Annotated in this window: 88 protein-coding genes and 1 riboswitch; of the genes, 40 read left to right on the top strand and 48 right to left on the bottom strand. The window is 66.3% G+C overall.

What is annotated here, in order from left to right; all coding sequences use genetic code 11:
* The first annotated feature begins 216 nt into the window (after window positions 1-216).
* Window positions 217-311, top strand: a riboswitch (glycine riboswitch).
* A gap of 169 nt (window positions 312-480) precedes the next feature.
* On the top strand, window positions 481-3315 hold the full coding sequence (gene gcvP, locus AB0N05_RS27140) for an aminomethyl-transferring glycine dehydrogenase (RefSeq protein WP_364698771.1): 2835 nt from the start codon (window positions 481-483) through the stop codon (window positions 3313-3315).
* Between the two features lie 165 nt (window positions 3316-3480).
* Here gcvP and AB0N05_RS27135 read toward each other — a convergent pair whose 3' ends face one another.
* From AB0N05_RS27135 to AB0N05_RS27125, 3 genes are all read right to left on the bottom strand, one after another.
* Window positions 3481-5088 carry a substrate-binding domain-containing protein gene (locus AB0N05_RS27135; protein ID WP_364698769.1) on the bottom strand — a complete coding sequence of 536 codons (1608 nt, stop codon included), beginning with the start codon at window positions 5086-5088 and terminating at the stop codon, window positions 3481-3483.
* Window positions 5089-5270: 182 nt separating this feature from the next.
* A complete protein-coding gene (locus tag AB0N05_RS27130) occupies window positions 5271-5537 on the bottom strand; it encodes a WhiB family transcriptional regulator (protein WP_364698767.1) in 267 nt (88 codons plus the stop codon).
* Between the two features lie 35 nt (window positions 5538-5572).
* On the bottom strand, window positions 5573-6115 hold the full coding sequence (locus tag AB0N05_RS27125; RefSeq protein WP_364698765.1) for an HNH endonuclease: 543 nt from the start codon (window positions 6113-6115) through the stop codon (window positions 5573-5575).
* 390 nt (window positions 6116-6505) lie between these two features.
* Here AB0N05_RS27125 and AB0N05_RS27120 point away from each other — a divergent pair, with 390 nt between their 5' ends.
* Genes AB0N05_RS27120 through AB0N05_RS27110 form a run of 3 tightly spaced genes read left to right on the top strand, consistent with a single transcriptional unit; the run spans window position 6506 to window position 8117 of the window.
* Window positions 6506-6931: a hypothetical protein gene (locus AB0N05_RS27120; RefSeq protein ID WP_364698763.1), complete on the top strand. Its 426-nt coding sequence runs from the start codon at window positions 6506-6508 to the stop codon at window positions 6929-6931.
* On the top strand, window positions 6928-7158 hold the full coding sequence (locus AB0N05_RS27115) for a helix-turn-helix transcriptional regulator (RefSeq protein WP_364699119.1): 231 nt from the start codon (window positions 6928-6930) through the stop codon (window positions 7156-7158). Before AB0N05_RS27120 ends, AB0N05_RS27115 begins: the two co-directional genes overlap by 4 nt.
* Complete coding sequence (locus tag AB0N05_RS27110; protein ID WP_364698761.1) at window positions 7155-8117, top strand: NAD(P)-dependent alcohol dehydrogenase; 963 nt, start codon at window positions 7155-7157, stop codon at window positions 8115-8117. Before AB0N05_RS27115 ends, AB0N05_RS27110 begins: the two co-directional genes overlap by 4 nt.
* 996 nt (window positions 8118-9113) lie before the next feature.
* Here AB0N05_RS27110 and AB0N05_RS27105 read toward each other — a convergent pair.
* From AB0N05_RS27105 to AB0N05_RS27080, 6 genes are read right to left on the bottom strand one after another with little or no spacing between them, the layout of a single operon-like run.
* The gene (locus AB0N05_RS27105; protein WP_364698758.1) at window positions 9114-10214 is read right to left on the bottom strand and encodes a BadF/BadG/BcrA/BcrD ATPase family protein; all 1101 of its coding nucleotides are present in this window, start codon (window positions 10212-10214) and stop codon (window positions 9114-9116) included.
* Window positions 10211-11494, bottom strand: a complete 1284-nt coding sequence (locus AB0N05_RS27100; RefSeq protein ID WP_364698756.1) for a 6-phospho-beta-glucosidase — start codon at window positions 11492-11494, stop codon at window positions 10211-10213. The genes AB0N05_RS27105 and AB0N05_RS27100 overlap by 4 nt, the downstream gene beginning before the upstream one ends.
* Before the next feature lie 8 nt (window positions 11495-11502).
* Window positions 11503-12393, bottom strand: coding sequence for a carbohydrate ABC transporter permease (locus AB0N05_RS27095; RefSeq protein ID WP_364698754.1), 891 nt, complete (start codon window positions 12391-12393; stop codon window positions 11503-11505).
* 3 nt (window positions 12394-12396) lie between these two features.
* Entirely contained in the window at window positions 12397-13347 is a 951-nt protein-coding gene (locus tag AB0N05_RS27090; RefSeq protein WP_364698752.1) for a sugar ABC transporter permease, read from the bottom strand.
* 4 nt (window positions 13348-13351) lie between these two features.
* Complete coding sequence (locus AB0N05_RS27085) at window positions 13352-14695, bottom strand: extracellular solute-binding protein (protein WP_364698750.1); 1344 nt, start codon at window positions 14693-14695, stop codon at window positions 13352-13354.
* Between the two features lie 35 nt (window positions 14696-14730).
* Window positions 14731-15915, bottom strand: coding sequence for an ROK family transcriptional regulator (locus AB0N05_RS27080; protein WP_364698748.1), 1185 nt, complete (start codon window positions 15913-15915; stop codon window positions 14731-14733).
* A 210-nt stretch (window positions 15916-16125) separates the two neighbouring features.
* Here AB0N05_RS27080 and AB0N05_RS27075 point away from each other — a divergent pair, with 210 nt between their 5' ends.
* Window positions 16126-16725, top strand: coding sequence for a hypothetical protein (locus AB0N05_RS27075; RefSeq protein ID WP_364698746.1), 600 nt, complete (start codon window positions 16126-16128; stop codon window positions 16723-16725).
* A 58-nt stretch (window positions 16726-16783) separates the two neighbouring features.
* Window positions 16784-17887, top strand: coding sequence for a calcium/proton exchanger (gene cax, locus AB0N05_RS27070; RefSeq protein WP_364698744.1), 1104 nt, complete (start codon window positions 16784-16786; stop codon window positions 17885-17887).
* Here the strand turns inward: cax and AB0N05_RS27065 are convergent.
* Complete coding sequence (locus AB0N05_RS27065) at window positions 17851-18711, bottom strand: alpha/beta hydrolase (RefSeq protein ID WP_364698742.1); 861 nt, start codon at window positions 18709-18711, stop codon at window positions 17851-17853. The genes cax and AB0N05_RS27065 overlap by 37 nt on opposite strands.
* Before the next feature lie 111 nt (window positions 18712-18822).
* Here AB0N05_RS27065 and AB0N05_RS27060 point away from each other — a divergent pair, with 111 nt between their 5' ends.
* Window positions 18823-19797: a YafY family protein gene (locus AB0N05_RS27060; RefSeq protein ID WP_364698740.1), complete on the top strand. Its 975-nt coding sequence runs from the start codon at window positions 18823-18825 to the stop codon at window positions 19795-19797.
* A 188-nt stretch (window positions 19798-19985) separates the two neighbouring features.
* On the opposite strand, the gene AB0N05_RS27055 is transcribed toward AB0N05_RS27060, so the two are convergent.
* Window positions 19986-20411 carry a hypothetical protein gene (locus AB0N05_RS27055; protein ID WP_364698738.1) on the bottom strand — a complete coding sequence of 142 codons (426 nt, stop codon included), beginning with the start codon at window positions 20409-20411 and terminating at the stop codon, window positions 19986-19988.
* Between the two features lie 468 nt (window positions 20412-20879).
* On the opposite strand from AB0N05_RS27055, the gene AB0N05_RS27050 reads away from it, so the two are divergent.
* The 4 genes from AB0N05_RS27050 (at window position 20880) to AB0N05_RS27035 (ending at window position 24790) form a co-directional block, all read left to right on the top strand.
* A complete protein-coding gene (locus AB0N05_RS27050; protein WP_364698736.1) occupies window positions 20880-21530 on the top strand; it encodes an MspA family porin in 651 nt (216 codons plus the stop codon).
* Window positions 21531-21603: 73 nt separating this feature from the next.
* On the top strand, window positions 21604-21885 hold the full coding sequence (locus tag AB0N05_RS27045) for a hypothetical protein (RefSeq protein ID WP_364698734.1): 282 nt from the start codon (window positions 21604-21606) through the stop codon (window positions 21883-21885).
* Between the two features lie 563 nt (window positions 21886-22448).
* Window positions 22449-24548 carry a hypothetical protein gene (locus AB0N05_RS27040; RefSeq protein ID WP_364698732.1) on the top strand — a complete coding sequence of 700 codons (2100 nt, stop codon included), beginning with the start codon at window positions 22449-22451 and terminating at the stop codon, window positions 24546-24548.
* Window positions 24545-24790, top strand: a complete 246-nt coding sequence (locus AB0N05_RS27035) for a hypothetical protein (RefSeq protein WP_364698730.1) — start codon at window positions 24545-24547, stop codon at window positions 24788-24790. The genes AB0N05_RS27040 and AB0N05_RS27035 overlap by 4 nt, the downstream gene beginning before the upstream one ends.
* 389 nt (window positions 24791-25179) lie before the next feature.
* Here AB0N05_RS27035 and AB0N05_RS27030 read toward each other — a convergent pair whose 3' ends face one another.
* A complete protein-coding gene (locus AB0N05_RS27030) occupies window positions 25180-27357 on the bottom strand; it encodes a malate synthase G (RefSeq protein ID WP_364698728.1) in 2178 nt (725 codons plus the stop codon).
* 198 nt (window positions 27358-27555) lie between these two features.
* On the opposite strand from AB0N05_RS27030, the gene AB0N05_RS27025 reads away from it, so the two are divergent.
* Genes AB0N05_RS27025 through AB0N05_RS27015 form a run of 3 tightly spaced genes read left to right on the top strand, consistent with a single transcriptional unit; the run spans window position 27556 to window position 30235 of the window.
* Window positions 27556-28302 carry a glucose 1-dehydrogenase gene (locus tag AB0N05_RS27025; RefSeq protein ID WP_364698726.1) on the top strand — a complete coding sequence of 249 codons (747 nt, stop codon included), beginning with the start codon at window positions 27556-27558 and terminating at the stop codon, window positions 28300-28302.
* Window positions 28299-28943: a TetR/AcrR family transcriptional regulator gene (locus AB0N05_RS27020; RefSeq protein ID WP_364698724.1), complete on the top strand. Its 645-nt coding sequence runs from the start codon at window positions 28299-28301 to the stop codon at window positions 28941-28943. Before AB0N05_RS27025 ends, AB0N05_RS27020 begins: the two co-directional genes overlap by 4 nt.
* A gap of 2 nt (window positions 28944-28945) precedes the next feature.
* Window positions 28946-30235, top strand: coding sequence for an acyl-CoA dehydrogenase family protein (locus tag AB0N05_RS27015; RefSeq protein WP_364698722.1), 1290 nt, complete (start codon window positions 28946-28948; stop codon window positions 30233-30235).
* Window positions 30236-30305: 70 nt separating this feature from the next.
* Here the strand turns inward: AB0N05_RS27015 and AB0N05_RS27010 are convergent, their stop codons facing one another.
* The 18 genes from AB0N05_RS27010 to AB0N05_RS26925 all read right to left on the bottom strand — a co-directional run bounded on the left by AB0N05_RS27010 (window position 30306) and on the right by AB0N05_RS26925 (window position 49762).
* Window positions 30306-31160 (bottom strand): hypothetical protein, encoded by an 855-nt coding sequence (locus AB0N05_RS27010; protein ID WP_364698720.1) that lies wholly within the window; start codon window positions 31158-31160, stop codon window positions 30306-30308.
* A 150-nt stretch (window positions 31161-31310) separates the two neighbouring features.
* A complete protein-coding gene (locus tag AB0N05_RS27005) occupies window positions 31311-32774 on the bottom strand; it encodes a PTS transporter subunit EIIC (RefSeq protein WP_364698718.1) in 1464 nt (487 codons plus the stop codon).
* Between the two features lie 13 nt (window positions 32775-32787).
* Window positions 32788-33729: an N-acetylmuramic acid 6-phosphate etherase gene (gene murQ / locus AB0N05_RS27000; RefSeq protein ID WP_364698716.1), complete on the bottom strand. Its 942-nt coding sequence runs from the start codon at window positions 33727-33729 to the stop codon at window positions 32788-32790.
* A complete protein-coding gene (locus AB0N05_RS26995; RefSeq protein ID WP_364698714.1) occupies window positions 33726-34643 on the bottom strand; it encodes a MurR/RpiR family transcriptional regulator in 918 nt (305 codons plus the stop codon). The genes murQ and AB0N05_RS26995 overlap by 4 nt, the downstream gene beginning before the upstream one ends.
* 62 nt (window positions 34644-34705) lie before the next feature.
* Complete coding sequence (locus AB0N05_RS26990; protein WP_364698712.1) at window positions 34706-35425, bottom strand: PaaI family thioesterase; 720 nt, start codon at window positions 35423-35425, stop codon at window positions 34706-34708.
* 89 nt (window positions 35426-35514) lie between these two features.
* Window positions 35515-36174, bottom strand: a complete 660-nt coding sequence (locus AB0N05_RS26985; protein WP_364698710.1) for a DUF305 domain-containing protein — start codon at window positions 36172-36174, stop codon at window positions 35515-35517.
* Complete coding sequence (locus tag AB0N05_RS26980; protein WP_364698708.1) at window positions 36171-37748, bottom strand: hypothetical protein; 1578 nt, start codon at window positions 37746-37748, stop codon at window positions 36171-36173. Before AB0N05_RS26980 ends, AB0N05_RS26985 begins: the two co-directional genes overlap by 4 nt.
* Before the next feature lie 321 nt (window positions 37749-38069).
* Window positions 38070-38957, bottom strand: coding sequence for a 3-methyladenine DNA glycosylase (locus tag AB0N05_RS26975; protein ID WP_364698706.1), 888 nt, complete (start codon window positions 38955-38957; stop codon window positions 38070-38072).
* A 2-nt stretch (window positions 38958-38959) separates the two neighbouring features.
* Complete coding sequence (locus tag AB0N05_RS26970) at window positions 38960-40024, bottom strand: hemolysin family protein (protein ID WP_364698704.1); 1065 nt, start codon at window positions 40022-40024, stop codon at window positions 38960-38962.
* Window positions 40017-41396, bottom strand: coding sequence for a hemolysin family protein (locus tag AB0N05_RS26965; protein WP_364699117.1), 1380 nt, complete (start codon window positions 41394-41396; stop codon window positions 40017-40019). Before AB0N05_RS26965 ends, AB0N05_RS26970 begins: the two co-directional genes overlap by 8 nt.
* A gap of 263 nt (window positions 41397-41659) precedes the next feature.
* Entirely contained in the window at window positions 41660-43096 is a 1437-nt protein-coding gene (locus tag AB0N05_RS26960; protein ID WP_364698702.1) for a GuaB1 family IMP dehydrogenase-related protein, read from the bottom strand.
* A 175-nt stretch (window positions 43097-43271) separates the two neighbouring features.
* Window positions 43272-43673, bottom strand: a complete 402-nt coding sequence (locus AB0N05_RS26955; protein WP_364698700.1) for a cupin domain-containing protein — start codon at window positions 43671-43673, stop codon at window positions 43272-43274.
* 163 nt (window positions 43674-43836) lie between these two features.
* Window positions 43837-45345, bottom strand: coding sequence for a DEAD/DEAH box helicase (locus AB0N05_RS26950; protein ID WP_364698698.1), 1509 nt, complete (start codon window positions 45343-45345; stop codon window positions 43837-43839).
* Entirely contained in the window at window positions 45338-46279 is a 942-nt protein-coding gene (locus tag AB0N05_RS26945; protein WP_364698696.1) for a M48 family metalloprotease, read from the bottom strand. The genes AB0N05_RS26950 and AB0N05_RS26945 overlap by 8 nt, the downstream gene beginning before the upstream one ends.
* Window positions 46280-46339: 60 nt before the next feature.
* Window positions 46340-46735, bottom strand: coding sequence for a BlaI/MecI/CopY family transcriptional regulator (locus tag AB0N05_RS26940; RefSeq protein ID WP_364698694.1), 396 nt, complete (start codon window positions 46733-46735; stop codon window positions 46340-46342).
* A gap of 77 nt (window positions 46736-46812) precedes the next feature.
* A complete protein-coding gene (locus AB0N05_RS26935; RefSeq protein ID WP_364699115.1) occupies window positions 46813-47649 on the bottom strand; it encodes an ABC transporter ATP-binding protein in 837 nt (278 codons plus the stop codon).
* A 2-nt stretch (window positions 47650-47651) separates the two neighbouring features.
* A complete protein-coding gene (locus AB0N05_RS26930) occupies window positions 47652-48728 on the bottom strand; it encodes an iron chelate uptake ABC transporter family permease subunit (RefSeq protein ID WP_364698692.1) in 1077 nt (358 codons plus the stop codon).
* A complete protein-coding gene (locus tag AB0N05_RS26925) occupies window positions 48725-49762 on the bottom strand; it encodes an iron ABC transporter permease (protein ID WP_364698690.1) in 1038 nt (345 codons plus the stop codon). Before AB0N05_RS26925 ends, AB0N05_RS26930 begins: the two co-directional genes overlap by 4 nt.
* Window positions 49763-49995: 233 nt before the next feature.
* Here AB0N05_RS26925 and AB0N05_RS26920 point away from each other — a divergent pair, with 233 nt between their 5' ends.
* The 6 genes from AB0N05_RS26920 (at window position 49996) to AB0N05_RS26895 (ending at window position 54401) form a co-directional block, all read left to right on the top strand.
* Window positions 49996-50583: a hypothetical protein gene (locus AB0N05_RS26920; protein WP_364698688.1), complete on the top strand. Its 588-nt coding sequence runs from the start codon at window positions 49996-49998 to the stop codon at window positions 50581-50583.
* 180 nt (window positions 50584-50763) lie between these two features.
* Window positions 50764-51207 carry a PaaI family thioesterase gene (locus AB0N05_RS26915; RefSeq protein ID WP_364698686.1) on the top strand — a complete coding sequence of 148 codons (444 nt, stop codon included), beginning with the start codon at window positions 50764-50766 and terminating at the stop codon, window positions 51205-51207.
* A gap of 97 nt (window positions 51208-51304) precedes the next feature.
* Complete coding sequence (locus AB0N05_RS26910) at window positions 51305-51607, top strand: urease subunit gamma (protein WP_364698684.1); 303 nt, start codon at window positions 51305-51307, stop codon at window positions 51605-51607.
* Window positions 51608-51612: 5 nt separating this feature from the next.
* On the top strand, window positions 51613-51924 hold the full coding sequence (locus AB0N05_RS26905; protein ID WP_364698682.1) for an urease subunit beta: 312 nt from the start codon (window positions 51613-51615) through the stop codon (window positions 51922-51924).
* Window positions 51924-53645: an urease subunit alpha gene (locus tag AB0N05_RS26900; RefSeq protein WP_364698680.1), complete on the top strand. Its 1722-nt coding sequence runs from the start codon at window positions 51924-51926 to the stop codon at window positions 53643-53645. Before AB0N05_RS26905 ends, AB0N05_RS26900 begins: the two co-directional genes overlap by 1 nt.
* An 84-nt stretch (window positions 53646-53729) precedes the next feature.
* Entirely contained in the window at window positions 53730-54401 is a 672-nt protein-coding gene (locus AB0N05_RS26895; RefSeq protein WP_364698678.1) for an O-methyltransferase, read from the top strand.
* Between the two features lie 103 nt (window positions 54402-54504).
* Here AB0N05_RS26895 and AB0N05_RS26890 read toward each other — a convergent pair whose 3' ends face one another.
* Window positions 54505-56199, bottom strand: a complete 1695-nt coding sequence (locus AB0N05_RS26890) for an ankyrin repeat domain-containing protein (protein ID WP_364698676.1) — start codon at window positions 56197-56199, stop codon at window positions 54505-54507.
* A 32-nt stretch (window positions 56200-56231) separates the two neighbouring features.
* Window positions 56232-56840 (bottom strand): PadR family transcriptional regulator, encoded by a 609-nt coding sequence (locus AB0N05_RS26885; RefSeq protein WP_364698674.1) that lies wholly within the window; start codon window positions 56838-56840, stop codon window positions 56232-56234.
* A 65-nt stretch (window positions 56841-56905) separates the two neighbouring features.
* Here AB0N05_RS26885 and AB0N05_RS26880 point away from each other — a divergent pair, with 65 nt between their 5' ends.
* Window positions 56906-57316 (top strand): nuclear transport factor 2 family protein, encoded by a 411-nt coding sequence (locus AB0N05_RS26880; protein ID WP_364698672.1) that lies wholly within the window; start codon window positions 56906-56908, stop codon window positions 57314-57316.
* 30 nt (window positions 57317-57346) lie between these two features.
* Window positions 57347-57757, top strand: coding sequence for a YchJ family metal-binding protein (locus AB0N05_RS26875; RefSeq protein WP_364698670.1), 411 nt, complete (start codon window positions 57347-57349; stop codon window positions 57755-57757).
* A 7-nt stretch (window positions 57758-57764) separates the two neighbouring features.
* Here AB0N05_RS26875 and AB0N05_RS26870 read toward each other — a convergent pair whose 3' ends face one another.
* Together AB0N05_RS26870 and AB0N05_RS26865 are read right to left on the bottom strand one after the other, a co-directional pair.
* Window positions 57765-58541 (bottom strand): VOC family protein, encoded by a 777-nt coding sequence (locus tag AB0N05_RS26870; protein ID WP_364698668.1) that lies wholly within the window; start codon window positions 58539-58541, stop codon window positions 57765-57767.
* 121 nt (window positions 58542-58662) lie between these two features.
* Entirely contained in the window at window positions 58663-59334 is a 672-nt protein-coding gene (locus AB0N05_RS26865) for a TetR family transcriptional regulator (protein WP_364698666.1), read from the bottom strand.
* A gap of 128 nt (window positions 59335-59462) precedes the next feature.
* On the opposite strand from AB0N05_RS26865, the gene AB0N05_RS26860 reads away from it, so the two are divergent.
* Window positions 59463-60962 carry an MFS transporter gene (locus tag AB0N05_RS26860; protein ID WP_364698664.1) on the top strand — a complete coding sequence of 500 codons (1500 nt, stop codon included), beginning with the start codon at window positions 59463-59465 and terminating at the stop codon, window positions 60960-60962.
* 4 nt (window positions 60963-60966) lie between these two features.
* Here AB0N05_RS26860 and AB0N05_RS26855 read toward each other — a convergent pair whose 3' ends face one another.
* Complete coding sequence (locus tag AB0N05_RS26855) at window positions 60967-61770, bottom strand: hypothetical protein (protein ID WP_364698662.1); 804 nt, start codon at window positions 61768-61770, stop codon at window positions 60967-60969.
* 117 nt (window positions 61771-61887) lie between these two features.
* Between AB0N05_RS26855 and AB0N05_RS26850 the strand changes: the two genes are divergently transcribed.
* The gene (locus AB0N05_RS26850) at window positions 61888-62778 is read left to right on the top strand and encodes an SDR family NAD(P)-dependent oxidoreductase (protein WP_364698660.1); all 891 of its coding nucleotides are present in this window, start codon (window positions 61888-61890) and stop codon (window positions 62776-62778) included.
* 3 nt (window positions 62779-62781) lie between these two features.
* On the opposite strand, the gene AB0N05_RS26845 is transcribed toward AB0N05_RS26850, so the two are convergent.
* Window positions 62782-63768: a zinc-binding dehydrogenase gene (locus AB0N05_RS26845; protein ID WP_364698658.1), complete on the bottom strand. Its 987-nt coding sequence runs from the start codon at window positions 63766-63768 to the stop codon at window positions 62782-62784.
* Between the two features lie 96 nt (window positions 63769-63864).
* Here AB0N05_RS26845 and AB0N05_RS26840 point away from each other — a divergent pair, with 96 nt between their 5' ends.
* Window positions 63865-64494, top strand: a complete 630-nt coding sequence (locus AB0N05_RS26840; RefSeq protein ID WP_364698656.1) for an urease accessory UreF family protein — start codon at window positions 63865-63867, stop codon at window positions 64492-64494.
* Window positions 64495-64510: 16 nt separating this feature from the next.
* Here AB0N05_RS26840 and AB0N05_RS26835 read toward each other — a convergent pair whose 3' ends face one another.
* The gene (locus AB0N05_RS26835) at window positions 64511-64984 is read right to left on the bottom strand and encodes a hypothetical protein (RefSeq protein ID WP_364698654.1); all 474 of its coding nucleotides are present in this window, start codon (window positions 64982-64984) and stop codon (window positions 64511-64513) included.
* Between the two features lie 103 nt (window positions 64985-65087).
* Here AB0N05_RS26835 and AB0N05_RS26830 point away from each other — a divergent pair, with 103 nt between their 5' ends.
* Entirely contained in the window at window positions 65088-65597 is a 510-nt protein-coding gene (locus AB0N05_RS26830; protein WP_364698652.1) for a helix-turn-helix domain-containing protein, read from the top strand.
* Here the strand turns inward: AB0N05_RS26830 and AB0N05_RS26825 are convergent.
* Entirely contained in the window at window positions 65512-66699 is a 1188-nt protein-coding gene (locus tag AB0N05_RS26825; protein ID WP_364698650.1) for a glycosyltransferase 87 family protein, read from the bottom strand. The two genes, AB0N05_RS26830 and AB0N05_RS26825, sit on opposite strands and share 86 nt — an antisense overlap.
* A 198-nt stretch (window positions 66700-66897) precedes the next feature.
* On the opposite strand from AB0N05_RS26825, the gene ureG reads away from it, so the two are divergent.
* Window positions 66898-67611: an urease accessory protein UreG gene (gene ureG, locus AB0N05_RS26820; RefSeq protein ID WP_364698648.1), complete on the top strand. Its 714-nt coding sequence runs from the start codon at window positions 66898-66900 to the stop codon at window positions 67609-67611.
* An 8-nt stretch (window positions 67612-67619) separates the two neighbouring features.
* On the top strand, window positions 67620-68270 hold the full coding sequence (locus AB0N05_RS26815) for an urease accessory protein UreD (RefSeq protein ID WP_364698646.1): 651 nt from the start codon (window positions 67620-67622) through the stop codon (window positions 68268-68270).
* A gap of 219 nt (window positions 68271-68489) precedes the next feature.
* On the opposite strand, the gene AB0N05_RS26810 is transcribed toward AB0N05_RS26815, so the two are convergent.
* The 5 genes from AB0N05_RS26810 to AB0N05_RS26790 form a co-directional block, all read right to left on the bottom strand.
* Window positions 68490-69269, bottom strand: a complete 780-nt coding sequence (locus tag AB0N05_RS26810; RefSeq protein WP_364698644.1) for a hypothetical protein — start codon at window positions 69267-69269, stop codon at window positions 68490-68492.
* A 182-nt stretch (window positions 69270-69451) separates the two neighbouring features.
* On the bottom strand, window positions 69452-70432 hold the full coding sequence (locus AB0N05_RS26805) for a hypothetical protein (protein ID WP_364698642.1): 981 nt from the start codon (window positions 70430-70432) through the stop codon (window positions 69452-69454).
* A gap of 111 nt (window positions 70433-70543) precedes the next feature.
* The gene (locus tag AB0N05_RS26800; RefSeq protein ID WP_364698640.1) at window positions 70544-71977 is read right to left on the bottom strand and encodes an NAD(P)/FAD-dependent oxidoreductase; all 1434 of its coding nucleotides are present in this window, start codon (window positions 71975-71977) and stop codon (window positions 70544-70546) included.
* 217 nt (window positions 71978-72194) lie between these two features.
* A complete protein-coding gene (locus AB0N05_RS26795; protein WP_364699113.1) occupies window positions 72195-73067 on the bottom strand; it encodes a tat pathway signal sequence in 873 nt (290 codons plus the stop codon).
* 120 nt (window positions 73068-73187) lie between these two features.
* Window positions 73188-73394 carry a hypothetical protein gene (locus AB0N05_RS26790; protein WP_364698638.1) on the bottom strand — a complete coding sequence of 69 codons (207 nt, stop codon included), beginning with the start codon at window positions 73392-73394 and terminating at the stop codon, window positions 73188-73190.
* Between the two features lie 178 nt (window positions 73395-73572).
* Here AB0N05_RS26790 and recC point away from each other — a divergent pair, with 178 nt between their 5' ends.
* The 6 genes from recC (at window position 73573) to AB0N05_RS26760 (ending at window position 87341) form a co-directional block, all read left to right on the top strand.
* Window positions 73573-76911, top strand: coding sequence for an exodeoxyribonuclease V subunit gamma (gene recC / locus AB0N05_RS26785; protein WP_364698636.1), 3339 nt, complete (start codon window positions 73573-73575; stop codon window positions 76909-76911).
* Window positions 76912-77521: 610 nt separating this feature from the next.
* Window positions 77522-80857, top strand: coding sequence for a UvrD-helicase domain-containing protein (locus AB0N05_RS26780; protein ID WP_364699111.1), 3336 nt, complete (start codon window positions 77522-77524; stop codon window positions 80855-80857).
* 238 nt (window positions 80858-81095) lie between these two features.
* The gene (gene recD / locus AB0N05_RS26775) at window positions 81096-82979 is read left to right on the top strand and encodes an exodeoxyribonuclease V subunit alpha (RefSeq protein ID WP_364698634.1); all 1884 of its coding nucleotides are present in this window, start codon (window positions 81096-81098) and stop codon (window positions 82977-82979) included.
* Between the two features lie 582 nt (window positions 82980-83561).
* A complete protein-coding gene (locus AB0N05_RS26770) occupies window positions 83562-84368 on the top strand; it encodes an alpha/beta hydrolase (RefSeq protein ID WP_364698632.1) in 807 nt (268 codons plus the stop codon).
* Window positions 84369-84414: 46 nt separating this feature from the next.
* On the top strand, window positions 84415-85899 hold the full coding sequence (locus AB0N05_RS26765) for an NAD(P)/FAD-dependent oxidoreductase (protein WP_364698630.1): 1485 nt from the start codon (window positions 84415-84417) through the stop codon (window positions 85897-85899).
* 74 nt (window positions 85900-85973) lie between these two features.
* Complete coding sequence (locus AB0N05_RS26760; protein ID WP_364698627.1) at window positions 85974-87341, top strand: hypothetical protein; 1368 nt, start codon at window positions 85974-85976, stop codon at window positions 87339-87341.
* 6 nt (window positions 87342-87347) lie between these two features.
* On the opposite strand, the gene hutC is transcribed toward AB0N05_RS26760, so the two are convergent.
* Complete coding sequence (gene hutC, locus AB0N05_RS26755; protein WP_364699109.1) at window positions 87348-88103, bottom strand: histidine utilization repressor; 756 nt, start codon at window positions 88101-88103, stop codon at window positions 87348-87350.
* A gap of 191 nt (window positions 88104-88294) precedes the next feature.
* On the opposite strand from hutC, the gene hutU reads away from it, so the two are divergent.
* The 3 genes from hutU (at window position 88295) to hutG (ending at window position 92544) form a co-directional block, all read left to right on the top strand.
* Window positions 88295-89971, top strand: coding sequence for a urocanate hydratase (gene hutU / locus AB0N05_RS26750; protein WP_364698625.1), 1677 nt, complete (start codon window positions 88295-88297; stop codon window positions 89969-89971).
* 97 nt (window positions 89972-90068) lie between these two features.
* Complete coding sequence (locus tag AB0N05_RS26745) at window positions 90069-91499, top strand: cytosine permease (RefSeq protein WP_364698623.1); 1431 nt, start codon at window positions 90069-90071, stop codon at window positions 91497-91499.
* Window positions 91500-91569: 70 nt separating this feature from the next.
* Window positions 91570-92544: a formimidoylglutamase gene (gene hutG, locus AB0N05_RS26740; RefSeq protein WP_364698621.1), complete on the top strand. Its 975-nt coding sequence runs from the start codon at window positions 91570-91572 to the stop codon at window positions 92542-92544.
* Between the two features lies 1 nt (window position 92545).
* On the opposite strand, the gene AB0N05_RS26735 is transcribed toward hutG, so the two are convergent.
* Window positions 92546-93226, bottom strand: coding sequence for a TetR/AcrR family transcriptional regulator (locus AB0N05_RS26735; protein ID WP_364698619.1), 681 nt, complete (start codon window positions 93224-93226; stop codon window positions 92546-92548).
* 131 nt (window positions 93227-93357) lie between these two features.
* Between AB0N05_RS26735 and AB0N05_RS26730 the strand changes: the two genes are divergently transcribed.
* Both AB0N05_RS26730 and AB0N05_RS26725 read left to right on the top strand, forming a co-directional pair.
* Complete coding sequence (locus tag AB0N05_RS26730) at window positions 93358-94929, top strand: succinic semialdehyde dehydrogenase (RefSeq protein WP_364698617.1); 1572 nt, start codon at window positions 93358-93360, stop codon at window positions 94927-94929.
* A gap of 33 nt (window positions 94930-94962) precedes the next feature.
* The gene (locus tag AB0N05_RS26725) at window positions 94963-95787 is read left to right on the top strand and encodes an SDR family oxidoreductase (protein WP_364698615.1); all 825 of its coding nucleotides are present in this window, start codon (window positions 94963-94965) and stop codon (window positions 95785-95787) included.
* A 4-nt stretch (window positions 95788-95791) separates the two neighbouring features.
* Here the strand turns inward: AB0N05_RS26725 and AB0N05_RS26720 are convergent, their stop codons facing one another.
* The 3 genes from AB0N05_RS26720 to AB0N05_RS26710 all read right to left on the bottom strand — a co-directional run bounded on the left by AB0N05_RS26720 (window position 95792) and on the right by AB0N05_RS26710 (window position 98421).
* Window positions 95792-96544 (bottom strand): HAD family hydrolase, encoded by a 753-nt coding sequence (locus AB0N05_RS26720; RefSeq protein ID WP_364698613.1) that lies wholly within the window; start codon window positions 96542-96544, stop codon window positions 95792-95794.
* Entirely contained in the window at window positions 96541-97497 is a 957-nt protein-coding gene (locus AB0N05_RS26715) for a methyltransferase (RefSeq protein WP_364698611.1), read from the bottom strand. The genes AB0N05_RS26720 and AB0N05_RS26715 overlap by 4 nt, the downstream gene beginning before the upstream one ends.
* 63 nt (window positions 97498-97560) lie before the next feature.
* Window positions 97561-98421: a YdcF family protein gene (locus AB0N05_RS26710; protein WP_364698608.1), complete on the bottom strand. Its 861-nt coding sequence runs from the start codon at window positions 98419-98421 to the stop codon at window positions 97561-97563.
* Between the two features lie 250 nt (window positions 98422-98671).
* Between AB0N05_RS26710 and AB0N05_RS26705 the strand changes: the two genes are divergently transcribed.
* Window positions 98672-99520: a bifunctional 5,10-methylenetetrahydrofolate dehydrogenase/5,10-methenyltetrahydrofolate cyclohydrolase gene (locus tag AB0N05_RS26705; RefSeq protein WP_364698606.1), complete on the top strand. Its 849-nt coding sequence runs from the start codon at window positions 98672-98674 to the stop codon at window positions 99518-99520.
* The last annotated feature ends 45 nt before the right edge of the window (window positions 99521-99565 follow it).

The raw sequence follows: 99565 nt of genomic DNA, 5'->3' as shown, positions 1-99565 counted from the left end.
GGTTGCGGGCCATTGGTTCTATTTACAAACCCGGGTTTGCGGTTTCGGGGTTCTGCTTTTGGGGGTTTTGGCTTTGGGGGGCTTTTTGATTGGGGCCCGGCGGCCCCCCACCCGCCCCCCCGCGTTTCTTTTTGCCTGGCGGGGTGTACTGCATCTCTGAAAAACCGGCCCAGGCAACATGCTCGTAACTTGTGGCCGCTTAGACTTGGGTTGCGTCGCAGCCGTGCGGGAGAGCTCTGGGTCCAACCCAGACGCCGAAGGAGCAGCACCTCCCCGTCAATCTCTCAGGCACAAAGGACCGTGCGGAGTTTCGGCGCCTCTGGAAAGTGGTGGTCGCGAGCCACCCGCCCATGGTGAAAGGACCATGGCCGCATGCGGCACAACCGCGTGGGCCGGGCTCCGAATCTCTCAGGCGCCAAGGACAGAGGGGGAGGGCAGACGTCGCGTCGACCCCCGCCCGAACCCTTTGGAGCTGCTGCCGTGAATCGTTCCTTCGCCGACCGCCACATCGGACCCGATTCGGGTGAACTCGACCGCATCCTGGCCGTCGTCGGTACCGAATCGCTCGATGAACTCGCCACCCGCGCGGTGCCCGCCAGCATTCTCGATGCCGCCGAGGGCAATGGCCTCGACGCGCTGCCGCCCGCCGCGAGTGAACATGAGGTGCTGGCCGAGCTCGCCGCTCTGGCCGCGTCGAACACGGTGGCCACCACCATGATCGGGCTCGGCTACTACGCCACCCTCACGCCGCCGGTGCTGGTGCGGAACCTGATCGAGAACCCGGCCTGGTACACCGCATACACGCCGTACCAGCCGGAAATCAGCCAAGGGCGGCTGGAAGCGCTGCTCAATTTCCAGACCATGGTGTCGGATCTGACCGGGATGGATGTCGCGAACGCGTCCATGCTGGATGAGGCCACCGCCGCGGCCGAGGCCATGACGCTGTTGCAGCGGGCGAACCGGGCCAGCAAGTCGAACCGGCTGCTCATCGACTCGGATCTCTTCCCGCAGACGCGGACGGTGCTGTTCACGCGCGCCGAGCCGCTGGGGATCGAGATCGTCGAGGCTGATCTGGCAGACGGGGAGCTGCCCGAGGGCGAGTTCTTCGGTGTGATCGTGCAGCAGCCGGGTGCGTCGGGGCGGATCGTGGATTGGGCTCCGGTCATCGAGGCGGCGCATGCGCGCAAGGCTTTGGTCGCCGTGGGCGCGGATCTGCTTGCGATGACGCTGATTACGCCTCCCGGTGAGCAGGGGGCCGATGTTTGCTTCGGCACCACCCAGCGCTTCGGTGTGCCGCTCGGGTTCGGTGGGCCGCATGCGGGATACCTCGCGGTGCATACCGCGCATGCTCGGCAGCTGCCCGGGCGTCTGGTCGGTGTGTCGGTGGATGCCGATGGGAACACTGCCTACCGGCTCGCACTGCAGACCCGTGAGCAGCACATTCGCCGTGAGAAGGCGACCTCGAACATTTGTACCGCGCAGGTGCTGCTGGCCATTGTGGCCGCCATGTACGCGTCGTATCACGGGGCCGAGGGGCTCAAGCAGATCGCGCGGCGGGTGCACGGGCATGCGCAGTGGCTGGCGGCCGGGCTCGGCGATGCCGTCGTGCATCAGACCTACTTCGACACCGTGTTGGTGAATGTGCCCGGCGGCGCGGAAGGCATTGTGGCCAAGGCGAAGGGGCAGGGCATCAACCTGCACCTGGTCGATGCCGATCATGTCAGCATCGCCTGCGATGAGGCGACCACCGATACGCATGTTGTGGCAGTGCTCGACTGCTTCGGCGCGGAGATCCCGGTCGGGCCCGAGGGCGCGCTCTTCCACGGCAAGCTGCGCCCGCACGTGGAGAACCGCACCTCCGAGTTCCTGACCGCGCCCGCCTTCACTCGCTACCAGACCGAGACCGCCATGATGCGCTACCTGCGCGCCCTGTCGGACAAGGATATTGCGCTGGACCGCAGCATGATTCCGCTCGGCTCCTGCACCATGAAGCTGAATGCGGCCGCGGAGATGGAGTCCATCACCTGGCCGGGGTTCAATAGCATTCACCCGTACGCGCCCGTCGAGGACGCCCCCGGCCTGATCCGGCTGATCGAGGACCTCGAAGGCTGGCTGTGCGACGTCACCGGCTATGACCGGGTTTCCTTGCAGCCCAATGCCGGTAGCCAGGGTGAGTACGCGGGCCTGCTCGCGATTCGCCGGTACCACCTCGATCGCGGTGACTCGCACCGCGATACCTGTCTGATCCCGTCCAGCGCGCACGGCACCAATGCCGCGTCGGCCGCCATGGTCGGCATGCGGGTGGAGGTCGTGAAGACCCGGCCGAACGGCGATATCGACCTGGACGACCTGCGCGCCAAGATCGCCGACCACGCCGACCGGCTGGCCTGCATCATGATCACCTACCCGTCCACGCATGGCGTGTACGAGCATGAGGTGGCCGAGCTGTGCGGGCTGGTGCACGAGGCAGGGGGCCAGGTGTACGTGGACGGCGCGAACCTGAACGCGCTTGTGGGACTGGCTCGCCCGGGCAAGTTCGGCGGCGACGTCAGCCACCTGAACCTGCACAAGACCTTCTGCATTCCGCACGGCGGCGGCGGCCCGGGCGTGGGTCCGGTGGCGGTGCGCGAGCACCTCGCCAAGTACCTGCCGGGCGATCCGTTGGAGCAGGGCTCGCACGCGGTATCGGCGGCCAAGTACGGCTCGGCGTCGATTCTGCCGATCACCTGGTCCTACATTCGCATGATGGGCGCGGACGGTCTGCGGCGGGCGACGCTCACCGCGATCGCCTCGGCCAATTACATTGCGCGACGGCTGGATCCGCACTTCCCAGTGCTCTACACCGGCGATAACGGCATGGTCGCGCACGAGTGCATCCTGGATCTGCGCGAGATCACCAAGCGCACCGGTGTGACCGTGGACGATGTGGCAAAGCGCCTGGCCGACTACGGCTTCCACGCGCCGACCATGAGCTTCCCGGTGGCGGGCACGCTCATGGTGGAGCCGACCGAGAGTGAAAACCTGGAAGAGGTGGACGCTTTCATCGACGCCATGATCGCCATCAAGGGTGAGATCGATCAGGTCGAGGCGGGCGTGTGGCCGGTGGAGGACAACCCGCTGCGTGGTGCGCCGCATACGGCGCAGTGCCTGGTGGGGGAGTGGGATCACCCGTACAGCCGGGAAACTGCGGTGTATCCGCAGGGGTTGGGGAGCGCGCGGGCTAAGGTGTGGCCTTCTGTGCGTCGGATTGATGGTGCGTTTGGTGACCGGAATCTGGTGTGCAGCTGCCCGCCGATGGATTCGTACACCGACTGATATTCGGTGAAAACGGCGCGCCCCCTGCGAAAAACCGCAGGGGGCGCGACGTTTTCGGTAGGGCTGGGCTCTAGGCGGCTTTCTCAGGCCGCCAGGCTGCGATGGCCCAGATGACCACCACGTCCAGGGCGATGATCAGCAGGCTCCACGCCGGGTAGTGCATGGTCAGGGCGTTGTCAGGGTCTGGGAGACGGCGGTGCCGAAGGCGAGGTTATTGCCCGCGGGGACCTTGGTGTAGCTGCCGCCGGTGCGCTGGGTGAGGGTTTGCAGGGTCTGGGTGCCGGGGCCGCCGCCGAGCACGATGATATCGACGCGGACCGGATGGGCCGGGTCGGTGGCGGCGGCAATGGCATTGAGCAGTTGATCGCCGGTGACCGTGGAGTCGTCCTCGGGGCCGTCGGTGATGAGCAAGATCGAATTGGTGCGGTTCGCGGCGTAGTTGCTCACGGCATTCTTGTAGGCCGCCTCGAGCGTGGGGTAGGTGCGGTCCGGCTTCGAGGTGCTCGCGGTGACGGTGGCCAGGGACTGGGCGATGGCGGTGCGCTGCTCATCGGTCAGCGGGGCGGTGGCGGTGAGGACCTTGCTGGCGTTGTCGCCGTCGAGGTTCTTGGCGTAGGTCCAGACGCCGAGGCCGAAGTCGGGCGGCATGACGGTCATGGTGGATTGCAGTGCCGCGATGGCATTGGCGAGGCGGGTCGTGGTGCCGTCCTGGGTGGCCATGGACGAGGAGACATCCAGGAGCACCGTGGCGGAGACGCCGAGCACGGGGTGGGCCAGTACCTGCTGGACCTGATTCAGTGCGGCCTTGGCCGGGACACGGGCGGTCGCCGGGGGAGCGGCTCCGAAACCGTTGTCGGTGAACAGCTTCGACTGTTCGGGGGCGCGCAGGAAGTCGGCGAACAGGCCCGCCGCGAGGTTTTCGGTCTGGTCGACCCAGGCGCCGGTGAGCTGGGCGGCCGGGTAGTCGGCTACCGGGCCGTCGCCGGTGGGGCGGAAGGCGGTGAGGCCGTTGCGCGCTCGAATTTGCTGTTCAGTAGCGGCGATTGCGTGCAGGGGTGCGTTGGCGGCCGGGGCGGCGGCCAGGTCGGTCAGTGCGGAGACGGTGTCCTTGGCTGGCGGGGCGCCCGCGGCCAGGTTGGAGATGGCCGAGATGACCTGGCCGGACTTGGCGGTGTTCTCGTCGAGGGGGTCGGTGCCCGAGACGCCTGAGCCGACGGCGGCGGCGACAGCCAGGGTGGCGTCGCCGGAGGGGACGGCCAGGCGCAGCTTGCCCCAGGGGGCCAGGCCGATATCGGCCAGCGAACCCTGCTGGAACTTGGCCAGATCGGCCCAGTGCACCTGCGCTGTTTCGAGTGCGCGGCGCAGCTCGTCCGGAACGGCCAGGGAAATCGGGCTGAGCGCGATCGGGGCCGGGGTGCCCGCGATGAGGCCGGGCACGCGCATGAGCTCGACCGATCGGGAGGATTCCGGAATCCAGAGCGCGGGCTGCGGGCCGAGCTTGGGGTCCCATGCGGCATTGGAGGTGAAGGCCGCGATCATGGCGGCGGACGGCTGGGCGTTCACGCTCACCTGCGCGCAGTGATCGCGCACATGCGGTTTGGTGGCATTGAATCGGTCGGCGGCCGCCTTGACCGGGGTCGCGATATCGGGATCGACGGTGACATTCAGTGTGGTGGTGCCCTCGACGCAGGAGGCGGCGGCCGCGTTGTCGCGGTCCTTCGACCGCTGTTGCAGCCAGGCCCAGCCGATGACGGCCAGGGCTAGCACGATCACCGCCACCACTGCAATAACTGGCCCTTTGCTAACACCTCGTGATCGGCCTGCGGCGCGATGAGTACCCACGATCTTCAGTGTATGTTCACGCTGAATTAGCCACCTGTGCCAGGCGGTTACGCGCATCGGCTATCAATAGAATCGGCGGTCGCTCTACCGAGCGACCGCCGATCCACCCCTCGTTATTCGCGGATCATCTTGCCGCGGTCGTACTCGTGCCCGCCCCAGACACCGGACTGACCGGTGCGCGAAGCGAAATCACCGCACTCGCGGCGGATGGGGCAGCCGTCGCAGATGTTTCGCGCGTAGTCGAAGTCCTGTGACGGGTACGGGAACCACGCCTCGTGGTTGGGGTCACCCTTGCACGCGGCATGCTGCCAGTAGTCGGGCGAGTCGGAAATGGGGAGCAGATCCGCAAGGGTCTGCTCCTGAACTGCAGTTTTCGTCATCGGGATCGCTCCTTTCGTATCCGATCACGCTGTTCTCACGATGCGGCGAGGTCCTTCCAGATCTGCCGCTGTCTCTTCTCCATGTCATTGGGCGCCTTCGGCTCCCACAGCAGGGGCATCCCGGCCTCCTCCGGAGTCCGGTCCGCCTTACGGCTATTGCAGGGACCGCACGCGGCGATCAGGTTGGCCCAGGTATTCGGGCCGCCCCTCGACCGCGGGCGAATGTGGTCCACGGTGCGCGCCCAGCCGGAGCAGTAACCGCAGCGGTAGCGGTCCCGTCGCAGCACGGCGGGCAGGGTGGCCCGGCTCTCGTCATGCACGAGGACCCGGTGCTCGAGGTATACGTATCGGTTCAGCCGAATGGTTTCCGGCAGGGCGATCTCGACATGCTTCGAGCGGATCGGGAAGTGCGGCCGCCGATCGGTGATGGTCTCCGCGGCCCCATTGAGCAGCAGCACCACGGCGCGTTCGGCATTGATCTCGGTCAGCGCCTCGTAGGAGGCGTTGAGCACCAGAACACCGGTGTGTATCCAGTTTTCGGTGGTTATGTGAGGGTCGTCGGCATGACGGAAGGCCATGGGTATCACCATGTTTCGTGAGATGAGAGAACAGGAAGGGGGAAGTGGGGACGGCTACGCGTCGGCCTGGAGGCGGTCTGCATACCGATCGCTACCGCGCTTACCACGCATGCGACCGCCCGCCACTAGGGCACGTCGTCCCGACAACGTCGGATGCTGTTCTGGGAAAACCGGATTCACTGCCGCCTCCTCCTTCCTGCTGTTCATCGACCGTTCGGTCGGTTGATCGTCTTCGAAACTCATGGTGGCACAACGGGCATGCCATTGTCGGGTGATTTTCTGCCGGTCCAGGGTCAACGACTCGGATCGCGGATTTGTTCCGGAGCTGCGGAGATCCGGCAGATGTAAAAAATCCTTTACATCATGTCGAGTTTTCTTTACTCTGAGCGCATGCCGTACGAGGAGAAGCGAACGTGGATCATGGCCGTCGCGGCCGTGGTCTCCTATGTGATCTACCTGGTCGTGGTGCTTTTCCGGGTGGGAGATTCGGCGCTGACGGAGGTGTCCTATGTCGCGCCGCTGCTGTGGGCGGTCGGCGGCTCGATCATCGCGTCGATCGTGGCGAGCATCGCGGTATCGATCGGCTCGCGTGACGGTGATCGCAAGGATCAGCGCGATCGCGAGATCGACCGGATGGGGGCGCAGACCGGCAATGCGTTCATCGTGCTGGGCGCGGTGGCCGCGCTGGCGCTGGCGCTCGCAGACCGGCAGTCGTTCTGGATCGCCAATGTCCTTTACCTCGGCTTCACGCTGTCGGCGGTAGTCGGCGCCACCGCCAAGATCATTGCCTACCGGCGGGGGTACTGGCCGTGGTGAAACAACCGACCAAGGTCACCAATAATATTCGTGCCCTGCGCTTTTCCCGCGGCGAAATGACCCAGGCCGAACTCGCCAACCGCATCGGCGTCACCCGCCAGACCGTCATCGCCATCGAACAAGGCAAGTACTCGCCATCACTGGAGATGGCATTCCAAATCGCCAGGGTGTTCCGCGCATCCCTGGACGAAGTCTTCGAATACCCGGAAGAAGAGTCACAGTCATGAAGGCCATAACCCAAGACGCGTACGGAACCACCGAAACCCTCGCCTACACCGATGTCCCCACCCCCGTCGTCGGTGACGACGAGGTCCTCATCCAGGTTCGCGCCGCAGGCATGGACCCGAGCGTCTGGCATCTCATGACGGGACTACCCCTGGTCGGGCGCCTCGCACTGGGCATCCGCAAACCGAAGATCCGCATTCGCGGCTGGGATGCCGCAGGCGTGGTCGAAGCCGTCGGCTCCCGAGTAACCCGATTCCGCCCCGGCGACGAGGTTTTCGGCGCGGTCCCCGGAGCCTTCGCCGAATTCGCCTGCGCCCCCGAGATCAAATTCCAGCACAAGCCGGTGAACCTCAGCTTCGAACAGGCAGCAGCGCTACCGACCTCCGGAATGACCGCCCTGGTCGGACTGCGCGATGTGGGGCACATCCAGCCCGGACAAAACGTACTCATCATCGGAGCGAGCGGCGGCGTAGGGCATCTCGCCGTCCAGCTGGCCAAGCACTTCGGCGCGCAGGTAACCGGAGTATGCAGCGGCCCGAACGCCGAAGCCGTGCTCGCACTCGGTGCAGACACCGTCATCGACTACACCAGCGAGAAGCTCACCGGCACTTACGATCTCATCCTCGATATGGCTGGAAACCGCCCGCTGGCCGAACTGCGCAGCTTGCTGACTCCGACCGGAACCCTGGTCCTGGGCGGCGGCGAGAACGGCGGCCGCTGGATGGCCGGCATAGACCGCTCCCTCCGCGCAGTCCTCCTGTCCCCCTTCGTCCGACACCGCCTGCGCGGCCTACTCGCCCTCCCCGACCCCGAAGTCCTAGGCGTCCTAGCCGAATTGGCAACAGCGGGCGCAGTAACCCCCAAACTGACCCGCACCTTCGCCCTCCCCGAAGTCCCCACCGCAATCGACCACCTCCTCACCGCCCACCCACTCGGCAAGATCGTAATCACGGTCAGCTGACCTCAAGCATCGGGCGATACGAAGCTCGAAAACGTATACCAGGGCCCGCTCCGATGCGAATAGTTGGTCCCGCTGAGCGCTCCGTTCTTCGGTGCGGCGCACAACCGGATACACAGTCACGTGCGCCCATTTTGCCTGAATCCGAGAAGGCCCCGAAACACGAAGACGAAGAACCAAAGACAAGGACAAAAGACAAAGACGCCTGGACAAGAAGAGGAGAAGACAAGAGACACAAGACAAGAACGAAGACCAACGAGCAGCCGTGGAGGCCCCAAACGGCCCCCACCGCTACGCCTCTCGGGGTAGAACACGTTCAGTGGGACATGAGGCTGGTCTAACCGGACAAAACCCCGGCTCATGTCCCTCTCGGCGAAAGGGCCACGCCGACGCGTCGACGCGGGTCGGGGGGCCGCGCGTGTTGCGCCCGGCTTGCCGGAGCTCATTGTTGGGCAAGCATTCTAGGGCCTCACCGCTGGTCGGCTCCGCCCGTCGCCGCTGGCGAGGCCCCGCCGGCTGCGTGCTCCCGGTGGAACACGTTCAGGGGGGACATGAGGCAGGGGTAATCGGGCAAATCCCCGGCTCATGTCCCCTCTCGATGAAAAGGCCACGCCGACACGCCGATACTCGGGCCCGGGGGGCGCGTGTAGCGGCCGGTGGGGTGGATTCCTTTGGTGGGCATGCGGTCAGGGGGCTTCCGTGCTGGCCCGGCCCGGCGTGTCACCCGACATGAAGCCCGGCCCAGGCAGATCGAGGGCGAAGCGTAGCGAGACCTAGTAGGCGGCGCGGTCGAGGTGTCTCGAGTCTTGTTCTCGAGTGTTTTCTTCTTTTCCTGTCCGGGCGCTCTTGTCTTTTGTTCTTTCGTCTCTTGTCTTTTCGTGTTTTGTTCTTGGTTGTTGGTCCCGGAACGGGACCACAGCCTTTCAGCCAGGCTGGAACGAGAGGGGACGGCTCCTGATGGGGGAGCTCAAGCCGGGTACGTCCGGCGACGCAACCACGCTATATCCGTTCTGCCGTGCGCTTAGGACACGAGCTTCCCGAGTCGTGTTTCTGACCGGTGCGGTTAGTGAAAGCGATGGCCGGAGGCCGAGCCGTCGGGTAGGCGGCGCGGAGGCGAAGCTCGGCGGTGGGGTCGGCTGAGAGGTGGTCCAGGCCGAGGAGGGCTGCGCCGAGAACTGGTGGGGCTATGACTATTCGGGGCTCGGCGAGGGGGGCCTGTGCTGCCAGGCGGGCGGTTACGTTGTCGATCAGTAGGGGCTGGTGGGCTGCCAGGACACCGCCGCCGAGGACTACCGGGGTCGGTTCGTGGAGGAGGTCCAGGCGGCGTAGGGCTACGACTGCTAAGCGGGTGATTTCGTCGGCTTGGCGGTCGATGAGGTGGAGGGCTGTGGGGTCGCCTGCTTCGGCGGTGGTGAACAGGACTGCTACCAGTTCGTGGAGGCGGTGTTCGGGGAGCTGGCCGAGGTGGATGGCTTCGGCTACCGCGTTTGCTCCCGGGAGGCCGAAATGGGTTGCGATGGCCGAGGATAGGGCTGTTGGCGCGCCTCGGCCGTCTTCGGCTCGGGCGGCGTGCCACATGGCTTCGGCGGAGAGGGTTCCGCCGCCGCCCCAGTCGCCGGTGAGGCGGCCGAGGGCGGGGAAGCGGGCGGTGCGGCCGTCCGGGAGCAGGCCCGCGCAATTGATTCCGGCTCCGCAGACGACCGCGACTCCGCGGGGGCCGTCCGTGCCCGCGCGGAGCAGGCCGAAGGTGTCGTTGGTGACGGCCACGGTCCCGGCCCAGCCCTGGGCCGCGATGGCGGCTCGGAAGCGGCGCTCCTCCACGGGGAGATCGACATTGGCCATGCAGGCGCTGACCCGGGTGGTGAGGATTCGGTCGGGGGCGAGACCGGCTTCGAGCGCGGCCGCGTGGACGGTGGGGGTGAGGTTCTGGATGGCCTGGTCCGGGCCGTCGCGATAGGGGCGGAAGCCTTCGCCTCGGGCGCTGCCGAGGACCGTGCCATCGAGGGCGACTATTGCCACATCGGTCTTGCTATTGCCCGCGTCGATGGCAAGAACGCCGGGAACCTGTTCGACGGGACTGGCATTCAGGGTCACGCTCACGCCCAGCTCAGGTGGTCGCGATTGTGGGCGATGAGCCGGTCGGTGAGTTGCTCGGCAAGCTCGAGCTGGCCGACCAGGGGGTGCGCCAGCAGCGCGTCGAAGACCCTGCCGCGACCGCCCTTCAACGCAGCGTCCAGCGCCAGATACTCGTAATCGGTGGTGTGCGCGATCAAGCCGCGATACAGATGCTCGACTCGTTGCTGGGGCAGGGGGCAGACTCCTGCGGCATCCACCCAGGCGGGCACCTCGATCACCGCATCATCGGGAAGGAATGGCAGCACACCGTCATTGCGGGTGTTCACCACCTGCACGCTGCCGCCGCCGGTGCCGAGCAGTGCCGCGATCAACTGCACGGCTGCCTCGGAATAGAAAGCACCACCGCGCTTTTCGAGGAGATCAGGCTTGGTGTCGAGGGCCGGGTCGGCGTACAGCGCGAGCAGCTCCTGCTCGATGGCCGCGACTTCCGAGGCCCGGGAGCCCTTGGCTTTCAACTCTTCCACCACCGTGTCGTGCTGGTAGAAGTAGCGCAGATAATAGGACGGAATCACGCCGAGATGGCGGATGAGCGAGACCGGCAGGCCCAGATCGTCGGCGATCTCGTGGCCGAAGCCCGCGAGAAGCTCCGGCAGCACCTCACGCCCGGTATCCGCGCCCGGATGGTCGAGCAGCCGCACCCCGCGCTCCCAGGTGAGGTGGTTGAGGCCGACGTGGTCCAGCCGAATCAGCTCCGGATCCACACCCAGATGGCGGGCAAAATTGCGCTGCAAGTGGATTGCCACATTGCACAGGCCGACCGCCTTGTGCCCGGCCGTTTGCAGGGCGCGGGTGACTATCCCGACGGGATTGGTGAAGTCGACGATCCAGGCATCCGGGCTCACGCGACGGATCTGGTCGGCGATGTCGAGGACCACCGGGACGGTGCGCAGCGCCTTTGCGAGGCCGCCCGCACCGGTGGTTTCCTGTCCGACACAACCACATTCGAGTGGCCAGGACTCATCCTCGGCACGAGCAGCCTGCCCGCCGATGCGCAGCTGGAGCAGCACCGCATGGGCATCGCGGACACCGTCGGCAACCGACGTGGTGGTCGAAATCTTGGCGCTGTGGCCCTGCTTGGCGAAGATCCGCCGTGCGAGCCCTGCGATGAGCTCCAGCCGTTCGGTCGCCGGATCGATCAGGACCAGCTCGCCGATCGGGAGGCTATCGCGCAAGCGGGCGAACCCGTCGATCAACTCGGGCGTATAGGTGGATCCGCCACCGACGATGGCGAGCTTCAAAGTCATTGCGGGCATCAGCCTTTGACCCCTGTCAGTGTCACGCCTTCGACGAAGGCCTTCTGTGCGAAGAAGAAGAGGAGCAGCACCGGGGCGAGCACCAGCACGGTGGCGGCCATGGTGAGATTCCAGTTGGTGTGGTGCGCACCCTTGAAGGACTCCAGGCCGTAGCTCAGCGTCCAGGCGCCGGGGTTCTCGCTGGCATAGATCTGCGGGCCGAAATAGTCGTTCCAGCAGTAGAAGAACTGGAACAGCGCGGCGGCCGCGATGGCAGGGCGAGCCATGGGCAGCACGATGCGCAGCATGGTCCGGAAATGCCCGCAGCCATCGATCCGGGCAGCCTCGAGATAGTCGTCGGGGATGGTCAGCAGGAACTGGCGCAGCAGGAAGATGGTGAACGCGTCACCGAAGGCCATCGGAATGATCAACGGCCACAAGGACCCGGTCAGATGCAGCTGCTTGGCCCAGAACAGGTACATGGGGATGATGACGACCTGCGGCGGCAGCATCATCATCGAAATGACCGCCATGAGAGCGAGATTGCGGCCCCGGAAGCGGAACTTGGCCAGCGCGTAGGCGACCGGGAAGCTGGATACCAGGGCCAGTACGGTGCCCGTGCACGCGTACAGCAGGGTATTGCGCCACCAGGTCAGGAACCCCGGTGTGCGCCACACCTTCGCGTAGTTGCCCCACTGCCAGTGGTCCGGCCACAGGTTCGTGGTGAGGGCCTGCTGGTCGGTCATCACCGAGGTGAGGAAGACGAACACGAACGGCAGCACGAACACCACCGCCGCCGCGATCGCCAGCGAGTGCACGGCCACCCAGTTCAGCATCCCCGTGCGGCGGCTCACCCGAGGCGCGGGCTCCTCGGCCGTAACCCGCACGGGCGGAGTGGAAGTCAATGTCATCGCTCAGTCCTCCCGCACGAAACCGGACTTGCGCCGCAGCAGCAGCGAGGTGAAGGCCATCGAGATGACGAACAGGATGACCGCGACCACGCACGCCGAACCGGTGTCGAAGCGCCGAAACCCGAGGTTGTAGACCACCTGCGGCAGCGTCCACGTGGACCCGTGTGGATAGCCGGGCTCGAATTGCTCACCGGAACTGCCGACCTTGCCGCTGGCGACCTTCCCGGCCACGATGGCTTGCGTGTAGTACTGCATCGTCTGAATCACGCCCGTCACCACCGCGAACAGAATGATCGGCGTGATATTCGGAAATGTGATGTGACGGAACCGATTCCACGCACCCGCCCCATCCAGTTGTGCCGCTTCATACTGCTCCCTCGGCACATCCAGCAGTGCCGCCATGAAAATCACCATCAGATCGCCGATACCCCACAGCCCGAGCATGGTCAGCGCAGGCTTGGACCAGGTCGGGTCGGTGAACCAGCCCGGCTGCGGCAACCCCACCGAGCCCAGCAGATGGTTCACCGGACCGGTCCCCGGGTTGAGCAGGAAGGCGAAGGCCATGGTCGCCGCGACCGGCGGAGCCAGATACGGCAGATAGAACGCCGCACGAAAGAATCCGGCGCCCGCCTTGACCTTGGTCACCAGCATGCCGATACCCAGCCCGAAGATCACCCGCAGCGAGACCATCACCAGGACCAGCCACACCGTGTTCCACAGCCCCTTCCAGAAGGGCGGGTACTCGGTGAGCACGTAGTTCCAGTTCTTGAGCCCGGTGAAGGTCGGGGCGGTGAACCCGTCGTACTTCATGAACGAGAAGTAGACGGTCGAGAACAGTGGGTAGAGGAAGAAGAGGCCGAACCCGATCAGCCACGGCGACAGGAACATCAGATTGCGGGCGGTCGCCCGGCGGTGCTTGCGGCGCAGCGCCGGGCTCACGGTACTCGATGGCATGGCGTCACTTCGCTTGCGCGACAGCGGCGTCGATCTCCTTGGCGGTGGCTTTGAGCGCCGCCTGCAAGTCGGTCTGCCTACCCGATTCGATGTCGTAGCCGAGGTTCTGCAAGGACAGCTGGTACGCGCCGCCATTGATGCTGGACGGCGTGGTCGAGGAGTTCGGGTTCTTGGCGATATCGATGAACGTCTTGAAGTTCGCGTCCGCCACCAGCTTCGGCGAATTCAGCGCCTCATTGGTGCTGGGCACATTGTGGATGGCATTGGCGAAGCCGACCACCGCATCGGTGTCGGTGGTCAGGAACTTCACGAATTCCCAAGCGGCGGTTTGCTTCTTGCTGGAATTGGCGATGCCGATAATAGTGCCGGTCTGGTAGCCGCGGCCGTAGGTGGCGGCCTGGTCGTCGGGGACCGGGAACGGTGCGGTGGCCCACTCCAGGCTCACCCCGTCCTGCGCGATGGACTCGGTTCGCCATTCACCGTCGAACGACATGGCGACCTGACCGGTCTCGAACGGGTTCTTGGCGCTGAACTCGTCGCCGAAGGTGGTCCGGTACTTCTCCAGCTTGTCGTAACCGCCCAGCTTGGCGACCAGATTCTTTTGCCAGGTGTACATGGCCGCGACCTTCGGATCCGACGCGATGGTCGACTTGCCATCGGCGTCGAAGAACGTCGCGCCGTACTGGCCCAGGTAGCGGGCGGGCTGGGTTTCGAATCCGTGGAAGTTCGGCATGAAGCCGAGCTGCTTGTAGCCGTCACCCTCGGCGATGGTCAGTTTGACGGCGTCGGCGTCGAACTCGCTGAAGGTCTTCGGGGGAGCGGTGATTCCCGCGGCGGCGAACGCGGCCTTGTTATAGAACAGGCCATACGCGTCACCCAACAGCGGTAGTGAGCACTGATTGCCTTCGTACTGGCTGTATTTCAGCATGGCGGTGGAAAAGGTCTTGGCCGGATCGATGCCGGACTTCTGAAGGAACGGATTCAGATCGGCCCACACCTTGGCGGAGCAGAACTTGCCCACCTGGTCGGTGGTGAAGGAGGACACCACATCCGGTGCGTCCGACCCGCCCGCCCGCAGCGCCTGCTCGCTCTTGTCGTCGGTGATATTGCCGACCACCTTCACGTGAATATTGGGGTGCGCCTTCTCGAATGCGGCCACATTGGCTTCGATGGCCTTGACCTCATTGTCCTGGGTCCAGCCGTGCCAGAAGGTGATGGTCACGTCCTGGCCGGAGGCGGAGCCGTCCTCGCCACCGGTGCTCTGCCCGGTACACGCGGTGGCGATGAGAGCGATGGCGGCGCTGGCTGTGAGCGCGGTGAGGGTGCGGCGGCGGAACAGTGCGCGCATGGCGGGTCTCCCGTGTAGCTATGGGTTTTCGGATATCAATGGGTCGAAAAGACGTCGTCCCGGACGGCCGCCAGGGCGCGTTCCAGGGCACCGTGCAGGATCGGTGAGCCCGCGATGGCGCTGGACCGGACTGCCGGTCGTTGAAAGGTGAGCTCGGCGAGGGAGGCCTCGACCAGGGCGCGCAATCGCTCGCCACCGGCGCGGGGGACTTCCCCGGCCAGAATGAGCACTTGCGGATCGACGACGGAGACAATGGCGGCGAGCCCGAGCGCGAGCCGGTCCGCGAGCTCGGTCAGGAAGGCGTCACCGGCTCCGGAGGTCTTGCGCGCCTTGGCCACCGCGGCTGCGGCGGACGGCGCGGTCAGCCCGTTCTCGCGGGCCAGCGCACGAACCGCGGGAGCGCCCGCGAGTTCCTGGAAGCCGCCGGAGTTCTTGCGGCGCACATTGTGCACGATCGGCGCGCCGGGTACGGGCATGTAGCCGACTTCGCCCGCGCCGCCGGTGAATCCGCGATGCAGGCGCCCGCCGATGACGATCGCCGCGCCGATGCCCTCACCCACCCAGAGCAGCGCGAAGTCCTCGCAGTCCTGCGCCACGCCGTGGATCTGCTCGGCGACGGCGGCGAGATTGACATCGTTCTCGATCGAAACCGGCACGCCTACAGCGGCTTCCAGATCGCTGACCAGCGTGGGGGAGTGCCAGCCCGGCAGGTGGGTGGCATAGCGCAGACGCCCGGTCGCGGGATCGAGCGCACCGCCTATACCGATCACCGCCCGCCCCAACGCGTTCGGCGTGAGACCGGCGAGGTCGGTCGTGGCGGCAAGGGCTTCGCTCACCTTGTCGATGGTCTGCGCGGCCTGCCAGCCTCGGCTGGACACCTCATGCTCGGCGAGGATGGTGCCGGTGATATCGGCGATGGCGATTCGCACGCCGGTGCCGGTCACATCCAGGCCCGCCGCAGCACCCGCTGCCGGATTCACCTGATACAGCTGTGCATTCGGCCCCGGTCCACCGGCGGAAGTGCCCACCGGGACTACCAGTCCGCCCTCTTCGAGGCGGGCCAGCAGTTGTGAGGCGGTCGGTTTGGAAAGCCCCGTCAGAGCGCCGATCTGGGTGCGGGACAGCGGGCCCTTGCTGAGCAGCAGCTCGAGCGCGGCACGATCGTTCATGGCGCGCAGCAGGCTGGGAGTGCCTGCGATGGGTTGCCGACTGGAGGTCAAATGTCGACTCCCTCTTCGTATTCCGGTCATCCAGATGAACTGTTAGGAAAGCTTCCAGTTCATTGAGAGGGACTGTACGACCGGCTCGAGGGAGGCGTCAATGGCGGTGACCTGGAGTTAACAAATGTTAGGAAACTTTCCTATTCGCTGGGAAACCAGCGCAATTCCGGCATCGGGCGTTTACACTTCCGCGCTGTTACCGTGGCGGCCATGGTGATCGCGGGGGAGTTCGTGGTGGGCGTCGACACGGCCGCGGTGCAGCGTTCGCGCGAGCGTGGACTGTGGTGGAAGGCGTTCTCGGCCAGGTTCCAGCTCGCAACCGCGCTGGGGATGTCCGCGCTGGCCGCGCTCATGGTGTACCTCGCCGGACCGATCGGCCTGATGCAGTTCTTGCCCGCGGCGATATTCGGCTACGTCGGTGTGCGCGACCTGCGCCGGTTACGGCGGCAACGGGAAAGCCTCCGGGCCGCGGCGCTGCCGGAGGTGGCAATGCGATTGTCCGCCAATGGCTTAGCGGTCGGCACCGACGCCGGGCCGGACTCGGTGTTTCTGCCCTGGGATACCGTGCGAGGGCTGCGACTGCACAGCTGGCTGCGACAAGAGTTGCTGGTCATCGACCTCTTCCCGGAAGTCACCGCCGATACCCCGGGTGTGCGCGGACTGGACCGGGAGGACATCCAGGCCATCCTGCGGACCCCGGTGCACGGCACCACCGGACTGCGCACTGCCACAAAGGTTCTCACTCAACCGGTCTCGGCCATCGACGAGGCCGCCGCCCACTTCACCGGGGGCCGAGTCCGCGTGCTCTGACGGCCGAAATTCGCGTCGCTGCTGCGAATCGCGCGGGTGCTGAGGGATGATCCTGCCCATGATCTTTTCGCGGGCGGATCTGGGGTTGATCGGAGCGGCGGTCGCGGTCGCGGCGGCCGCCGGAGTCACCTACTACGGCAAGCTCGGCGGGACCGTGGTTCCGTTCGTCATCTCCGGAATCGCGCTCGCGCTGATGGCGAGCCTGGTCGGGCGCAGCGTGGACGCGCTGGGAGATCGCCTCGGCGCGGGCGCGACGGGAGTACTCCAGAGCGCGCTCGGCAATCTGCCCGAGCTGTTCGTGGTGCTGTTCGCATTGAAGAAGCAGCTCTATGAGGTGGCCACGGCGACGATCGTCGGTTCCATCCTGGCGAATGTGCTGCTGGTCCTGGGGCTCGCGTTCATGGCGGGGGGAATCAAGCACGGGCCACAGCACTTCGGGAAGAGCGCGGCGCGCAATCTCGTCATGCTGCTGGTGCTGTCGGTCGCGGCCCTGATGGTTCCCGCATTGACCGCGGCGCTGCATACGCCCGCGGCCGGGCATGAGCGAACCTTGTCGATCGTGGTGTCGATTCTGCTGCTGGGGCTCTTCGTGGCTTCCTTGCCCGCCGCGCTGAAACGAGCGAATCACGAAGGTGTGAAACCCGAAGGCGCGGAAGGTAAGGAACGCACGGCTGCCGAACCGGAACCCGAGTCCCACGAAAGCTCGTGGCCGCTGCCCGTGGCGATCGGCATGCTGGCGGCCACCGGCGTCGGTGCGGCATTCATTTCGGACTGGTTCGTCGCGGGGCTGGAACCGGCGATGTCGGCGCTGGGCATTTCGCAGGCCTTCGCCGGTCTGGTCATCGTCGCCATCGCGGGTAATGCGGTGGAGAACGTGGTCGGCATTCAGCTCGCCGCCAAGAACCAGCCCGACTACGCGATCTCGGTGATCCTGCAATCGCCGGTGCAGATCGCGCTCGTCGTGGCTCCCGCGCTGGTGCTGTTGTCTCCGCTGGTCGGGGCGTCGTTCACGCTGGTGCTGCCGCCCCTGCTGATCGCCGCATTGATCATGGCCGTCCTCGTCACCGCCATCGTGGTGCTCGACGGTGAATCGAACTGGCTCGAGGGTGCGGCGCTGATCGTGCTCTACGGCATTGTGGCAGCGGCATTCTGGTGGGGCTGACGGGTCTCCGCCGCGAAGGCCAGCAGATCGAGGGTGAGCCGCTCCGGATGCGTGAGGTACAGGCCGTGCGGGGCGTTCTCGTAGACCAGGAGCTTGCTGTCGGGCAGGAGATCGGCCTGCTTGCGGCCGCCCAGTTCGACCGAGATCGACGCGTCGGAGTCGCCGTGGATGAGCAAGGCGGGCACGGTGATCGCGGGTAGTTCGGCGCGGAAATCGGTTTCGACCACCGCGCGATTGCATTCCATGGCCGCCAGCCGCGAGGTGCCGAGAATGGAGTTCAAGACGGCGTCGCGGGCCAGCAGGGACACCGAGCACCCCGGTAGGCCCGCGCCCACATAGGCATCGGCATTCTCGATCAGCCAGTCGTCCATATGATGCCGCCACGAGCTGCGAAGTTCGGCGACGACCTCGCCCGGAAGCCCATCCGGGTTGTCGGGTGTGGCGAGCATGAACGGCAGGGTGGCGGCCAGCAGCACGATCCCGTCGACGCGGTCGTCGCCATTGCGGGTGAGGTAGCGGACCACCTCGCCGCCGCCCATGGAATGACCGACCAGGATGAGTTCGTGCAGGTCCAAATGCTCGATGACATCGGCCAGATCATCGGACAGGGTGTCGTAGTCGTAGCCCCGGCCGGGATCGTCGGAGCGACCGTGACCGCGCCGGTCGAAGGAGATGGCGCGCATGCCGTGCCCGACCAGATCGGCCATGACGCCGCGCGCCTCGACGCTGTCCATGCCCCAGGCCGAGCAGAACAGGACCGGGCGACCGGTGCCCCAATCGCGGTAGAAGAGGGCGGTGCCGTCGCGAGTCTCGATGTAAGGCATTGCGGTGTCTCCTGTTTCGAAGCTGGTGGATCTGTGCCGATCCGAACGAGGAGAAAGATAGAGGCGCTTCACTGACATCTACTGTCAGTGGATTCGGGCAGAATTCGGGACATGCGTGCGAGCCGGTTGATGTCGATCCTCTTGCTGCTGCAAACCCGTGATCGGGTGACGGCGGAGGAGATCGCCGGGCAGCTGGAGGTGTCGGTCCGCACCGTGTACCGGGATATGGAGTCGCTGAGCGCGGCGGGGATTCCGGTGTACGGCGATTCGGGGCATGCCGGTGGCTATCGGCTGCTGGACGGATTTCGGACGAGATTGAATTTGCTCACCACCGATGAGGCCGAATCGCTGCTGTTCACCGGATTGCCTGGCGCGGCAGCGGATCTGGGTCTCGGCGCGTTGGTGACGGCGGCGCGGTTGAAGCTCATGTCGGCGCTGCCCGCGGAACTGGCCGACCGGGCGGGCCGGATCGCCGAACGCTTCCATCTAGACGCGCCCGGCTGGTATGGGGATGAGGAACCGGCACCACATCTGGCCACGATCGCCGACGCGGTATGGAATGAGCGGGCCCTGCGCTTCAACTACATCCGCTGGGCTACACCGCAATTCGTTACTCGCACGGCCGACCCACTCGGACTGGTCCTGAAGTCCGGTAATTGGTATCTGGTGGGTCGGACCGACGAGCAGGTCCGTACCTATCGGATCTCGCGGATCACGGAACTCGAGGTTCTGGACGAGCCGGTCACGCGGCCGTTCGGCTTCGACCTGTCCGCGTATTGGAACGGGTATCTGACATCGTTCGACCAACGGCGGCACTGTGATTCGGTGATTCTGCGGTTGGATGGACCGGCGCTCGACCGGCTCGTCGAACTCATGGAACCGGCCATCGTCAATGCTGCCCGCGCGTCACTGAGTGAACCTGGACCGGACGGGCGGCGCGAGGCCACGATTCCTATTGAGTCGTTCGACCGGGCCGTGCCTGATCTGCTTCGTCTTGGCGCGGGTGCCGAAGTCGTTGCGCCGGAAGCGCTGCGGCATCGCATGGAGGCCGAAATCGCGGCCATGGCGCGCGTCTATTCGAAATAGGGAATCCCCCGGCCGCTTGCGCGACCGGGGGATTCCCTTACTGACTCAGCTGACCGCTACACGCACTTGGCAGCGGCCTTCGCCTCGCGGTGACGACGGTGCAGGATCGGCGCTGACCATTTCCACCCGCTTCTGGAGGAAGGCAGCGTAGTTGTCGGACCAGAAGCCGAACTTCTTGAGCGAGCCGATCAGATGGGACGCCATCGCCCTGTCGATGCGCTTTTGCGGGTGAGCCGGTAGGACATCGAGCGGTCGAGGAGCTCGAAACCGGCTGCGCTTGCCGCATCTCGCAGTACCGGGTCGTTGAACTCCCGGACGATCAACCTGGTGAGTTCGGGATGCTGTTGCTGGAGATGCTCGGCGAGGTCGGCCAACACTGCGGCGAGGGCCGACACGTCCGTCTCGACTCCGCGCTGCGCGCGACCTATGAGGGCCTCGATGTCGGTGACGAATGCCTGTAGTTGGAGTGGGCTGCCCTGCGCGCCCGCGGTGACTCCTGCATCATCGACCTGGATCGGAATATCACTTCGGGGTATTTCATCGGGTCTGCGCCAGGCGTGCAGATCAGCTGTTCCCCAGATCCCGGCCTCGACCTGATACGGCTCGGCACCCAACTGAACCGCGACGCGGAACCGACCAAGCCGGAACCGACCAAGCCAACTCCAACTACGCCAACCGCACATGAGTGATCGCTGCGATCGAGGGCCACGACGGCGGCTTGTCCTGCGTCGAGAACGCACGCGAGCCGGTGGTGTGGCTGACCTGGGCACGGATACCGATCGTCCGCAAACTCAACTCTGGGTATTCGCGATGTGGTTGCCGAAGCGCTGCATCAACGCCTCACGTCCTCTGCTGGCGGTGGCACACCTCGGGGTTACACGCCGCTGTCGTTGTCACAGTGACGCGGTCCACACGGGCGAATCCGCCCGATTCTCATGGTCTTGACCTGTGGCAACCCTGGTGTGACAAGGGTTGCCAATCCGGTGTTCCTGGCACACCGCTTCCGTTGACAGTGGTGTTCCAGCTGAAGTTGCCCCGCCGATGCTGCACACCGGATCAATCCAGGAAGGGCAGGTGGGGAAATGTCTACAACACGACGTACGGGAATCGCCGCCTTGCTCGCTGCGGCGGCCGCGGTGGGACTACTGGCCTGTAATGCGCACACCGCCTCTGCCGACACGGTGCCGGACAAGAACCGGGTCGTGGATACCGATGACGGCTGGCAGCTCTCGATCACCAAAACCGGCGAGAACCTGGACCGGTATCCGAACCTGGCCGCGACCATGTTCACCCGCGAAGGCTTCGTCGCGTTGAAGGCCGTCGCCGAGGTGAGCGGCACCGGTTCGCAGCCCATCTCCGCGGGCACCTTGACCCTGGGCTATCAGATCGGCTGCCAGGTCGACGTCTCCAGCGGGCTGACTCTGGGCTTGGGATTGTCCATCGGTCCCAACGCCTCGGTCACCATCTCCCAATTCCCGGGCGTGACCGTCGGTGGGCAGGCCGCCATCAACCCCAACATCTCCACCACCCTGCGTCCCGGCTCGATCGCCACCATCGACTTCGGCACCAAACCCCTGGCCACCAATCGCGCGTCCATCACCGCCGATCAGGTCGAGGTCAAGATCGATGCCTGCATGGGCCCGGTCACGCTGCGCTCCTACGCGACCGCGCGCATCTCCACCCCGACCGCGGACAACTCGGTCACCGTCTACGGCGACCCCATCTGGCTCTAACCACCACAGCTTCGGTGCTGACCACCAAACCCTTTGGTGCACACAAGCTTTCCCGGAACAAGGAGAACCGACGATGACCCACACCACCCCCGCGCACCGTGTCCAATCACGCTCCGGAACCGCGCCGCAGCCGGTGAACCCCACCATTGTCGCCGTTGGTGGCTTGGCGCTGGGTCTGCTGTTGTTGATCGTGGCGTTCGCGAACCTGAACCGGATGCCCGACTGGGCCGATGACTACGGCGCGGTCGTGGTCTATCTGGCGTTCTTCCTCTACATGTCGATCGCCGGACGACTCACCTGGTGGGGCATCGACGCCCTGCGGGAGCAGGTCAAGACTCGTCGGGAACAGCGATGAGTGCCCGGCTGGCCCGGTACGCCGGATTCGCCTTGGCCGCAACGGTTATCGGCTTCGGTGTCGGCGCAACGGTTATGTCGGAGGCGCCGACAGCGTCTGCGGTGCCGTGTGCGGAGTGGCAGGCCATGCACCCGGGCTGGCCGTGCATCGACACACCCACCGTGCCGCCGGGTGGCCCGCCGACGTTCGCGACTCCACCACCTGTGCCCTCACAAACGCCCTCACAGCCCGGCAGTGGCGGCGGTGTCGGCGCAGGCGCACTGACCCCGCCGCCCATCGCGCCCGGAAACGGCATACCGATCGTGCCGGTCCCCGGTGCCGAAACCCCGGTCCTGCCCGGCAACCAGCCCCCGGCACCCGTAGCACCGCAACCGGTATCAGTGTCCCCGGCACCGGAAACGGTTCCGTTGGCACCGCCCCAGATCAGTGACGCCCCTGCGCCGAGCGTGGCGCTGGAGCCGCCGCGAACCCCGACCCCCGGTCCGGTCGCGCCGCCGACTTCGAGCCCGGCCCATGTCGATACCCCGGCCCCTGCACACGACGGTGGCGATGGACGGATTCCGTTGCTGCTGCTGGCCGGTGTCGCTGCGTTCCTCGCTCCTGCGTTGCGTTTGCGGGGCGGTGGTTCCTCGCAGCAGTATGTGAATGCTGCCGGTGGTCTACAGGGTGAATCGTCGCCGATAGTTTCCGAGTCGAGTACGGATCCGCTCGGGATTCAGCGTGTTCTTCCCGGCGGATATGCACCTTCGCGGTTATCGTCGAAAAACTTCGATGAGAACCCCGGCATGGCCGGCGTTGATCCCCTTGGCAAAGGCCCCTCCAGTGCAAATGGCGGCGATGTGTCTATCGACCCAGACAAGGTGCCGGGTGTGATGGGTGCACGGTCAGGAAACCCGAACTGGACCGCCATTCACCCCTGGACCCAACCCGCCAACCCCTCCGCAACCAGGCTGGACCGCGCCGGAGCCCATTCGCTGACCGACACCGGTTTCGCTGACCGTGACCCAGTCCGCTCGCGGTCCTCGGCTCGGACACCGAGCCTGGTCGAGGCGGCCGGACGCACCCGCGAGCAGACCGGCCGACCGGTGCGGGGCGGCGAGCCCATCGAAAGCAGTGACCACGCCCGGGACCGTAGTGCGGTGCAGCCTGCGTCCCGGTCGGTGCCGTCGGCCACTCACGCACCTTCCCTGCAATCCGTGGATCCGGTCGCAGGATCGGCGGGCCGGTCCGACGTGTCCGGTCAGCTGCGAGGGCTGTTCGGCATCCTCGACCGGAACCGACGACGTGACCGGAAAAAGAGTCGACGCGCCACGAGCGCCGACCACGCCACGACCGCCAACACGGTCGCCCCGGCCACCGACACTCAGCAACCCGCGCCCCGCGTTGTCGCGGAGGTGTCCAACCGGTTCATCGACCAGACCAGCGATGCCACAACCCCGACCTCGGCCGACAACCCGACAGCCGTGGCCGACCGCCCGGTCGAAACCGGTGCGTCGCTGGGCGCGCAGACCGCCACCCGCACCGTACCCGGAGGCGAAACACCCGCCGCCCAACCGGCAACCGAGATCGCTCGTGCTCTCGGTGCGGCAGTCGATCAACAACTCCGCCGTCAAGTACGCCGCGACGCCCCACCCGGAACCGACGGCCCCTCCACGCCCGACGGGCCGACCGCTCCACAGCCACCCGCCACAACTCGCGTCCCGGCATCGCCGACAGCAGCACCGGCGAGTGGCCCCACGGACACCGCGAGTCCCCTGAAAGGCCTTGCCATTCCTGCGGCAGAGCCGATCAGCAATGGCGAAAATACAATCGAATTCAACACCCCGCTGGCAGATCTTGGAGACCATTATATCGTCCACCTCGGCCCAAACGGAAAGCCCGACGCCGCAGCGGTCTTTGAAAACGGAAAAAAGGTTGTCGATATCATCTTCAACTCAGATGGTTCAATGGAGTTATATCTTCCGGACCTCAGTATCTGGCATGTGGATCCCGATGGGACCGTGACTCAAACCGCACCATCCGTAAAGCAGGCAACCGGAGCGGCATTGGATCTCCTGAACAGTCTGTCGGACAAGACGCCTATCCTGGGTAAACGCCTCAAGGCATTTCTAGAGCTCGGTGGCGCGATTTTGCAGGCAATACCTGACCCCTCCGCGCCATCTGCACCGGAGTTACCAGGTGAAACCAACCCGGTAACGCCTAATGTTCCGAAACCATATTTTCCACCTGACGCCCGGTCGGGTCCGTGGGCTAACGGTCAGGACATCCATCCCGGAGGAGCTGTACCTCAAACACGCCCGGGATCGTGCGTCTCGGCATGCGGTGAAATGCTCAGCGATGGTCGTGTAACCCAAGGCGAATTCTTGGCCGTCATGGGAGAATGGTCCAATCCGATTGCACTGGCCAAGGCACTGAACGAGAGGGACAACTCTGGACCCTGGCGTGGTGGGTACTTTCCGGATGGAGATACCGCTTTGGCTGTAGCTCAGAGCGGTATGGTAGCGCTGACTCTGCGCGCACCAGGCGTGAAGGGTGAGCACATGGTGGTGACAGAGCCGCTGCCGAATGGAAATTTTCTCGTCCGAGATCCCCTTCCAGGGGTTACCTACGAAGTTGGGCCGGATTGGATCAAGCAATATGCCACAGGAGGAGTATTTCGGTGAGTACAGCCATTCTCAGGCAAGTAACGCATATTTCGGACGATGAATATCTCCTCGTCTTCGATCAAGACGGGTCCAAATTAGAGGTCGTCTGCAATATCGATATCCGCGGAGGCATACCTTCGGCGGCTTTTGACCCCGCCGATCTGGTGACTTTCGGGCACCTGGGCGACACGCGACCGATTGTAGCCGTAGTTTTGGCTCTGAAGCGTGCGCGCGATGGCTCTGCTGATTCCGATAGGTAACTCGATCAGTAAACATCCGTATATCCGATTACAGGCTTGCTGTACGGGGCTATTCCGGTCAGCGGTAAGTCCGGGTTGTGACCTGTCTGAAGTGCCGGCGTGCGGGGTTGAGCCGGCGGCACACAGGGGTGGAGGGGGGAACGGTGAATCAAGCCCCGATTGTCGTGGCCATAAGCGCGGATCTGGCGCGGATCCGCTGCTAGAGGGCCTTTCTTGGCGACAGTGACACGTCCCGGATGTGACCGCTTTTGTGACCGTTTTCTGGGTGATGGACCAAGATCTGGGCTGATCTCGAGTTATGGATGAGGCCCCGCTCCGGAGTGTCTCCAGGGCGGGGCCTCGGGCAGAAAAGAGCTGCTAGAAGCTACTTTTCAGGGGTTGACGGGCCGCTACTTGCAAGCGGCCTTCGCCTCGCGGCGACGGCGGTGCAGGATCGGCTCGGTGTAGCCATTGGGCTGCTTGGTGCCCTCCAGGACCAGTTCCTTGGCGGCCTGGAATGCGATGGACGCGTTGAAGTCCGGAGCCATGGCGAAGTAGTTCGAGTCGCCGGCGTTCTGGCGATCCACGACCGGGGCCATGCGCTCCAGGGAGGCAATGACATCCGCCTCGGACACGATGCCGTGGCGCAGCCAGTTGGCCACCTGCTGGCTGGAGATGCGCAGGGTGGCGCGGTCCTCCATGAGCCCGATGTCCTTGATATCCGGCACCTTCGAGCAGCCGACGCCCTGATCGATCCAGCGGACCACGTAGCCGAGGATGCCCTGGGAGTTGTTGTCCAGCTCCTGCTGCTTCTCGGCGTCGGACCAGTTGGTGTCCTGGGCCAGCGGGATCTCGAGGATCTCGTCGACGGTGGCGCGCGGGCCGCCCTTGGCGATCTCGGCCTGCCGCTTGAACACGTCCACCAGGTGGTAGTGGGTGGCGTGCAGGGTGGCGGCGGTCGGCGACGGCACCCAGGCGGTGTTCGCGCCCGACTTCGGCTGGGCGATCTTCTGCACCAGCATCTCGGCCATCAGATCGGGCATGGCCCACATGCCCTTACCGATCTGCGCCTTACCGGGCAGGCCGGTGGCGATGCCGGTGTCGACATTCCAGTCCTCGTAGGACTTGATCCACTGCTGGGCCTTCATCTCGGCCTTGCGGACCATCGGCCCGGCCTCCATGGAGGTGTGGATCTCGTCGCCGGTGCGGTCCAGGAATCCCGTGTTGATGAAGACGACGCGGTCCTTGGCGGCGTGGATGGACGCCTTCAGGTTCACCGTGGTGCGGCGCTCCTCGTCCATGATGCCGACCTTGAGGGTGTTCGCGGGCAGGCCCACGACGCCTTCGATGCGGCCGAACAGCTCATTGGTGAAGGCGACCTCGTCGGGACCGTGCATCTTCGGCTTCACGATGTAGACCGAGCCGGTGCGGGTGTTCTTCAGCTTGGTGTCGCCATTGAGGGCGTGCTTGGCGGCCAGGACGGTGATCAGGCCGTCCATGATGCCCTCGGGGACCTCGAAGCCGTCCTTGTCGATGATGGCGTCCGAGGTCATCAGGTGACCCACATTGCGGACGAACAGCAGCGAGCGGCCGTGCAGCACCAGCTCGGAACCGTCGAGCGCGGTGTAGACGCGGTCGGCGTTCATGGTGCGGGTGAAGGTCTTGCCGCCCTTCGACACCGACTCCGCCAGCTCGCCCTTCATCAGGCCCAGCCAGTTGTGGTAGCAGAGGACCTTGTCCTCGGCGTCCACGGCCGCCACCGAATCCTCGAAGTCCATGATCGTGGTGACCGCGGACTCCAGCACCAGATCCTTGACACCCGCGGTGTCGGTGGAACCGACCGGGGAGCTGGGATCGATCTGGATCTCGATGTGCAGGCCGTTGTGCTTGAGCAGGATCGAGGTCGGGTTCGCCGGATCGCCCAGGTATCCGACCAGCGTGTCGTTATCGGCGAGGCCGATGTCGGTGCCATCCTCGAGGCCGACCACGAGCTCGCCGTCCTCGATCGAGTACTTGGTCGAGCCGATATGCGAGCCGGTGATCAGCGGCACGGCGTCATCGAGGAAGTTGCGGGCCCATTCGATGACCTTGTCACCGCGGACCTTGTTGTAGCCGGTGCCCTTCTCGGCGCCGTTCTCCTCGGAGATGGCGTCGGTGCCGTACAGCGCGTCGTACAGCGAGCCCCAGCGCGCGTTCGCCGCATTGATGGCGAAGCGGGCGTTCATCACCGGCACGACCAGCTGCGGTCCGGCCTGGGTGGCGATTTCGGCGTCCACGTTCTCGGTACCGATCTTGAAATCGGCCGGTTCGGGACGCAAGTAGCCGATCTCGGACAGGAACTGCTTGTAGGCAGCCTTGTCGTAGCCGGCGCCGGGGTTGGCGCGGTGCCACTCGTCGATCTTGGCTTGGATGTCGTCGCGTTCTGCGAGCAGAGCCCGGTTACGGGGGGCCAGGTCGTTGATGACGGCCTCGGCACCCGACCAGAACGCGGCGGAGTCTACGCCGGTACCGGGAAGAGCCTCGTTCTCCACGAAATCGTGAAGGACGCGCGCGACCTGGAGACCGCCGACCTGAATCCGCTCTGTCATCTACTGCCTCGTTTCGAGAAAGCCGGGTGGGCTGTGATGTTCGGTAAAAAGTACGCCTGTCATGTTACTCGTGGGTATGAGGCGACCCACTCGGGTCCCGCGGTTCCGGGTCTTGCGGCGAGTCTTGATTGTATCGGCCGGTACATTTAATGTACTGCTTGGAACATTTACCCGGTCCCGAGCGCGAAGGTGCGATTCATGGGAAAGTCCTTGTCAGGCAAGGTCATTGTGGTCACCGGTGGTAGCCGGGGGCTCGGGCGCGAGATGGCGCTGGCCTTCGCGGATGAGGGCGCGGACCTGGTCATCGCCAGCCGCAAGCTGGATTCGTGTGAGGAATTAGCCACTCTCATCCGGGACAAGCACGGGCGACGGGCCCTGGCCGTGGCGTGCAATGTGGGCGACTGGGGGCAGTGCGAGGCGCTCGTGGAGGCCGCCTACGCGGAGTTCGGGCGGGTTGACGTGCTGGTCAACAATGCGGGCATGTCGCTGCTGTACCCGAGCTTGGACCAGGTGTCGGAGAGCATGTTCGACAAGGTCATCGCGACCAATTTGAAGGGGCCGTTCCGGTTGTCGGCATTGATCGCGGCGCGGATGGCTGTCGCCGGTGGTGGGTCGATCATCAATATCTCGTCCATCGAGGCGGTTCGGCCCGAGCCCATGGCGGTGCCTTATGCGGCCGCCAAGGCGGGGCTCGAGAATCTGTCGGCCGGGCTGGCACAGAGCTACGGGCCTGCCGTGCGGGTCAACACCATTCGGCCCGGAGCCTTCGACACCGATATTGCCAAGGCGTGGCCGGAAGAGATGCGTACGGCCCTGTCGCAGGTGAATGCGCTCCGGCGGATCGGTGCGCCCGCCGATATCGTCGGGGCCGCACTGTTCTTCGCCTCCGACGCCTCGGCCTTCTGCTCCGGAGCCACCTTGGCATTGGACGGTGGCTGGCGATGACCGCCGAGGTTCCGGCCCGGCGGCGCGGGCGGCCACCCGCCTCGGAAGCGAGCCCGGGGGAGACTCGGGAACGGATCATGCGGGCGGGCATGGAACTGTTCGCGGAGAAGGGATTTCACGCGACCAGCGTCGGTGAGATCGGCGAGCGGGCCGGGATTCAACGTGGTGCGCTGTACTACCACATCAAATCCAAGGAAGAACTGCTCTTCCAGATCCGGCGCGGGTACACCGCGCACATGCTCGAGGCGGCGGAGCAGATCGCTGGTGCCGATGACGAGCCGATGGCCAAGCTGCGCAACCTGATTCGCAGTCATGTCCGGCTGATCATCGAGCATCGTCATGAGGTCACCATTGCGCTGCGCGATGCCGGAGCGCTGACCGGCGAACGTCAGGCCGACCTGCAAGAACTGCGTGACGGTATTCAACAGTGCTGGCAGCGCGTCGTCGACGAGGCCTACGCGGCAGGCCGCCTGCGCACCAATGATCACGTGGTTACCAACAGCATGGTGGCCATGCTCAATATGGTCAGCGCCTGGTACCGGCCCGACGGCGAACACACCCCCGATCAGATCGCCGACATTCTCACTCTCACCCTCCTTGACGGTGTCTCTACACCGGCATCGAACAAGACGAAAGGCTGACCATGGCTTGGGATTTCGACACCGACCCGGAGTACCAGAAGAAACTGGACTGGGTTGCCGAGTTCGTGAAGAGCGAGGTCGAACCCCTCGACCTGCTCTACCCGGAGCCCTACGACCGCAAGAACCCCGAGATCCGGGCGCTCATGAAACCCTTGCAGGAGAAGGTGAAAGAGCAGGGCCTGTGGGCCTGCCACCTCGGCCCCGAACTCGGCGGCCCCGGCTACGGTCAGGTGAAGCTGGCGCTGCTCAATGAGGTGATCGGCACCTCCAAGTGGGCTCCGCTCGTTTTCGGTTGTCAGGCACCGGATTCCGGTAATGCCGAGATCCTCGCCCACTTCGGCACCCCCGAGCAGAAGGCGAAATACCTACAGCCCCTGCTCGATGGCGAAATCGGCTCCTGCTACGTCATGACCGAACCCACCGGCGGCTCCGACCCGACCGCCTTCCGCACCCGCGCCGTGCGAGACGGCGACTCCTGGGTCATCAATGGCGAGAAGTGGTTCAACTCCGCCGCCGAATTCGCCGCCTTCCACATCGTCATGGTGGTCACCGATCCGGACGCCGAACCCCATAAGCGCCTGTCCATGTTCATCGTCCCCGCCGACACCCCCGGCCTCGAAATCGTCCGCAACTTCACCGTCCCCGGCTTCAGCGAAAACGAGGGCCACCTCCGCTTCACCGACGTCCGCGTCCCCGCCGACGCCCTCCTCGGCGCGGAAGGCCTCGGCTTCATCGTCGCCCAAACCCGCCTCGGCGGCGGCCGCGTCCACCACGCCATGCGCACGGTCGCCATGGTGCGCAAGGCCTTCGACATGATGTGCGAACGAGCAGTTTCCCGCCCCATGCGCAAGGGCGTCCTCGGCGGCCTCCAAATGACCCAGGAAAAAATCGCCGACAGCTGGATAGAAATGGAGCAATTCCGCCTTCTCGTCCTCCGCACCGCCTGGCGCATCGACAAGGAACAGGACTACCGCAAGGTCCGCCACGACATAGCCGCCATCAAGGTGGCCATGCCAAAAGTCATGCACGACATAGCCCAACGCGCCATGCACCTACACGGCGCAATCGGCGTAAGCACCGACCTCCCCTTCGTAGACATGATGAACTACGCCCAAGTAATGGCAATCGCCGACGGCCCCACCGAAGTCCACAAAATCACCCTCGCCAAAGAAGTCCTCAAGACCTACGCCCCCGCCGACCCCGTCTACCCCTCCGGCTACCGCCCCGCCCTCCGAGAATCCGCCCGAGACCTGGTAGCCCGCCGCCTGGAACACACCGTCGGCAACCTCTGACAACCGAACTCCCCTGATCGACCCGAACGCCCGATCAGGGGAGCCGCTCATTACAGCCCGTCCCTCATGATCACGGAAGCTCTCCAGTGAAATCGGGTGCGAGTGCGCAGTCGATCCAGGCCTCGAGTTGCTCTGGATCGGTGCATGTGGTGATCCGATCACGGGTCGCCGAAGAGATGGCGGCACCGCGGAACTCAAGGAATCGGAGCAGATTGCGGGCGGCCTCCTCAGCCCGTCCTTCAGCCACGTAGGTGCGGGCGAAGTTACTTTGATATTCGTACTTGGTCGCCATCAGTGCCTCCAGACGGTGTTGCGCTGCGTCGGACAGCGCCGTGAGCACAAGGTCATAGTACATTTTCGCGTGTTCATCATCGGCGTGGTGCAGCCCTACCAGCAGGGCCGTGAACACCGCATCGGCGTCGCGGCTCTCGCCGTGGGCAATTGCGGACAATACTGCTCGTTCGGGAACAGCAGCCGCGTCCTCGGGATCGGTGACCGGCGGAATCCGCTCCGGGCCGAGGACGAGGGGCCGTAGAACCAGCCCCGGATGGCCGAGCTCGATCGGTTCTCGGCACCACGCTGCCACTCCTGGCTGCGGCGATACGACCAGCAAATATGTTGGACACTGAAGCCGGGCACGCAATGTGCTGATGTATACCGGCCAGCTCCATTGGCGGGTGCTGTCCTTTCCGAGTTGGATCTCCACGACGATGCCGACGAGTGGAGCGCCCGCATCGTCGATGAGAACCAGGGCCGTGTCCTCGCGAAACTCACGCGGCTTGATATCAGTGAAATCGCAGGAATCTGTGCGAGCCCCGCGAAACTCGGGCATCGGAATGCCGAAGACATCTGTCAGGAACCATGCCGCCAGGGTGGGCTGCGTTCGGAAGAGCTCGATCAATCCCTCGTGCATGAATGACGGCATGGGCTTGAAAGGTACACAGGCGAGCGGCGTGGAACATGGAAATCGACTGCGCTTCTGCGTACTCCGCAGATTCTCAAGCGTGTCGCAGTTTTCATGTCGATCTTGAGAATTGGTTATGTCAATTAGTTGAGGGGGCGCGGTGTTGGGGAGCTAGGCGGCGTGTTCGAGTTCCTCCAGCTCCTCGGCGGCGGCCTCGCTGTTCAGGTCTTCGAGCATCTCCTTGCTGAAACCGAAGAAGTAGGTGGCGAGGAAGCCTCCCGCGTAACCGACCAGCAGGCCGCCCGCATAGATGGCGACGGCGGGGCCGATTCCATTGCTGCCGTCCAGAAGTGGGAACAGCGCCAGGCCGGATGGGCCGATCGCCTTGGAGCCGACCGTGGTGCCGATCTGAGAGACCAGGCCGATGAACCCGCCACCGAGCGCGCCACCGATGCAGGCGGTGATGAACGGGCGGCCCAGGGGGAGGGAGACGCCGTAGATGAGCGGCTCGCCGACGCCGAGCAGGCCGGCGGGCAGGGCGGAGCGGATGGTTTTGCGGATTGCCTTGTTGCGCTTCAGACGTAGGGCGATGGCGATGGCCGCGCCGACTTGACCCGCGCCGGCCATGGCCAGGATCGGGAGCAGGACGGTGTAGCTCTGCTGCTCGATGAGCGTGGTGTGAATCGGGATCAACGCCTGGTGCAAGCCGAGCATGACCAAGGGCAGGAACAGGCCGCCGAGGATCAGGCCCGCCACCGCACCCGCATGCGTGAGCAGCCAGGTGGCGCTGTGGCCGATGGCAGTCGAGACCTCACCGGCGATGAACATGAGGACGAACAGCGTCACCAAACCCGAGATCAGCAGGGCCAGCGTAGGGGTGACGAGCACATCGAGAGTTTCGGGAACCCAACGGCGGAACCATTTTTCGAGATAGGCGCACAGGACGGCCGCACCCAGTGCGCCGAGTACACCGCCTTGCCCGGGACTCAGATGCTGACCGAACACGACGATCTTGGCGACGCCCGCGTACACGATGATGCCGCCGACCGCGCCGCCGAGGATCGGTGTGCCACCGAACTCCTTGGCCGCGTTGTATCCGACGAAGACCGAGATCAGGCTCATGAAACCGCCCGAGATGGCAGCCAGCGCGGGCTGAATGCCGTTGAGCCAGTGCAGGTTTATCAGCAGGCCATTGATGCCCGCGATAATGCCTGCGGCAATCAGCGCCGGGATCAGCGGAACAAAGATATTGGCGATCCTGCGCAGAAATAGTTTGAAGGGGGTTTCGTTGCGGGCCTTCTGTTTTGCCTTCAAAGCCGCGCCTTCGGCGGCGAGCCGTTCGGCGTCATTGCCCGCAGGCTTACCGGCAGGAACGGCGACCCGGTGCTCATCCACCAACTTCCCGAATGCCTCGGCGACCTTGGTGACCGCGCCGGGACCCAGCACGATCTGGTAGGTATCGCCATCGACGACGCCCAGCACCCCGTCGTAATCCTTGATCCGCTGGTCCGCGACCTTGCCGGGGTCATTGATCCCCAGCCGCAGCCGGGTCATGCAATTGGCGACCGAATTGACGTTCTCCGCCCCGCCGACGAGGTCGAGCAGATCGGCGGCGAACGTGCCGTATTTATCCATGGTGCAGGCTTTCTCAGTGGCGGGTGCGGGCCAGGGCCTCGCGGAGGTGTCCGTCGGTTTCGGTGAGCAGGCGGGCGGCGGTCGGACCGTCGACCTCGCCGAGCAGGATGAGAATGGCGTTCTTCACCTCGCCATCGGCGGCGGTGAGGGCGGCTTCGACGGCGTCAGCCCCGGCTCCGGTGGCGTGCGCGACCAGGCGGCGCGAACGCGCTTCGAGCTTCCGATTGGAGGATCGAACGTCGACCATGAGATTTCCGTAGGTCTTGCCGAGCCGGATCATGGTGATGGTCGAGATCATATTGAGGACCAGCTTTTGGGCGGTTCCCGCTTTCAATCGGGTTGAGCCGGAAACCAATTCGGGACCGGTGACGACCTCGATGGCGAGATCGGCGGCAGCGCCGAGGGCTGATCCGGAGTTGCCCGACAACCCGACCGTGAATGCGCCCCTGGCCCGTGCGTGTTCGACCGCGCCGACCGCATAGGGGGTGCGGCCGGAGGCCGAGATACCGATAACCGTGTCCTCGGCGGTGAGGCCGAGAGCATCGAGATCCATTGCAGCGGCATCGGAATCGTCCTCCGCACCCTCCACCGCCTGTGTCATGGCGGCCGCCCCGCCCGCGATCAGCCCGGTCACCTGACCCGGCGCGGTATTGAAGGTCGGCGGCGCTTCACTGGCATCCAGCACGCCCAGACGGCCCGCCGTCCCCGCACCCGCATAGATCAGCCGCCCACCGCGCGCCATCCGCTCGGCGATTTCCTCTATGGCACGGGCGATTTCGGGAATATGCTCCCCGATGGCAGCCGGAACGCGAGCATCCTCGGCATTCATGAGCCGGGCGATCTCCGCCGTCGGCAGCGTATCGATATCGGCCAGTTCGGGATTGAACGCCTCGGTGGCGAGACTCGCGAGCTGAACCTGGAGTTCGGCATAGGGGCCGGTCATGGGGCGGCTCATTTCTGCTGAGGATGTCGGGCCGCGAGGGCCTCGTGGGAGGCGATCAGTCCCTGGCGAGCGGTGTCATATGTGCGTTGCACGACACCGATAAACAGGCAGTCGATAACCAGCAACTGGCTGGTGCGGCTACCCATGGCGGCCGGGCGTAACGCACTCTCCTGCCCCGCCGCGGTGGTCAGCACATGGTCGGCGGTGCGGGCGATGGTTCCCGCCGGGCGACTGGTGACGGCAACCGTGGTGGCCCCGTTCTCGCGTGCGCGCCGAAGCGGTTCGAGCACGTCGATAGTGCTGCCGGAGTGCGAGATCGCGATGGCGACATCGCCCGCGCGCAACTGCACCGCGCTGGTGACGGCCAAATGCAATTCGGTGTGTGCATGCGCAATGAGCCCGATACGCAGCAACTTCTGTGCGAGATCAATGGCGACCAGCCCGGACGCGGCAATCCCATAGACGTCGATACGCCGGGCTGCGGCGAGCGCCTCGACCGCACCCCCGAGCTGTGCCACATCCAGCAGTGCGGCGGTATCGGCCAGCACCTGCCGCTCTTCCCTGGCGAGTTTGGCGATCACCGTGGACAGGGGATCGTCCACTTCGACGACGGTCAGCGCCTCCGGTCCCATGTTCTCCTGGCTCGCAGCCAGTGCAGCGAGCGCGCGCCGCAGCTCCGGATATCCGCGGTATCCAAGGGTGCGCGCGGTCCGCGAGACCGTCGCTTCGCTGGTCCCGGTGCGCTCCGCGAGCCGAGTGACGGTGAGCTCAGCGCAACCCGCCGGATCGGCAGCAACGGTCTCGGCGATCCGCTGCATGGCCGGAGTCATGGAGGGAAGGAGGGCGCGGACACTCGCACGCAACGCGCTCGTCGAGCGCGGCGAAGCCAGGGGCCCTCTGGAAGATTCCTTCTCCGCTGAACTCACTTCATGAAGATAATTTTCACGAACCGGCAAGTCAATGCCGCAGCCGCGCTAGAAATTCTGGGTCAGTCCGTCCTCGGTTCGATCCAGAGGGCTTCGGCCAGCGCACACAATTCGCCATCGGAGGTGGAAAGGGCTACTGCGACTGTGTGTTTGCGGCCGTCGCGGTGCAGGGGCCAGGCGTGGGAGATGTAGTCGGCGCCTGCTGGTATCGGGCGGAGTTGGGTGGCTGTGAGGGCGGCGGTCAAGGCGCCTCGGCCCATGCCGGAGTAGATCCAGGCGGCTAGGCCGCCGGGGCAGTCGAGGGCGGACCAGACCAGCTCGGGTGGGAGGTTGCCGTGTTCGTCGCCCAGTGTGGGGTCGGGGGTCCAGGCGGCGACGATCAGTTGCCGTTCCTTTACTGACCACGGGAACAATCGCAAGCCGCGCGGGGAATCGATGCCGCATCCGAAGCAGTCGGTGCGGACGCGGGCGGGGGAGGTCAGGGCGGTTTCGGTGGCTCGCTTCGCATCGGACCAGGAGGGGGCGGGTAGCGGGTCGATGGTGAGTTCCGCCGGGGTGGCCTCGACGAGGAGAGTGTCGTCGGGGGAAGTGAAGGCGGTGCGGCCATCGCTCGAAGCCGTGAGCAGCAGCGGGGTTTCCACGAGGACGGCACGGCGGAAATCGACGCGCACGGTATCGACACTACTGCGACCAGCCAGCAGGCCCGCGACATAACCTCCGAACGCCACGCCGGGATAGCCGTGTGCGTACTCGGGGATGATTCGCGGCTCCGCCTCGGTCATGGTGCAGCCCAACCTCTCCCGGCCGGATGGCCGTCCACTCACTCGACGATACCGAGGCCCGGACTGCGTACTCAGTGAATTTCAGCACGTCAGGACAGGGGTTGCGCGTTCCGCTGTGCCAGTAGCAGGGTCATGAGCCCGGCTTCCTGGCTCTGTGTGGTGATCATGCCACGCGCGGATTCCTTCACCGGTCCGGAGGTGACCAGGCCGTCGGCCGCCTGCGCCATGGCCACGCCGCCGCGATGGTGGCGCAGCATGAGTTGCAGGAAGAGAGTTTCGGCGTCGGAGCCGCGGGCAGCGGCCAGTGCGTCGAGTTCGGCCAGCGTCGCCATGCCGGGCATGCTGTCGGCCGAGGCGGCTGTCGACGTGGTGCTCATGCCCGAATGATTGTGCCCGCCACTGTTTTCGGTCTTCATCCAGGCCATCGGATGCGAGGAGGTAGGCGAGGCATTCGCCAGGCGCAGCCAGCCCATGAGCGTGCCGATCTCCATGCGCTGGGTATCGGCGATCTGCTGGGCCAGCTGACGCACACCGGGATCGACGCCGGAATCCAAGCGCTGCACCATGATCAAGGCCTGCTGATGGTGCGCCGCCATGTCCTGCACGAAGCCGACCTCGACCGGTGTGAGTACCGCGGGTGCCGACTGATTGTCGGTAATCACCAACGGCCGCAACACCATTCCGACAGCCACGAGGGCGAAGGCGAGCGCGGCGAGTCCCGCCGCGCGCAGCCATCGATTGCCGGTCACGACCCGACCACGGACCGCTGATCGGCGGGCGGCGTGTACACCTCATCGGCGAGCTGCAACACCATGAAGCCATTGTCATTGCAGGTGGTCCACAGCTGGCTTCCATGCCACTCCGGCGGCGCGAAGCACCAGTCGGTGGACAGATCACCGAACGCGATCATCCCGGTGCGAGACGAAAGCGCCTGGGACGGATCGAATTTGCCCTCCAGCAAGGCGCGTGCCGCCGACGGGAACTCCATGACCGGCACGCCGATGAGCGAGGCCAGCGCGTGCGGCGAATTCCACAGCTCCAGATTGCGGCCCTTGCGGGCGGGCGGATTGAAATACGCGATCTCGCGGGCATGGAACGGATCCCGCACATCGAACACGCGAATCCCGGATTCCTCCCAGCCGCACGCCAATGCGGTCGGATTTTCCGGCCGGTCGGCCGCGCAGTAGTGCGCGTCATAGGAGAACACCGACCCGCCCATGGCCGAGGCCATCGCCGAATCCTGGTTCTCCGGCAGGTTGATCTCCAGCTTGATCTTCGCGGCGACCGTCGGATTCGTCTCGTCGGAGATATCGATGAGCTTCACCCCGCCCGCCCCGCCCTCGTCCACGGTGAACAGGAACGGCTTGCCGTCATAGGTGACCGGAATGCTGTGCTGCGTGGCCCACCCGTCCGTCCAGAACACCCGGCCGAGGTGGGGGACCTGCGGATTCGGGTCGCGCCGCTGCACCGCGCTGATATCCAGCACGGTGAAACCACCCAGCGCGGACAAATACATGCGATTGCCGTCCGGGCTGATCCCGAACCCGTGCGCCTCGATCCCGGTGAGTCCCTGCCAGATCACATGCGGATTCGCGGGATCGGTGAGATCGACCGCGCTCACGAACCCGGGCGCGATGCCCGAAGCCCAATAGGTGCGGCCATCGGGGGAGAATCCGCCCTCATGCGTCGTAATCGGCAGCGGCATCAGAAGATTCGTGCCCGACCCGGTATTCAGCAGTCGCGGGTGCGCGCAATCGGAGATGTCGTACACCGACAGATATCCCGCACCCTCACCGACGGGAACGCCGGTGCCCACCAACAACTTCCGCTCGGCATTGACCTTCAGCGACTCCCAGGTCCCCGCCAGCATGGCCGGTTCCGCAAGATTCCCCGTAACCACCGGATTGGCCGGATCGGAGACATCCAGCACCTGCACGCCCGAAGCGGGCCCAAGAATGTTTCCCGGGAACATCGACCCGGTATACGAGCAGTTCTCATAGGTAGCCGACGTGATGCCCGCGCCCTTACCGACGTACCCGCCGACAAACGACATATTGCAGCGATACCCCTGAGTGCTGCGCCCGCTATTGCGTTCGTCGGCCGGAACATCCCCCTGCAACCCGGTCTCCGGCAGCGAATCCGCCCCGCAGTCCGCACGCGGCACCGAAGTCCGCCCGACATCGAAGAACTGCTGCACAGCATTCCCGATATCGTCCTGCAAATCGGCCGAAGCTCCACCGATCGGCAGCACAGCCGCACACATAGCAGCCGCAGCCAACATGCCCGCAGGCCTCGACCGCCGCATTCCCGCTAACCGCCTCATCGCGGTCCCCCGTTCCCTCAGAGCTTGACGCCCGTGACCGGCGGCACATGCCCATGCCGACTGTGGTCCCGGTTACGTCTCGGAACGATAACGCACAAACTGACCGATCGGTAGGGTCGACACGAAGCAAGTTCCAGAGATCGAATTCGCCCCGACTGCGGCAGGCATCGTCGACGAACTCTCCGCACTAGCCGAGGGCGGGCTCGAATCCTATTCGCTGTGGTTCCCGGTTCCCGCCGACCAGCTGGCCGATGCCCTGGCGTGGACAGCACAGGAGGTGCTGCCCCAGCTGGTTGGCGAGTAACGGTCAGTAGGAACCCTTTACGGCGTGGCGAGCAGGTCTCGGCAGGCATCCAGGAGGCGGGTGCGCAGGGTCTCGGCGCGGGTGGCTATGTCGGCCTGGCCGCGGACGTATTCGGCTCGGCCCTGAGGGGTTTCGATGCGGATCGGCTCGTAGCCGAACTCGGCTAGGTCGTAGGGGCTGGCCTTCATGTCGAGTTCGCGGGCGGCGCAGGCTAGTTCGAAGCAGGACAGCAGGAGGTCGGAGCCTATTAGTGGGGTGAGCTTGAAACCCCATTTGTAGATATCCATATTCGCGTGAAGGCAGCCGGGCTGTTCGCGGTCGACCTGGTCTTCGCGGGTGAGCGGCTCGATATTGAGGGGGACGGCCTCGGGGGTGAAGAAGCGGAAGGCGTCGAAGTGGGTGCAGCGCAGTTGCATTGATTCGACGACTGCGTCGGTGCCTGCCGAGCCGAGGCGGAGGGGGACTTGTTGGTGGCGGACTTCGTCGGTGCGGTAGACCATCGCCCATTCGTGGAGGCCGAAGCAGGAGAGTTGGGCGGGGCGGGTGGCCGTTGCGGAGAGGAGTTGGGTGACGAATTCGATGGTGCTGCGGCGCTTTTCGAGGAAGGTTGGGTCGGCGGTCCAGCCGGGATTGTCGCCGGGGAGCGAGATCTGGTGGTAGCCGCGGGCTTCGGAGTATTCGGTGGCGTCGAGGAGTGTGATGCCGTGGCCGGGGTGCCAGCGCTTGAGCTGGGCGGGTTTGTGGCCGTAATAGGTGAAGAGGAAGTCGATCACGGGGTGTTTGGAGCCTGCCGCCCGGCGTTCCAGGTACGGGCCGACCAGGGCGTCCACGCGGCCGCGGTGGGCGGCGGCGCGGGCGCGCCAGTCGGGGCCCGCGAGGACCTGGGTGTCGGACAGCAGGCTCATGATCACTCCGCTAGGCGGTGGGTGGCGTCGCGAACAGTGCCGACGAACTCCTCCACCAAGTCTTCCAGGGCGACAATGCCGACCGTATTGCCGCGGCTGTCCACCACGCGTCCCAGATGGGAGTTGGTGCGGCGCAGGCGCGCGAGAGCCTCGAAGAGGGTGGAACCGAGGCTCAGGGTCGGCAGCGGGCGAATATCGGCGCGGGGGATGGGGGTTCCCGGTCCGGCGTCATCATCGGCGACCAGGTCGAGGACGTCCTTGACGTGCAGGTAGCCGACCAGAGAGCCGTCCGCCGCCCGCACCGGGTAGCGGGAGAACCCGGTTTCGGCCACAGCGGATTCGATATCGCCGAGGGTGGTCCCGTCACCACGCAGCGGCACCGAGCGAGCCTTGGCCAGCGGCACCATCACATCGGCGACAATGCGATCGCTCGAGCCCAGCGCCTGGGTGAGGCGGCGATGCTCCTCCTCATCGAGGAGTCCCTCCGAACGGGATTCGCCGAACATCTCCGCCAGTTCATCGGAGGAGACGGTGGAATCCAGTTCATCCTTCGGTTCGATACGCAGCGCCCGCAGCGTCAGATTCGCGGCGAAGTTGTAGACGAAGATCAAAGGCTTCGCCAGTCGCAGCCACATCAGATGCAACGGAACCAGCAGCAGCGCAGAGCGTTCCGGCCCTGCTAGGGCGATGTTCTTCGGAATCATCTCGCCGAGCAGGATGTGCAGGATCACCACGATGGTCAGCGCCAGCGCGAACGAAATCGGGTGCAGCAGTTGTTCGGGCACGCCGATCAGATCGAATGGCCCCGAAATCAGATGCGCCACAGCCGGTTCGCCGACACGACCCAGCAGGATCGAGCAGATGGTGATGCCCAGCTGTGCCGCGGCCAGCATCATGGACAGATTCTGGGCGGCCTCGATCACCGTATTGGCGCTGCGCTTGCCCTGTGCCGCAAGGGCTTCCAGGCGGTCGCGGCGCGCGGAGATGAGCGCGAATTCGGCGGCCACGAAGAACGCGTTGCCCAGCAGCAGCACGAACGTCAGCAGCACCGCGTAGAGGTCACCCATGAGTGTGCTCCCAGATCGCGAGGGCATCGGCGTCGACGGGGCGGATCAGGATCCGGTCGAGGCGCCGGCCGTCCATGCGCTCCACCTTGGCGATCCAGCCGCCGCGGGTATGCGGTTCCAGCGGGTGGGGGCCATTGCCGGGTTGCGGCAGCAGGACCTCGTCACCCGTGACCGGGATCCGGCCGAGACGGGTCAGCACCAGGCCGCCGAGGGTTTCGTATTCGCCCTCGGGAGCGTCGTATCCGGTGGTGCGGGAGACTTCGTCGATGCGCAGCAGGCCGGAGCAGTTCCAGCCCGCGGCGGTGCGGCGCACATCGAGCTCCTCCTCGTCGTGCTCATCGCGGACATCGCCGAGGATCTCCTCGATCAGGTCCTCCATGGTGACAATGCCCGCGGTGCCGCCGTATTCGTCGACCACCAGGGCCACCTGCATGCCGTCGCGGCGCACCCGATCGAGCACCTCATCACCGTCGAGGCTGGCGGGCACGATCGGCACCGGCTGCGCGATGGTCTTGAGCTTGCAGGTGCGGCGCTCGGAAATCGGATGCAGGAACGCCTGTTTGATGTGCACCACGCCGAGCGTGTTGTCGAGATCGCCGTCGATGACCGGGAATCGGGAGAACCCGGTCTCGCGGGCGGCATCGATGAGATCGGAGATGGTGTCGTCCTGATCGAGGGATTCGATCTTCACGCGCGGGGTCATGAGCTCCTCCGCGGTGCGCTCGCCGAATTGCAGCGAGCGATCCACCACCTGCGCCGTGCGCTGATCGAGCGCGCCGTGCAGCGCCGAGGTGCGCACCAGCGAGCCGAGTTCCTGCGGCGAACGCGCCGAACGCAATTCCTCCGCCGGTTCGATGCCCAGTCGGCGCACGGCCCAGTTGGCCGACCCATTCAGGAAATTGATCAACCAGCGGAAGGCGGTGGAGAACCAGATCATCGGCCCCGCGGTCTGCCGCGCGACCGACAGCGGTGACGCGATGGCAATGTTCTTGGGCACCAGCTCGCCGTAGATCATGGACAGCGAGGTCGCGATGATCAGCGCCAGCGCCAGCGAAACACCGTGCACGGCAGGGCCTTCCAGGCCCAGTGCGGAGAACAGCGGTTCGAGTAGTCGCGCCAGTACGGGCTCGGCGATATAACCGGTGATCAGCGTGGTGATGGTGATGCCCAGCTGCGCGCCGGAGAGCTGGAACGACAGCGTGCGATGCGCCTGACGCACCTGCCGGGCGCGGCGGTCGCCCTCGCGGGCGTGCGCCTCCACGGTGGAGCGTTCCAAGGCGGTGAGGGAGAATTCCGCGGCCACGAACAGCGCGGTACCGGCGGTCAGTGCGATGAAGCCGAGAAGACTGAGAACGGTGAGCACGGCCGACAAGGTCAGCACCACCCGGCCGTTTGCAGTGCTGGGAGAACGATGGCGCCGGGTTTGTCACCCGGCTCGGTAGAGGAGCCCTCCTGTGCGGCGCCCTCGGACGCGGGTGACAACTGGTTCCTTTCGGTGGGTGGTGTCGGTGTGGCCCGACAGCGGTCATATTACCGGCTGCCGCGCCGTGTTTCGCGTGACGGGTCCGGACAGCGAGGCCCGGCGAATCTCGCGCGACTCGCCGGGCTTCGATGTGCGGTACTACGTGCGGAGGATCACCAGCCGGACGGCAGCGGGCGACCCTCGGCGAATCCAGCGGCGGACTGCACACCCAGCACGGCCCGCTCGTGGAACTCGGCGATGGTGCGCGCGCCCGCGTAGGTGCAGGAGCTGCGCACACCGGAGGTGATGTGGTCGATCAGGTCCTCGACGCCCGGACGCTCGGGATCCAGGCGCATGCGCGAGGAGGAGATGCCCTCCTCGAACAGCGCCTTGCGGGCCCGGTCGAACGCGGAATCGGTGGCGGTGCGGGCGGCGACGGCGCGCTTGGAGGCCATGCCGAAGCTCTCCTTGTAGCGGTTGCCGTCGCGGTCGACGCGCAGGTCGCCGGGGGACTCGTAGGTGCCCGCGAACCAGGAGCCGATCATGACATTGGCGGCACCGGCGGCCAGGGCCAGCGCCACGTCACGCGGATGCCGGACGCCACCGTCGGCCCACACGTGCTTGCCGAATTCCTTGGCGGCGGCGGCACATTCGGCGACCGCGGAGAACTGCGGGCGACCGACACCGGTCATCATGCGGGTGGTGCACATGGCGCCGGGGCCGACACCGACCTTGATGATGTCCGCACCGGCCTCGATCAGATCGCGAGTGCCATCGGCGGAAACCACATTGCCCGCGGCGAGCGGGACGCCCAGCTCCAGGCTCGCCACCGAGCGCAGCGCTTCCAGCATCTTCTGCTGGTGGCCGTGCGCGGTGTCCATGACCAGCACGTCGGCACCGGCATCGACAAGAGCCTTGGCCTTGGCCGGGACATCACCATTGATGCCGACCGCGGCGGCGATGCGCAGCTGGCCATTGGCGTCGACGGCGGGCTGGTAGATGCCCGCGCGGATCGCGCCGGTGCGGGTCATGACACCGGCCAGGGTGCCATCGGTGTTCACCAGCACGGCGACGCTGGTGTGCGAGGCATCGAGCAGGCCGAAGATGTCACGCGGGGAGGCATCGGCCGGAGCGGTCACGAAATTGGTTTCCGCGACGGTGCTCAACCGGGCGAAGCGGTCCACATCCGAGCAGGACGCCTCGGTGACGACGCCGACCGGCTTGCCGTTCTCGACCACGACGACCGCACCGTGCGCGCGCTTGTGAATCAGCGCCAGCGCATCGGACACCGACTGCTCCGGATCCAGGGTGACCGGGGTGTCGGCGGTGAGCGAGCGGCTCTTCACGAACGAAATGGTGTCCGCCGCAGCCTGCATCGGCAGATCCTGCGGCAGCACCACGATGCCACCGCGGCGCGCGACGGTCTCGGCCATGCGACGGCCCGCGACGGCGGTCATATTCGCGACCACGAGCGGAATGGTGGTGCCGGTGCCGTCAGCCGAAGACAGGTCGACATCGAAGCGCGATGCCACGTCCGTCCGGCGCGGTACCAGGAACACATCGTCGTAGGTCAGGTCGTAGGGCGGAGTCTGCCCGGGGAGAAACTGCACGGTTAAGCCGCCTCATAGGTTTGACGTGGGGTTATGGTGGTGGCCATGCTACGGAGGCAGGTTCAAGGCACTACATAACCGAACAGTGCTTCAACCTGATGTCACACATGCAGCGGTCCAGTGTAGTCGGCAATCCCCGGCATGGTCGCCGCGCAGTCGCTCCGTGTGCCGTCGCTCACGCTCCCTCGGGTATGAACAGCGCCTCGAACGGGCCTTCACCGACCGCGACGGTGGTATGCCCGCGGCCCTCGGTATCGGTGACGAACAGCAGGTCACCGGGGCTGAAGCGCCTGCGATCGCCATCCGAGGCGGTCACTTCGAGCACTCCGCGCAGCAATACCACCCACTGCCGGGCGGGGGCGGGATGCGGTTCGCTGTCGAATCCCCCGCTGCGCAGGAACGACACTCCGGCCGCGGACGACAGGCCGCCGACCGCCATGGCCGGGACACCCGCGGCGAGAACCCTTTCCGCGAGCGGGATTTCGGCCTCGATGAATCGGGAACCACCAGCGGGTGTGCTGTCGATCCGGGTGTAGCGGAGGGGCTGGGCCGCGGTGCGGGTCTGCTCTTCGATCACGCCGCCGACTGTGCCCGGCGCGGCGGGTCGGCGCGATTCCCTCGCGGGAATGACCGGACGCCGAATCGATCCAGCGAAATTGGTTTGCTGGCGGATCGCCGCAGGGCGCGAATCGCCTCGAGCAATCGGTGTGTTGCTGAGGGACCCCGCGCGTGTCGAAAGGTCAGCGGCGGCGGGTGGAGTCCGGTTTGCCGCGTTTCTTGGTGTGCTTGCGGCTTTGGCCGTGGGGGGTGGGACGGTGGGCGGTTTGGGTGGACTTCGGATCCGGTTGTGCCGCAGCGGGTGTGGGGGGTGTAAGGGGGTTCTCCAGGGGGCGACCGGAGGGGCGGCGGGCGCCGGTGATCTCGGCGAGGCGCTGGTCGCCGGAGCGGACTTCGACGTCGGTCATGGTGATCGAGGCGCGGCGGGTGAGTTGCTCGATCTCCTCGCGGTCGTCCGGGGTGACGATGGTGACCACGGTGCCCGCGGCTCCGGCGCGTGCGGTGCGGCCCGCGCGGTGCAGGTAGTCCTTGGGGTCGGCGGGCGGGTCCACGTGGACGACCAGGGAGACGTCGTCGATGTGAATGCCGCGCGCGGCGATATCGGTGGCCACCAGGACCGGGGCGGTGCCGTCCGCGAAGGCCGCGAGGGTGCGGTTGCGCAGGTTCTGCGCCTTGCCGCCGTGTAGGCCGATGGCCGCGATTCCGGCCTCGCGGAGGCGGTTGACCAATTTGTCCGCGCCGTACTGGGTGCGGACGAACAAGAGGGTGCGGCCCTCGCGGGCTGCGATCTCGGCGACCACCATGCGCTTGTCGGAACGGCGGACATGCAGGGCGTAGTGGGTGATCGCGGGGGCGTTCACCGAGCTGCTCGCCGAGCGTGGGCGAGCCGAATCGGCGGACTGTGCCGCCGCCTTTGCGGAGACCGTGCCTCCAGCGGAAGTCTCAGCGCCCGAGGCTGTTTCGCCCGAGGTTGTTCGCTCGGTGCCAGAACCCGGCTGTCCGGTGGCGGCAGCCTCGGCGGCCTTCGCGACCGGTGCGGGTCCCACCGCATGTGACACCGGTGTGCGCATGTAGCGCTGCACCAGCGTGTCGATCATGTCGTCCAGGGTCGCGGAGAAGAGCAACTTCTGCGCCTCGGCGGGCACGCGATTCAGCACGGCCGTCAGCTGCGGCAGGAAGCCGAGTTCGGCCATGTGATCGGCCTCGTCGATGGTGACGACCCGAACCTCGGAGAGATCGGCGGCACGACGCCCGATCAAGTCGGTGAGGCGGCCCGGGGTGGCGATCAGCAGGTCCACGCCGCGCGCGAGGCGTTCCTCCTGCTTCTTGATCTGCAAGCCACCGACGGCGGTCGCCAGGCGCAGGCCCTGCGAGAGCGCGGGTTCATCCAGCGCGGTTTCGATCTGGATCGCCAGCTCACGGGTCGGAGCCAGGATCAGCCCGCGCGGTTTGCCCGGAGCCGCGGGCTTGCCGCGGAGGTTGACCAGCATGGGTAGGCCGAAGGCCAGGGTCTTGCCGGAACCCGTTGCGGCGCGGCCCAGGACGTCATGGCCCGCGAGAATGTCCGGGATCACGGCCGTCTGGATCGGGAACGGTGTTTCGATCCCATTGCGGCGCAGGGATTGCACCAGCACGGGCGGCAGGCCGAGGTCGGCGAAGCGCGGCGCGGCGGCCGCTCGCGACTCAGGCACGAGAGATCAATCGGCTCAGCTCGGTCAGCCAGGGGATGGCCACGGCCAGGGTGGGGATGACCAGAATCGCGGTCGCGGCCAGGTAGGCGGCGCTGGCGATGCGCAGATCGCCGATCGGCCCGGCCAGCCGCTGAATACGAATCAGGGTGGTCGGTCCGCCGACCGCCATCGCACCTTGCGGGGCAGTGGAATTGGAGCAGGCGACCAGCGCGCGCGCCAGCGGAGTCGGCCCGGTGACCTTCACCGCCGAATCATCGGCGAGCAGTTCGATCAGCAGTTTCACCGAATCCAGCGCGGATTTGGAGCGCACCACCCGCGGGAAGGCCTCGTGCGCGGCGGTGAACGCCTCCAGCACGAGATCGTGGCGGGCGCGTAGGTGCGAGCGCTCATGACTGACGATTGCGGTCAGCTCCTCATCCGAGAGATTGGTGACGGTGCCTTGGCTCAAGACGACGCGGCGTCGCAGACCCGGCAGGCAGTAGGCAATGGGTTCGGTGGCGGCCAGCACCCGGATATCGGCCGATTTGCGTTGCACCCCGCTCTGATCCAGCAGGTCGACCAGCATGCGGTGCCGCGCCCGGCGACGACGCGTGTGGATGCCGACCCGGATCGCCGACCAGATCAACCGCGCCCCGATGAGCAGGGTGAGCGCGAAGACGGCGACGAGGGCCAACCATAGCGGAAGCCCGAGCGCGTCGATTTCCTTGCTGGGCGTAGTGGTCGGCCGCCCGTCCGGTCCGGGCACCAGTAGACGACTGGCGATGGCGAGCCCGGAACCGAACGCGGACAACACCGCCGCGAGCGCGATGGCCTGCCACAGCACCAGCGCGGCGCGCGGACTGCGATAGGGCCAGGTGGCTTTGGAGAGCAGCGTCGGGGCCGGTCCCGCCAGAAACAAGGCAAGACCGGCAAAGACCGGCGCTGTCACGTCCATTTCCTCAGCTCACTGCGTTGTGGGGCCTGGGCCGAGGCTACTGCTGTTCGAACCCCCGGATTATTCCCCGGGTTCCTTACGCGACGCCTCGTTGGCTTCGAGCTTAGCGAGTGCATCGCGCAGTGCGGCAGCCTCGTCGGCTCCGACCTGTTCGACGAAGTGCACCAGGGCCGCGCGCCGGCTGCCCACTTCGTCTGCTTGTTGCAGCGCATCCACCATGAGGCTGGCGACGAGTTCGTCGCGAGTGTGCACGGGGGCGTAGCGATGGGCGCGGTCGTCGCGCTGCTGGACGACCAGATTCTTCTTCGCGAGGCGTTGCAGAACGGTCATCACCGTGGTGTACGCGAGTTCGCGACGCTGGGCGAGGGCTTCGTGGACCTGCCTGACCGTCTGGGGTTCATCGGCCGACCACAACTGGTCCATGACCGCTTTCTCGAGTTCACCAAGTCCTGCCATTCCACAAGTTTACGGAGGCAACGACACAAATGCGTACTACAGGTCGTCGTAACCGGCTGGTTGCTGTGTGGTATTGGTCATAGCTCGGCGTGTGCGTCACGAATATGGCGGGTGCCGATGGGCACGATCATGGGCCGACCGGACACCGGATCCTCCAGAACTTCGGCGCGGAGGCCGAAAACTTCCCGCAAAAGATCGGCTGTGACAATGTCGGCGGGCTCGCCCTGCGCGATGATCCGTCCCGCGCACATGACGATGAGCTGATCGCTGTAGCGGATGGCCAGATTCAGATCGTGCAGGACCATGACGACCGTGCGGCCGTAATCGTCGTGCAGGCGATCGACCAGGTCGAGGACCTCGAGGGAGTGGGCCAGATCCAGATAGGTGGTCGGCTCGTCCAGGAGCAGGATGTCGGTGCCCTGGGCGAGGGCCATGGAGATCCAGGCGCGCTGGCGCTGGCCGCCGGAGAGTTCGTCGAGGGTGCGTCCGGCCAGATCGGCGATGCCGGTCTGTTCCAGCGCGGCGGCCACTTCGGTCTCGTCATCGGCGGACCACTGCCGCAGCCAGGACTGATGCGGATGACGTCCGCGCGCAACGAGATCCGCCACGGTGAGACCTTCGGGAGCGACCGGAGTCTGTGGCAGCATGCCGACAATGCGCGCGATGTCCTTGGTCTTCATGGTGGATATGGCCTTGCCGTCCAGCACGACTCGGCCGTTCTTCGGGCGCAGCAGGCGGCCCAGGGACCGCAGCAGCGTCGACTTGCCGCACCCGTTCGGCCCGATGACCGTCGTGATCACGCCGGGCTGGATATCCACCGAGAGACCGTCCACGATCACCCGATCGCCGTAACCCAGCGTGATGTCCTCCGCGCCCAGCCGATGCGCCGCCGAAACCTGATGGTCCGCAGAGATGGTCACAGTGTCGCCTTCCGGTTGGTGCGAACGAGCAGAAAGAGCAGGAACGGTCCACCGACCGCGGCGGTCACCACACCGACCGGCACGGAGAGGGGAAAGACGGTGCGCGCGATCAAGTCCGCGCCCACCACGGCGATGGCGCCGACCAGCGCGGAGGCGATGATCGGCTCACCGGGCGTGCGCAGCAGGCGGCGCGCGATCTGCGGCGCGGCCAGGCCGACGAACCCGAGCGGCCCGACCGCGGCGGTCGCCAGCGCGGCGCAGACCACGGCCGCGCCGATGAGAATCGCCTGCTGCGTTTGGATTCGGACGCCCAGCACGCGGGTGGTATCGGTGCCGAAGCGCAAGGTCGCGAGGGTGCGGGCGGATCCGGCGGTGACCGCCAGGGCGATGACTAGGCCGATGGTGGCCGGAACCAGGGTGGACCAGTCGGCGGTGTTCAGCGAGCCGGTCAGCCACTGCTGCGCATGCGCCGCATCGGTCAGGGTGGCGCGGGTGAGCAGCCAGCTCACCACCGACAGCAGCGCCGCATTCACGCCGATTCCGATGAGTACCAGGCGAAATCCCATGACGCCGCTGTCGCCGGTGGCGGTTCGTCCCCAGGCCAGGACATAGATGAGGACCGCGGTCAACAGCCCGCCCGCCAGCGCGGCGAAGGAAACTCCCAGTGCCGCAGCCACACCGGTGCTCGCGCCGCCGACTCCCACCAGTACGGCGACGGCACCGACACTGGCACCGGAAGTGATTCCGAGAATGTCGGGGCTGGCCAGGGGGTTGTGCAGGATCGATTGGGTCACCGCGCCCGCCAATCCCAGGGCCGCGCCGACCACCACCGCGGTCAGCGCCCGTGGCAGCCGCGAATCCATGATCACGAACCGCTGTGCACGAGTTCCCCCGCCGCCGAGCACATCCAGCACTCGCCCGAGCGGAATCCGGAACTCGCCCATCGCGATATCCAGCGCGAACAATCCGAGCAGGAGGGCGACGAGCCCAATCACCGTGAGCAGCGCGCTGATTCGCAGCACCGCCGAGAAGCCGCCGACGCGTACGGCCGGGCGGACAGTCGTAAGGCTCACAGGCTGACCAGCTTTCGGCGGCGGACCAGGAGGATGAAGAAGGGCGCGCCGAGGGCGGCCAGGGTGAATCCGGCTTGGAGTTCGCCGGGCCGGGCGATGAGCCGTCCCACGGTGTCGGCGATCAAAAGGACCAGGGCTCCGAGCAATCCGGAATAGGGGACCAGCCAGCGATAGTCGGGGCCGGTAATGGATCGGGCCAGGTGGGGGACGATCAAGCCGAGGAAGGCGATGGGTCCGACGGCGGCGGTGGCCGCGCCCGCGAGCAGAACCACGGCGAGCAGCCCGAGGGTGCGGCTGCGGGCCAGGTTCACGCCGAGGCCGCGAGCCACATCATCGCCGAGGCTGAGCAGATTGAGGCCGGGGGTGGCCGCGAGCGCCAGGACCGCGCCGACGATCAGGAAGGGCAGCACCTGGCGAAAGACCGAGGAGTCGTGCCCGGCCACATCGCCGACCACCCAATACCGGTAGGTATTGAGAGCGGTGCCGTCCATCAGCACCACGACATTGGTCATGGCCTGGAGAAATGCGGTGACGGCCGCGCCCGCGAGGACCAGCGATAACGGACTGGCCTTGCCGCCGCCCAGCGAGGACACCCCGAAAACCACCACACCCGCGAGCAGCGCGCCCGCGAAGGCGAACCAGATGTATTGCGTGGGTGAGGTCAGCGCGAGCAGATGAATGCTCAGCGCCGCCAAGAAGGCCGCGCCCGCATTGATGCCGAGCAATCCCGCGTCAGCCAGCGGATTCCGGGTATAGCCCTGAATGAGTGCACCCGCCATGCCGAGCGCGAGTCCAGTGATGAGGGCGAGTCCGGTTCGGGGCAGCCGCAATTCGCGCACGATCTGCGCGGCCGATCCGTCGGCGGGGCAGGTGAGCGGCAATCCGCCCGGACAGGTGAGTGCTTCGTACACCGTCTGCGGGGACAAAGCGCGTGATCCGAGAGCGATGCTGGCGGCCACTGCGACGAGCAGCAGAACGCCCAACAGAAGAAGTCCGGACAGACGTCGCCGTCTGGTGGTGACTACGGCGGGCACGGTGACGAACTACTCCTGACGCATTCATTGCTCAATTTAGTCTGGTAAGCCTAACCTATCTTTCGTTTCGGCCGGAAATGTCGATGATTGAGGAGATTCGAGTGCCCGAACCCGTAACCGTTTGCCTGCCTCGTGGTCTTGAAAAGGGCCCAGTGAGGATCGCCTTCAACCGCGCTTGTGCGCGGCTGCGCAACCTGCAACCCGAGCACCCGCGTGTCTACGCCGTCGCGCCCATGGCTGAACAGGGGAAACGTCGCTGGTGGCGGCTGGCCGACGGGATACGCGAGGGTCGCATCGAGGTCATGTACCGGCGGCACGCCGCCGAGATGAGCAATGCCGATATCGCCGCCGAGGTGGTGGCCACCGCGCTGATCCATGCGGTCGTGGGCCGGGTCATGGCCATGGTGGTGTCGGAGGGGCGGGCCTGGGATCCGGGCCTGGAGAACCTCTGGATCCACACCGACAATGACGGCGGCATCGACTGGGCCGGGCTGGCGGACACCACGATTCGCGTGGTCGATGGCGACCGGTTGGGATCCGAGGCCGGTGTGGTGACGCTGCCGTGCGAGCCCGCCATGTACGTCTGGCTGGCGCATCGCTGCGAACCCGCGCTGACGCTGATCCAGGAGGCCATGCTGCGCTGTGCCGGGTTGGGGGTGCGGCGATTCTGGTCGCTGGTCGCGGAATCCATTGTGGGTGCGGCGACTTACGTTCCGGCGCTGGCCAACACCTCGTCGGTCGAGGGTGCGCGTCGTGGACAGGCCATGCTGGCGGCGCTGGAGGATCGCGGACTGCCGGTCCGTAGGCCGGTTCGATTCTGAGTCGAGTCCTCGAAGGACTTGATTTGTTAGGTAAGCCTGACCTACACTCGGAATCGGCGTTGGGGACCGAGTGAGAGTCACGGAGGGCTGCCGGAGACCCCCGGTCCACTGCCGCGGCGGGTTCCCCTTTCCAGGGGAGCCCGCCGCCTTCGTTTTCCGGGCCTGTGCCAATGTGATCGCATGACCGACGATTTCTCCTCGATCAAGTCCATGGCCGACGTGACGCCCGAGCTCATGACCAAATTCAGCGAGGGCACCTTCTCTGATCTCATCGGCGTGAAGTTCACCGAACTCACCGGTGACCGCGTGTCGGCGGAATGGGTGGTCACGCCGCAGCTGCATCAGCCCGCCGGGATCGTGAACGGCGGCGTGTACTGCACCGTCATCGAGACCCTCGCCAGCGTGGCGGGCAGTGCTTGGCTGGGCGAGAAGGGCACCGTGGTGGGTGTCAACAACAACACCGACTTCCTGCGGGCCGTGCGCGAGGGCGTGCTGCGCGGAGTGGCCGAGCCGGTGCATCGCGGGCGCTCGCAGCAGCTGTGGGTCGTGGTGATCACCGATGAGCAGGATCGGACCGTGGCGCGCGGTCAGGTGCGGTTGCAGAACATGTACGCGCAGGGCTGAGTCACGAACGCGCAGGGCTGATATCGCGAAACATCCAGGTAACAGGGGTCGTGTCAAATAACCGACGACCCTGCCCACCCTCGACGAGGAGCCTGAAATGCGACTGTCGCCGCACGAGCAGGAACGCCTGCTGCTGAGTTACGCGGCCGAATTGGCCCGGCGGCGGCAGGCCCGCGGATTGAAGTTGAATCATCCGGAGTCGATCGCGCTGATCGTGGATCACGTGCTGGAGGGGGCGCGCGACGGGCGGACCGTCGCGGAGCTCATGGCTTCCGGGCGCACGGTGCTCACGCGTGACGACGTCATGGAGGGCGTGCCGGAGATGATTCATGACGTCCAGGTGGAGGCCACCTTCCCGGACGGCACCAAGCTCGTCACCGTCCACCACCCGATCGGTTGAGGTCGATGATTCCTGGCGAATACCTCTGTGCCGAAGGCACTATCGAGCTGAATTCCGGTGCCGACCGCATCGAGGTCGATGTGGTGAACACCGGTGACCGGCCGGTTCAGGTCGGCAGTCATGTGCATTTCCCGCAGGCCAATTCGGCGCTGCGCTTCGATCGCGAGGCCGCGCATGGGCGTCGCCTCGATATCCCCGCGGGCACCGCGGTGCGATTCGAACCCGGTCTGGGGCAGCGGGTTTCGCTGGTACCGCTGGGCGGCACACGTGAAGTGCATGGAATCAGCCTCACTCCTCCCGGAAAGCTGGATGCCTGATGGCCGAACTCTCCCGCGCCCGTTATGCCGAGCTCTTCGGGCCGACGACCGGTGACCGAATTCGGTTGGCGGACACCGATCTGCTGATCGAGATCACCGAAGACCGCAGTGGCGGACCGGGACTCGCCGGTGACGAAGCCGTATTCGGCGGCGGCAAGGTGCTGCGTGAGTCCATGGGCCAGTCGCGTGCGACTCGCGCCGAGGGGACTCCGGATACCGTCATCACCGGTGTGGTGATTGTGGATCACTGGGGAATCATCAAGGCCGACATCGGTATTCGAGACGGCCGGATCTGCGCCATCGGCAAGGCCGGTAATCCCGACACCATGACCGGGGTGCATCCGGATCTGGTGGTCGGGGCCTCGACGGAGATCATCGCCGGTAATGGGCGGATCGTCACCGCCGGTGCCATCGACTGCCATGTGCATTTCATCTGCCCGCAGCTGCTCGACGAGGCCATGGGCGGCGGCATCACCACGCTCGTCGGTGGCGGTACCGGACCGGCCGAGGGTTCCAAGGCGACCACGGTCACGCCGGGCTCGTGGCATCTGGGCCGCATGTTGGAGGCGACCGATTCCTGGCCGGTGAACATCGTGCTGCTCGGTAAGGGCAATACGGTGCGTCCCGAGGCCATGTGGGAGCAATTGCGCGGCGGCGCAGCCGGTTTCAAGCTGCATGAGGACTGGGGTACCACCCCGGCGGCCATCGACGCGTGTCTCACCGTCGCGGATGCGTCGGGCGTGCAGGTGGCATTGCACTCGGACACGTTGAACGAGGCCGGATTCGTCGAGGACACCCTCGCGGCCATTCGCGGGCGGGCCATTCACTCGTATCACACCGAGGGCGCGGGCGGCGGCCACGCGCCTGACATCATCACGGTCGCTTCGCATCTCAATGTGCTGCCGAGCTCCACCAACCCGACCAGGCCGCACACCGTCAACACCCTCGACGAACACCTCGACATGCTCATGGTGTGCCATCACCTGAGCCCGTCCATCCCCGAGGATCTGGCCTTCGCGGAGAGCCGGATTCGCCCCTCGACCATTGCCGCAGAGGATCTCCTGCACGATATGGGCGCGATCTCCATGATCGGCAGCGACTCCCAGGCCATGGGCCGCATCGGCGAGGTCGTCATGCGCACCTGGCAGACCGCGCACGTCATGAAGCGCCGCCGCGGCGCGCTCCCCGGTGACGGTGCCGCCGACAACAATCGGGTCCAGCGCTACGTCGCCAAGTACACGATCTGCCCCGCCGTCGCCCACGGCCTCGACCACGAGATCGGTTCCATCGAGGTCGGCAAGCTCGCCGACCTGGTCCTGTGGGAGCCCGCCTTCTTCGGTGTCCGCCCACACGCGGTCCTCAAGGGCGGCATGATCGCCTGGGCCGCAATGGGTGACGCCAATGCCTCGATCCCCACCCCGCAGCCGGTCCTGCCGCGCCCCATGTTCGGTGCCTCGCCGATCGTGGCGGCGGGTTCATCCCTGCACTTCGTGTCGGAAGCGGCCATCGAGGACGGCCTGGCGAATCGCCTGCGCGTGAACCGGAAGCTGGTCCCGGTCGCCAATGTCCGCAAACGCACCAAGGCCGATATGCCCCGCAATGAGGCCATGCCCCGCATCGAGGTGGACCCGGACACCTTCACCGTCCGCATCGACGGCGAGGTCTGGGCCGAGGAACCCGCCACCGAACTCCCAATGGCACAGCGCTACTTCCTCTTCTGAGGTCCTTACCGGCCACCGTGTGGGAAATCCCTCGTGCCGAGCGCAATGCTGGGCGCGCATTGCACGTGGTGGCAGACTTCGGATATGACGAAATCCGACTGGGCTGAAGTGGATCACTACCTCGTCAATACGCTGGTAGGGGAGGACGATTCGGCAACGTTGCAAGCAAATGCGGCCGCCGGCCTCCCCGCCATCGACGTCTCCCCGCCGCAAGGCAAATTCCTCTACCTCATAGCCAAGTCCACCCGAGCCCGCCGAGCCCTCGAAATCGGCACCCTCGGCGGCTACAGCACCGCCTGGCTGGCCCGCGCCGTCGGCAAATCCGGCCAGGTCGTCACCCTCGAATACGAGCCGAAACACGCCGAAGTGGCCCGCACCAACCTGGACCGAGCCGGAGTGGGCGACCGCGTCGAAATCCGCGTAGGCGCAGCCCTGGACACCCTCCCCGTCCTCGCGGAGGAGAACCCCGAGCCATTCGACCTGGTGTTCATCGACGCTGACAAGGTCAACAACTCGAACTACGTGCAGTGGGCCCTGCGCCTGACCCGCCCCGGTTCGGTCATCATCGTCGACAATGTCGTCCGCAACGGCGCGATCTCCGACGCCGCCACCACCGATCCGGCGGCCCGCGCCAGCCGCGACGTCATCGAATTGATCGCCGCCGAACCCCGCCTGGACGGCACCGTCCTTCAAACGGTCGGCTCCAAAGGCTGGGACGGCCTCGCCTATGCAGTAGTCCTAGGCGACGACGACTGACCAAAAGCAATCTCGAGGGCTGAGGGAGCTCTGATGGTGGGAATCGGAGTGATTTCCCTCCACTAGAGCTCCCTCAGTGGTCTAGGCGCTGCGCCGCACCGGATTAACTGTCGGTGCGGGTTGGCGGTTCGACGTGCCGCAGCCCGGTCGTGGTCGCGGCGAGCATGCCGTGGGTGTGGTGGGCGGCCAGGTCGTTCACCGCACCCACAGTGTTGTCGCGGCCTGCGACTGTGCCGGTTTCGGCATCGAGCCAGAGCACGCCCGAGTCCAGGCCGATCGCCAGCCAGGCTCCGTCCGGTGTGAAACACAGTGACGCCGAGGTGGGTTGGCCGGGGGCGCCTGTGATTTCGTCGTCGACGAGTAGGTGCCAGGCCGGATCGCCGGTGTGTGTCCACGTGGTCGCGACCAGTCCGCGGTATCCATTTGCTCGGCCGCGGCCGTAGTCGGGCCGAACCCAGGTCGCGAATTGGGTTCCGTCCGGTGTGAACGCCAGATCCGAGATGATCTCGCTGGTCCTGGCGGTCGGGAGATCGTCCTCGAGTTCGTAGCGTTCGCTGAGCGTCCCGTCGTCGGCGACGTCCATTACGGTGAGCCACCAGCTGCCCTGCATGGAATTGCCCACGGCGAGCAGCTTTCCGTCCGGGGAGAATCGCGGCTCGACGCTCCAGTCGCCGAATCCGTATGGCTTGCAGACGATCTCGCCACGCTCCAGATCGATCAGATGCACCTGCTCGCACGAGGGGGCCGCCAGAAAGCGGCCGTCGGGTGAGAGCGCCGGATTGGCGTACATGCGATCGGGCAGCAGCGCGGGGGAGACCTCCCGGAATCTCCGTGGAGCCGCCCACCTGCGCAGCTGGACCGAACCACGGTCGGCGAAGGCGATTTCGGACGCGGCGGAAGCACCATACGGCCCGTTCATCGTGGTACGCCTGCTGATTCGGATGACCTCGATCGGCTCGGCCACCGGCTCCAGCCGCCACCGCACTAGCACGGTACCGGCGAACAGGGAGGTCAAGGCCTCCGGTCGCTCCGGATGCGCGGCGACCCGCGTCTGCGAGGCGACGGCGACCTCCGCGGCATCGAGGTGTACCGAACGTCCCCGTGCTCGAACCATGCCGAGCATTCGATCGTGCAACTCCCGTGCGCCGGGCTGACCCATGGCACCGCGTTCGCGGAGCAGATCGGAAGGCAGGGCACCGAATTCGTCACGGAGCGCGGGATCCGCGCCGCGATCGAGTAGTAGTGCGGAGACCGCAACCCAGTCCGCATCGGCGGCCACGCACTCCGCCGCGAGATGCAGCGGCGTTCTGCGCGCCTTGGTCTGCGGTGCCGCGCCCGCTTCGATGAGCATGCGGGCGATGGGCGCGGTCGCGGCCATATCGAGAGGGGCTCGTCCGTGCCGGTCGAGTGTCGTGAGATCAGCGCCCGCGGCGAGGAAGGCGTGCACCACGTCGGCGCGATTCGTGCTCAGCGCGACATGCAGCGGCGTCTTCTCGAGATACAGTGCCGTCAATCCGGCGCTCCCGGCGGCGGCTGCCAGCAGCTCCGCCACCGCACCGCTCGCCGCCCAATGCAGAGCATTGTCGCCAGTGTCCCGGTGCGCGAGCGGGTCGGCACCGCGTTCGAGCAGCTCCCGCACCAGCGGTGCGGAATCGGCTCGCCAGGTGGCCGCGATCAGCGGGGTGATGTTCATCCAACCCCGGACATTCACCAACTCCGGTGCCGCGTCCAGCATTTCGGTCACCTGCTCCAGATCCCCGGCCTCTGCGGCCTGAATGATCGGGTGATTCTCGCGCACTGTTCCCCCTGACCCGAGCTGTGATCGGCAACCTACCGGCACCGGTGTGACCTGCCAATTCCTTTACTGGGGCGGGGTTCAGGGTTGGCGGCCAGATCTTCCCAGTAGTCGACATAGGCCTGTTCGTGCTTGATTCCGAGGCTGAGGATTCGGGCTCGGGAGGTCGCTTGGGTGGGGTCGGTGGGGTCTATTTCGGCGTGGAGTTTGCGGTAGAGGTCGAGCCAGCGGCGGTGTTCGGTTGCCTGGGTTCGGGCCAGGGCTACAACGTCTTTCGGGTCGCCTAGGTCGGCGAAGAAGAGTTTCAGTTGGGCGGGGTCTCGGGTTTCGGGGGGTGGGGAGGAAGGGTCGGCGAGCCAGTGGGTGAGGGCTTCTCGGCCTGCCTCGGTGAGGTGGAAGATGCGGCGGCGGCGGCCGGAGTCTTCGGTTTCTTCGTGGAGGAGGCCCTGGTCGGCCAGGCGTGGGGGGACTCGGTAGAGCTGGGCGTGGGGAATGGGCCAGAAGTAGTCGACGCTGTCTTCGATTTTGGCTTTGAGTTCGTACGGGGTGAGGGGGCCGTGGCGGGCGATCAGGCCCAGCACTATCTGGTCTTGGGGGCCGAGATCGGGCATGGCGCACTGCCTTTCGATTCCAGGGGTTGACACCGTATCAGTGAGACTATAGTTTAGTTCCAGCGAGACGGTATCACTGAGACTATCTAGGAGTGCAGATGCGCGAGTTCGGCATCGAACTGTTCAACCGTTGGACCGCCTTTTGGAATGGCGAGCTGGAGTTGGCCGAGGAGATCATGGCTCCGGAATTCACGCTGCGGTACGCGCAGCCGGGGGCCGACGCCTACGACCACATTCATGATCCGCAGGCCTTTGCCGCGAAGATCGAGAATCATCGAAAGTTGGTGCCGGGCTTGGAGTTCACGGTGCAGGGCACACCGGTCATCGAAATGGACGACACGTTGACGGGGTTGGTGGCGCGACCGTACGGGGCTCGATTCACGGGAGCCGATGGCGCGCCGGTGAATGTGAGCGGCACGGACATTCTCCGTACGAAGGACGGAAAGATCGTGGAGGTGTGGTCGGCGTCCGGCGGGCTGATCGGGCGGAGTTACTACCCGGAGGGCTGAGCGGTAGCCGCGACAGCAGAGAATGGGCGCATGTCGAAGCGCCGGAATTCTCGTCCGATTCCCAAGGATTGCCCGTGTGGGCTGCCCGCGCAGTATGTGGACTGCTGCGGGCGGCTGCACCGCGGTGAAGCGCAGGCCACGACCGCGGAGCAGTTGATGCGGTCGCGGTACAGCGCTTTCGCGGTGCGGGACGAGGCGTATCTGCTGCGCAGCTGGGATCCCGAGACTCGGCCCGCCGAGGTCGATTTCGATCCGGCCATGCGGTGGGATCGGCTGGAGATTCTCGGGACCACCGGCGGGAGCCCGTTCAATACCGAAGGGACCGTGGAGTTCCGGGCGCACTATCGGGCCGAGGGTGCGGCGGGCGTACTGCATGAGGACAGCCGGTTCCGCCGCGTCGACGGCGCGTGGGTGTATTCGAGCGGAGTGATCGGGGGCTGAGGCCCGCTCAGTGCGGGAATGCCATGAGGCCGAGGGTCGCACCGAACGGGTCGGCGATCACACCCACCCGTGAGGGGCCGGGAAAGTCTTGGGGCGCGGACACGATCGAGCCGCCGAGTTCCACCGCGCGGGCGGCGATGGCGTCGCTGTCGTGCGCGTGAATCGTGACGCTCCACTTGGGTGCCGGTTCGCCGGGGGCGGCGATGTGTGAGCCGCCGAACTCCCCGCGGCCGGGGAGGGAGAGCGCCTGGTAGGGGTTCTCGGTGGCGGTTTCCCAGGCGGCATTGCGGACGTCCCAGTCGAAGACCTCGGCGTAGTGGGCCATGGCGTCGGCGGGATTGCGCGGGGTGGTGTATTCGATCCAGATCGGATTGCCGGGCTGGCCGATCCGTTCGGAGCCGGGGTCGGTGATCGGGTGCGTGATGCCGTAAGCCGCGCCGTCCGGGTCGGCGAGGATGGCGAACTCCAAGCGGCCGAACACATCCGTCGGTTCGATGTAGACGGTCGCGCCCGCGTCGACGGCGGCCGTGGCGGTGGCCTTGGCATCGGCGACCGTGAAATACGGCAGCCAGATCGACGGCTTCTGACCGCCATCCGGGGTTGCGGCGGACACGATGCCCGCGACCTGCGCACCGTCCTGCCGCAGCATGGTGTAGTGCCCGGCTTCGGCACCCTGGTCTTCGGCAGTCCAGCCGAACAGGGCGCAGTAGAACTCGGCGGCGGCGGGGATATCGGGTGTGGTGACGTCGAACCAGCAGGGTGCGCCCGGAATGAAAGCAGTCATGTCATCTCCTCGTCGTTCGGGACTAGAGCGCACGCGCGCGGTCACGCCGGATCGCGGCCCGTGCAATGGTGCAGACGATGCGAGCCGGGCGGATTAATCGGTGCGGGGAGAGAACCGGGATTCAGCCCCGCCGGGCGCGGACCTCGAAGCCGTCGCAGAGTGCGGTCAGCCCCGTTTCGAGCAGGAGTGCCGGGTCGAGCAGGTCGGCTCCGCCGATGCCTTCCAGGCCGGCGAGCGCCGGTGGTGTCGGGAAGGCCGGCGTTCCTCGCAGGAGCGCTCTGAGTCCGGAGATCTCCTCGGTTTCGGGGTCCTCCTTGGGTAGCAGCCGGGCGCTCACCTGCTGGAGCGCTACGCCCGAGATGTAGCTCCATACCGACAGTGACATGAGGGTTGCTTCGCGGGTGTCCACCCCGAGTTCGGTGAATCCCTCGACCAGCCAGCTCAATACGATCAGACTGTGCTCGCCGAAGTTGTAGCGCGGCACGGCGAAGGTGAACAGCACCCACGGATGTTCCTGGTACAGCTGCCAATCCACTTCGGCGGCGATGCGGGCGCGATCGCGCCAGGTCCAGTTCTTGCCTGCGGGGTCCGGGTAGGTATTGCGCCGAGAGACCTCGTCGGTCATGGCGGCCAGCAGTGAGTCCTTATTGGGCACGTGCCGGTACAGAGACATGGCTCCCGCGCCCATGCGGTCGGCGATGCGACGCATGGAGAGCGCATCGAGTCCTTGCTCGTCGGCGAGGGCGATGGCGGTATCCACAATGGCCGCGCGGGTGAGCTTCGCCTCTGTCATCGGATGAATTCTTCCCTTTCGCGCACGAATATGCGTACACTGTACTCCTGATCGTGCGTACGCCGTACGCGCAATCTCTTTGAACATCCTCAGCCGTGCAAGCCCGAAACCAGCCCGAAGGATAGGCGATGACCAGCACCCTCGCGCGCTCCGCCGCGAAAACCCCGCGCCGCGCGTGGCTCGGCCTGGCTGTGCTGCTGCTCCCGGTGCTGCTCGTGTCGATGGACATGTCCGTGCTCTATCTGGCCATGCCCACGCTCACCGAGCACCTGGATCCGTCCGCGGCACAACAGCTCTGGATTCTCGACATCTACGGCTTCATGATCGCCGGACTGCTCATCACCATGGGCAACCTGGGCGACCGGATCGGCCGTCGCAATATTCTCCTCGCGGGCGCGACCGTCTTCGGAATCGCTTCCGTGCTGGCCGCTTTCGCACCCAATGCCGCGGTGCTGATCGCGGCGCGTGCGCTCATGGGCGTCGGCGGCGCGACACTGCTGCCGTCCAGCCTGGCGCTCATCTCGACCATGTTCCCCGAGGCACGGGCGCGCGCGAGCGCCATTGCCATCTGGACCGCGTTCTTCGCGGGCGGGTCGGCGGTCGGGCCGATCATCGGCGGCGTTCTGCTGCACCACTTCTGGTGGGGTTCGGTATTCCTGATCAATACGCCGGTGCTGCTGGTATTGCTGGCCTTCGGGCCGCTGCTGCTGCCGGAGCATCGGGCGACCGCGCTCGGACGACTGGATCTGATCAGCGTGGGGCTGTCGATCGGCGGCATTCTGCCGATCGTGTACGCCATCAAGCACTTCGCGGCCGAAGGCTTCGACCTGCCGGTCATCGGGATCGCGGTGATCGGTGTGCTGGCGTTGGTCGTCTTCATTCGGCGGCAGACGCATCTGGACGAGCCGCTGCTGGATCTGAGCCTGTTCAAGCGGGGACTGTTCTCGGTCGCCATCGGCTCGAGCACCATCGGCATGCTGGCGCTGGCCGGGATGAGCTATTTGACCAGTACGTACTTGCAGTCGGTGACCGGACGTGACGCCTTGCAGGCGGCGCTGCTGGGCATTCCGATGGCCATCATGGTGTTCGTCTGCTCCATCGGCGGCGCGCGGATCGGGCGGCGGCTGGGTACCAAGGCCACCTTCGTGCTGGCGCTGACCCTGGCCTCGATCGGCCTGCTCATGATGCTCGGCGTGGGTGTGGACGGCGGAATCGGCTGGTATGTGGCCGGATCCGTGGTCTCGGGCGCGGGCTTCGGCATGGTGTTCACGCTGGTGTCGGAGGTCGCGGTGTCCTCGGTGCCGGCGGAGCGGGCCGGTTCCGCGGTCGGTATTTCCGAGACCAGCTTCGAGCTCGGCAATGGGCTGGGGCTGGCGCTGCTGGGTTCGCTTGCGGCGCTGGTGTTCCGGTCGGGCGGGGACTTCTCGGCGACGCTGGGCGAGACCATCGTCAAGGCCGGTGGGGATTCGGCGCTGATCGATTCCGCGCGCTCGGCGTTCGTGGACGGCATGCATGTGGCGATCACCGCGGGTGCGGTATTGCTGGCGATCATGGCGGTGGTCGCCGCGGTGGTGAAGACCGGTCCGGCGGCGAAAGCCGATGCCGCCGAGGCCGATCGGGTGCACTGATCGGTCAGTGACCGAAGAGGGTGGTCACGATGTCGGCGGCGGCCTTGTTCATCGGCATGACTACCTTCAGGTAGATCCAGCGGATCGGGCGGGCCACCACGGCCTGCCAGCTCGCGGCGAACACCTTCAGAATCGGGTGTAGGACAGTCCGATAGAAGAATCGGCAGGGGGCCACCACCAGGACGCCGACCACGGCGGTGGCCACCTTCCAACCGAAGTACAGCGCTGCGCCGAGTACACACAGGATCGGCCAGATGATCCAGCGGAACACGACGTACAGCGGGCGGATGAGCAGCCATTCGGCGAGGAACAGCAGCGTCAGCGCGATCGCCTTGCCGACGGGTGCCAGAATCCAGCGCATGATCCACTTGCCGACCGGCTCGAGCACTCGGCGGAACAGCCAGACCAGTGCGGGATGCAGCATTCGCCGCCACAACCATTCCTCTACCGCGCGCTTCAGCGGGCGTAGGAAGAAGTCCAGCAGAAATGCGCCCAGCGGAGTGAGAACCATGCCCCACAGCAGCTGCTGGATGAGCAGGCCCCAGAGGTAATCCTTCACCAAAGCCCATGCGGGACGGGCGATCCAGTGCCAAGCCAGTTCGGCGACCGGCTTCAGAAGATTGTCGAAAATATAGCCGAGAACGTTGATCGTGACGCGAACGGTGAGCTTGCAGACCTCCCACAGCAGCCGCAGTGGAATGAACACCAGTACCGCGATGGCTCGGGCGAGCCAGCCCGCGATCGTGACGCGCTCCGGCGTGCGTTCTTCAGGCGTTCGTGCCGATTGTTCCGGCGTCTGTATCGCCATGAATTGAAATCCTTCCCCCGGGTTCGCCTCCCAATTCTGTCGAATGAAAGTGCCGACCGCCCTGGGTATTTCCACTCAGCCGCCCTGTCGGCCGGTTTTGCCCGATACAGTCGAATCGTGGGTGAGAATTCCGGGGCCAATGGAACGAATTCGGGCGAGTCGAGCGGGCGGCCCTTCGCCGAACGCGTGGCGACCAGGCTTTTCTATCCGACCTCCCGGCCGAGCGAGCGCGCCCTGCGGGAGGCGGTGGCCGGGCGCGTGGTGCTGGTGACCGGGGCCTCACACGGCATCGGCAAACAGGCGGCCAAGAAACTGGCCGCGGCCGGGGGCATCGTGCTGCTGGTGGCGCGGACCGTGGAGGATCTCGAACAGGTGGCCGGGGAGATTCGCGAGGCGGGCGGGACGGCGCACGTCTATCAGGCCGATCTCACCGACATGGCCGCCGTGGAGGAATTGGGCCGCGCATTGCTCTCCGAGCACGGGCATGTGGATGTGGTGATCAATAATGCGGGCAAGTCGATTCGGCGTTCGATCGACGACTCCTATGACCGCTTCCACGATTTCACCCGCACCATCGATATCAATTACCTCGGCCCGGTGCGGCTGCTGCTCACCCTGCTCCCCGGTATGCGCGAACAGCGACGCGGGCACATCGTGAACATCTCCACCTGGGGATTGCGCATGCCGCCCGCACCGCGCTGGTCGGCCTACGGTGCCTCGAAGGCGGCCTTCGACACCTGGTTGCGGACCGTGGCGACCGAGATCGCCGCCGACGGCCTCACCACCACCTCGATCTATATGCCGCTGGTGCACACCCGCATGAGCGCGCCCACGGATTTCAGCAATATCCCCGGACTCACCGCGGAGGAGGCGGCCGACCTGGTCTGCCATGCGGTGGTCTCGCGGCCGCGCGAGATCTCGCCGTGGTGGACCGGCCCGGTGCAGGCCTGGACCGATCTGACCCGGGGCGCGGCCCAGCGTTTCATGGAGCGTGGCTTCCGCCGCTGACCGTCAATGCGTGTCCGGGGCGAGCACGACTTTTCCTGTGGTGCCACGGTTTTCGAGCGCATGATGAGCTGCCGCGGCCTGTGCGAGCGGGAAGCGATGGATGGCCGGGCGCAGTCGGCCCGAGGCGGCCTCGGCGAGCGCGCGATCCTCCAGGGCGCGAATACCGCCGGCGCGCTCGAGCATCTTCGGGCCCAGCACATTCTGCGAAGTGATGCCGCGCTCGCCGAGTTCCTCCGGGGTGATGTCCACCGGCCCACTGGCCCAGCCGAAAACCACCCACTGTCCACCCTTGGCGAGTAGATCGACGGCCGTGCGGGCAGTTTCACCGCCGACGCCATCGAAGAGCACGGTGGCGGGGCGATCTCCGTATGTGTCCCGAACCCGGTCGGGCCAATCCGGCCGCAGGTAATCGACCGCGAGGTCGGCGCCATTGCCCGCGACGAGGTCCGTCTTCTCCGGCCCGCCGGCCAGCCCGATGACGGTGGCTCCCGCATTCTTCAGATATTGCACCAGCAGCGTTCCGATCCCGCCTCCGGCCGCGGTGATGATGGCCACGGTATTGGCGTCGATCTCGGTGAATTGCAGTATTCCCATGGTGGTTCGCCCGGTGCCGATCATCGCGACCGCGGTATCGAAGTCCAATCCGGCCGGAATCTCTTGCAGCCGTTCCACTTCGGTCACCGCCAGTTCGGCGTATCCGCCGGGCGCCTGCCCCAGATGCGTCACTACGGACCGGCCCAACCAGCTTTCGCTCACTTCGGGTCCGACCCGATCCACCGTCCCCGCCACCTCTCGCCCGGGAATGGTGGGCAGCTCCGGTACTGGAATCGGCCCATACGCCTCCCCACTCCGAATCGAGGTATCGATGAGATGCACTCCCGCCGAGGCGACCGCGATCCGCACCTGCCCCCGCCCCGGCACGGGGTCGGCGACGCTCTCGTAACGCAGATTCTCGGCGGGCCCGAATGCATGAAGCCGAACAGCGTGCACGGTGACTCCTCAGGGTGTGATCTCTCGATTCCCACCCTGCAACCTCGACCGGGGTTCAGGTCAAGTGGCCGAATCCGCGCCGCCTACGATCAACGAATGCTCGCCACGCTCCTCACCCTCGCCGATTCCAGGCTGCCTATCGGCGGTCATGTTCATTCCGGCGGCGTAGAGGAAGCGGTCACCTCGGGTCTCCTTCGAGACGTGCCCACGGTCGAGCTGTACTTGCGCCGACGTATCCGGACCTCCGGCTTGGTGGCGGCATCGCTGGCCGCGGCGGTGTGCGCGGGCACCGTCGATCCGGCCCGAGCAGAACTCGAGGCCGACGCCCGTACGCCGTCCCCGGCGGCCCGCACGGCCTCCCGCGCACAGGGGCGCGGCCTGCTGCGTCTCGCGAAACAGGTATGGCCGCAGGCGGATTGGTCCTCGCTCGGGAACCGGCCGCACCTTTCGACGGTGTTCGGTGTGGTCGGTGCGGCTTCGGGGTCCGCTCCGGAGGACATTGCCGGAGTCCTCGTCTACACCACCATGACCGGTGCGGCCACCGCCGCCCAGCGGCTGCTGGCCTTGGACCCGGCAGCCATTGCCGCCTGCACCATCCGGCTGGCCGAGGTCTGTGATCACACAGCTCGCCAGGCGACGAAAGGCCTGGCGGCCCTGTCCGATCCGCTACAGGACGTCCTGGCGGAACGGCACGTCGACCGCGACATGCCGCTCTTCGCTTCGTAGTGCCGCCGGGAACCTGCTATTTCGCTGAGGCGAGGCGTTTTTCGGCGTAGGTGCGGCTCCGCTCGGGGTCGCCGGTGACGAGGGTGACGATGTCGGCCAAGGTGGCGATGCGTCCGCCGCCGCCCCAGGTGCCGTCGGGGATTTCGGTGGGGAAGACCCAGACTCGGTTGGGGTCGCGCTCATAGCGGCCTTCTTCCGCGTCGAGTACCGCCTCCGTGACCGCGGCGACGATCGCCTGGCGGCGTTCGGGGTCGAATTGGCCCTGGGGGACCGAGGCGACGATGCGGTAGCGGGGGAGGTCGGCCGGGGCTCCGGCGACGAAGACCGCGGCGGGGCGGTGGAGGAAGACCCAGGCGATGGAGCGGGCTCGGGGGTTGTTCGGGTCCGCGCCTTCGTGTTCGAGGAGCAGGTCGGTCAGGGTCGCGATGAGCTGTTTTTCGGCGGCCTCTGTCAGTGCGCCTTCTGGGATGAATGCGTCGAGCATCGGCATGGTGTGCCTCCGGTTCGGGATTCTGGGTTGTGATTCGCAACCCAGGATTCCGACGGTACGGGGCTGGGTAGCGAAAATCAACCCAGGGTTTAGGATGGTTGGCATGAGCGTGGACTTGAACCGGGGCGCATTCAGTGCCGACAACTGTTCGGTGGCTCGAACGCTGGCCGTGGTGGGGGAGAAGTGGACCATGCTGGTGCTTCGCGAAGCGTTCTACGGGGTACGGCGATTCAGTGAGATCCAGGCGAATCTGGGGATCGCGCGGAATCTGCTGACCGATCGGCTGGGCACGCTGGTAGAGCATGGGATTCTCGATCGGGAGACGTATCAGGAGCCGAATTCGCGTGCGCGGCAGGAGTATCGACTCACACCGAAGGGGCACGACCTGTTTCCGGCATTGATCGCGCTACTTCAGTGGGGTGATACCTACCTGGCCGACCCGGCCGGACCGGCGGTCACCGTCGAGCACAATGACTGCGGGAGTGCGGTTCACGTGGAATTACGGTGTGCGCACGGGCATGGACCGCTCACCGTCCGGGACGTGCATCCGGTTCCGGGACCCGGCGCGCTACCGAGTGGCGCAGCAGGGTCGCCGCCGCGGCGATCAGCGTGATGCCGTAGACGATGACGTAGTCGTTCATGAGGATCGGTGCGATCGACCACCAGGGCGGGTACAGGAACAGGCCGATCGAGACCCACTCCTCGTTCCAGTGGTAGCTCCAGGCGGCGACTCCGACCGACAGCGCGATCGCGATCAGCCACCAGAGCGGCCGGGTCAGGGCCCGGTGAACGAGGTAGACGAGCAGCGGGACGAACCAGACCCAGTGGTGGCCCCACGAAAACGGGGAGATGGCGCAGGCGGTGAGGCCGGTGAGGGTTGCGGCCAGCAGGCGTTCGCCGCGGTCGTAGAGGACCTTGGCGGTCAGCGAACCCGCGACGGCCGCGGCACCGGCAATGAGCAGCCACAACCAGGTCGGAGGCGTGTGGCCCATCTGATGGGCGATGGCACCGCGCAGGGATTGATTGGCCGGGTGGGTGTCGGGGGCGATGCGGTCGGAGTCGGTGAAGGTCGAGAACCAGTACTGATTCGAGTCGGTCGGAAGCAGAATCCAGGCGACCGCGATCGAACCCAGGAAGGTCAGCACCGCGGTTGTCGCGGAACGCCATTGGCGCATCACCAGGAACTGGATGATGAAATAGCCAGGGACGAGCTTGATTCCGGCGGCGATCCCGACGCCGATGCCGCGCAACCGATCTCCGTCATTGCGCGAGAAATCCCAGAGCACGAGCAACATGAGCATGAGGTTGATCTGCCCGTAGTACAACGTCGTTCGCACTGGCTCGAGGAATACACAACTGAGTGCCAGCAGTGCGCTGATCACATTCAATCGCGTACTCGCCCGGTAGCCGAGCATGCGCCAGGACAGTCGGACGCAGGTGAACAGCACCAGCAGATTCGCGAAGAGCCAGACGTCGGTCACGTAGGACCACGGCACCAGCACGCTCGGTATGAAGACCAGCGTCGAGAACGGCGTATAGGTGTACAGCAGCTCGCGAATCGTCGGCTCGGTATACAACGGCCGATGATGCAGAATCCGCGACGCCCCATCTCGGTACACGTGCGCGTCGAGCCCGCCGACCAGGAACCCGGCCTTGTCCAACCAGGGGTCAACGGTGCTGAACAGCAACACCACCGCCACTATGGCGCTCGTCACCAAGACGAAAATCGTTGCGCGCGAGCGCGGAACCTCCAACGCTCGCCCCTCAGACACAAACACTTACATTAGCTAACTATCAGTGATCGGGCATAGCCTTCGGCCCGAGTTGTGCGGTGGCGCTCACCACAGCGGGGTGGGTAACACCGGGTTTACACGGGTCGGCCAGGATGAAGGACGGAAAGGAGCACATTACTTATGCCACCTCACCTCATCGACGGGGAACCGCACGACCACAGTCATGATCGGCCCAAGCGGGAGCGGACGGCGGGGGAGCCGTTTCGGATCGGCGTGGGCGGGCCGGTCGGATCGGGGAAGACCGCGCTGGTGGCGGCGCTGTGCCGGCAGCTGCGGGATGAGCTGTCGCTGGCGGTGCTGACCAATGACATCTACACCACCGAGGATGCCGATTTTTTGAGGCGGCACGCGGTGTTGGCGGATGAGCGGATCACCGCGGTGCAGACCGGCGGATGCCCGCATACCGCTATTCGGGATGACATCACCGCCAATCTGGATGCCATCGACGATCTGGTGGAGGCGAATCCGCCGCTGGATCTGATCCTGGTCGAATCCGGCGGCGACAATCTGACCGCGACCTTCTCCTCGGGCCTGATCGACGCGCAGATCTTCGTGGTCGATGTGGCCGGTGGCGACAAGGTGCCGCGCAAGGGCGGGCCGGGCGTCACCTGGTCGGATCTGCTGGTGATCAACAAGACCGATCTCGCGCCCATGGTCGGCGCGGATCTGTCTGTGATGGACCGGGATTCGTCCAAGGTGCGCGAGGGCCGCCCGTTCGTCTTCACCTCGCTGACCGAGGATCCGGCCGCCACTCCCGTACTGAATTGGGTGCGTGAGCAGCTGCGGATCGCCGCCGAACATGATGCGGCAGCGGGCGTTGCGCACTCGCACTGAGGTTCTCGGTGCGTACTGAGCTGCGGATCACTGCGACCGCCGGGACGCTACCGCAGATTCATGCGGTCGGCGGCCTGGCGGCGCGGCGCACCGGGGTCGATACGGTGCATTTCATCGGCACGGCCGCAACACCATTGGGCGGCGATGTGCTGGATATCGTCGTGACGGTCGGCCGGGGTGCACGACTGCTGGTGCGCTCGGTCGCGGCGACCATTGCGCTGCCGGGGCGCGAGACGCTGAAGTCGGTGGCGCACTGGCGTTTCGAGGTCTCGGAGGGCGGTGAGCTGGATTTCGATCCGGAGCCGACCGTCGTGGCCGGTGGTGCGGAGCATGAGACGCTCACCACGGTCAGACTGGAAGCGGGTGCGCGCCTGCGGCTTCGGGAGCGGGTGCAGATCGGGCGCACCGGCGAGGACCACGGCTACTGGAGCGGTGAGCTGAACGCCGATATCGGTGATGTGCCGCTGCTGCGGCATCGCCTGGATCTGGGCGCGGACGCGGTAACCGATGATGTGCTCGCGGGTCCGCGTGCGCTGGAAAGCATTCTGACGTTTCCGGATGATCGACCGGCCGACACCGGCGGCATGGATGCGGCGCTGCTGCCGCTCGCGGCGGGTGGTGCGCTGTTCACGCGTACCGCGGCCATGCTGCGCGTCTGAGATTTTCACTGTCGAGCTGAGACTTCTTACGCGTCTGGGACATTCGCCCTGAGACATTCACGAAACGGCGGGAACCGGACCTCACCCCCGGTTCCCGCCGCGCGCGTCACTGCTGTGCCGAGCAGTGCTGTGAAACAAATTGCGGTGAAACACATTGCGATGCTGTGAATCTTGTAGTGCTGTGAATCTTGAAGTGAAAAGTGCTGCCGTCGGGCGAAATCAGTCGCCGACGACGCGGGGCGGTGCGTTGAAGCTGTTCACCGCGCCGATCACGCCACCCACCACGGCACCGGCCATGGCTGCGGGGACGGTGATCATGGCGGCTCCTGCCGCAGCGCCGAGCACCGGACCGGCCACCAGGCCGACCGGGAAGAGCGGGAGCCCGACGACCAAACCTGCGGCCGCGCCGACGGCTGCCCCGGTGACCGCGAACGGCATGGCCGAGGAGGCCCCTGCCAATGCGCCCATGGCCGCGGTGCCGACGGTTTGTCCGGCAATGCGGTCGGAACGGCTGCGCTCCATGCCGATCGAATCGAGGAAGGTTGCGAGATTCGCCTCGAATGTAGCGGCACTGTCATTGATCTGGATCGCCTGTTCACTATCGATCCAGTTCGGTGCGTCGACCTGTACGTCGCCGAACCGGAACTTGCCGGGCGGCGGTGCGATCGGCGGCACGGCGGGCACCGAGACCGGCGCGTGCAGCACGCCGACCGGGGCCAGATAGCTCTTGTCCGGGATCGAACGCGACCACTGGATGGAGCTGTGGGTATCGCTGGGGATATGCAAGCCCTCGTACGGATTCACATTCGGTGAGTCCGCTGCCGGCCACTGCGCCTTGGGTGCGTCGTCGTGAGCCGCCACAGCATTCGGCTGTGTGGGTGCGGCATTGGCGGCGCCGGATCCGACGATCGCCAAGACTAGCGGTACGGCGCCCGCCGCAACCACATTGCCGACCTTGTTGCGATGTGGGTTGAGGGCTCGGTGCTTACCTGCGGCCATGCAGGACCTTTCTTCCGGGGAATATCGACGCCCGACATTCGGACCCGTCGGTCAACTGGATTGGTGCGAAATCGCATGCGCGAAGAACATCCCTTTTGCTGAAAGATAGCCACTCACTCCAGGATTCATGCAAAAGGGCCGGAATCCCTGATCAGGAATTCCGGCCCCGGACAAATCGGCAATCACTCTGCCGTTGCTGCACCGATGGACTCGTCCACCGAGGTTGCCGCCTCGACCGGTGCGCCCGGCGTGGCCGGAGCCATGACGCCGTTCACCGCGCCGACCACCGCACCGATGCCGCCGCCGATGGTGGCGGCGGGAATCGCGATGAGGGTGACGGCGGCGGTCGCGCCCACCGCCGGGCCGAAGACCCACCCGGCCGGAGCGAACGGCGTGCCCGCCATCGCGCCGATGAAGCCGCCCATGAGCCCACCGGCGACCTCGAGCGGTGCGGCCACGCCGACACCCACGGCCGCGCCGACGGCCGCGGTGCCGACGGTCGTGGCGGCAATGCGATCCGAGCGGCTCGGCTCGAACCCGGCCGAGTCGAGCGTGCGGGCCAGATCGGCCTCCGCGCCCGCGGCCAAGGCGTTCACCGTGGCGGCCTGATCGGCGGTGAGCCAGGCCGGAATATCGACCTGGGTGTCGCCGAAGCGCAGCTTGCCCTCGGGTGCCGCGATGGGCGCGACATCGGGGACCAGCATGGGATTGGGCTGGTGCAGGCTGTCCACGTCGACCGCCGCCAAGGGCGCGTTCGGGATGTCCCGGACGCCGGTCGACGAATTACGGCCTACCCGAACGACTGTCGGGGCCGCGTCGACGAGTGGGTCGGCCGCCCCCGAGGTTTCGGAGGTTTCGGCGGCGGCGTCGGTCTCGGCCGCGGTGGCGGCGAGGTAGTTCTTCACCCCGTCCGTCATGGTCGGCGGCACCGGTATGACGATCTGGCCGAACGGTGAGTCGACGACCACGCCCGGCTGGGCGCCCTCCACCGTGGGCTGGTTGTCCACCGAGGCGGGTTGGGTGTCTTCGGCGGTAACCGGTTCCGCCACCGCGGTTCCGGCGCTGACCAGCGCGGCGGCCAGCGGCAGTGCGCCCGCTACGGCCAGGGAACCAATGCGCCGGCGCAGCGGCGAAATCTGATCAACCGGTTGGCGTTTGCCCATGGATGACCTTCCTTACGAATGTCGACAGATGTCGAACATTCGGATCCGGCTGGTGTGCCGGATTGGTCGGATCATCGCCCGGTCGAAGTGAGGGTGAGTGAGCCCGCTGTCTCAGGCGGACTCGGCCGCCTTGGCGTTCGCCACGGATTTGCCGTTCTCCGAGGGGGTTTCGCCGCCGATCTGTTTGTGCAGGGCGCGCGCCTCGTCCGGATCGTCGAGCGCCTCCAGGGCGAGCCGCGCGAAGACCCACTGCTCGGTGGCGGCCATCTGCCCGCGGTGCCGTCCGAGGAAGGAGGTGGCCCACTCCAGCACGGTGACGAACCGGCTGCGGAAACCGACCAGGTAGTACAGGTGCAGCGCCAGCCAGGCCAGCCAGGCGATGAAGCCGCTGAACTCCAGCTTGCCAATCTGACACACCGCGTTGAACCGCGACACGGTGGCCATGGAGCCCTTGTCGAAGTACTTGAAGGGCTTGCGCTCCTCCGGCTTCTGACCGTGCTCCAGCTCGGCCTTGATGGCCTTGGCCGCGTAGGTGCCGCCCTGGATCGCGCCCTGCGCCTGTCCGGGCACGCCCGGCACCGACATGAGGTCGCCGACCACGAAGACGTTCGGGTAGCCCTTGATGGTGAGGTCGGGCTCCACCACGACGCGCCCGGCGCGGTCGGTCTCGGTGCCCTTGGAGTGGTCGGCGAGGATCTTGCCGAGCTCGCTGGCCTGCACGCCGGCCGACCACACCTTGCAGGCGGATTCGATGCGGCGCTCGGAGCCGTCCTTGTCCTTCACGGTCACGCCGCGCGCGTCGACATTGGTGACGATGGCGTTGAGCTGAATCTCCACGCCCATCTTCTCGAGCCGCTTGTGCGCCTTGGCACCGAGCTTGGGGCCCATCGGCGCGAGCACCGCGCCCGCGCCCTCGACGAGAATGACGCGCGCGTCGCGGGTGTCGATATTGCGGAAGGTGCCGTCCAGGGTGCGGTCGGCGAGTTCGGCGATCTGCCCGGCCAATTCGACGCCGGTGGGGCCCGCGCCGACCACGACGAAGGTCATGAACCGCTCGCGGGTCTCCTCATCGGTGGCCAGTTCGGCCTCTTCGAAGGAGCCGAGAATGCGCGCGCGTAGCTCGAGCGCGTCGTCGATGGTCTTCATGCCCGGCGCGTAGGTGGCGAAGTGGTCGTTGCCGAAGTAGGACTGCTGCGCACCGGCCGCCACGATGACGCTGTCGAACGGGGTGACGGTGTCCTGGTTGAGCAGGCGGGAGGTGACGGTGCCGTTCGCTACGTCGATGTCATTGACCTCGCCCATGATGACCCGCACGTTCTTCTGCTTGCGCAGTACGATGCGGGTGGCGGGCGCGATCTCGCCGACGGACAGGATGCCGGTCGCCACCTGGTAGAGCAGTGGCTGGAACAGGTGCGTGGAGGTCTTGGAGACGAGGGTGATGTCGACGTCGGCCTTGCGCAGGTGCTTGCACGCGAAGAGTCCACCGAAACCGGACCCGATCACGACCACGCGGTGGCGCTGCTCGACGGATTTATCGGCGTTCATCTAAGTTCCTGCTCCTGCCAGACGGTGAAACCACGACACTTCACGCCCAACGGTAGTACCTCGTGAGGCAAGACGACCAATCAGGACCAATCGGAAACGTGGCCGTCACGACAGCATTTCCAAAATACAATATGGGCAGCTGTTCAGGGAGGAATGCCGTGGTCACGCTGGCAGGTCGCATCCTCCCCTATCGTCACACCGTCGTGCGTGATCTTGGTCAGCGTCCCGCGAAGAGCAGTTTGGCCACCTGGGTGGTGGTTTCGGAGCCGTCGGCGTAACCGCCCTGATCACCCTGTTCGGTCATGATGGCGAGGGTGTAGCGCTCGCCCGGACCGGCGAAGCCGACCGAGTTGACGACCCAGCCGCCCTGCTCATCGGACCAGCCGTTCTTGAGACCGGGGTTCATGGCCGCGCCCGCGCCCCAGACGCCCCAGTGCTGATTGGTGTCGACTCGGCGCATGCGGTCCACCAGGTAGGCGCGGTCGTCCGGATGCATGCTGGTCAGGACATTGTCCATGAGCCGGTCCAGATCGGCCGGGGTGCACTGCTGGAAGCCCCAGTCCGGGAACAGCTTGATCTGCTCGATGGCGGCGGTGGGTGGCAGCGGGACCAGGCTCGTCATGCCATTGGCGCGGAAGGCGTTGTTGTAGGTCATCCGGTCGATGCCCGCGTACTTGTTCCAGAGGATGTCCGCGGCATGGTCGTTGGAGGTTGCCAACATGGATTCGAGCAGGTTGCGGTCGCCGCCGTCGAGGTTGATCGCGCCGACCCTGGCCCGGTTCAGCAGATCCTCGGCGATCGCCAATTTGATGGTGGAGGCGGTCCAGAACATGGTGTCCGCGTTGTCATTCCGATAAATGCCGCCGGTGACGCGGTCGCGCATCACATAACCGGTGACACCGGGGCGGGTACGCAGATAGTTGTCGACCGCGGTGATTCGACTGCTCATATCGCAGTCGAAACCGGGCAGACAGCCCTGAGTGTGCACCGGGATCGCACCGGCGACGGGGACAAGGAGCGGGGCGGCCGGAATCAGAGCAGCGGCGGCGAGAACGCAAGCGGAAGCGGCCACGCGGGAGGACCGGGCCATCGGAGAACGCACGCCCGAAACAATAGACATCACAATGACCGATATGCACGTCTTGAGGTCAGTGGGCGTGTGTGTTATCGAATCGACGCTGTCGCAGTCGGATTCGCAGGCCCCGGGCATTCAACGGAATGCGGCGGTGAGTTCCTCGAGCGTGCGCCCATTGAGGCGGTAGCAGTGCGCGAATGCCTCGGTGTGGCGATCCTTGGGCCAGGCATGTAGGACGACGGTGCGGCCGTAGTGTCGCGAATTGACGAGCTCCCAGCGGTCTCCCACCCGGCGGACCGTGAACCCGGTGCGGGGTACCAGGGGAATCACCGACGCAGACATGAACTCGGACCAGCCTTTCCTACCGAACTACCGACCTCCCCGAAAGGCACTGTCGCATACCACACTCGAATTTCAGGCCAACGCGCCCTAGCTAATCATGGGCGTGTGGCGGGTGTCACCCGGCGAGCCTAAGCGCTTGGTGTTTGCATGTCGTTCGCCAACTGTATAAACACAGCTCGTGCACATTCATCGGGCCGAGCGTGCGGACACGCTCGCCGACGCGCTGGCCGAGCTGCTCGCGGTTCCGCCGGCCGATCCGTTCACCCCGGAAGTGGTCGCGGTGCCGGCCAAGGGGATCGAACGCTGGGTCAATCAGCGCATGGCGGCGGTGCTCGGCGCGGGCCCGCACGGCGACGGGATCTCGGCGAATATCGACTTCGCGGATCCGGCCGGATTGGTGGCCGCCGTGCTGGCCGAGGCGACCGGTATGGACCCGGACGAGGATCCGTGGGCTCCCGAGCGGTTGGTGTGGACGCTGCTGCCGGTGCTCGACGAGGTGCTCGGTGAACCGTGGTGTGCGGTGCTGGCGCGGCATCTCGGGAATGGGGATGGCGGCGGGTATCGGGTGGGGCGGCGGTATGCGACGGCGGCGCGGATCGCGTTTCTGTTCGATAGTTATGCGGCGCAACGGCCTGCCCTGATTACAGACTGGGCGGCCGGTGAGGACACCGATGGGGTCGGTGGCGCGCTGCCCGAGGATTTGTTGTGGCAGCCCCTGTTGTGGCGGCGGTTGCGCGCGGCGGTGGGGGTGCCCAGTCCGGCCGAGCGATTGGTGGCCGCGTGTGAGCGGTTGCGGTCCGAACCCTCGGTGGTGTCGCTGCCGGAACGGATTTCGCTGTTCGGAGTGACTCGGTTGACGACCGACCAGTTGGAGGTGTTGTCGGCGCTGTCCATCGGGCGTCAGGTGCACCTGTGGCTGGCGCATCCGAGCCCGGCGCTGTGGACCAAGCTGGCCGATGCCGAGGTGATACCGAATTCCGGTGTGCGGGTGCGGCATCCGCTGCTGTCGGCGCTGGGGCGGGATGTGCGGGAGTTGCAACAGCGGTTGTCGGGGTACGACCACATCGATACGTATCACCCGCGGCCGGAGGCGGCGGGGCCGCGCACGCTGCTGTCGGAATTGCAGGCCGCCATTCGGCAGGACCGCTGGTCTCTCATGCCGGAACCGGCGCTCGCCGATGGCAGTATCACCGTGCACTCGTGTCATGGGCCCTCGCGGCAGGTGGAGGTGCTGCGCGACGCCCTGCTCGGATTGTTCGCGGCGGACCCGACTCTGGAGCCGCGCGATGTGATCGTCATGTGCCCGGATGTGGAGAGCTACGCGCCGCTGGTGCGGGCGGCATTCGGGCAGTGGTCGCTGGACGGGGCCGAGCCGGGGCATCCCGCGCACGGGCTGCGGGTGCGGCTGGCCGATCGCGCCCAGCGGGCGATCAATCCACTGCTGGATGTGGTCGGGACGCTGCTGGAGCTGGCCGACGGGCGGGTGACCGCCACCGAGGTGCTGGATCTGTGTGCGGCGGAACCGGTTCGGATGCGCTGCGGATTCGACGAGGACGATATCGAGCGGTTGCGGGACTGGGCGGCCGAGACCGGGGCGCGCTGGGGGATCGGGCAGCGGCAGCGACAAGCCTTCGGGCTCGGGGACTTCGCGCAGAACACGGTGAACGCGGCCGTCGATCGGATTCTGCTGGGGGTGGCGGCGGGCGAATCCACCGAGGACTGGCTCGATCTCGTGCTGCCACTCGATGATGTCGACTCCAATGACATCGATCTGGCCGGGCGGTTCGCCGAATTCGTGGATCGGCTGGCGGTATGCCTGCGGGACCTGCGGGGGCCGACGCTGGAGGAACCGGCGGGGACGGCCCGGCCCGCCTCCGAGTGGGCCGCCGTGCTGGGGCGGGCATTGGATCTGCTGACCGAGGTGTCCGGCAAGGATGGCTGGATGGGGGTGCAGGCGCGGCGGGAGCTGGCCGGTGCGCTCGAGCATGCCGGGCCGGTTCCCTTGCGGCTCAGCGATATTGCCGCGCTGCTGGCGGTGCGACTGTCCGGGCGGCCGTCACGGGCGAACTTCCGGACCGGGGAGCTGACGGTGTGCACCATGGTGCCCATGCGGTCGGTGCCGCATCGGGTGGTGGTGCTGCTCGGGCTCGATGATGAGGTGTTCCCGCGCTCGGGCGGGGTGGATGGCGATGATGTGCTGGCGCGGCATCGCTGCCCGGGCGATCGCGATCCGCGCAGTGAGGATCGGCAGCTGCTCCTCGATGCCATCATGGCGGCCGGGGAACGACTCGTCTTGCTGCACACCGGATCCGATCCGGTGAGCGGTGCGCATCGGCCGCCCGCCATTCCGCTGGCCGAGCTGCTGGATACCGTGCGCGCGCATGTCGGTGCGGACGCGATGGATCAGGTGATCACGCGACATCCCTTGCAGCCCTTCGACCGTCGCAATTTCCGGGCCGACAAGCCGTTCAGCTTCGACGGTGTCGCGCTGGCCGGTGCCTTGGCCGCGAGCAAGCCGCCCGTGCCGCGGCCGGTGTTCCTCACGGCTCCGCTGGCAAGTGTGGAACGCGGGGATGTCGAGCTGGCCGAGCTGGTGGCCTTCGTCGAGCATCCGGTGCGCGCATTCCTGTGGCAGCGCTTGGGTATTCGCGTGCCCGAGGACAATGAGGAGATCGCCGATCGCCTGCCCATCGAGCTCGACGGGCTCACCAAATGGGGCATGGGCGAGCGCATGCTGAATTCCCGCCTCAACGGCGTGGATCCGAATGCGCTGCGGGCGGCCGAATGGCGTCGCGGGTCGCTGCCGCCCTTCGGCCTCGGCGCGGCCGTGCTGGACGAGGTGGAGGGCACCGTCGACAGCCTGGTCCGTGTGGCCCAGCCGCTGCACGAGATACCCTCCCGCACAGTCGATATCGCCGTCGATCTCGGCGACGGACGGCGCCTCACCGGCACCGTCCCCGATGTGCACGATGACGCCCTGCTCCGCACCACCTACTCCCGCCTGGCCCCCAAACACCGCATGGCCGCGTGGGTGCGCCTGCTCGCCCTGGCCGCGTGCGGTGATCACCAGAGCTGGCGCGCCATCACCATCGGCCGCGGCAAAATGCGCCGCCCCACCTGGCAATCCACCCTCACCGCCCCCAATGCGCCCCTGGCCCGCACCCTCCTGCGCGACCTGGTGGCCCTGCGCGACGAGGGCCTCACCGAACCCCTCCCCATCGCCTCCGCGGCCTCGGCCACCTATGCCGAACGCCGCTGCCAGGGCGCCACCCCCGAAGACGCCCTCCTGGCCGCGGAACAGGAATTCGATGGCGGCAAGGACGGCCCCGGTCGCTACGGTGAACACACCGACCGCTACCTCCGCTACGTCCTGGGCCCCACCCCCCGCTTCCACCAACTCACCGAATCATCCGCCCCCACCGCCCTGGGCGTCGCCCCCGAACCCACTCGCTTCGGTGAACTGGCGCGCCGCCTCTGGAATCCCTTGCTCACCAACGAGAATCAGAGCCAGCCGTGACCACGGCAAGGAGGAACCACCTGTCCGGCAAAGAATTCGGGAGCCGCTCATGACCGACGACCTGTTCTCGATCACCGACCCGGACCTCGCCCCCACCCCCACCCGCTCTCGCCGCCGCAGCGACACCACGCCCGGCGATAGCCGCCCCCGCCACGACCCGCCCCCGGCGGAGGACACCGAACTGTTCACCCTGGCAGACGAACTCGCCGTTACCACGCCCGAGCCCGCGGCCCCGCCCGAGGTGACCGGTTCGGAGCCGCTCGCCTCCGCCGGTGCCGAAGTGATCGAGACGGCACGGATGACCGGCCTGATCGAGGATGCGGACGCATACCGGGGAGCGCCGGGCGAGACCGGCAGAAGTGGTCTCACGGTCCCACCGACCACCGAGCCGTGGGCTGGAGAATTGGACGGAAATGTCGGCAGGCGTGAGGATTCCGCGGATGTCGTGACGGATTTGTTCGGGATGACGGCGGCTGCGCCGGGGCTTGGGCCCGAGCGCGGCGATGATGTTGTGGTGCGGGAGAGCGGTGTGCGGGCCGGGGAATCGGTCGAGGGTGAGGTTGATCTGTTCGGGTTCGGGGCTACGGGAGTGGGCGAGGACTTGGGTGAGGTGGCTGGGGATCGGTTCGAGTTGACCGGGGCTTTGCCGGTGGGGACCACGGTGCTCGAGGCCAGTGCCGGGACCGGGAAGACGTATGCGATTGTGGGGCTGGCGGTTCGGTTTGTGGCCGAGGCCGGGGTGGATGTTTCGGAACTGCTGCTGGTGACGTTCAGCCGGGCCGCTACGCAGGAGTTGCGGGAACGGACTCGGGATCGGTTTGTGGGGGTGGCGGCGGCGCTGGCGGATCCGGAGCGGGCGCGGACCGAGGGGGATGAGCTGGTTCGGCATTTGGCGCAGGCCAATCCGAGTGAGGTGGCGGCGCGGCGGGAGCGGTTGCTGGCTGCGTTGTCGGATTTCGATGCGGGGACTATTGCTACTACGCATAGTTTTTGCCAGCGGATGTTGGATGAGCTGGGGTTGGCGGGGGAGCAGGATCCGGGTGTTCGGCTGGTGGAAGGCATCGAGGATGTGGTGTCCACGGTGGCGGATGACCTGTACTTGAGTCGGTATTCGCGGGTGCCCGCGCCGTTCAGTCCGGCGGAGGCACAGCGGCTGGCCACCGCGGCGGTGGGGGATCGGCATGCGGTGCTGGTGCCCGAGGCCGAGGGGGACGACGATCCGGCGGGGGAGCGGGTGGCGTTCGCGGATGCGGCGCGGACGGAAACCGCTCGGCGTAAACGGCTTTCGGGGCTCCGGGACTTCGATGATCTGTTGGTGCTGTTGCATGAGGTGCTGGCCGATCCGGAGCATGGGCCGCAGGCCTGCCGTCGTATTCGGGAGCGGTTCCGGGTGGCGCTGGTGGATGAATTCCAGGACACCGATCCCTTGCAGTGGGACATTCTGCGGCGCGCCTTCCATGGCCACGCGACGCTGGTGCTGGTCGGTGACCCGAAACAGGCGATCTATGCCTTCCGTGGCGCGGAGGTGCTGAGTTACCTGGACGCGGTGGCGCATGCCGACAACAAACGGGAGCTGACCACCAACCGGCGCAGTGATGCCGGGCTGCTGGCCGCGCTCGAGCATGTGCAGGGTGGTGCGGCCTTGGGGCACAAGGAGATCACCGTGCACAAGGTGGCGGCGACGCGGCCGTTCACGCGGCTGTCCGGCGCACCGGAGCGCGTGATTCCCTTGCGGCTGCGGTGTTTTCCGCGCACCGGTGCCGGACCGCTCAATAAGTCCGGGTATCCGACGGTCGGTCGGCAGCGGGAGCGGGTGGCCGTGGATGTGGCCGCCGATATTGTGGCGCTGCTCGAATCCGGTGTGCGCATCGATGCCGGGACCCCGCGCGAACGGGCGATCGGGCCCGGCGATATCGCGGTGCTGGTGCGAAATCGCAATCAGCTGGACATGATTCGTAAGGAGCTGGAGTCCGCCGGGGTGGCCTCGGTGCTCGCGGGCGGTGCCAGCGTGTTCGGCACACCCGCCGCGGCGGAATGGCTGTGGGTGCTGCATGCGCTCGAACAGCCGCACCGCGCGGACCGGGTGCGATTGGCGGCCGGGACCGCATTGCTCGGGCTGAGCGCGACGGATATCGATTCCGGCGGAGCGGATCTGGTGGGGCGGCTCAGCGCGGAACTGCGGGATTCGGCGCGGCTGTTCGCGCGGGCCGGATTCGCCGCCGTCTTCGAGAAGATGAGCGCCGAAACGAAATTGGCTCCGCGCATGCTTGCCCTGGAAGGCGGCGAACGGCGGCTCACCGACCTGCGCCACATCGCTCAACTGCTGGATGATGCCGCGCTGAAGGAAGGCCTCGGCCTGACCGCGCTGACCCGCTGGCTCGCGGATCGCGTGCGCGATCCCGCGTCAGGGAGCGTCGCGGGCCGCAGCCGCCGCTTGGATCGTGATGCCGCGGCGGTGCAGATCGCCACCGTGCACGCCAGCAAGGGCCTCGAATTCCCGGTCGTCTACCTGCCTTTCGCTTGGGATGCCGCCAAGCTCCGCAACCCCCCGACCCTGCTGTTCCACGATGAGCAGGGCCGCCGCGTGCTGGATGTGGGCGGGGCGGAAGCGCCCGGCTACAACGGCCGCCGCATGCGCTCTGAGGCCGAGGAGCAGGCCGAGGAATTGCGCCTGCTCTATGTCGCGCTGACCCGTGCCGGGGCTCAGGTCGTCGCCTGGTGGGCACCCGCCTTCGACACCCAGACCGCACCCCTGCATCGCATGATCCTGGGCCGCGAGCCCGGCAGCCCCGCCGTGGCGGACAAGGTGCCGGTCCCCGCGGATTCGATGGTCCTGGAACGTATCTCGGAGTGGGCATCCACCGCCGAACCCGGCGTGATCGCCATCGAGCCGGTCCGCGAAACCACTCGCGCCCGCCTGCATCGCGATGCCACCACCGCCACCACCGAAGACCTGGCCGTGGCCCGCTTCGACCGCAAACTCGACCAGGATTGGCGGCGCACCTCCTACTCCGCGCTGACAGCCGGAGCCCACGACGCCATGCCCGCGGGCGAACCCCCCGACGGCGGCGGCGTCTCCGACGAACCCACCACACCCACGGCGCTCACCGATGATGCCGATGCCTTCGCAGGCGCGGCCCCCTCGCTCATGAACACCCTCCCGTACGGTGCGGAGTTCGGCACCCTGGTGCACGAGGTCCTGGAATACGTGGACACCGACGCCCCCGACCTCGCCGCCGAAATCCGCACCCGCACAGCTCATGCCGTAGCCGAGCAAATGTTCGACGCCGACCCCGAGGTGCTCTCCGCGGCCCTGCTCGCGGTCATGCACACCCCCATAGGTTTCGGCACCCTCGCCGAAATCTCCGCCAAGGACCGCCTGAGCGAGCTCGACTTCGAACTCCCCCTCGCGGGCGGCGACACCCCCGCGGCCATCCGAGTCACGGTCCCCCGCATAGCCGACCTGCTCCGCCGCCACCTCCCCGCGGACGACGTCTTCGCCCCCTACGCCGACCAACTCGCCCACCTCGACGCCACCCCCTTGCGCGGCTACCTCACCGGCTCCATCGACGCCGTTCTCCGCACCAAGGACCAGCGTTTCGTCGTAGTCGACTACAAGACCAACCGCCTCGGCACCGGCGACCTCACCGTCGCCCACTACACCCACCCCCGCATGGCCGCCGAAATGATGCGCTCCCACTACCCCCTCCAAGCCATTCTGTATTCGGTTGCCCTGCACCGCTTCCTCCGCTGGCGCCTCCCCACCTACAACCCCGCAACCCACCTCGGCGGCATCCGCTACCTCTTCGTCCGAGGCATGATCGGCCCCCAAACCCCCGACGGCTGCGGCGTCTTCGACTGGTACCCACCCCCGGGCCTGGTGGAGGACCTCTCCCTCCTCCTGGCAGGCGACCCCGTCGGCACACCAGAGGCGGCAACCCAATGACCCCACCCAAGTTCGCACGCGATGCCTGGCCGACCCACAAGCCCGAGGCCGCATCGGCGGTGGTGGTGCAAGTCGCCATCCAGCCGTCACAGCAGTCCAGGGCGGCCGCAGGCCCCCAGACCCACCCGGATCCCGGCATCACGCATCGAGTGTTCAATGATGCGGCTGAATCGGACAAAATCCCTGCACTATTGAACACTCGTCGGGTGTCGGCGGCTGCGGGTGCGGGGAGGGTGGGATGACTTCTATTCAGTTGGCGCAGCGGGGGACTGGGCTTTTGCAGGTGTTCAATGCGGCCGGGGTGTTGGCTGCGGCGGATGTGCATGTGGCTTTGCGGCTCGGGCGGTTGGGGCGGGAGCAGTCGGAGGCGGCGCTGTTCGCTACGGCGCTCGCCGTGCGAGCTGTGCGATCCGGGTCCGTGTGCCTGGAAGTTCGGCGGATGCATGAGATCGGTGTGGATGCCGAAGGGACGGAAGAGTCTTCGATCGATCCGGCCACCTTGCCTTGGCCGGATGTGGATGCGGTGATTGCCGCCTTGCGGGTCAGTCCGCTGGTGTGCGGGAGTCCGGCCGGGCCCTTGCGGCCTTTGCGGTTGATCGATCCGCCGGGGTCCGAGGCGGGGCCGCTGCTGTATTTAGATCGGTATTACCGGCAGGAAGAGACTATTCGGGCCGCACTGACCGAGCGGGCCGCGACGCGTCCGATGGTGGATGCGGGACTGATTCGGCGGGAGCTGGATCGGCTGTTTCCGGAGCAGGTGGTGGCGGGGGAGCCGCCGGATCGACAGCGGCTGGCCGCGGCGCTGGCGGCTACGCAGTGGACGACCGTGGTTGCGGGTGGGCCGGGTACGGGTAAGACGCACACCATTGCGCGGGTGCTGGCTCTGCTGGTGGCGCATCAGGAAGCGGTGCCGGGTGCGCCCGCGCTGCGGATCGCGCTGGCCGCGCCCACCGGGAAGGCGGCTGCGCGACTTCAGGAGTCGGTGCGGGAGCAGGCGGGGGATATCGGGCTGCCGGAGTTGACGGCCGCGACCTTGCATCGGCTGCTCGGGTGGCAGCGCGGTGGGGCGGGGCGATTCCGGCACAACGAATTCAACCGGCTGCCCTATGACGTGATCGTGGTGGACGAGACATCCATGGTGTCGCTGACCATGATGAGCCGCCTGCTGCCCGCGGTGCGGCCCGATGCCCGGCTGGTGCTGGTGGGCGATCCGGATCAGTTGGCGTCGGTGGACGCGGGGGCGGTGCTCGCCGACCTGGTGGCGGGTCCGGTACTGGGACAGGCGAATCCGGCGCTGGAGCAGATTCTCGGCGGTGAATTGGGTGCTACCGCAGCACATCCCGATGCCCTCTCGAATCGGGAGCGGGAACGGTTGCAGGGCGGCATTGTTCGGCTCACGCGCGGACGTCGCTTCGGCGGGCGGATCGCGGAACTCGCCGTCGCCGTGCGCGCCGGTGATGCGGATACCGCCCTGGAGCTGCTGGCCGCGGGCGGGGACGAGCTGTCCCTGCACGGCCCGGACGACATCACCGAGGTGCGCGCGGATGTCTTGCGCGCGGCCCGTTCCGCCACCGAAGCGGCGATCGCCGGTGATGCGATCGCGGCACTCACCGCCCTCGAATCGCACCGCCTGCTGTGCGCGCACCGTCAAGGCCCGTACGGCGTCGAACGCTGGGACCGCCTGGCCGCCGGTTGGGTGGCAAGCGCGGGCATCAATACCGATTCCGGTGCCGGACACTGGTACCCGGGCCAGCCCCTCCTGGTCACCGCGAACGATCACGAGGCCCGCATCTACAACGGCGACACCGGCGTCATAGTCCGCGCCCCCGACGGCACCCTACGCGCCGCCCTCCAACGCGGCACCGAGCCATACCTGGTGCACCCCACCCAATTCCCGGGCGTCACCACGGTCTACGCCATGACCATCCACCGCAGCCAGGGCAGCCAATATGACGACGTCTCGGTCGTCCTACCCGGCGCCGAGTCCACCCTCCTCACCCGAGAGTTGCTGTACACGGCCATCACCCGCGCCCGCAGGCACGTCCGGGTCCTGGGCACCGAGGACTCCATCCGCGCCGCGATCGGCCGCCGAGTCCTGCGCGCGAGCGGACTCCGCGCCTAGCGTTCGCTCCTCGGGCGAGGGAGCGCCCATGGCGGGAACCCAGCCAATTTCCCGCCATGACAGCTCCCTCGCCCGAGAACTCTTGTACACAGCCATCACCTGAGCCCGCAGACACGTGCGAGTCCTCGGCACTTAGGACTCCATCCGCGCCGCGATCGGCCGCCGAGTCCTGCGCGCGAGCGGACTCCGCGCCTAGCGCCATCGCCACTCGGTGAGGGAGCGTCCATGGCATGGGCAGCCAATTCCCCGACATGACAGCTCCCTCACCGCTATACGGCCGCGGGGTTTCGCGCGCGAGGGGCCTGTGGGGCCAGCGCAATCGTTCCTCGGTGAGGGAGCGACTGTGGCGGGAAACCGGCCCATTTCCCGCCATGACAGCTCCCTCACCTTGTGCGTGCGACACGCGATGAGGCGCGCCGTACGCGCCGGTGAGTGGGAGCAAGATCAGGTACGGCCGACGCGGCGGAGCGTAGGGTTGTTGTCGCAATACCGTTGTCGCCGTGGCCCTTCTGGGTATGCGTTATCGGTGGTCAGGGAGGGGTTCTTGTGTCCGAGCCGGAATCGAAGATTGAGTTCGAGAGTGTGATTTCCGCGGATGGGACGCGGATCGCGTATTCGACCACCGGGCATGGGCCGGGGGTGATCGTGGTGCCGGGGGCATTGTCGGTGGCTAGTGGGTATGGGCGGTTCGCCGAGGCGTTGGGGAGTGGGTTCACCGTGCACACGATCGAGCGGCGTGGGCGGGGGGAGAGTGGGCCGCAGGGGGCGGATTACAGCGTTGCCGATGAGGTCGCGGATGTTCGGGCGCTACAGGACAAGACCGGCGCGGGGTTGATTGTCGGGCACAGCTATGGGGGGTTTGTCGCGCTCGAGGCTGCGCGGGGGAATGCGGCTGTTCGGAAGTTGGCGTTGTATGAGCCGGGGATTTCGGTCGGCGGTTCGATGCCTTCCGGGTGGATGTCCGCGTATGAGGAGTACCTCGAGCAGGGCAAACCGTTCGATGCCTTCGTCGAATTCGTGCGCGCCCTCGGTCCCGACAATGTGCGCAAGATGCCGCGCTGGATGTTCCGGCGCATGATGCCGATGTTCATGAAGGCTCCCGAGAAGGAGCTCGTGGTCGGCCAGCTCACCGAGAATCTGCGCGAGCACCGGGAGATCGTCCGGCTTGACGGCACCCTCGCGAACTATGCGGAGATCAGCGCGAAAGTGCTGCTCATGGATGGCGTCAAGGACCGCCGCGCCTGGACCGACGGGGATCATGCGCAACTCGCCGCGGTCCTCGCGGACTGTGAGCGTCAGAGCATTCCGGGTCTCGACCATTTCGGCATCGACAAGGGTGCGCCCGAACAGGTCGCGGGACTGGTCGGGGAATTCTTCTCGCGTTCGTAGTGCGCTACGTCACTGCGCGGCCCGCGCGGTGGATACCCTGGGTTGCATGAGCAGCACACCCGAGCACGTCGATGTGCTCATTGTCGGGGCTGGTTTGTCCGGTATTGACGCCGCCTTCCACCTGCAGCGTGCCTTCCCGTGGCGCACCTACGCGATCTTCGAGATGCGTGATGCCAGCGGCGGCACCTGGGATCTGTTCCGCTACCCGGGCATTCGCTCCGATTCGGACATGTTCACCCTCGGTTACCGGCACCGTCCGTGGCTGGGGGACAAGGCCATCGCGGACGGCGATTCCATTCTCGAATACGTACGAGACACCGCGGCAGAGAACGGCATCGACAAGCACATCCGCTACCGGCACCGGGTGTTGCGCGCCTCGTGGTCCTCGGCGGAGAACCGGTGGACTGTGACCGCCGAGCATGACGGCGAGCAGGTCGTCATTACCGCGAACTTCCTGTTCAGCTGCTCCGGTTACTACCGATACGATGTCGGCTATACCCCGGATTTCCAAGGCACGGAACGCTTCTCCGGCCCCATCGTGCATCCGCAGCATTGGCCCGAGAAGCTGGATGTGGCGGGCAAGAAGGTCGTCATCGTCGGCTCCGGCGCGACCGCGGTGACCCTCGGCCCGGCCCTGGCCGAGCAGGGCGCGCACATCACCATGTTGCAGCGCTCGCCGTCGTACATCATCTCCATGCCCGCCCGCGACGCCTTCGCCGACCGGGTGCGCCGAATTCTCCCCGCGCGCGCCGCCTACGCACTGGCCCGCGCCAAGAATGTCGGCCTCAGCACCTTTATGTATCAAGTGTCGCAACGCTATCCGAAGCGCATGCGCGCCTGGATCCACGGTTTGCAGGAGCGCTGGCTGCCGCCGGGCTATGACATCGACACGCATTTCAATCCGCGCTACAACCCGTGGGATCAGCGACTGTGCCTGGTTCCCAATGGTGATCTGTTCCGCGCGATCCGGCAGGGCAAGCTCGATATGGTCACCGATCGCATCGACACCTTCACCGAAACCGGTTTGCACCTGGCCTCCGGCCGGGACCTCGAGGCCGACATCATCATCACCGCAACGGGTTTGAACCTGACCGTCTTCGGCGGCATCGACCTGGTGGTGGACGGCCGCGAGATCAAACTCCCGGACGCCATGGCCTATAAGGCCATGATGCTCTCCGACGTCCCCAACTTCGCCTTCATCATCGGCTACACCAATGCCTCCTGGACACTGAAGGCGGACCTGGTGTGCGAGTATGTGGTTCGGCTGCTGCGCCACATGGACGCGAAGGGCTACGCCAAGGCCACCCCGATCCGCGACCCGTCGGTGGGCACCTCCCCATTCCTGAACTTCGAGCCCGGCTACGTCCTGCGCGCCCTCGACATCCTCCCCAAGCAGGGCGACCGCGCCCCCTGGAAACTGCATATGAACTACCTTCGCGATCTGCCGAAACTTCGCTACGGCAAGCTCACCGACCCGGCCATGGTCTTCGAGCGCGCCGAGCGGAGGGCCGAGGTGGCCGCCTCCGAGTGAGGGCCGCGGCCGTAGTGCTGTCGAGTGTCGGTGGGGCCGAATAGGATCGAAGATTCGGACCTCGAGGGGGCGGCATGGTGGCATTGCGTGCGATCCGGTCGCTGGCACTGGCGCCCGGCGAGTTGTCGGCGACGGTGTATTCCGGGTGGAGCACCCCCGATGACAGGGACATCTGGACCTACGCCAGTCAAGGACTGCTGCGGGCGGGCCAGCGGGAATTGGTGCTGAACGTGGTGGCCGAGCCGGGCGACGGCGCGGATGCGGCTGCCGCGCCGGAGTTTCCGTTCTGGCTGATGGCGGAGTTGCATCGGCAGGTACGGGCCGGTCGGCAGGTCGATGCGGGCGGCCATACGCTACTCGCGGAGCCGGGGTGGGGCCTCGGGATCACCGGGTTCGCGTACGAGCGGTTCGCCGACGGCGCGACGCTGTACCCGGATGGTCTGGAGCCGCTGCTGGCGATGCCACTGGTGCACGACGAGGCGCGGGTCGCCTATCGCTACGGGTATGCGCGGGTACTGGCCATGATGGGTGCGCAGACCTCGGTGTTCCCGTACCCGGGCTATTTCGACCGCCGACGGCCACCGGTCACCGAATTCGATACGCAATCGGCGGGAACCCTTTTGGCCGGTGCGACGGTGCTGCACGCGCCCGAGGTCGAGGTGGCGGGCAATACCCGGCAGGTGCGGGTGGCGGTGCGGCCGGAATGGGCCCGCCCGCTGGCCGAGCGACTACGCGAGGCCGGGGAGCTGGCGGCGCTGCTGACCTCGGCGGTGCACAGCTTCGCCCGGCAGCGTTATGTGTGGACCGGCGACAATGTCCGCACGGCGATCGGCGTGCCGCAGTCGGGTGATCCCATGATCGCCGGGAACTTCCTCATGCTCGTCGCCGCCGAGAGCGAACCGCGGGTGCATGTGATCGAGGACGGCTACGGCCTGATCATGCCGCCGCCGCGATGGCGCGAACTGCTGGAGGCACTCGAGGCCGGTCGCGAATACCGTTGGCAGGTAGGCGAAATCGAGGTCACGATAGCCATTGCTGTCACCGAGCACGATTCCCCGTTCGGCCACTACACCACGGGTGAACCCATTGCCGTGCATCAGCCCAGTGATCCGCGCCCGGATGCGGTCGGCGTCGAAATCGTGCTGCTCACCGAACAGCAGGTGATCGATACCGAGATCACCGTGGATCAGCTGGTGACCTTCTGTCGATCCGTCATCGGAACGGTCGATACAGCCGTGCGCGGGATATCGCACGACAGTGAGAAGCTGGTCGTGGCAGTGGAATTTGCCCCCGAACGCCCGCTCTACGTCCAGCTCGCCACCAGCGGTGACTTCCCCGACGCGGAGGGTCAGCGACTCACCGAACGCCTGAACGCCCTCACCCCGCCCCCGGTCCGGGAACGGGTGATCGCCTTCGAAATCTGGTTCAGCCTCAACGGTTGACCCGAGCTATCGCCCGAAAACGCCTTCCAAGCGATTGCGCGATCCCGGATGCACGAGTCGCGCCACACTGGCCACCCCGTCCTCCGACCAGGTCCGTCGGCGAATCAGCAGGCATGGTTCGGTGCGGTCGATGCGCAGTAGACGGCACTCCTCGGCGCTGCCCAGCACCGCCTCCACCACATGCTCCCCACGCACCAGCGGCGCGACCCGGCTCAGATAGTCGTTGGGAGTGGTCGCGGTGAAATCCTGGTCCAAGTAGCCCGGGGCGGCGGCGGGATTGACGTAGCGATCCTCGACCTGGATCGGGGTGTCGTCCTCGAAGTGCACCAGGATCGAGTGAAAAGCCCTGGAGCCGAGGGAGTCTCGCAGGAAGGTGTGGGTGGCGTCGATGGTCTCCGCGCGCACCAGCACCACCTCGGTGCGATGGCGGTGCCCGCGCCGGGAGATCTCGTCGGCGATATTGCGGACCTCGAACAGGGGTGAGGATTTCTTGGTGGCCGCCACGAAGGTGCCCACGCCCATCTGGCGCACGATCAACCCCTCGGCGGCCAGTTCGCGCAAGGCCCGATTGATGGTCATGCGGGAGAGCCCGAGCGCGGCCACGAACTGATGCTCGGAGGGCAGTTGATCGCCCTCGGCCCAGCTGCCGGATCGGACCTGTGCGGTCACGAGGTTCTTGACCCGCTCGTAGGCCGGTGCGGATTCGCCGCCCGTCTCGCCGAACAGGGCGGCGAGTTCCGCATCGCCGTCGACCGCCACCATGCCCCGCACCAGCTCCTCACCCGCGTCCATTGCTCGATTCCGCAGCCTACCGGCCCGGATCACCCGCGATTGACAGTTGTATAGACAGGACTATACAACTGTTGCAGAATTGCGATCCAGCACACAGTGAAGCCCCCGACGCGAACGACGTCACAAGGGGCGCTGGACATTCGGCGAGATCGAGGAATCCGATGGACATCACTTCCCCCGGCCATCCGGCCCGCACCGTGCGCGCACCCCGCGGCCCCGAGCTGACCACGCTCGGCTGGCAGCAGGAGGGCGCGCTGCGCATGCTCATGAACAACCTCGATCCGGAGGTGGCCGAACATCCGGACAGCCTGGTCGTCTACGGCGGCACCGGCCGTGCCGCCCGCAGCTGGGCCGCCTTCGACGCCATGGTCGCGACGCTGCGGACCCTGCGCGATGACGAGACCATGCTGGTGCAGTCCGGTAAGCCGGTCGGCGTGTTCCGCACCAATGTGTGGGCGCCCCGGGTGCTCATCGCCAATTCGAATCTGGTGGGGGACTGGGCGAACTGGGAGGAATTCCGGCGTCTGGAAGAGCTCGGGCTCACCATGTACGGGCAGATGACGGCCGGGTCCTGGATCTACATCGGCACCCAGGGCATTCTGCAGGGCACGTACGAGACCTTCGGGGCCATCGCGCGCAAGCGATTCGACGGCAGCCTGGCCGGAACCATCACGCTCACCGCGGGATTGGGCGGTATGGGTGGCGCCCAGCCCATGGCCGTCACCATGAACGACGGCGTGGCGATCTGCGTGGACTGCGATGTCACCCGCATCGACCGGCGCATCGAACACCGCTACCTCGACGTCAAGGCCGACGATCTCGACCACGCGCTGGCGCTGGCCATCGCGGCGCGCGATGCCCGCACGCCGCTGTCGATCGGCGTGGAAGGCAATGCGGCGGAGGTATTTCCGGAGCTGCTGCGCCGTGGCGCGCCCATCGATATCGTCACCGATCAGACCTCGGCCCACGATCCGCTCGCGTACCTGCCGGTGGGTGTGGACTTCGCGGAGATGAAGACCCTGGCAGCCAAGGATCCGGTCTGGTTCACCGAGCAGGCCCGGCTTTCCATGGCCGCACATGTGGCGGCCATGGTCGGCTTCCTCGATGGCGGCGCGGAAGTCTTCGACTACGGCAACTCCATTCGCGATGAGGCCCGAAAGGGCGGATTTGACCGCGCCTTCGACTTTCCGGGGTTCGTGCCCGCCTACATCCGGCCGCTGTTCGAGGAGGGCATGGGCCCGTTCCGCTGGGCCGCGCTCTCCGGCGATCCGGCCGATATCGCCGCCACCGACCGCGCCATTCTCGAATTGTTCCCGGAGAACGAGCATTTGAGGCGCTGGATCACCATGGCGGGGGAGAAGATCGCCTTCGAAGGCCTGCCCGCGCGCATCTGCTGGCTCGGTTACGGCGAAAGGCACCGCGCCGGACTGAAATTCAATGAGATGGTGGCCAGCGGCGAGCTGTCCGCGCCCGTCGCCATCGGCCGCGACCACCTGGACTCCGGTTCGGTCGCCTCGCCGTACCGGGAGACCGAGGCCATGCGCGACGGCTCGGACGCCATCGCCGACTGGCCGCTACTGAACGCGCTGGTGAACACCGCGTCCGGCGCGTCGTGGGTGTCGATCCATCATGGCGGCGGCGTCGGTATGGGGCGCTCCATTCATGCCGGGCAGGTGTGCATCGCCGATGGCACCGAACTGGCCGCCCGCAGGATCGAGGCCGTGCTCACCAACGACCCGGGCATGGGCGTCATCCGGCATGCCGACGCGGGATACGAGCACGCGCTCGAGACCGCACGCACCCGGGGCATTCGCGTCCCGATGATCGAACCGCACTGAACCACACCGCTTTACGCAATACCAGTTTTACGCAACACCAGCTCGACGAGTTACCGATTCACCCGACCGCGGTCGCAGTAGAAAGAAGGCCGAGACCATGACGCAAGACGGTCCCGCCGAAGTCGTTCTCACCCCGGAACGCCACACCATCGACGTCATCCCCGACAGTGCGCGACACGGCAGCCCACGCAGCCAATTCACGCTCTGGTTCGGGGCGAATATGCAGATCACCGCGATTGTCGACGGTGCGCTCGCGGTCATCTTCGGCGCGGACGCGTTGTGGGCGATCATCGGACTGCTGATCGGCAATGTCGCCGGTGGCGCGGTCATGTCATTGCATTCCGCGCAGGGGCCGAAACTGGGCCTGCCGCAGATGATTTCCAGCCGCGCCCAGTTCGGGGTGCGCGGTGCGGTGCTGCCGCTGCTGCTGGCGATCCTCATGTATCTGGGCTTCGCCGCCACCGGCACGGTGCTGGCCGGGCAGGCGGTCGCCAAGGTCCTGCATATCGACAGTCCCGAGCTGGGCATGGCGATCTTCGGGGTGCTGACCGCGTTCATCGCGGTGACCGGATACAAGCTGATCCATGTGGTCGGGCGGATTTCGACCGTGGTCGGCATTATCGGATTCACTTATCTGGGAATCCGTTTGGTGTCCGAGTACGACATTGCCGCGCAACTCGGGGCGAAGGGTTTCGACCTGCCCACCTTCTTGCTGGCGGTGTCGCTGGGTGCGAGCTGGCAGCTCACCTTCGGGCCGTATGTGGCCGACTACTCGCGCTATCTGCCGCGCAGCACCAGCGATCGGACGACCTTCTGGTCCACCTTCGCGGGCACGGTGCTGGGCTCGCAGTGGTCCATGACATTCGGTGCGCTCATCGCGGCGGTCGCCGGGAAGTCATTCATGCGCGATCAGGTCGGCTTCATCGGTGACCTCGCGGGCCCGGCCGCGGTCGCCATCCTCATCTACCTGGTGATCGTCACCGGCAAGCTGACCGTCAATGTGCTCAATGCCTACGGCGGCTTCATGTCCATTCTCACCACGGTGACGGCCTTCGAAGGGCGGTCGACGATTTCGGCGACGGCACGCGGGCTCTACATCATCGGTTTCACCACCACCTCGACGCTCATCGCCATCGCGGCCAGCGCCGACTTCCTCGGCAATTTCAAGAATTTCGTGCTGGCGCTGCTCATGGTGTTCACGCCGTGGAGCGCGATCAACCTGATCGACTACTACCTGATCTCCCGCGAGCGCTTCGACATTCCGGCGCTCTACGACCCGCGCGGCCGCTACGGGGCGTGGAATGTGCCCGCGCTGCTCTGCTACGGCATAGGTGTGGCGGTGCAGATCCCGTTCCTGGCGACCAAGCTCTACACCGGACCGCTCACCGACAAGCTCGGCGGTGCGGACATCTCGTGGATCGTCGGCATCATGGTGACCGCGGCGCTCTACTACCCGGTCGCCCGGCGTACCGCGAATCCGCCGGATCGGATGATCTATCCGGCCGATTTCGAAACCAGCCGGGCCTGAAGACAATCCGAGTCTGGGCGGCGACGGCGGTGTGGAAAGACGGAATACCGGTCACCACTGGAGGATTCGTATGAGTACGGGCATCGCTGCCGACCTATCGCCCGCAACCTGGACCGGGCGGATCGACGGCGACACCGCCGAACATCTGCGCTGGCATCAGGCGGTGCGGCCCTTCGCGCCGGACGCGGACGAAAGTGGTTGCGTGCTCATCGGTTTTGCCAGCGACGAAGGCGTGCGGCGTAATCAGGGTCGCACCGGCGCAGCTTCCGGTCCAGACGCTCTGCGTGCGGCGCTGGCGTCCATGGCATTGAGCGCACCGATTTACATCGAGGATGCCGGAACGGTTTCGGTCACCGATGGCGATCTCGAGGCGGGCCAGCAGCGCCTCGGCCGGGCCGTCGCCGCGGCGCTTGATGTGGGTCGGCTGCCGGTTGTCTTGGGCGGCGGACACGAAGTCGCCTTCGGCACCTATCTGGGGGTCTCCGCCGCCGAGCTGCGCGAACGGCGGCCGCGCCTCGGAATCCTCAATCTGGACGCACATTTCGACCTGCGCGCCGATCCGATCCCGAGCTCGGGCACCCCATTCCGGCAGATCTTGGCCGCCGAGGCCGTGGCCGGAACGTCCTGCCGCTACGACGTGCTCGGCATCAGCCGCACCAGCAATACGACTGCGCTGTTCGATGCCGCGCACCACTTGAATGTGCGGTATCTGCTGGACGACCAGTGCGGATTCGCCGATCATGCCGCGGTCGACGCCTTCGTCACCGCCCTGCTGGACGCGGTCGATCTGCTGTATCTGACCATCGACCTGGATGTGCTGCCCGCCGCCGTCGCCCCCGGCGTCAGCGCACCGGCCGCATACGGCGTCGCACTGGAAATCGTTCAGCGCGTGTGCGATCGAGTCACGGCCAGCGGCAAGCTCGCCGCCGTGGATATCGCCGAACTCAATCCCGCCCTCGATATCGACAATCGGACCGCCCGGACCGCCGCGCGCCTGATCGACCGCATTGTCATCGGACACCGCTCACCGCACGAAAGCGTCTGAGCTACTCGGGAACCGGATCGAACAGTCCGGGAACGCTGAGCGCGTATTCGACATCCTCGCGCCGACCCAGCGTGACCAGCACCCCGCGAATCATGGTGAGTCGCGCCGCCGCAATGGTTTCCGCATCGGGTTCGCCGTCCGGTGCGCCCGCCGAGATGCGATAGACCACGAATTCGCAGATCTGCAAGGCGGTATCGAGGTCGATATCGCTGGGCGAAGGCCGTCCGAGCACGGCGAACTTGGCGCGTACCAATGCGCGAATGTCGTCGAGCGCCTGCTCCCGATACGTGGAGACCGGTGATCCCGGATCATGCAGCTCGGCGAACAGCGGCGCGAGCATGGGCCCGTGCCCACCGGCCCAGTACAGGTACGCCTCGATCATATTGATGCCGAGTTCCACCGGCTGTTCGGAGCGATCCAGCGCGGACTTGATCCCGCCGACGAGGTCGTCATTGGAGACCGTGAGCACCGCGTGCAGCGGTTCGACGGCATTGGCGAAATAGCGGTAGAAGGTCGGCCGCGCCAGCCCGGCCGTCTCGATGATGCGGGCCACGCTCAGTCCTCGCGACCCGTGCGTGGCGAATACCTCGGCGGTGGCGAGCACGATGCGCGCTCGCACCTGGTCGGCCTGCTTCGCCGTCTGCGGCGGGCGGCCACGGCGGGCGGTCTGGGCCTGCGTCATGGGCGCGAGGTCCGGGGAAGGCTTGACATGAGGTGCGTCACGCCTATTAATCTAACACTAGTGTTCACGTAACACTGGTGTTCAGTGAATTGCGGGCTCCGGCCCGCGCGGACCTATCGAGAGGGCGCCCAATGACGTCTGCGCCGCAGCTTGCCGTCGCCGATGCACTTCCGTTCGACCTGGTGCAGGGGCTGCTGGGCCATGCCGTCGCGGGCGGTGCGCCCTCGGTGGAGGTCTTCGCACCGGCCACCGGGCGCAAGATCGCGGACCTGCCGCAGTCCTCGGTCGCCGATATCGAGGCGGCCTTCGTCACCGCTCGCAAGGCCCAGCGGGCGTGGGCCGAGGTGCCGGTCGGTGAGCGTGCCGCGCTGCTGCGCCGCATTCACGATCTGGTGCTGGCCGAGCAGGACACCATTCTCGATATCGTTCAGACCGAGACCGGCAAGTCGCGCGTGCATGCCTTCGACGAGGTGTCCGATGTCGCGGTGAATACGCGCTACTACGCCACCGAAGGCAAAAAGCTGCTCGCGCACCGCAAGCCGCGCGGCGTCATGCCGGTGCTCACCCAGGTGGAAGTCCGCAATCGGCCCAAGGGTGTCGTGGCGGTCATCTCGCCGTGGAACTACCCCCTCGCACTGGGCGCGTCCGATGCGCTGCCCGCGCTGCTCGCGGGCAATGCCGTCATCGGCCGCCCCGACAATCAGACCGCGCTGACTCTCTTGTGGGCCATCGATATTGCCGAGCGCGCGGGCCTGCCCAAGGGTCTGTGGCAGGCGGTCCTGGGTCGCGGCGCGGTGGTCGGCACCGAGGTCATCGCTCGTGCGGACTATGTCGACTACACCGGTTCCAGTGCCACCGGGCGGACCATCGCCCAGCAGGCGGGGGAGCGGCTCATCGGCTACTCCCTCGAATTGGGCGGTAAGAACCCGCTGCTCGTGCTGTCGGATGCCGATGTGTCCGCCGCCGCCAAGATCGCGGTCCGCGCCTGCTTCGCCTCGGCCGGGCAGCTGTGCGAGTCGATCGAGCGAATCTATGTGCACGACAAGGTGTATGACCAGTTCATCACCGAATTCGTCGCCCACACCGAGAAACTCACGCTGGGCAAGACCCTCGACTTCTCCTACGAGATCGGGTCGCTGAGCTTCCCGCGTCAGATCGACACCGTGAGCAAGCATGTCGACGATGCGGTCGCCAAGGGCGCGAAGGTGCTCGCCGGAGGAAAGGCCCGCCCGGACCTCGGCCCGTACTTCTACGAGCCCACCGTCCTGGCCGGGGTGCGCGAGGGCATGACCGTATTCCGCGAGGAGACGTTCGGCCCGGTCGTCTCGGTCTATCGCGTCAAGAGCGATGACGAGGCAGTGGCCCAGGCCAATGACACCGCCTATGGCCTCAATGCCAGTGTGTGGGGCCGCGATACCGATCGCGCCCGCGAGATCGCCGCCCGCATCAATGCCGGATCGGTGAACGTGAACGAGGGCTTCATTGCCGCCTGGGGTTCGGTGGCCGCGCCGTCGGGCGGGCTCGGCATCTCCGGGACCGGTCGTAGGCACGGCCCGGAAGGCCTGCTGAAATACATCGACACGCAGACCATCGCGGTGCAGCGCATGCTGCCCATCGCGCCGCTGCCCGGCATGTCCGAGCAGCTGTGGGCCAAGACGATGACGCTCTACTTGAGTGTCATGAAGACGCTGCGGCAGAAGTAAACTGCCGGGTACTAGACAGGGGTATTCGAGGGTATGAAGACGGTCGCGGGCAGCAAGGTCCTCGTCACGGGGGCCGCCATGGGTCTCGGCAAATTATTCGCGCAGCGCGCGGTGGCCGAGAACGCCGCCGACGTGGTGCTGTGGGACATCAATGAAACGGCGCTGAAGGAGACCGCGGCCGAGCTGGCCGCGCTCGGCGCCAGCCGCATCCACCACTATGTGGTCGACGTGTCCGACCGCGACGCCATCGCCGAGGCAGGGACCGCGGTGCGCGACGAGGTCGGCGAGATCGACGTGCTGGTCAACAATGCGGGCATCGTGCGCGGCAACGGATACTTCTGGGAGACCGAGAACCGCGCCGATATCGACAAGACCATGGCGATCAATTCTCTTGCGCCCATGTACATCACGCTGGAATTCCTGCCCGGCATGGTGCGCGGCAACCGGGAATCGCGGGTGCTGAACATCGCCTCCTCCGCGGGCCTGGTCGCCAACCCGCGCATGAGCGTGTACGCGGCATCCAAGTGGGCGGCGCTGGGCTGGTCGGACTCGGTGCGACTCGAGCTGGAGCAGTCCGGCAATGAGCACGTGAAGTTCACCACCGTGTGCCCGACCTACATCAATACCGGAATGTTCGACGGGGCCAAGGGTTTCTGGTTCACCCCGATCCTGCAGCCGGACGAGGTCGTCGACACCTCCTGGAACGAGATGAAGAAGGGTTCCGCGCTGGTGGTCATGCCGTGGACCTCGCGCCTCAACCGCGCGATCACCGGCCTGCTGCCGCTCAAGGTGCGGGACTTCTACCTCAATACCGTCGGCGTCTACCACTCGATGGACGAATTCACCGGCCGCAAGTAGGGATTCACGTTCGATGGCCCGTGCGGGGTTTCGCCCCGCGCGGGCCATCGGCGTTTCCTGGCCCAGCGTTGATCACCGTGTCGAGTTCGGCAAGCGAATGGATGACCGACACCCCGTCATAGCGCGCACCCGATGCCAGGCGATCGAGCCAGAACGCACGCAGCCCGGCATCTCTCGCGCCCAGCCCGTCGGTGTCATGGCGATCGCCGACATAGGCGACCTGGTCCGGCGGCAGACCGAGCATTTCGCACCCGGCGAGGAAGATGCCGGGATCGGGTTTGGCCGTGCCGAATTCGGCCGAGCAGAGGATGGCGTCGCCGAAATGGTCGTGCAGGCCCACGGCATGCAGCTTGCCGACCTGGTGGGCGAGTGAGGAATTCGACACCACACCGAGCGCGACCCGACCGGTCAGCGCCCCGAGCATCGGCGGAACATCGGGGAACACGGCCCAGGCCGTATCCCGAAACGCGACATACCGGCCGAACCAAGCCCGTGGATCATCCACCGCCGCACCGATATGCGCCAGAAACCGCCGCGTCCGCACCTGCTGTTGCCCCGTGAAAGTGAGCTCGCCAGCCAGGAACCGCGGATACTCTTCCTCCTCGAGTTCCCGCCACAGCGTCACCGCCGCATCGGGCGAGGTGAACCGATCAAGCAGTGCCTCCGCGCTCAGATGCCGCAGTATTCCCTGCCGCACCGTCGCCGAATAGTCGATGAGCGTGTCATCGATATCGAACAGGACCCCGCGAATCGTCATGCCCGCGTACCGATCACCACGGTCGCCCCGAGCTCCTCGCATTCGACAATCCGCGCCGACAGTCCATGCCCACGCATGATCTCGACCGCAACCGGAGCCTGCTCCTCGCTCTCCTCGACCAGCAAATGCCCCCCGGGAGCGAGCCATTCACCCGCAACAGCCGCAATCCGCCGCAGCACATCGAGCCCATCGACCCCACCATCGAGCGCCACCCGAGGTTCATGATCACGGGCTTCGGGCGGCATCCACGAAATCTCCGCCGAGGGCACATAGGGCGTATTCGCCAGCAGAATATCCACCCGCCCAGCCAGCTCGGCGGGCACGGGCTCGAAGAGATCACCCTCGAATACCTGGCCATTCAGCGCAGCGAGATTGACCCGAGCACATTCCACGGCGGCATGCTCGATATCCGAGGCCGCGAGTTCGACCCGAATCCCCTCGGCGGCCAATTCACTCGCGAGCGCCATCCCCAATGCGCCACAGCCGCAGCACATATCGAGTGCCACCAGAGCTCGCTCGGAAGTAGACGCGCCGCCCGTCGGCTCCGCACCATCGGCATCGGGCCGCATCGAGCTGCCGCCCATGGCGACAGTCTGCTGGGTCGATGACGCATGCACGTGAGTTCCGGCGGCCGTCGCCTCGTTCGCCAAGCCGGGGATGTGCGCATCCGGCCGAATCAGGTTGGCGCCGAGCATGACTGCCTGCTCGACGAGGAAGCCCGTGCGCTGGCGAGGGACGAACACATTCGCGGCTACGGCCACTCGCAGACCGCGAAACTCGGCCCAGCCCAGCAGGTGTTCCAGGGGGTATCCGGCGATGCGCTGCGCGACAAGCGATTCCAGGTGTTCGGGATCGGTGGCGGCGGTGAGTAAGAGTTCGGCTTCTTCCTCCGCGAAGACGCAGCCTGCCGCTCGGAGGCGGGTAACCAGTGTGTCGGTGTCGGGGGAAGTCACCGCATTATTCTGCACGCCCGGACATCCGCCCAGGTGAGGCGGGGTCCGGGCGGGCAACCCGAATCAGCGGGAGGCGGGCAGCAGCAGAGTGCGGGAGGCGTCGATATAGATGCCACGCTGATTGCTGCGCGCGGGTGGCGGCAGCTGGGAGACCAGCTGTTCCAGGGAGGTGGTGGCTCCGACCACCGGGAGGCCCGCCACGATGAAATCGGCGACGGCCCGGCGGATGTGGTTGGGGGAGGTGACCACGATGACGCTGGACGCGCCTGCTTGGCGGAGCATATTGGCGCTGTTCAGGGCGTTGGCGACGGTGGATCCGGCGCGGTGGTCGGTCATGACCCGGCTTGCGGGGATGCCGTGTCCGATCAGCCAGCCTTCCATGGCCGCCGCCTCGGTGATCCCGCTCTGCGGATTGCCGCCCGACACCACGATCGGGGACATGGGCGATGCGATCGCCTGCAACCAGGCGGCCTGGAGGCGGTTCACCAGTTCGGGCCGCATGGTGCCGTCGGGCAGCAGGCCGTACCCGCAGACCGCGATGCCGGTGCCCGGGCCCGCAATGGCCGGAATCGGGTTGGGCAGCGTACCCACGGCCGCTCCGATGGCGCGGAACACATTGCGGGTGCCGTCGGCGAGTCGCGCATCGAGGACATTGAGTCGGTTGACCGCGACTTCGCGGGTGAGCAGGTCGCCCTTGAAGTCGGACCAGATGGCCTGCAAGGACAGCGCCTGGGTGTCATCGGGTGATTCGGCGAGCAATTGCCGCAGGTCGCCGAGCCCGGCGTCCTCATCGCCGTCGACGAAGTTCTCCTGCGCGGAGTTGTAGAGAGCGCCCGGATCCGCATGCGCGGCACCGGGCGCGAAGAGGGTGAGGGCGGCGGCGGTCGCCGCGAGGAGGGTGGGTAAACGCCTGGCGATCTGCACTGCTGTCGACCTTTCGGAGAGGGTCACGCATGCTCTTGCTGGCTATTCGATTCGTTGCCGGTAGTTGGCTCGGCACCGAATGGGGACACGATACGACTGCGCAGGGCCCTTGTCGGTGATTTGCCACCGTGAAGTCGCAGGTTTGACCGCCGCCCCGCCCGGGAACGCGCGCGATCTTTCGATGTCCGCCGCCGCACCACCCCTGCGTCGCGTGCGGCGGCCCCGAGCGGGCGGGTTAAGGTGTGAATCCGTGGATACGACTTCGCTGATCGGCAAAGATCTCGCCGCCGCCATCAATGCCGACACCAAGCAGCGCGCCGCCGCGCTCGCGGACAAGGGCGCACCCGCCCGTCTGGCCCTGGTGATCCCCAATGACGATCCGGCCAGCGCCTGGTACGTGAAGTCGCTCAATCGCGCCGCCGAGCGCAATGGAATCGCCTGCGAGAACGTCGATCTCGGCGTGGATGCCACCGCCGAGGAGATTCGCGCCAAGCTGATCGCACTCTCCGCCGACCCCTCGGTGGACGCCATCATGCTCCAGACTCCGCTCCCCAAGGGCGTCGGCCTGGACGACGTGAGCATTGCCATCGCCGCCGCCAAGGATGTGGACGGCGTCAGCCCGCTCTCGCTCGGCCTGCTGGCCTCCGGCCTCCCCGGCTTCCCGCCCGCCACCTCCGAGGCCGTGGTGGAACTGGCCAAGTTCCACGGCATTCCGCTCGAAGGCAAGCACGTCGCGGTGGTCGGCCGCTCCAATGTGGTCGGCAAGCCCCTGGCTCAGCTCCTACTGGCCGAGAACGCCACGGTCACCGTCGCCCACTCCCGCACCACCGACCTGCCGGGCATCACCTCGGCCGCCGACGTCGTGGTAGCCGCGGTTGGCCGCGCGGGCCTGATCACCGCCGAGCACATCCGCGAGGGCGCGGTCGTCATCGACGTCGGCACCAATGAGGACGAGAACGGCAACATCACCGGCGATGTGAACGCCGAATCGGTCACCGGCAAGGCCGCCGCCCTGAGCCCGGTCCCCGGCGGCGTAGGCCCGGTCACCACCGCCCTGCTGATGCGCCACGTAGTCCAATCCGCCGAAGCAGCCCGCTAGCCGAGGTCTTCAGAGATCAACATGCAGTGGTGCAGGGATTTCGGC

This window comes from Nocardia sp. NPDC051030, from assembly GCF_040683015.1.
GTDB lineage: Bacteria > Actinomycetota > Actinomycetes > Mycobacteriales > Mycobacteriaceae > Nocardia.
The sequence above is the reverse complement of the archived record's forward strand: the minus strand, read 5'-3'. Positions and strand labels throughout refer to the sequence as shown.

Bases quoted from the DNA above. Each gene is read 5' to 3' on its own strand.
- AB0N05_RS27130 (WP_364698767.1), bottom strand. From the start codon at position 5,537: ATGACGAAAACTGCAGTTCAGGAGCAGACCCTTGCGGATCTGCTCCCC.
- AB0N05_RS27125 (WP_364698765.1), bottom strand. From the start codon at position 6,115: ATGGCCTTCCGTCATGCCGACGACCCTCACATAACCACCGAAAACTGG.
- AB0N05_RS27120 (WP_364698763.1), top strand. From the start codon at position 6,506: ATGCCGTACGAGGAGAAGCGAACGTGGATCATGGCCGTCGCGGCCGTG.
- AB0N05_RS27110 (WP_364698761.1), top strand. From the start codon at position 7,155: ATGAAGGCCATAACCCAAGACGCGTACGGAACCACCGAAACCCTCGCC.
- AB0N05_RS27100 (WP_364698756.1), bottom strand. From the start codon at position 11,494: ATGACTTTGAAGCTCGCCATCGTCGGTGGCGGATCCACCTATACGCCC.
- AB0N05_RS27095 (WP_364698754.1), bottom strand. From the start codon at position 12,393: ATGACATTGACTTCCACTCCGCCCGTGCGGGTTACGGCCGAGGAGCCC.
- AB0N05_RS27090 (WP_364698752.1), bottom strand. From the start codon at position 13,347: ATGCCATCGAGTACCGTGAGCCCGGCGCTGCGCCGCAAGCACCGCCGG.
- AB0N05_RS27085 (WP_364698750.1), bottom strand. From the start codon at position 14,695: ATGCGCGCACTGTTCCGCCGCCGCACCCTCACCGCGCTCACAGCCAGC.
- AB0N05_RS27075 (WP_364698746.1), top strand. From the start codon at position 16,126: ATGGTGATCGCGGGGGAGTTCGTGGTGGGCGTCGACACGGCCGCGGTG.
- cax (WP_364698744.1), top strand. From the start codon at position 16,784: ATGATCTTTTCGCGGGCGGATCTGGGGTTGATCGGAGCGGCGGTCGCG.
- AB0N05_RS27065 (WP_364698742.1), bottom strand. From the start codon at position 18,711: ATGCCTTACATCGAGACTCGCGACGGCACCGCCCTCTTCTACCGCGAT.
- AB0N05_RS27060 (WP_364698740.1), top strand. From the start codon at position 18,823: ATGCGTGCGAGCCGGTTGATGTCGATCCTCTTGCTGCTGCAAACCCGT.
- AB0N05_RS27050 (WP_364698736.1), top strand. From the start codon at position 20,880: ATGTCTACAACACGACGTACGGGAATCGCCGCCTTGCTCGCTGCGGCG.
- AB0N05_RS27045 (WP_364698734.1), top strand. From the start codon at position 21,604: ATGACCCACACCACCCCCGCGCACCGTGTCCAATCACGCTCCGGAACC.
- AB0N05_RS27030 (WP_364698728.1), bottom strand. From the start codon at position 27,357: ATGACAGAGCGGATTCAGGTCGGCGGTCTCCAGGTCGCGCGCGTCCTT.
- AB0N05_RS27025 (WP_364698726.1), top strand. From the start codon at position 27,556: ATGGGAAAGTCCTTGTCAGGCAAGGTCATTGTGGTCACCGGTGGTAGC.
- AB0N05_RS27020 (WP_364698724.1), top strand. From the start codon at position 28,299: ATGACCGCCGAGGTTCCGGCCCGGCGGCGCGGGCGGCCACCCGCCTCG.
- AB0N05_RS27015 (WP_364698722.1), top strand. From the start codon at position 28,946: ATGGCTTGGGATTTCGACACCGACCCGGAGTACCAGAAGAAACTGGAC.
- AB0N05_RS27010 (WP_364698720.1), bottom strand. From the start codon at position 31,160: ATGCCGTCATTCATGCACGAGGGATTGATCGAGCTCTTCCGAACGCAG.
- AB0N05_RS27005 (WP_364698718.1), bottom strand. From the start codon at position 32,774: ATGGATAAATACGGCACGTTCGCCGCCGATCTGCTCGACCTCGTCGGC.
- murQ (WP_364698716.1), bottom strand. From the start codon at position 33,729: ATGAGCCGCCCCATGACCGGCCCCTATGCCGAACTCCAGGTTCAGCTC.
- AB0N05_RS26990 (WP_364698712.1), bottom strand. From the start codon at position 35,425: ATGACCGAGGCGGAGCCGCGAATCATCCCCGAGTACGCACACGGCTAT.
- AB0N05_RS26980 (WP_364698708.1), bottom strand. From the start codon at position 37,748: ATGAGGCGGTTAGCGGGAATGCGGCGGTCGAGGCCTGCGGGCATGTTG.
- AB0N05_RS26975 (WP_364698706.1), bottom strand. From the start codon at position 38,957: ATGAGCCTGCTGTCCGACACCCAGGTCCTCGCGGGCCCCGACTGGCGC.
- AB0N05_RS26970 (WP_364698704.1), bottom strand. From the start codon at position 40,024: ATGGGTGACCTCTACGCGGTGCTGCTGACGTTCGTGCTGCTGCTGGGC.
- AB0N05_RS26945 (WP_364698696.1), bottom strand. From the start codon at position 46,279: ATGGACGTGACAGCGCCGGTCTTTGCCGGTCTTGCCTTGTTTCTGGCG.
- AB0N05_RS26940 (WP_364698694.1), bottom strand. From the start codon at position 46,735: ATGGCAGGACTTGGTGAACTCGAGAAAGCGGTCATGGACCAGTTGTGG.
- AB0N05_RS26920 (WP_364698688.1), top strand. From the start codon at position 49,996: ATGGCTGAACAGGGGAAACGTCGCTGGTGGCGGCTGGCCGACGGGATA.
- AB0N05_RS26915 (WP_364698686.1), top strand. From the start codon at position 50,764: ATGACCGACGATTTCTCCTCGATCAAGTCCATGGCCGACGTGACGCCC.
- AB0N05_RS26910 (WP_364698684.1), top strand. From the start codon at position 51,305: ATGCGACTGTCGCCGCACGAGCAGGAACGCCTGCTGCTGAGTTACGCG.
- AB0N05_RS26905 (WP_364698682.1), top strand. From the start codon at position 51,613: ATGATTCCTGGCGAATACCTCTGTGCCGAAGGCACTATCGAGCTGAAT.
- AB0N05_RS26900 (WP_364698680.1), top strand. From the start codon at position 51,924: ATGGCCGAACTCTCCCGCGCCCGTTATGCCGAGCTCTTCGGGCCGACG.
- AB0N05_RS26895 (WP_364698678.1), top strand. From the start codon at position 53,730: ATGACGAAATCCGACTGGGCTGAAGTGGATCACTACCTCGTCAATACG.
- AB0N05_RS26880 (WP_364698672.1), top strand. From the start codon at position 56,906: ATGCGCGAGTTCGGCATCGAACTGTTCAACCGTTGGACCGCCTTTTGG.
- AB0N05_RS26875 (WP_364698670.1), top strand. From the start codon at position 57,347: ATGTCGAAGCGCCGGAATTCTCGTCCGATTCCCAAGGATTGCCCGTGT.
- AB0N05_RS26870 (WP_364698668.1), bottom strand. From the start codon at position 58,541: ATGACTGCTTTCATTCCGGGCGCACCCTGCTGGTTCGACGTCACCACA.
- AB0N05_RS26865 (WP_364698666.1), bottom strand. From the start codon at position 59,334: ATGACAGAGGCGAAGCTCACCCGCGCGGCCATTGTGGATACCGCCATC.
- AB0N05_RS26860 (WP_364698664.1), top strand. From the start codon at position 59,463: ATGACCAGCACCCTCGCGCGCTCCGCCGCGAAAACCCCGCGCCGCGCG.
- AB0N05_RS26855 (WP_364698662.1), bottom strand. From the start codon at position 61,770: ATGGCGATACAGACGCCGGAACAATCGGCACGAACGCCTGAAGAACGC.
- AB0N05_RS26840 (WP_364698656.1), top strand. From the start codon at position 63,865: ATGCTCGCCACGCTCCTCACCCTCGCCGATTCCAGGCTGCCTATCGGC.
- AB0N05_RS26835 (WP_364698654.1), bottom strand. From the start codon at position 64,984: ATGCCGATGCTCGACGCATTCATCCCAGAAGGCGCACTGACAGAGGCC.
- AB0N05_RS26830 (WP_364698652.1), top strand. From the start codon at position 65,088: ATGAGCGTGGACTTGAACCGGGGCGCATTCAGTGCCGACAACTGTTCG.
- ureG (WP_364698648.1), top strand. From the start codon at position 66,898: ATGCCACCTCACCTCATCGACGGGGAACCGCACGACCACAGTCATGAT.
- AB0N05_RS26810 (WP_364698644.1), bottom strand. From the start codon at position 69,269: ATGGCCGCAGGTAAGCACCGAGCCCTCAACCCACATCGCAACAAGGTC.
- AB0N05_RS26805 (WP_364698642.1), bottom strand. From the start codon at position 70,432: ATGGGCAAACGCCAACCGGTTGATCAGATTTCGCCGCTGCGCCGGCGC.
- AB0N05_RS26800 (WP_364698640.1), bottom strand. From the start codon at position 71,977: ATGAACGCCGATAAATCCGTCGAGCAGCGCCACCGCGTGGTCGTGATC.
- AB0N05_RS26795 (WP_364699113.1), bottom strand. From the start codon at position 73,067: ATGGCCCGGTCCTCCCGCGTGGCCGCTTCCGCTTGCGTTCTCGCCGCC.
- AB0N05_RS26790 (WP_364698638.1), bottom strand. From the start codon at position 73,394: ATGTCTGCGTCGGTGATTCCCCTGGTACCCCGCACCGGGTTCACGGTC.
- recD (WP_364698634.1), top strand. From the start codon at position 81,096: ATGACTTCTATTCAGTTGGCGCAGCGGGGGACTGGGCTTTTGCAGGTG.
- AB0N05_RS26765 (WP_364698630.1), top strand. From the start codon at position 84,415: ATGAGCAGCACACCCGAGCACGTCGATGTGCTCATTGTCGGGGCTGGT.
- AB0N05_RS26760 (WP_364698627.1), top strand. From the start codon at position 85,974: ATGGTGGCATTGCGTGCGATCCGGTCGCTGGCACTGGCGCCCGGCGAG.
- hutC (WP_364699109.1), bottom strand. From the start codon at position 88,103: ATGGTGGCGGTCGACGGCGATGCGGAACTCGCCGCCCTGTTCGGCGAG.
- hutU (WP_364698625.1), top strand. From the start codon at position 88,295: ATGGACATCACTTCCCCCGGCCATCCGGCCCGCACCGTGCGCGCACCC.
- AB0N05_RS26745 (WP_364698623.1), top strand. From the start codon at position 90,069: ATGACGCAAGACGGTCCCGCCGAAGTCGTTCTCACCCCGGAACGCCAC.
- hutG (WP_364698621.1), top strand. From the start codon at position 91,570: ATGAGTACGGGCATCGCTGCCGACCTATCGCCCGCAACCTGGACCGGG.
- AB0N05_RS26735 (WP_364698619.1), bottom strand. From the start codon at position 93,226: ATGACGCAGGCCCAGACCGCCCGCCGTGGCCGCCCGCCGCAGACGGCG.
- AB0N05_RS26730 (WP_364698617.1), top strand. From the start codon at position 93,358: ATGACGTCTGCGCCGCAGCTTGCCGTCGCCGATGCACTTCCGTTCGAC.
- AB0N05_RS26725 (WP_364698615.1), top strand. From the start codon at position 94,963: ATGAAGACGGTCGCGGGCAGCAAGGTCCTCGTCACGGGGGCCGCCATG.
- AB0N05_RS26720 (WP_364698613.1), bottom strand. From the start codon at position 96,544: ATGACGATTCGCGGGGTCCTGTTCGATATCGATGACACGCTCATCGAC.